Annotated in this window: 85 protein-coding genes, 1 pseudogene and 1 riboswitch (1 of these 87 running past the window's edge); of the genes and pseudogenes, 33 read left to right on the top strand and 53 right to left on the bottom strand. The window is 73.6% G+C overall.

Annotated features, from left to right (window positions below; translation table 11 throughout):
* The 5 genes from IEZ06_RS09720 to IEZ06_RS09700 form a co-directional block, all read left to right on the top strand.
* On the top strand, positions 1-371 hold a 371-nt coding region (locus IEZ06_RS09720), incomplete at its 5' end, for a MarR family winged helix-turn-helix transcriptional regulator (RefSeq protein WP_189236344.1).
* A 124-nt stretch (positions 372-495) separates the two neighbouring features.
* The gene (locus IEZ06_RS09715; RefSeq protein ID WP_189236343.1) at positions 496-837 is read left to right on the top strand and encodes an ArsR/SmtB family transcription factor; all 342 of its coding nucleotides are present in this window, start codon (positions 496-498) and stop codon (positions 835-837) included.
* 58 nt (positions 838-895) lie between these two features.
* Positions 896-1549: a methyltransferase family protein gene (locus tag IEZ06_RS09710; RefSeq protein WP_189236342.1), complete on the top strand. Its 654-nt coding sequence runs from the start codon at positions 896-898 to the stop codon at positions 1547-1549.
* 34 nt (positions 1550-1583) lie between these two features.
* On the top strand, positions 1584-2531 hold the full coding sequence (locus IEZ06_RS09705) for a cation diffusion facilitator family transporter (RefSeq protein ID WP_229797909.1): 948 nt from the start codon (positions 1584-1586) through the stop codon (positions 2529-2531).
* Positions 2532-2673: 142 nt separating this feature from the next.
* Positions 2674-2931, top strand: coding sequence for a hypothetical protein (locus tag IEZ06_RS09700; protein WP_189236340.1), 258 nt, complete (start codon positions 2674-2676; stop codon positions 2929-2931).
* Positions 2932-2966: 35 nt separating this feature from the next.
* On the opposite strand, the gene IEZ06_RS37140 is transcribed toward IEZ06_RS09700, so the two are convergent.
* The 6 genes from IEZ06_RS37140 to IEZ06_RS09675 form a co-directional block, all read right to left on the bottom strand.
* Positions 2967-3092 carry a hypothetical protein gene (locus IEZ06_RS37140; RefSeq protein WP_268245585.1) on the bottom strand — a complete coding sequence of 42 codons (126 nt, stop codon included), beginning with the start codon at positions 3090-3092 and terminating at the stop codon, positions 2967-2969.
* Between the two features lie 106 nt (positions 3093-3198).
* A complete protein-coding gene (locus IEZ06_RS09695; RefSeq protein WP_189236339.1) occupies positions 3199-7782 on the bottom strand; it encodes a cation-translocating P-type ATPase in 4584 nt (1527 codons plus the stop codon).
* An 88-nt stretch (positions 7783-7870) separates the two neighbouring features.
* A complete protein-coding gene (locus IEZ06_RS09690; RefSeq protein ID WP_189236338.1) occupies positions 7871-8287 on the bottom strand; it encodes a hypothetical protein in 417 nt (138 codons plus the stop codon).
* A gap of 162 nt (positions 8288-8449) precedes the next feature.
* On the bottom strand, positions 8450-9193 hold the full coding sequence (locus IEZ06_RS09685) for a polyprenol monophosphomannose synthase (RefSeq protein ID WP_189236337.1): 744 nt from the start codon (positions 9191-9193) through the stop codon (positions 8450-8452).
* The gene (gene lnt / locus IEZ06_RS09680; protein WP_189236336.1) at positions 9193-10923 is read right to left on the bottom strand and encodes an apolipoprotein N-acyltransferase; all 1731 of its coding nucleotides are present in this window, start codon (positions 10921-10923) and stop codon (positions 9193-9195) included. The genes IEZ06_RS09685 and lnt overlap by 1 nt, the downstream gene beginning before the upstream one ends.
* Before the next feature lie 528 nt (positions 10924-11451).
* The gene (locus IEZ06_RS09675; protein WP_189236335.1) at positions 11452-13782 is read right to left on the bottom strand and encodes a HelD family protein; all 2331 of its coding nucleotides are present in this window, start codon (positions 13780-13782) and stop codon (positions 11452-11454) included.
* A 220-nt stretch (positions 13783-14002) separates the two neighbouring features.
* Here IEZ06_RS09675 and IEZ06_RS09670 point away from each other — a divergent pair, with 220 nt between their 5' ends.
* From IEZ06_RS09670 to IEZ06_RS09645, 7 genes and pseudogenes are all read left to right on the top strand, one after another.
* Positions 14003-15232 carry an ROK family transcriptional regulator gene (locus IEZ06_RS09670; protein WP_189236334.1) on the top strand — a complete coding sequence of 410 codons (1230 nt, stop codon included), beginning with the start codon at positions 14003-14005 and terminating at the stop codon, positions 15230-15232.
* 110 nt (positions 15233-15342) lie between these two features.
* The gene (locus IEZ06_RS36170) at positions 15343-15690 is read left to right on the top strand and encodes a hypothetical protein (RefSeq protein ID WP_229797908.1); all 348 of its coding nucleotides are present in this window, start codon (positions 15343-15345) and stop codon (positions 15688-15690) included.
* A gap of 15 nt (positions 15691-15705) precedes the next feature.
* Positions 15706-16686, top strand: a pseudogene (locus tag IEZ06_RS09665) (extracellular solute-binding protein); the annotation flags it as partial.
* A gap of 6 nt (positions 16687-16692) precedes the next feature.
* On the top strand, positions 16693-17631 hold the full coding sequence (locus IEZ06_RS09660) for a carbohydrate ABC transporter permease (RefSeq protein WP_189236333.1): 939 nt from the start codon (positions 16693-16695) through the stop codon (positions 17629-17631).
* Positions 17628-18524 (top strand): carbohydrate ABC transporter permease, encoded by an 897-nt coding sequence (locus IEZ06_RS09655; protein WP_189236332.1) that lies wholly within the window; start codon positions 17628-17630, stop codon positions 18522-18524. Before IEZ06_RS09660 ends, IEZ06_RS09655 begins: the two co-directional genes overlap by 4 nt.
* The gene (locus IEZ06_RS09650; RefSeq protein ID WP_189236331.1) at positions 18521-19783 is read left to right on the top strand and encodes a 6-phospho-beta-glucosidase; all 1263 of its coding nucleotides are present in this window, start codon (positions 18521-18523) and stop codon (positions 19781-19783) included. Before IEZ06_RS09655 ends, IEZ06_RS09650 begins: the two co-directional genes overlap by 4 nt.
* Entirely contained in the window at positions 19780-20808 is a 1029-nt protein-coding gene (locus tag IEZ06_RS09645) for an N-acetylglucosamine kinase (protein ID WP_189236330.1), read from the top strand. The genes IEZ06_RS09650 and IEZ06_RS09645 overlap by 4 nt, the downstream gene beginning before the upstream one ends.
* A gap of 73 nt (positions 20809-20881) precedes the next feature.
* Here the strand turns inward: IEZ06_RS09645 and IEZ06_RS09640 are convergent, their stop codons facing one another.
* Positions 20882-21349: an Lrp/AsnC family transcriptional regulator gene (locus IEZ06_RS09640; RefSeq protein ID WP_196468668.1), complete on the bottom strand. Its 468-nt coding sequence runs from the start codon at positions 21347-21349 to the stop codon at positions 20882-20884.
* Positions 21350-21589: 240 nt separating this feature from the next.
* On the opposite strand from IEZ06_RS09640, the gene IEZ06_RS09635 reads away from it, so the two are divergent.
* Together IEZ06_RS09635 and IEZ06_RS09630 are read left to right on the top strand one after the other, a co-directional pair.
* Positions 21590-21928: an ArsR/SmtB family transcription factor gene (locus IEZ06_RS09635; RefSeq protein WP_189236329.1), complete on the top strand. Its 339-nt coding sequence runs from the start codon at positions 21590-21592 to the stop codon at positions 21926-21928.
* Positions 21925-22410 carry an SRPBCC family protein gene (locus IEZ06_RS09630; protein ID WP_189236328.1) on the top strand — a complete coding sequence of 162 codons (486 nt, stop codon included), beginning with the start codon at positions 21925-21927 and terminating at the stop codon, positions 22408-22410. Before IEZ06_RS09635 ends, IEZ06_RS09630 begins: the two co-directional genes overlap by 4 nt.
* Before the next feature lie 25 nt (positions 22411-22435).
* Here the strand turns inward: IEZ06_RS09630 and IEZ06_RS09625 are convergent, their stop codons facing one another.
* From IEZ06_RS09625 to IEZ06_RS09605, 5 genes are all read right to left on the bottom strand, one after another.
* Positions 22436-23713 (bottom strand): RNA polymerase sigma factor, encoded by a 1278-nt coding sequence (locus IEZ06_RS09625; RefSeq protein WP_189236327.1) that lies wholly within the window; start codon positions 23711-23713, stop codon positions 22436-22438.
* Between the two features lie 4 nt (positions 23714-23717).
* The gene (locus IEZ06_RS09620) at positions 23718-24059 is read right to left on the bottom strand and encodes a YciI family protein (protein WP_229797906.1); all 342 of its coding nucleotides are present in this window, start codon (positions 24057-24059) and stop codon (positions 23718-23720) included.
* A gap of 235 nt (positions 24060-24294) precedes the next feature.
* A complete protein-coding gene (locus IEZ06_RS09615) occupies positions 24295-25437 on the bottom strand; it encodes an acyl-CoA dehydrogenase family protein (RefSeq protein ID WP_189236325.1) in 1143 nt (380 codons plus the stop codon).
* 155 nt (positions 25438-25592) lie between these two features.
* Positions 25593-26708 (bottom strand): M24 family metallopeptidase, encoded by a 1116-nt coding sequence (locus IEZ06_RS09610; protein WP_189236324.1) that lies wholly within the window; start codon positions 26706-26708, stop codon positions 25593-25595.
* Between the two features lie 170 nt (positions 26709-26878).
* Positions 26879-27850 (bottom strand): GlxA family transcriptional regulator, encoded by a 972-nt coding sequence (locus tag IEZ06_RS09605; protein WP_189236323.1) that lies wholly within the window; start codon positions 27848-27850, stop codon positions 26879-26881.
* 72 nt (positions 27851-27922) lie between these two features.
* Between IEZ06_RS09605 and IEZ06_RS09600 the strand changes: the two genes are divergently transcribed.
* Positions 27923-29128 (top strand): MFS transporter, encoded by a 1206-nt coding sequence (locus tag IEZ06_RS09600; RefSeq protein ID WP_189236322.1) that lies wholly within the window; start codon positions 27923-27925, stop codon positions 29126-29128.
* A gap of 239 nt (positions 29129-29367) precedes the next feature.
* On the top strand, positions 29368-29700 hold the full coding sequence (locus IEZ06_RS09595) for a histone-like nucleoid-structuring protein Lsr2 (protein WP_189236321.1): 333 nt from the start codon (positions 29368-29370) through the stop codon (positions 29698-29700).
* A gap of 649 nt (positions 29701-30349) precedes the next feature.
* Here IEZ06_RS09595 and IEZ06_RS09590 read toward each other — a convergent pair.
* Positions 30350-31921: a methyl-accepting chemotaxis protein gene (locus IEZ06_RS09590; RefSeq protein ID WP_203871856.1), complete on the bottom strand. Its 1572-nt coding sequence runs from the start codon at positions 31919-31921 to the stop codon at positions 30350-30352.
* A 333-nt stretch (positions 31922-32254) separates the two neighbouring features.
* Here IEZ06_RS09590 and IEZ06_RS09585 point away from each other — a divergent pair, with 333 nt between their 5' ends.
* Positions 32255-33145, top strand: a complete 891-nt coding sequence (locus IEZ06_RS09585) for an alpha/beta fold hydrolase (protein ID WP_189236319.1) — start codon at positions 32255-32257, stop codon at positions 33143-33145.
* Positions 33146-33220: 75 nt separating this feature from the next.
* Here IEZ06_RS09585 and IEZ06_RS09580 read toward each other — a convergent pair whose 3' ends face one another.
* Complete coding sequence (locus tag IEZ06_RS09580) at positions 33221-34252, bottom strand: saccharopine dehydrogenase family protein (RefSeq protein WP_189236318.1); 1032 nt, start codon at positions 34250-34252, stop codon at positions 33221-33223.
* A gap of 99 nt (positions 34253-34351) precedes the next feature.
* Between IEZ06_RS09580 and IEZ06_RS09575 the strand changes: the two genes are divergently transcribed.
* Together IEZ06_RS09575 and IEZ06_RS09570 are read left to right on the top strand one after the other, a co-directional pair.
* Positions 34352-35350, top strand: coding sequence for a helix-turn-helix domain-containing protein (locus tag IEZ06_RS09575; protein WP_229797905.1), 999 nt, complete (start codon positions 34352-34354; stop codon positions 35348-35350).
* 127 nt (positions 35351-35477) lie between these two features.
* Entirely contained in the window at positions 35478-36380 is a 903-nt protein-coding gene (locus tag IEZ06_RS09570) for a 5'-3' exonuclease (protein ID WP_189236316.1), read from the top strand.
* 86 nt (positions 36381-36466) lie between these two features.
* Here IEZ06_RS09570 and IEZ06_RS09565 read toward each other — a convergent pair whose 3' ends face one another.
* A complete protein-coding gene (locus tag IEZ06_RS09565) occupies positions 36467-37084 on the bottom strand; it encodes a S41 family peptidase (protein ID WP_189236315.1) in 618 nt (205 codons plus the stop codon).
* Between the two features lie 105 nt (positions 37085-37189).
* Between IEZ06_RS09565 and IEZ06_RS09560 the strand changes: the two genes are divergently transcribed.
* Together IEZ06_RS09560 and IEZ06_RS09555 are read left to right on the top strand one after the other, a co-directional pair.
* Positions 37190-38620, top strand: a complete 1431-nt coding sequence (locus IEZ06_RS09560) for an RNB domain-containing ribonuclease (RefSeq protein ID WP_189236314.1) — start codon at positions 37190-37192, stop codon at positions 38618-38620.
* Between the two features lie 4 nt (positions 38621-38624).
* A complete protein-coding gene (locus IEZ06_RS09555; protein WP_189236360.1) occupies positions 38625-38789 on the top strand; it encodes a helix-hairpin-helix domain-containing protein in 165 nt (54 codons plus the stop codon).
* Between the two features lie 117 nt (positions 38790-38906).
* Here the strand turns inward: IEZ06_RS09555 and IEZ06_RS09550 are convergent, their stop codons facing one another.
* The 9 genes from IEZ06_RS09550 to IEZ06_RS09510 all read right to left on the bottom strand — a co-directional run bounded on the left by IEZ06_RS09550 (position 38907) and on the right by IEZ06_RS09510 (position 46911).
* The gene (locus tag IEZ06_RS09550) at positions 38907-39074 is read right to left on the bottom strand and encodes a hypothetical protein (protein WP_189236313.1); all 168 of its coding nucleotides are present in this window, start codon (positions 39072-39074) and stop codon (positions 38907-38909) included.
* A 273-nt stretch (positions 39075-39347) separates the two neighbouring features.
* Positions 39348-42077 carry a DEAD/DEAH box helicase gene (locus tag IEZ06_RS09545; RefSeq protein ID WP_189236312.1) on the bottom strand — a complete coding sequence of 910 codons (2730 nt, stop codon included), beginning with the start codon at positions 42075-42077 and terminating at the stop codon, positions 39348-39350.
* A 140-nt stretch (positions 42078-42217) separates the two neighbouring features.
* The gene (locus IEZ06_RS09540) at positions 42218-43096 is read right to left on the bottom strand and encodes a diacylglycerol kinase (RefSeq protein ID WP_189236311.1); all 879 of its coding nucleotides are present in this window, start codon (positions 43094-43096) and stop codon (positions 42218-42220) included.
* 17 nt (positions 43097-43113) lie between these two features.
* On the bottom strand, positions 43114-44049 hold the full coding sequence (tatC, locus tag IEZ06_RS09535; RefSeq protein ID WP_189236310.1) for a twin-arginine translocase subunit TatC: 936 nt from the start codon (positions 44047-44049) through the stop codon (positions 43114-43116).
* Between the two features lie 54 nt (positions 44050-44103).
* Positions 44104-44427 carry a Sec-independent protein translocase subunit TatA gene (gene tatA, locus IEZ06_RS09530; RefSeq protein ID WP_189236309.1) on the bottom strand — a complete coding sequence of 108 codons (324 nt, stop codon included), beginning with the start codon at positions 44425-44427 and terminating at the stop codon, positions 44104-44106.
* Positions 44428-44492: 65 nt separating this feature from the next.
* On the bottom strand, positions 44493-44681 hold the full coding sequence (locus tag IEZ06_RS09525) for a hypothetical protein (RefSeq protein WP_189236308.1): 189 nt from the start codon (positions 44679-44681) through the stop codon (positions 44493-44495).
* Between the two features lie 165 nt (positions 44682-44846).
* On the bottom strand, positions 44847-45806 hold the full coding sequence (locus IEZ06_RS09520; RefSeq protein WP_189236307.1) for a helix-turn-helix transcriptional regulator: 960 nt from the start codon (positions 45804-45806) through the stop codon (positions 44847-44849).
* Positions 45803-45955 (bottom strand): hypothetical protein, encoded by a 153-nt coding sequence (locus IEZ06_RS09515; protein ID WP_189236306.1) that lies wholly within the window; start codon positions 45953-45955, stop codon positions 45803-45805. Before IEZ06_RS09515 ends, IEZ06_RS09520 begins: the two co-directional genes overlap by 4 nt.
* On the bottom strand, positions 45952-46911 hold the full coding sequence (locus IEZ06_RS09510) for a helix-turn-helix transcriptional regulator (RefSeq protein WP_189236305.1): 960 nt from the start codon (positions 46909-46911) through the stop codon (positions 45952-45954). The genes IEZ06_RS09515 and IEZ06_RS09510 overlap by 4 nt, the downstream gene beginning before the upstream one ends.
* Positions 46912-46952: 41 nt before the next feature.
* On the opposite strand from IEZ06_RS09510, the gene IEZ06_RS09505 reads away from it, so the two are divergent.
* On the top strand, positions 46953-48020 hold the full coding sequence (locus IEZ06_RS09505; protein WP_189236304.1) for a DUF3866 family protein: 1068 nt from the start codon (positions 46953-46955) through the stop codon (positions 48018-48020).
* Here the strand turns inward: IEZ06_RS09505 and IEZ06_RS09500 are convergent.
* From IEZ06_RS09500 to prcB, 8 genes are all read right to left on the bottom strand, one after another.
* Positions 47966-48493, bottom strand: a complete 528-nt coding sequence (locus IEZ06_RS09500) for a DUF3291 domain-containing protein (RefSeq protein WP_189236303.1) — start codon at positions 48491-48493, stop codon at positions 47966-47968. The two genes, IEZ06_RS09505 and IEZ06_RS09500, sit on opposite strands and share 55 nt — an antisense overlap.
* Before the next feature lie 32 nt (positions 48494-48525).
* Positions 48526-49293, bottom strand: coding sequence for a helix-turn-helix transcriptional regulator (locus IEZ06_RS09495; RefSeq protein WP_189236302.1), 768 nt, complete (start codon positions 49291-49293; stop codon positions 48526-48528).
* Positions 49294-49444: 151 nt separating this feature from the next.
* The gene (locus IEZ06_RS09490; RefSeq protein WP_189236301.1) at positions 49445-50347 is read right to left on the bottom strand and encodes an FKBP-type peptidyl-prolyl cis-trans isomerase; all 903 of its coding nucleotides are present in this window, start codon (positions 50345-50347) and stop codon (positions 49445-49447) included.
* Between the two features lie 166 nt (positions 50348-50513).
* Positions 50514-51470, bottom strand: a complete 957-nt coding sequence (locus tag IEZ06_RS09485) for an FKBP-type peptidyl-prolyl cis-trans isomerase (RefSeq protein ID WP_189236300.1) — start codon at positions 51468-51470, stop codon at positions 50514-50516.
* A 205-nt stretch (positions 51471-51675) separates the two neighbouring features.
* On the bottom strand, positions 51676-53034 hold the full coding sequence (gene pafA, locus IEZ06_RS09480) for a Pup--protein ligase (RefSeq protein ID WP_068899405.1): 1359 nt from the start codon (positions 53032-53034) through the stop codon (positions 51676-51678).
* A gap of 247 nt (positions 53035-53281) precedes the next feature.
* Positions 53282-53794 (bottom strand): hypothetical protein, encoded by a 513-nt coding sequence (locus tag IEZ06_RS09475; protein WP_189236299.1) that lies wholly within the window; start codon positions 53792-53794, stop codon positions 53282-53284.
* A 111-nt stretch (positions 53795-53905) separates the two neighbouring features.
* On the bottom strand, positions 53906-54730 hold the full coding sequence (prcA, locus tag IEZ06_RS09470) for a proteasome subunit alpha (RefSeq protein WP_084008611.1): 825 nt from the start codon (positions 54728-54730) through the stop codon (positions 53906-53908).
* Between the two features lie 42 nt (positions 54731-54772).
* Positions 54773-55648, bottom strand: a complete 876-nt coding sequence (gene prcB, locus IEZ06_RS09465) for a proteasome subunit beta (RefSeq protein ID WP_373293827.1) — start codon at positions 55646-55648, stop codon at positions 54773-54775.
* A gap of 221 nt (positions 55649-55869) precedes the next feature.
* Between prcB and IEZ06_RS09460 the strand changes: the two genes are divergently transcribed.
* A complete protein-coding gene (locus tag IEZ06_RS09460) occupies positions 55870-58851 on the top strand; it encodes a glycoside hydrolase family 38 N-terminal domain-containing protein (RefSeq protein WP_229797904.1) in 2982 nt (993 codons plus the stop codon).
* A gap of 113 nt (positions 58852-58964) precedes the next feature.
* Here the strand turns inward: IEZ06_RS09460 and IEZ06_RS09455 are convergent, their stop codons facing one another.
* Complete coding sequence (locus tag IEZ06_RS09455; protein ID WP_189236298.1) at positions 58965-59174, bottom strand: ubiquitin-like protein Pup; 210 nt, start codon at positions 59172-59174, stop codon at positions 58965-58967.
* 216 nt (positions 59175-59390) lie between these two features.
* On the opposite strand from IEZ06_RS09455, the gene IEZ06_RS09450 reads away from it, so the two are divergent.
* From IEZ06_RS09450 to IEZ06_RS09440, 3 genes are all read left to right on the top strand, one after another.
* Positions 59391-59795 (top strand): hypothetical protein, encoded by a 405-nt coding sequence (locus IEZ06_RS09450; protein WP_189236297.1) that lies wholly within the window; start codon positions 59391-59393, stop codon positions 59793-59795.
* A gap of 99 nt (positions 59796-59894) precedes the next feature.
* On the top strand, positions 59895-60689 hold the full coding sequence (locus tag IEZ06_RS09445; protein ID WP_068899398.1) for a serine/threonine-protein kinase: 795 nt from the start codon (positions 59895-59897) through the stop codon (positions 60687-60689).
* Positions 60690-60879: 190 nt separating this feature from the next.
* Positions 60880-61764, top strand: a complete 885-nt coding sequence (locus tag IEZ06_RS09440) for a serine/threonine-protein kinase (RefSeq protein WP_189236296.1) — start codon at positions 60880-60882, stop codon at positions 61762-61764.
* A gap of 51 nt (positions 61765-61815) precedes the next feature.
* Here IEZ06_RS09440 and IEZ06_RS09435 read toward each other — a convergent pair whose 3' ends face one another.
* The 7 genes from IEZ06_RS09435 to IEZ06_RS09405 all read right to left on the bottom strand — a co-directional run bounded on the left by IEZ06_RS09435 (position 61816) and on the right by IEZ06_RS09405 (position 72570).
* The gene (locus tag IEZ06_RS09435; RefSeq protein ID WP_189236295.1) at positions 61816-63282 is read right to left on the bottom strand and encodes a cobyrinic acid a,c-diamide synthase CobB; all 1467 of its coding nucleotides are present in this window, start codon (positions 63280-63282) and stop codon (positions 61816-61818) included.
* A 40-nt stretch (positions 63283-63322) separates the two neighbouring features.
* Positions 63323-63925: a cob(I)yrinic acid a,c-diamide adenosyltransferase gene (gene cobO, locus IEZ06_RS09430; protein WP_189236294.1), complete on the bottom strand. Its 603-nt coding sequence runs from the start codon at positions 63923-63925 to the stop codon at positions 63323-63325.
* A gap of 133 nt (positions 63926-64058) precedes the next feature.
* A complete protein-coding gene (locus IEZ06_RS09425) occupies positions 64059-66215 on the bottom strand; it encodes a VWA domain-containing protein (RefSeq protein ID WP_189236293.1) in 2157 nt (718 codons plus the stop codon).
* A gap of 246 nt (positions 66216-66461) precedes the next feature.
* A riboswitch (cobalamin riboswitch) is annotated at positions 66462-66580 on the bottom strand.
* Between the two features lie 163 nt (positions 66581-66743).
* A complete protein-coding gene (dop, locus tag IEZ06_RS09420; RefSeq protein ID WP_068899390.1) occupies positions 66744-68261 on the bottom strand; it encodes a depupylase/deamidase Dop in 1518 nt (505 codons plus the stop codon).
* Between the two features lie 86 nt (positions 68262-68347).
* The gene (locus IEZ06_RS09415) at positions 68348-69502 is read right to left on the bottom strand and encodes an acyltransferase family protein (RefSeq protein WP_189236292.1); all 1155 of its coding nucleotides are present in this window, start codon (positions 69500-69502) and stop codon (positions 68348-68350) included.
* Between the two features lie 175 nt (positions 69503-69677).
* Positions 69678-71441, bottom strand: a complete 1764-nt coding sequence (arc, locus tag IEZ06_RS09410; protein ID WP_189236291.1) for a proteasome ATPase — start codon at positions 71439-71441, stop codon at positions 69678-69680.
* Between the two features lie 262 nt (positions 71442-71703).
* Positions 71704-72570 carry a tRNA (adenine-N1)-methyltransferase gene (locus tag IEZ06_RS09405; RefSeq protein WP_189236290.1) on the bottom strand — a complete coding sequence of 289 codons (867 nt, stop codon included), beginning with the start codon at positions 72568-72570 and terminating at the stop codon, positions 71704-71706.
* Positions 72571-72681: 111 nt separating this feature from the next.
* Here IEZ06_RS09405 and IEZ06_RS09400 point away from each other — a divergent pair, with 111 nt between their 5' ends.
* Together IEZ06_RS09400 and IEZ06_RS09395 are read left to right on the top strand one after the other, a co-directional pair.
* Positions 72682-73782: a GNAT family N-acetyltransferase gene (locus IEZ06_RS09400; protein WP_189236289.1), complete on the top strand. Its 1101-nt coding sequence runs from the start codon at positions 72682-72684 to the stop codon at positions 73780-73782.
* A gap of 202 nt (positions 73783-73984) precedes the next feature.
* Positions 73985-74569 (top strand): hypothetical protein, encoded by a 585-nt coding sequence (locus IEZ06_RS09395; RefSeq protein ID WP_189236288.1) that lies wholly within the window; start codon positions 73985-73987, stop codon positions 74567-74569.
* 72 nt (positions 74570-74641) lie between these two features.
* Here IEZ06_RS09395 and IEZ06_RS09390 read toward each other — a convergent pair whose 3' ends face one another.
* From IEZ06_RS09390 to IEZ06_RS09380, 3 genes are all read right to left on the bottom strand, one after another.
* On the bottom strand, positions 74642-75877 hold the full coding sequence (locus tag IEZ06_RS09390) for an aminotransferase class III-fold pyridoxal phosphate-dependent enzyme (protein ID WP_189236287.1): 1236 nt from the start codon (positions 75875-75877) through the stop codon (positions 74642-74644).
* A 22-nt stretch (positions 75878-75899) separates the two neighbouring features.
* On the bottom strand, positions 75900-76817 hold the full coding sequence (locus IEZ06_RS09385; protein ID WP_189236286.1) for a carbohydrate kinase family protein: 918 nt from the start codon (positions 76815-76817) through the stop codon (positions 75900-75902).
* Positions 76818-76923: 106 nt separating this feature from the next.
* Positions 76924-77712 carry a serine/threonine-protein kinase gene (locus IEZ06_RS09380; protein WP_189236285.1) on the bottom strand — a complete coding sequence of 263 codons (789 nt, stop codon included), beginning with the start codon at positions 77710-77712 and terminating at the stop codon, positions 76924-76926.
* A gap of 126 nt (positions 77713-77838) precedes the next feature.
* Here IEZ06_RS09380 and IEZ06_RS37135 point away from each other — a divergent pair, with 126 nt between their 5' ends.
* Entirely contained in the window at positions 77839-79830 is a 1992-nt protein-coding gene (locus IEZ06_RS37135; RefSeq protein ID WP_189236284.1) for a cation:proton antiporter, read from the top strand.
* A 16-nt stretch (positions 79831-79846) separates the two neighbouring features.
* On the opposite strand, the gene IEZ06_RS09370 is transcribed toward IEZ06_RS37135, so the two are convergent.
* The 4 genes from IEZ06_RS09370 to IEZ06_RS09355 all read right to left on the bottom strand — a co-directional run bounded on the left by IEZ06_RS09370 (position 79847) and on the right by IEZ06_RS09355 (position 84724).
* A complete protein-coding gene (locus IEZ06_RS09370) occupies positions 79847-81376 on the bottom strand; it encodes an FHA domain-containing protein (RefSeq protein WP_189236283.1) in 1530 nt (509 codons plus the stop codon).
* Entirely contained in the window at positions 81373-81810 is a 438-nt protein-coding gene (locus IEZ06_RS09365; protein WP_189236282.1) for a hypothetical protein, read from the bottom strand. The genes IEZ06_RS09370 and IEZ06_RS09365 overlap by 4 nt, the downstream gene beginning before the upstream one ends.
* A gap of 13 nt (positions 81811-81823) precedes the next feature.
* Positions 81824-83359: a hypothetical protein gene (locus tag IEZ06_RS09360; protein ID WP_189236281.1), complete on the bottom strand. Its 1536-nt coding sequence runs from the start codon at positions 83357-83359 to the stop codon at positions 81824-81826.
* A 273-nt stretch (positions 83360-83632) separates the two neighbouring features.
* Positions 83633-84724 carry a site-2 protease family protein gene (locus tag IEZ06_RS09355; protein ID WP_189236358.1) on the bottom strand — a complete coding sequence of 364 codons (1092 nt, stop codon included), beginning with the start codon at positions 84722-84724 and terminating at the stop codon, positions 83633-83635.
* Between the two features lie 169 nt (positions 84725-84893).
* Between IEZ06_RS09355 and IEZ06_RS09350 the strand changes: the two genes are divergently transcribed.
* The 3 genes from IEZ06_RS09350 to IEZ06_RS09340 all read left to right on the top strand — a co-directional run bounded on the left by IEZ06_RS09350 (position 84894) and on the right by IEZ06_RS09340 (position 87915).
* Positions 84894-85763, top strand: a complete 870-nt coding sequence (locus tag IEZ06_RS09350) for a RecB family exonuclease (protein ID WP_189236280.1) — start codon at positions 84894-84896, stop codon at positions 85761-85763.
* Positions 85764-85954: 191 nt separating this feature from the next.
* Positions 85955-87235, top strand: coding sequence for a sensor histidine kinase (locus IEZ06_RS09345; protein WP_189236279.1), 1281 nt, complete (start codon positions 85955-85957; stop codon positions 87233-87235).
* The gene (locus IEZ06_RS09340) at positions 87232-87915 is read left to right on the top strand and encodes a response regulator (protein ID WP_189236278.1); all 684 of its coding nucleotides are present in this window, start codon (positions 87232-87234) and stop codon (positions 87913-87915) included. The genes IEZ06_RS09345 and IEZ06_RS09340 overlap by 4 nt, the downstream gene beginning before the upstream one ends.
* A gap of 44 nt (positions 87916-87959) precedes the next feature.
* Here the strand turns inward: IEZ06_RS09340 and IEZ06_RS09335 are convergent, their stop codons facing one another.
* Positions 87960-88814, bottom strand: a complete 855-nt coding sequence (locus IEZ06_RS09335) for a LysR family transcriptional regulator (protein ID WP_189236277.1) — start codon at positions 88812-88814, stop codon at positions 87960-87962.
* Positions 88815-88893: 79 nt separating this feature from the next.
* On the opposite strand from IEZ06_RS09335, the gene IEZ06_RS09330 reads away from it, so the two are divergent.
* The gene (locus IEZ06_RS09330) at positions 88894-89718 is read left to right on the top strand and encodes a GNAT family N-acetyltransferase (protein WP_189236276.1); all 825 of its coding nucleotides are present in this window, start codon (positions 88894-88896) and stop codon (positions 89716-89718) included.
* A gap of 99 nt (positions 89719-89817) precedes the next feature.
* Here IEZ06_RS09330 and IEZ06_RS09325 read toward each other — a convergent pair whose 3' ends face one another.
* The 5 genes from IEZ06_RS09325 to IEZ06_RS09305 form a co-directional block, all read right to left on the bottom strand.
* Entirely contained in the window at positions 89818-91494 is a 1677-nt protein-coding gene (locus IEZ06_RS09325) for an ABC transporter substrate-binding protein (protein ID WP_189236275.1), read from the bottom strand.
* Between the two features lie 280 nt (positions 91495-91774).
* The gene (locus IEZ06_RS09320) at positions 91775-92833 is read right to left on the bottom strand and encodes an ABC transporter ATP-binding protein (RefSeq protein WP_189236274.1); all 1059 of its coding nucleotides are present in this window, start codon (positions 92831-92833) and stop codon (positions 91775-91777) included.
* Positions 92830-93867, bottom strand: a complete 1038-nt coding sequence (locus IEZ06_RS09315; RefSeq protein ID WP_189236273.1) for an ABC transporter ATP-binding protein — start codon at positions 93865-93867, stop codon at positions 92830-92832. The genes IEZ06_RS09320 and IEZ06_RS09315 overlap by 4 nt, the downstream gene beginning before the upstream one ends.
* Positions 93864-94877, bottom strand: a complete 1014-nt coding sequence (locus tag IEZ06_RS09310) for an ABC transporter permease (protein WP_189236272.1) — start codon at positions 94875-94877, stop codon at positions 93864-93866. The genes IEZ06_RS09315 and IEZ06_RS09310 overlap by 4 nt, the downstream gene beginning before the upstream one ends.
* An 85-nt stretch (positions 94878-94962) precedes the next feature.
* On the bottom strand, positions 94963-95943 hold the 3' portion of the coding sequence (locus IEZ06_RS09305; RefSeq protein WP_189236357.1) for an ABC transporter substrate-binding protein. The gene runs 795 nt beyond the window's last position; the window shows 981 of its 1776 coding nt (coding positions 796-1776); its start codon lies off the right edge, out of view; its stop codon occupies positions 94963-94965.

The raw sequence follows: 95943 nt of genomic DNA, 5'->3' as shown, positions 1-95943 counted from the left end.
CGCTGCCGCAGTTCCGCATGCTCGTCGTCCTGGCCACCCACGGGCAGACCAAACTCGTCACCCTGGCCGAGCGGCTGGGCGTCAACCCCTCCACGGCGATGCGCATGGCCGACCGCCTGGCCGGTGCGCAACTGATCGTCCGCGAGACCAACCCGCACAACCGGCGCGAGACCCTGATCCGCCTCACCCCGCAGGGGCGGCGCATCGTCGACGAGGTCACCGCGCGCCGCAGCGAGGAGATCGCCGCCATCGTCTCGCGGATGTCCCCCGAGCAGTGCCGCGCGCTGATCTCGGCCATGGCCGCCTTCACCCGGGCGGGGGGCGAGCCGCCCGCAGGCGACGTCCACCCCCTGGGCTGGCCCGACGCATAGCCCGCCGGGATACCGAGCCCGCCCGAGGCTCCGGACGGGGGAGGCCGGGAGGACCGGGAGGACCGGGAGGGCCACCCGAAGATACATAATTCTCTGAATTCACGTCTTCGTGTACTATCGCGGTATGTTGACGATCGCCCCCGAGATCGAGGTCCTGGCCCGGTTCGGCCGCGCGCTGGCCGACCCGATCCGCTGCCGCATCCTCCTCGCCCTGCGCGAGGCGCCCGCCCACCCGGCCGAGCTGGCCGAAGTCCTGGGCATCTCCCGCACCCGCCTGTCCAACCACCTGGCGTGCCTGCGCGACTGCGGCCTGGTCGTGGCCGTTCCGGTCGGTCGGCGCACCCGCTACGAACTGGCCGACGCCCGGCTCGGCCACGCCCTGGACGACCTGCGCACCGCCGTGGTCGCGGTCGCCGCCGACGCCGGACGCAGCTGCGCCGCCGCCGAGACCGAGGGCTGCTGCTGATGGCCGCCCTCTCCGCCCGGCCCGCCCCGGCCCGCCGCGCCGACGGCAAGGACTGACCATGGCCGTTACCGCGCTCATCCTGTATCTGGTGGCCATGGGCCTGGCCTTCGGCTGGCGCACCGTGGTGCACCGGCGCCGTACCGGCGACACCGGCCTGCGCCTGGACGCCGGTCCGGCCGGATCGGTGGCCTGGTGGGCCAAGACCGCGTTCGCGGCCGCGATCGCGCTGGGTCTGGCCGGGCCGGTCGCCGCCACAGCCGGCCTGGCCGGCCTGGCCGTCCTCGACCATCCGGTGGCGGCGGCCGCCGGACTGGTGATCGCCCTTTCCGGCACCGCGGCCACGCTGGCGGCCCAGCTGGCCATGGGCGCCTCCTGGCGGATCGGCGTGGACGCCGGCGAGCGCACCGAACTGGTCACCGGCGGCCCGTTCGCCCTCGCCCGCAACCCGATCTTCACCGCGATGATCGCCACCAGCATCGGGCTGACCCTGATGGTGCCCAACGCGGTCGCGCTGCTCGCCCTGGCCGTGCTGGTGGCCGCGGTCGAACTGCAGGTGCGCGCGGTGGAGGAGCCCTACCTGCTGGCCGCTCATGGCCGCGCCTACCAGGGGTATGCCGCACGGGTGGGCCGCTTCGTGCCCGGCCTGGGCCGCCTGCCCGCCCCGGACGCCACCGCCCGGGCAGGCGGGCCGTCCCCGGCCCGCGGCCGCTGAAGCCGTTCCCCGGATCAGTGAAGGAGGACCATTCGTGGGGACCCACCACGCTCCCGGCCAGGGCCACGGGCACGGGCACGGGCAGGCGAGTTCGACCGGCCGCCACCGCGGGCGCCTGGTCGGCGTGCTGGCCATCACCGGCACCGTCATGCTCGTGCAGGTGGCCGGGGCGCTGGCGTCGGGCAGCATCGCGCTGCTGGCCGACGCCGGGCACATGCTCACCGACAGCGCCGGCATCGCCCTGGCCCTGGCGGCCATCGCGCTGGCGGCCCGCCCGGCCACCTCGAAGCGCACCTTCGGCCTGGCCAGGGCCGAGATCCTGGCCGCGGCCGTCAACGCCGCGGTGCTCTTCGGTCTCGGAGCGTACGTGCTGTACGAGGCGGTCTCCCGCCTGGCCTCGGCAGCGGCTCCGCACCTCGCCACCGGCTCCATGCTGCTCTTCGGCGTCGTCGGCCTGCTCGGCAACCTGGCCTCGATGCTGGTGCTGATCGGCGTGCAGGGCGAGAGTCTCAACCTGCGCGGCGCCTTCCTGGAAGTGGCCACCGACGCGCTCACCTCCGTGGGCGTCATCGCCGCCGCGGTCGTGGCCCACCTGACCGGATTCACCCGTGCCGACGCCGTCGTCGCGGTGCTGATCGGCCTGCTCATCGTGCCGCGCGCGCTCAAGCTGCTGCACGCGGCCGTCAACGTGCTCCTGGAGGCCACCCCCGCCCACCTGGACCTGGACCAGGTCCGCGCGCAGCTGCTGGCGGTGCCGCACGTACGGGCCGTGCACGACCTGCACGCCTGGACCGTCACCTCGGGCCTGGCCGCGCTCAGCGCGCACATCGTCATCGACGACGCCTGCTTCACCGACGGCCACGCCCCGCAGCTGCTGGACGTCCTGCAGGAGTGCCTCAAGGACCGTTTCGACCTGCACCACGCCACCTTGCAGCTGGAGTCGCCGGCCCACGCCCAGCACGAGCAACCCGCCCACGCCTGACGTCCTACCGGCCGTACGACCTGCTCGACGACGGCTGTGAGGAGATCATCCCCCAGGACGGCTCCCCGGAGGAGACCGTCCGGCGGATCCCGGCGGACACGCGCCTGCGACGCCGACCGGCCTGGCCCTGGAGGAGCCGCCGATGACGCTCGGCGGGATCGAGGCCGTCTCGGTCAACGAGTACGACGCGGCCGGCGGCCGCTGGATCACCTCCTTCACCTTCCGCCGGGGCGCGCAGGAGCACCGCGGGACCTCCGTGCAGCACGTCTACACCGCGGCGGAGGTCGTCCGGCTGGTCTCCGCGGCCGGGTTCGCCGACGTCGGGCTGTACGGCGACGCCGACGGCGCGCCGTACCGGCTCGGCAGTCCCCGGCTGCTCCTGGTCGCGCGGCGGCCGTAGGCCGACGGCCGAGGACCGGGGGAACGGCGGAGCGCTCAGGCCGCCCGCGCGGCGAAGCGGCGCGCCACGAAGGCGATGAGCGCCTCGACCAGCCGCGTGGTCAGCACCTCGATCACGATGACCGCCGCCTTGGCGAGAAGGGATGACAGGAAGTCGCTCATGGGAACCCCCAGGGGTCGGAGCCGCTCGGGGCCGGATCCGCGGACCGCGTTCCCGGCCGGGTTCACGGCCGGGTCCGCGGCGTGGAACCGGCCCGCGCGTGCTTTCTCATTCCTCCCGGTCGACGGCGGGCGCCGCCGGACCGGCCGGCCCGGCGGCGCCCTCCCGCCGTGCGGCGCGCTCACCGCCGCGCAGCAGCTGCTCGGCCGCCGCCCCCAGGACCGTCGCGACGGCGGCGCCGCCGAGGCCGATGGACCACCCGACGGGCCCGAGGGGGCGTGAACCGAAGAACCGGCTGACCCCCGGGGTCGAGACGACGAGGCCCAGGACGGCGAGCGAGGCCAGCGCGGCGAGCACGACCACCGGGTCCCGCCCGCCTTTGGCGAGGGTCTGCAGCAGCTGCGCCGCGACCAGGGCGACCAGCCCGATCGTGTCCGCCCGCCCGCGGGTTCCGGTCAGCCGGCCGGCCAGCCAGGCCGCCGCCGCGGCGGCCGCGGTGGTGACGGCCCGCAGGTGGATGTCGCGGGTCAGGGAGGCGCCGAGCGAGCCCTCCGGGCCCTCGGCCATCAGCCGTTCCGGGCTCGTCGCGGCGGGGGGCCGTACGGCCACCACCAGGGCGGGCAGCATGTCGGTCAGCAGGTTGACCAGCAGCAGCTGCCGGGCGTTCAGCGCGCTGCGGCCGGTGAGCAGGTTGGAGCCGACCGTGAAGGCGATCTCACCGATGTTGCCGCCGAGCAGGATGCTCAGGGAGTCGCGGACCGAGCTCCACATGGACCTGCCCTCGATGATCGCGTCGACGATCGTCTCGATGCGGTCGTCGGTCACCACGACGTCCGCCGCCGTCCGGGCGGCCGGCGTGGCGCGGGAGCCGAGGGCGATCCCGACGTCCGCCGCGCGGATCGCGGGGGCGTCGTTGGCCCCGTCGCCGGTGACCGCCACGGTCTCCCCGGCCTGGCGCAGGCAGGAGACGATCCGTGTCTTGTGCGCCGGGGTGGCGCGGGCGAACACCGCGACCTCGGGCAGCGCCTTCGTCAGGATCTCGTCGTCGACGTCGTCCATCTCGGGGCCGGTCATGACGCGCAGGCCGTTCAGCACACCGAGCTCGGCGGCGATCGCCTCGGCGGTGCTCGGGTGGTCCCCGGTGACCATGACGACCCGGACGCCGGCCCGGGTCAGGTGCCCGACGCTCTCGGCGGCGGCGGGCCGTACCGGGTCGGCCAGGCCCAGGAAGCCGAGGAAGCACAGCCCGCCGACCCGGGACCCGTCGAGGTCGCGCCGGTCGGAGGCGGGCCGCTGGGCCACCGCGAGCACCCGGTGGCCCTGCCGGGCGAGCGCGTCGACCTCCCGCTCCAGCTCCAGACGGAGCTCCTCGCCGAGGGGGACGGCCCGCGCGTCCCGCAGCACGGTCGTGCACCGGTCGAGCACGATCTCCGGGGCGCCCTTGACGCTCAGCAGGTGCCCGGAACCGCTCACGCCGAGCACGGCGTGGTAGCCGCGTTCCGGTTCGAAGGGCAGCTCGTCGACCCGCCGCCAGGCGGTCAGCCCCTCCTCCGGGGTCACCCCCAGCCGGTGGGCGCCGTCGACGACGGCGCGGTCCGTGGGATGGGCGATGACCCTCCCCCCGCCCGCCCGGGGGCTCGCGCGCAGTGCCGCGGCGACGATCGGCCGCAGCCCGGCCGCCGGCTCCTCGACGGAGTACCCGGTGCGCCCGTCCGAGACGCGCCGCAGACTGATGCGCCCCTCGGTGAGCGTTCCCGTCTTGTCGAAGCACAGGACGTTCACCCGGCCCAGCGCCTCGATCGTCGAAGGGTTGCGCACCAGCGCGGCGCGCTTCGACAGCCGCCGCGCGGCGGCCAGCTCCGCGACCGTGGCGATGAAGGGGAGCCCTTCGGGAACGGCCGCCACGGCCAGGCTCACCGCGGGCGCGAGCCCCGCCGCCAGCGGGCGGCCGCGCAGCAGGTCGACGGCGAGCAGGGCGAGACCGGAACCGGCGGAGAGCGGCAGGATCCTCCTGCCCAGCTCACGCAGCCGGAGCTCCACCCCGGTCGGCGGGCGCGGCCCCGCGGCCAGCCTGGCCCCCCGGCCCGCCTCGGTCGCCTCGCCCGTCGCGACGACCACCGCGCGCCCCCCGCCCGCGGCCACCGTAGTGCCCTGGTAGAGCATGCAGCTGCGCTCGGCGACGGCGGACGCCACCGTGGGCGCCGCGGTCTTGGCGACCAGCTGCGACTCACCGGTGAGCGGCGACTCGTCGACCTCCAGGCCCGCCGCTTCCAGCACCCGGCAGTCGGCCGGTACGGCGTCGCCGGCGCGCAGCTCGATCACGTCGCCCGGGACCAGCGCCGCCGCGGAGGTCCGCGTGTGCCCGCCGGGCCGGCGCAGCCGCACGGGGACGGAGGAGTCCTCGGTGAGGCGGCGCAGCGCCCGGTCGGCGCTGACCCGCTGCGCCCCGCCCACGAACGCGCTGACGACCGTCACCCCGCCGATCAGCAGCGCGTCCAGTACCGAGCCGATCAGCGCGGACAGGCCCGCCCCCGCCGCCAGCACCGGCGTCATGGGGTTGGCCAGTTCCCGCGCGGACGCGCGGACCAGGGAGCGCGGCCCCCGTCCGGGCCGCTCCTCCTCCCCCGCCGCCTCCGTCCTGCGCCCGGCGGCGTCCTCCTCGGCGATGCCGTCGGACGACGAACCGAGCCGGGTGAGGACGTCGGCGGCCGACATGGCGTACCAGGGCGTGCCGTCGGCGCGGACCGGGACCGGCGTCCGCCCGGCGGCGCGGCCCGACAGCTCTCCCAGGGCGAGCGCGGACAGCGAGACGCAGTGGCTCACCAGGTGCGCCCGGCGGGGGGACGCCGCCTCGGATCCGGCGACGGCCAGCAGCGCGCCGACGCCCGCTCCGGCGACGCCGAGCCGTACGCTCCGCCGGCTCGTCCTGGCGGCCTTCGGCAGGCAGCTCAGCAGCAGGTGGGCTCCGTCGAGATCGCCGAGCACGTCCGCGTCCCAGGGCACGCGGCCGGGCCGGTCCGCCACCCCGATGCCGAGGTCGGCCCGGGCCAGCGCGTCGCACAGGTCCCGGGATGCGCCCCGCGACACCACGGCGACGGCGTGCCCCCCGGTCTGGAGCGCGCGGACCGCCGCGGCCGTCCGCGCTCCGCCGGGAGCGATCCGGCGGGCCGAGAAGCGCGCGGCGAGACCGCGGTCCCCTCCCGCCAGCAGTACGGTGCCCGCGTCCCCGGCGGCGGCGACGAGCGCCTCGGCCAGCGGATGGAGCTCCCGCGTCAGCGCGGCGACGGCGACCGGCTCGCCCCGCAGCGTCACGGCCACGGGCCTCAGCCCGCGGGCGCGCCAGGCCTGGACCTCCCGGGCGGCCGGCCCGCCCGTACCGGTCACCGGTCCGACGGCCCACTCCCCGTCCTCGCGGCGCGCACCGGGGTCGCCGGGGTCGAGCAGGGCGTGCAGCCGCGCGTGCAGCGTGCCGTCGTCCACCCGGTCCGCGCCGTCTCCGCCGTCTCCGCCCGCGCGGCCCTTCCCGCCCGCCGCGCCGTCTCCGCCCGCGCGATCCTTCCCGTCCGCCGCGCCGCCCGGGTCCGCGATCCGCAGGACGCGCTCGACCGTCCACGAGCCGGTGAGCAGGACCGCCGCGTCGAGGACGACCGTGTCGACGCGGTCCATGCGGCGCAGGGCGTGGGGGTCGAGCACCACCGCGCCGCGTCTTCCCAGGGCGCGGGCGACCGCGCCCGCGAAGGCGTGGCGGCCCAGCTTCGCCTGCTTGGGCGTGGCCGCGACCATCATGGCGTGGCTCCGGTGGCCGCTGCGGCTGAGGAGCCTCGTCGCGGCGTAGGCTCCCAGCGTCACCGGGGCCGCGACGTCCGCGTACCGCTCGATCGGGCCCCGGGGCAGGGGGGCCGGGCGCGGGGACGCCGGCTTCGCGATGTGGCGGTAGGCGCCCCCGACGCGGCCCAGGTCCTGTTCCAGCCGCCGCCAGGCGCACCGCGCGGCGCGCGCCTCGGCGTAGTGGACGACCGATCCCGCCGCGTGGACCAGCAGCGCCGACGGGCTCAGGGCGAGCGTCTGGCCGACGACGTGGCCCGCGGTGAACAGCGTGTCGGTGGCCGAACGGCCGATCCGGCGGTTCAGCTCCTCCCGGAGGAGCGGGGTGGAGTCCGCCAGGTGCAGCAGGGCCGGCACCGCCGGGGACAGCCCCGGCAGCCGCACCGCCTTCCCGGCGAGTGCCAGCCCGGCCCCGGTCAGCTCCGCGCAGAGGCGGGCCGCGGCGCGTGCGTGCCGTTCCGCCACCCGGACCCGGGACCGGTACGGGCCTGCGCCCCCGGCGTCCGGCTCCGGGGCCGTGTCCCCGTCCCCGTCCGGGCCCGGGTCCCTGTCCGGGTCCGTGTCCAGGCCGGTGACGATCGACAGCAGCTCGTCGTGGCCGGACCGGTCCTCGCCGGTGCCGACGAAGACGCAGCCGAGGGCACCGTTGACCTCCGCCCGCTCGACTCCGTCCACCGCGCGCAGCCGTGCTTCGAGCCGCCGCGCGGCCGTCTCCGTGCCCGGTCCCCCGATCACGTGCAGGTCGATCCGCACCCCGCCGGGGCAGGGGCGCACGCGGCGGGAGCGGGGCAGGACGCCCGCGAGCACGTCCGGCACGACGTCCCGGAGGACGTCGGCGGGGATGGCGAGCAGCCGTGACAGGAACATTCACTCTCCAGCGGACCTGGATTCTGCGGGCGGGAAAGGCCGGGCCGCGGCGGCGCGGCCCGGCGAGCGCGTCGTCACGCCGCCGCGGTCACACCGGCGCGCGGAGGTTCTCCCCGCCGCCGTTCCGGGAGCGCCGCGCGATCACCGTTCCGACGCCGATGGCGGCCGCCACTGGCCATTCGATCAGGCCGAACGCGGCGAGCGCGCCGAGCCCTCCGTAGTAGGCGAGGCGCTCCCTCGACGGGAGCGCGGGCAGGAGCGCCCTGGCGGCCCCGACGACGCGGCCGACCTCCCGCCCGCCGACCTGCGGCGGCCGGAACTCCAGCGTGATCATGGGCAGGGTCAGGGTGAGCGCCCCCGCGGCGCGCCGCTCCCCCGTGAGTCCCACGGGGTCCACGGACTGCACGGGTTCCACCGGCTTCGCCGCGGGCTTTCGCCCTGCCGTACCGGCTCCGGACCGCGCGCGCTCGCGCGGCCGCCGGGTGGTCTGAGCGGTATCCGTCATGTCCCCTTCTCTCAAAGAGTCGGGGGGCGCTCTCCATGGTGTGGGCCGGAGGGCGGAAGGTCCTCCGGCCGCCGGTACGTGACCCTGAGGTCGTTCCTGTATCTTCCGCCGGTCCGGCCCGCCGAAACGTGCGCGCCCGTCGCGGGTCGGTCGGCGCGCGGGCTAACGGGAGCGGCGCAGCCTCCGGGGCAGGCCGGTCACGCCCCACAGGGTGACCCGCCACAGCGCCTCGGCGATGACGTCCCGGCTCATCTTGCTGGCGCCGACGGTGCGCTCCACGAAGGTGATCGGCACCTCGGCGACGCGCAGGCCGTGGCGGACCGTGCGCAGGGTCAGGTCCACCTGGAAGCAGTAGCCCTGCGACTCGACGTCGTCCAGGCCGATCTTCTCCAGGGTGGAGGCCCGGTAGGCGCGGAAGCCCGCGGTGGCGTCGCGGACCGGCATGCCCAGCATCATCCGGGTGTAGACGTTCGCGCCGCGGGACAGGAACTCCCGCGAACCGGGCCAGTTGACCACCTTGCCGCCGGGCACCCAGCGGGACCCGATGGACAGGTCGGCCCCGTCGGCCAGCGCGTGGAGCAGCTTGGGCAGCTCCTCCGGCTGGTGGGAGCCGTCGGCGTCCATCTCCACGAGCACGTCGTAGCCCTCGGCCAGGCCCCAGCGGAACCCCGCGATGTAGGCGGCGCCGAGCCCCTGCTTGCCGGGCCGGTGGAGCACGTGGACGTGGTCGTCCTCGGCCGCCAGCGCGTCGGCGATCTCACCGGTGCCGTCGGGGCTGGCGTCGTCGGCGACCAGCAGGTGCGCCTCGGGCACCGCCGCGCGGACCCGCTCGACGATCACCGGGAGGTTCTCCCGCTCGTTGTACGTCGGGACGATGACGAGCACCCGGCCGACCATCCGCTCCATCACACGTCTCCCACCTGCTGATCGTCACTGCGTGTCACCGGACGCGCCGGGCCGCGCCGCCGGAGGACCGGAACCGCGGCCAGGGCGGCCGTACCCACCAGTATCAGGGCCCACTCGGGTAGCGCGCCAACCCTGGTGGCCACCGTCGTCCGCGTGCGGACCGGTATCTCCAGCACCGCCATGTCCTGGACCAGCTCGCGGGTCTGCCAGACCACCTTCCCCTCCGGGGTCACGGAGGCGGAGATGCCGGTGATCGCGGCGGTGACCACCGCCCGGTTGTGCTCCACGGCGCGCAACTGGGACATGGCCAGCTGCTGGGCGGGCAGGCCGGTCAGCGCGTAGGTCGCGTTGTTGGTCTGCACCACCAGCGGGCTGGCGCCGGTCCGGACGGTGCCGCGGACGACGCCGTCGAAGGCGACCTCGTAGCAGTTGACCGCCCCGACGGTGACCGGCCCCAGCCTCAGGTCGCCGTCGCGGGTGCCGGGCACCGACTGCTTGCCGACCAGGCCGGCCCGCTCGAACAGGGCGAGCACGAGGTCCTGCATCGGGGTGAACTCGCCGAACGGCACCAGCTTCTGCTTGTCGTAGTAGGCGCCGGGGCCGGTGACCGGGTCCCAGACCAGGCTGCGGGTGGCCCGGTGCTTCTCGCCGACGCCCACCACGGCTCCGACCAGGACGGGCACGCCGACGTCCCTGACCGCGGCGTCGATCTCGGCGCGCGCCGTCTCACTGCGGTAGGGGTCGATGTCGGTGGAGTTCTCCGGCAGCACCACGACGTCCGGCCGGGCCATCGCGCCCTCCCGTACGGCCCGCGCCATCTCGTGCAGCTTGCCGGTGTGGTTGCGCAGGACCACGGCGGGTTCGTCGCCCAGCGGGGTCATCCCCCGGCCGGGCACGTTGCCCTGGATCACCCCGACGGTCACGCTCCTGCCCTCGTCGCCCGGACGGGGCACGGCGAGGGCCGCGGCCGGGACGGCCAGCGCCCCGGCGAGCGGCAGGGCGATGGGCAGCGCCGCGGCCCGGGCGGAGGACCGGACGGGGAGCCGTTCGGCGGACGGGGCGGGGACCGGCTCCGCCCGCGGGGCCGGCGGGGCGGCCTCCAGGCCGCGGCGGCCCGGGGATCCGCCCCGGAGACCGGGCGTCCGCAGCGAGGCGAGCGCGAGCAGCCCTCCGCAGAGCACCGTCGCGAAGCTCACCAGCGGCGCTCCGCCCAGCGCCGCGTACGGCGTGAAGACCGACTCGCCCTGGCTGAAGGCGACCCGGGCCCAGGGGAACCCGCCGAAGGGGAAGACCCCCCGCGCCCACTCCATGGCCACCCAGAGGGCGGCGCCCCACAACGGCCACAGGGGCAGCCGGACCACCAGTGCGGTGCCGGCGGCCCAGGCGGCGTAGAAGAGGCTCTCCAGGGCGATCAGGCCCAGCCAGGCGTCCACCCCGATGGGGGTGACCCAGTGCAGACCGGGGCCGAGGAAGGCGAGCCCTCCGGCGAAGCCCAGCCAGGCGGCGCGGCGGGGGCGGGCGCCGTGCACGGCCCGGATCACGAGGGCGGCGCCGAGGGGGGCCAGGAACCAGAGCCCGAGGGGAGGGAAGGCGAGGAAGAGCAGCAGGCCGCCGGCGACCACCGCGGCCGTCCGGCCGAGCGGGTCCCGCCACCGGGGACCGCCCGGGGCGCCGTCCCGCGACGCGGCCGGGGGAGCCCCCGGCGGAGGGACCGTCTTCTCCTGCACCACGGGGGCTCCTTGCGGGCGTCGGACCTGGCTGGATCTGCCAACCGAACGCTACCCCCGACACGGCAGCGGGGTGACCTCCAGGGCGGACGGATGCCCTGGGGATCACCCCGACACTTGCAGTCGCCGGCACGGGAACGGGAAGAGTGCCCGGACGGACCCTTCGGACCGGTTCCGTCCCGTCGGCGGCGGGCGCGGATTGCCGTTGTCTACTGGGTGTCCAGGCCCCTCCCGGGTCCGTTCCCCCGCCCGGCTGGGGTGCCCCGACCCGACTGACCACTGGTCCTGCGCCTGGCTGTACGGGCGGAGTCACGCTCCGCCACGGGCGAGGAACCGGTGATGCCGGAGGCGGCCAACCGGCCAGTCCCGTGCTGGACTGGGCAGCCAAACTACCGACCTCAGCGCAGATGTCAACCTCGTCGCCAACTGCGGAAACACCTCGTTTCCGCAGCTAGGGCGTGATCGGCCCGGGCGGCCGCCGCCTTGTTCCGTGTCCGGATCGCCGCCCGGGGCGGGCGGCGATCCGGCGGCTCAGCCGTCCCGGCGCCGCTCGATCCCGGCGAGCGGCGCCGGGAGCGGAGCGCCGTGGACCACGCCGAGCCGTCGCGTCGCCCGGGTCAGTGCGACGTACAGATCGCTCGCCCCGCGGGGGGACTCGCTCAGGATGCGGTCCGGCTCGACCACGATGACGGTGTCGAATTCCAGGCCCTTGGCCTCGGCGACGCTCAGGACCGCCGCGGGGGCGTCCAGGGCCGCCGTGCCCGGCCCGGCGACCGCGCCGTCGACGGCCCGGGTCACCGCCTCCCCCAGCTCGGCCCGGAGGGACTCCGGGACGAGCACCGCCAGGCGGCCGCCCTCGACGATCTCGGCCTTGACCACCTCGGGCAGGGACTCCAGCGGGGAGGCCGCCCAGGGGCGCTCGCCGGTCTCCCGGACCGAGGCGGGCGCGGTGAGCCCGGGACCGACCAGCGGGAGCACGGCGGCGGCCACGGCCATCAGCTCGGTGGGGGTGCGGTAGTTGACGCTGAGGTTCTCGACCCGCCAGCGCCCGCCCACGTAGGGGTCGAGCACCCGCTCCCAGGAGCGGGCCCCGGCCGCCGAAGCGGTCTGCGCCAGGTCGCCGACGATCGTCATCGACCGGGTGGGGCACCGGCGCATGACCATCCGCCAGTCCATCGGCGACAGCTCCTGCGCCTCGTCCACGATGATGTGGCCGAAGGCCCAGGTGCGGTCGCCCGCGGCCCGCTCGGCGGTGGTGAGGTAGAACTCGTCGCCCAGGTGCCGGGCGGCGAACTTCTCCGCGTCCATGATCTCCGACAGGCCGGTCAGCTCCAGCACCTCCTTGGCGTAGGCGAGCTGCATGCTGTCCTCCTCGCGCGCGGCGGCGCGGGCGGCGGCCTGCTCCTCCTCGGCCATCCACGCCCCGGCCCGCAGCACCCCCGGGTCGATCTCGCCGAGCAGCTCGGCGGCCTCGTCCAGCAGGGCCACGTCGGCGGGCGACCACCAGCCCTCCCCCTTGCGGGGCGGCTCGCGCAGCAGCAGCGCGCGCTCGGCCGGACTCAGGTCGGCCGCGGCGTACTCGAGCCGCTCGCGGGAGGTGAACAGCCCCAGCAGGAGCTGCTGCGGGGTGGTGTAGGGCCACAGCCGGTTCAGGGCGGCCTTCACCGGCTGCTCGGTGCGCAGCTCCTCGCGCAGGTCGGCCAGCTCGTCGTCGTCGATGACGCCCTTGCCCAGCAGCTTGGCCGCCTGCCGGGCCAGGGCGTTGAGCAGGTGGCGGACGAAGACCGCGCGGGCCTCGTTGTGGGGACGGCGCGAGCGGGCGGCCCGGTTGCGCGCGGCCTCCAGGGTGCGGCCGTCGAGGCTGAGGGTGTAGCGGTCCAGCTTGATCTCGATCGCCCGGCGGGGCACCCGCTGCCGCTCCCGTACGGCCCGCGCCACGACCTGGACCATCCGCTCGTCGCCCTTGACGGCGGCCGTCTCCGGCCGCTCGGCGGCGGTCGCGGTGATCCCGGGGTACAGCTCGGCGACCGTGGACAGCAGCACGTCGGTCTCGCCCAGGGAGGGCAGGACCTGCTCGATGTAGCGCAGGAAGGTCAGGTTGGGGCCGAGGATGAGCACGCCCCGGCGGGCCAGCTTCTCCCGGTGGGTGTAGAGCAGGTACGCCGCCCGGTGCAGGGCCACGACGGTCTTGCCGGTGCCGGGCCCGCCCTGCACGACGAGCACGCCGGACAGGTCCGAGCGGATGATGCGGTCCTGCTCGGCCTGGATGGTGGCCACGATGTCGCGCATCCGGCCGGTGCGGTGGGCGCCGAGCGAGGCCAGCAGCGCGGCCTCGCCGTTGAGCGTGGCCACGTCCTCGTCGCTGAGGGTGTCGAGGTCGAGCAGGTCGTCGTCGACGCCGATCACCTTGCGGCCCTTGGTCTGCAGGTGGCGGCGGCGGGTGACGCCCATCGGGGAGGCGGGGGTGGCCCGGTAGAACGGCTGCGCCACCGGTGCCCGCCAGTCGATCAGCAGGCGGCGCTGGTCGTCGTCGGCCAGGCCGATGCGGCCGATGTAGAGGGAGGTGTGGTCGGCGTTGTCGAGCCGCCCGAAGCACAGGCCGTTCTCCACCGCCCACAGGCGCGCCAGCCGCTCGGCGTACATCCCGGCGAAGCTGTCGCGCTCCGAGCGGTTCTGGTGGGTGCCGCCGCCGCCCTGGGCCAGCACTCCGTCGAGCTGCCGCTGGGTGCGGTCGCGCAACAGGTCGAGCCGCTCGTAGAGCGAGGTGACATACTCCTGTTCCCTGGCGAGCTCGATTTGACGGGTTGCCGTCGCTCCATTATCTTTGCCGCTAATAGGATACTCCGGGCCATATAAATGCATTGTGCTGGTTGTTATGACAAACCATCACCCTAGCAGGTCCGTTGAGATGTTCACATTCCCCGGGCCGCCTCCCTTCCGCCCGGCGGGCGCCCTCCACCCCTTCCCCGTCACGGCTTGGTTTCGGGGCGTCCCTCCTCCTTGACGGCCCGTCTCCGGCCTCCTTAGATTCTCTTCAAGTTAGGAAAGTTTCCTAACTTGAAGTCGACGTCCTGGAGGGGCCGTGCCTCAGCCGACACCGGGCACCCCGAGCCTGCTGCGCGCCATCAACGACCGGGCCGCGCTCCAGGCGCTCCTGGAGCGCGGTCCGCTGACCCGCCCGGAGATCGGCGCCCTCACCGGCCTGTCCAAGCCCACCGCCTCGCAGCTCCTCCTGCGGTTGCAGGAGGCCGGGCTCGTCGTGCCGGGCGGCGTCCGGGAGGGGCTGCCGGGGCGCACCGCGGAGGTCTACCGGCTCAACCCGTCCGCCGCCTACGTCGCCGCGCTGGACGTCACCCGCACCCACATCGACGCCAGGGTCGCCGACATCACCGGCGCGGTGGTCGGCGAGTACCGGCAGCCCACCCCGGCCCCCCGGGCCCCCCGGGCCCCCCGGGACACCGGGGAGGCCACCGAGGACGCCGTGCGGAACGTGCGCGCCGCCCTCGACGGCGCGCAGGCCCCCGCCGCCCTGCGGCACGTGGTCGTCGGCGTGCAGGGCGCACCGGACCCCGGCACCGGCGCACTCGGCTACGCCACCGCCGAGGACCTGCCCGGCTGGCTGGCCCCCGGCCTCGTCGCCACCCTCGGCGGGCGGCTGGGCGTCCGGCTCTCGGTGGAGAACAACGTCAACCTGGTCGCCCAGGCCGAGCAGGCGCACGGCTCGGCGCGCGGGCACCGCGACTTCGTGCTGCTCTGGGCCGACGATGGCCTCGGCGCGGCGCTGGTGCTCGGCGGGCGGCTGCACCGCGGCGCCACCGGCGGCGCGGGCGAGATCGGCTACATGCCCGCACCCGGCGCCCCCACCGCCCGCCAGACCGGGCGCTACGGCGACCACGGCTACCAGGCGCTCGGCGGCGGTCCCGCGGTGCTCAGGATCCTGCGCTCGTACGGCGTGCGCGGCGACGGGCCCGCCGCCGCCGTGGGCGAGGCCGTGCGGGCCGCCGGATCCGGCGGGCGGGAGACCCCGGCGGCCCTGGCGGGGCTGCGCGACGTCGCCGGCCGTCTGGCCGTCGGCCTGGCCTCGATCACCGCGGTCGTCGACCCGGAGATCGTCGTGCTGACCGGCGGCACCCTGCTGGCCGGCGGCGAGCTGCTGCGCGGTCTGGTGGAGGAGGAACTGCACGCGCTGACCATCCCCCGGCCTCCGCTGCTGCTCTCGGCCGTCGAGGGCAACCCGGTCCTGGCCGGCGCTCTCGACCTCGCCCTCGCCGCCGCCCGCGACGAGGTCTTCAGCTCCACTCTGCCCTCATAGCCCTGCTCCTGCCACCACCTGTCTTAACCTGCCAGCTTCCGTCTCTGTGGAACTCTCAGCTCTCCTGATTCATCCGGTCATCCCACCCCCTGATCGAGGAGGCCACTGTCGTGAACCGACGGTTTCTCACCCTCGCCACGGCCGCCGTCGCGGCCGCGGCCCTGACCGCCTGCACCGCGGGCGACCGGAGCGCGCCCGCGCTCGGTTCCCAGCCGAAACCCTCCGGGAGCGCCGCCGCGGCGCTGCCCGCGGCGACCATCGAGCTCTGGCACGGGTTCAGCGCCGACAGCGAGGTCAAGGCGTTCGAGGACGCCGTCGCCGGGTTCCGGAAGAAGTTCCCGCAGATCACCGTCAAGCTCACCAAGGGCGTCCAGGACGACCAGATCACCCAGGCCGTCCGCGGCGGCACGGCCCCCGACGTGGCGGCCTCCTTCACCACCGACAACGTCGCGCAGTGATGCCGCAGCGGGGTCTTCCAGGACCTGACCCCGGTGATCGAGCAGGACGGCATCGACCTGTCGGTGCTCCCGGCCGCCGCGCGCTCCTACACCGAGTTCGAGGGCCGGCGCTGCACGCTGCCGATGCTCGCCGACGCCTACGGCCTCTACTACAACAGGGCCCTGATGAAGGGCGAGCAGCCGCCGAAGACCCTCTCGGAGCTGACCGCGCTGGCCAAGAAGCTCACCGTCCGCGACGCCGACGGCGACATCGAGGTCGCCGGCTTCATCCCCAGCTTCCAGTACTACGAGAACTCCCCCTCCCACCTGGGCCCGATGGTCGGGGCCAGGTGGTACAACGAGGACGGCACCTCGGCGATCGGCTCCGACCCGGCCTGGAAGAAGCTCCTGACCTGGCAGAAGGAGCTCGTCGACTGGTACGGCCACGACAAGCTCGACAAGTTCCGCAAGGGCCTGGGCGACGAGTGGGGCGCCGAACACCCCTTCCACGAGGGCAAGGTCGCGATGGCCGTCGACGGCGAGTGGCGCAACGCCATGATCGCCAACAACGCGGCGGACCTCGACTACGGCACCGCCCCGATCCCCGTCGCCGACGACCGGCCCGAGCTGTACGGCAGCGGCTTCACCGCGGGCACCGTGATCGGCGTGCCGAAGGGCGCCAAGCACCCCCAGCACGCCTGGGAGCTGGTCAAGCACCTGACCACCGACACCGGCAGCCTCGTCACGCTCTCCAACGCGCTGCGCAACGTGCCGACGACCAAGGCCGCGATGGACTCGCCCGAGCTGAAGAAGGACGCGAACTTCCAGACCTTCCTCGACATCTTCAACCACCCGAAGACGAGCACGCTCCCGCCGAACGTCAACAGCGTCTTCAACCAGGAGGCCTTCACCACCTTCCTCGTCGAGTGGGAGAAGGGCTCCGTCAAGGACCTCGACGCCGGCCTGGCCGGGGTCGACAAGCGCATCAACGACAAGCACAAGCTCTCCGGGGGCTGATCTCCGATGAGTCCCACCCCTGCGGCGCCGCCCGCCCGGCGGCGCCGCGAGGGCCTGCGGGCCCTCGTGTGGCTGTCGCCCTGGCTGATCGGGTTCGCGGCCTTCTTCCTCTACCCGCTCGCCGCGACCGTCTACTTCTCCTTCCACCGCTACGACCTGTTCACGCTGGAGTTCGTCGGCCTGGACAACTACCGCTACCTCCTGACCGACGACCGGGCCCTCACCTCGATCGGCAACACCCTGTGGCTGGTCGTCTTCATGGTCCCCGCCCAGCTGCTCTTCGCCCTGGGGGTGGCCTGGCTGGTCACCCGGCTGAAGGCGGGGGCCGGGTTCTTCCGGACCGTCTTCTACCTGCCCTCGCTGATCCCGACGGTGGCGGGCACGGTCGCGTTCGTGTTCCTGCTCAACCCGGCCACCGGCCCGATGAACCAGTTCCTGGAGCTGTTCGGGATCGCCGGCCCGGACTGGTTCGGCGACAAGGACTGGTCCAAGCCGAGCCTGACCCTGCTCGGCATGTGGGGCACCGGCAACACCATGGTCATCTTCCTGGCGGCCCTGCTGGACGTGCCCAGGCACCTGTACGAGGCGGCCGCGCTCGACGGGGCGGGGGCCTGGCGGCGGTTCCGCAGCGTCACCCTGCCGACGATCTCCCCGGTGCTGCTGTTCTCGGCGGTCACCGGCGTCATCTACGCCCTGCAGTACTTCACCCAGGCGATGATCGCCGCCCGGGTCGCCTCCGGTTCCACCGACTCCCCCGGTAGCAGCTTCACCCCCGGCTACCCGGAGATGTCCACCCTGACCCTGCCCCAGTGGCTGTTCCAGATGGGCTTCCGCGACTTCTCCATGGGGTACGCGTGCGTGCTCGCGCTGCTGCTGTTCGCCGCGTCGATGCTGCTCACCCTGGTCCTGCTGCGCCGGTTCCGCGGACTCGAGGAGGTCTCGTGAGCACCGCACCCGCCACCCTCGGCCGGGCTCCGGCCTCCGCCGCCCGCCGCCCGACCGCCCGGAGCCTGCGCCGGCGGCGGACCCTGCACTGGATCGCCGTCCACTCCATCGCGATCGCGCTCGCGATCATGTTCGTCGCCCCGCTGGTCTTCATCGCGCTCACCGCGCTCATGACCGACCAGCAGGCGCTGACCAGCCAGCTGTGGCCGCGCTCGTGGAACTGGGGCAACTTCACCGAGGTGTTCGCCCGCTCGCCCCTGCTGCTCTGGATCGGCAACACGATGCTGTACGCGGGCCTCGGCACCGCGTTCATGCTGCTGTCGTCGGTCCCGGTGGCCTACGCACTGGCCCGCTTCCGCTTCCCCGGCCGCCGGGCCGCCTTCCTGGCCGTCATCACGATGATGATGCTGCCGCCGCAGGTGGTCGCCGTACCGGTCTACCTGATCTGGGCCCGCGCGGAGCTGACCGGCACGCTCTGGCCGCTGGTCCTGCCCATGCTGCTCGGCGACGCCTTCTCGATCTTCCTGCTCCGCCAGTTCCTGCTGACGATCCCCAGGGAGTACACCGAGGCCGCCCGGGTCGACGGCTGCTCGGACCTGGCGACGCTGCTGCGGATCGTCCTGCCCATGGCCCGGCCCGCCATCGCCGCGGTGGCGCTGTTCCAGTTCTTCTACTGCTGGAACGACTACTACGGCCCGCTGCTGTACGCCTCCACGAACGTGGACAACTGGACTCTCTCCATCGGGCTGGCGTCCTTCAAGGCCCTGCACAGCGTGCAGTGGAACCTCACCATGGCGGCCACGCTGCTCGTCATGGCACCTGTGATAATCGTGTTCTTCCTCGCCCAGAGAGTCTTCATCGAGGGCGTCACCTTGACAGGAGTGAAGGGTTGAAACTCGCCGTTGTCGGGGGCGGCTCGACGTACACGCCCGAGCTGATCGACGGGTTCGCGCGGTTGCGGGACGAGCTCCCGGTCACCGAGGTCGCGCTGGTCGACCCGGACGCCTCCCGCCTCGACCTGGTCGGCGGCATGGCCCGCCGGATGCTGGCCCGGGCCGGTCATCCGGCGAAGGTCACCGCGACCGCCTCGGTCCCCGAGGGGGTCGCCGGGGCGCAGGCCGTGCTCCTGCAGCTGCGCGTCGGCGGCCAGGCCGCGCGCGACGTCGACGAGACGCTCCCGCTGGAGTGCGGCTGCGTCGGCCAGGAGACGACCGGCGCCGGCGGCCTGGCCAAGGCGCTGCGCACCGTCCCGGTGGTGCTGGACATCGCCGAACAGGTCCGCCGGCACGCGCCCGGCGCCTGGATCGTCGACTTCACCAACCCGGTCGGCATCGTCACCCGGGCGCTGCTGGAGGCCGGGCACCGCGCCATCGGCCTGTGCAACGTGGCCATCGGCTTCCAGCGCCGCTTCGCCGCCGCGCTGGACGTCGCGCCCGAGCGCGTCTCCCTGGGCCACGTCGGGCTGAACCACCTGACCTGGGAGCGCTCCGTCCTGCTCGACGGCGTGGACGTGCTGCCCCGGCTGCTGGACGAGCACGGCGAGGAGATCGCCCGCGACGTCGGCCTGGACGCCGCACTGATCCGCCGCCTCGGCGTGGTGCCCTCCTACTACCTGCGCTACTTCTACGAGCACGACCGGGTCGTCGCCGAGCAGCGGGCCAGGCCGTCGCGCGCGGCCGAGGTCGCGGCGATGGAGGCCCGGCTGCTGGAGCTGTACGCCGACCCGGCGGTGGACACCAAGCCCGAGCTGCTGGGCGAGCGCGGCGGCGCGTTCTACTCCGAGGCCGCCGTCGCGCTGATCGCCTCGCTGCTCGGCGACCGCGGTGACACCCAGGTGGTCAACCTGCGCAACGACGGCGCACTGCCGTTCCTGCCGCGCGAGGCGGTCGTCGAGGTGCCCGCGACGATCACCGCCGCCGGGGCCGAGGCCCTGCCGGTCGATCCCGTGGAGCCGCTCCACGCGGGTCTCATCGCGCACGTCACCGCGTACGAGACGCTGGCCCTGGAGGCGGCCCTGCACGGCGGCGAGGAGCGGGTCGCCGACGCGCTCCTGGCCCACCCGCTCGTCGGGCAGGCCTCCCTCTCCGGTGACCTGGCCCGCCGCCTGGTCGAGGCCAACCGCCCGCACCTGCCCTGGGCGGCGGGCGCGTGAGGACCGTACCGGCCGGAGGCGGCGGGCGCACCGGGAGCGCGGGCGGCGGGCGCGGGCGGACCGTGCTGGCCGTGGACGGCGGCAACAGCAAGACCGACGTCGCGCTGGTGGCCGAGGACGGCACCGTCCTGGCCACCGGCCGCGGCGACGGCTTCCGGCCGCAGAGCGAGGGCGTGGGCGCCGCGATCGACGTGCTCCACGACGCGGTGCGGCGCGCGCTCGGCCCGCAGGCGGCCCCGCCGTTCGCCGACCACGTGGCCGCCTACGTGGCGGGCGCGGACCTGCCGGTGGAGGAGGAGACGCTCCGCGACGAGATCCTCGCCCGCGGCTACGGCGGGGAGGCGGTGGTCGGCAACGACACCTTCGCCCTGCTGCGGGCCGGGGCCTCCGGCCCCTCGGGCGTGGCGGTGGTCTGCGGGGCGGGCGTCAACGCGGTCGGCGTCTCCCCCACCGGCGAGGTCGCCCGCTTCCCCGCGCTCGGCAGGATCAGCGGCGACTGGGGCGGCGGCCTCGTCCTCGGCGAGGAGGCCCTCTGGCACGCCGTGCGCGCCGAGGACGGGCGCGGCCCGGCCACCGCGCTGGAACGCGCCGTGCGCGAGCACTTCGGCACCCGCACCGTCGAGGAGGTGACGCTCGGCGTGCACTTCGGCGACCTGCCGCACGCCCGGCTGCACGAGCTGGTGCCGGTGCTGATGTCGGCCGCCGCGGCGGGCGACGCGGTGGCGCGCTCGGTCCTGGCGCGCATGGCCGACGAGGTCGTCGTGCTCGCGGTCGTCGCGCTGCGCCGCCTCGGCCTGCTGGACTCCCCCGTCGAGGTGGTGCTGGGCGGCGGCGTGCTGACCGCCCGCGACCCGCTGCTGGACGGCATGATCCGGCGGCGCTTCGCCGAGCGGGCGCCCAGGGCCGAACTGGTCGTCGCCACCCTCCCGCCCGTCGTGGGCGCCGCCCTGCTGGGCCTGGACGCCCTCGGCGCGAGCCAGGAGGCCAAGGCCCGCCTGCGCGACCGGTTCAGCGTCCCGGCCTGAGCGTCCCGGCCCGGGCGTGCGGACCCGGGCCCCGGCCCCGCCGCCGGGCCGGGACCCGGCGGGCGCGCGGGACCTACGAGGGCTCCTCCGCGGGCTTCCCCATCAGCTCGGGCGCACGGTGCTCGTACGGCGTGCTGAGCACGACGGTGGTCCGGGTGGAGACGTTGGCCGCGGTGCGGATCTGGTTGAGCAGCTCCTCCAGCGCGACGGGCGAGGCCACCCGCACCTTGAGGATGTAGCTCTCGTCGCCCGCGACGCTGTGGCAGGCCTCGATGGCGCTCAGGTGCGACAGCCGGTCGGGGGCGTCGTCGGCGGCGGCCGGGTCGATCGGCTTGATGGAGACGAACGCGGTGAGCGGCAGGCCGATCTCGTCGTAGTCCACCAGCGCCGCGTAGCCGCGCACCACCCCGCGCTTCTCCAGCCGGCGCACCCGCTGGTGCACCGCCGAGACCGACAGGCCCGTCTCGCGGGCGAGGTCGGTGAAGCTCATCCGGCCGTCCTCGGCCAGCAACGTCACGATCCGGCGGTCGATCTCCTCCACCCGCCCAAGGTAGCGCGATCCCACCCGGACCATGACCAACCTCCGGTCACGATCCGGACCCGCCGTCCACTCCGCGAGACGCCGACCGGCCGCCGCCCGCCGCCCGGCACTCCTCTCGGTGGAGGCCGACCGCCGCAGGCGGACCGGGAGCCCGGTCACCCCTCCTCCGTCCGGCCCCTTCACCGCCACCGATCGATACTTAGGTATTGACCTAAGTGTCGATCGGAGCCATACTCAGATGTGTGCCCAAACGAACAGGCCCGGCTCGACCAGGTCTTCCAGGCCCTGGCCGACCCGACACGACGCAAGGTGATCGAACGGCTCGCCACCGGCCCCGCCAGCACCTCGGAGCTGGCCCGGCCCTTCGCCATGGCGCTCCCGTCGTTCACCCAGCACCTGGCCGTGTTGGAGCGCGCGGGTCTGGTCACCTCGGCCAAGCAGGGCCGGACCCGCACCTACCGGCTCACCCCTGACACCCTCGAGATCGCCGACGGCTGGCTGGCCCGCCAACGCCACCTCTGGCAGCGCCGCCTCGACCAGCTCGACCACTTCCTCACCACCCTCAAGGAGCAGAAATGACGTTCACCCCGTACACCCTCGACCTCGACCTCGACATCCAGCTCGAGCGGGAGGTCGACGTGCCCCCCGCGCTCGTCTGGAAGGCCTGGACCACCCCCGACCTGCTCACCCAGTGGTTCGCCCCCAAGCCCTACGAGACGCCGCACTGCGAGATCGACCTGCGCCCCGGCGGGATCTTCCGCACCGTGATGCGCTCCCCCGAGGGCGAGGAGTTCGACGGAGCCGGCTGCTACCTGGAGGTGCTCCCCGAAGAGCGGCTGGTGTGGACCAGCGCCCTGGCCCCCGGCTACCGCCCGCAGCCCGGCGAGATGGCCTTCACCGCGATCATCGAGCTCCAGCCGACCGCCTCCGGCGGCACCCGCTACCGGGCCATCGCCATGCACCAGACCCCCGAGGACAACAAGAAGCACGCCGACATGGGCTTCATCGAGGGCTGGGGCGCCGCCCTCGACCAGCTCGTCGCCCTGGCCAAGACCCTCTGACGCCCCGCACCCGATCCCCGGCGCGTCAGGTGCCGTCCCGGCAGGAGGACTCGACGGCGGCCAGGCGGCGGCGCAGATGGGCGCGCTCGGGCTCGGTGCCGGCCAGGCCCAGCGCCTCGCGGTAGGCGGCCGCCGCCTGGGGGAACCGGCCGAGCCGCTGCAGCAGGTCGGCGCGGGCCGCCGCGTACGGGTGGTGGTCGCGCAGGCGCTGCTCACCGGCCAGGCCGTCGAGCAGCCTCAGGCCGGCCTCGGGGCCGTCGCGCATCGCCACCGCCACCGCCCGGTTGAGCGCGACGACCGGGGAGGGCGCGAGGGCGAGCAGCACGTCGTAGAGCGCCACGATCTGCGGCCAGTCGGTGGTCGCGACGTCCGCGGCCTCGTCGTGCAGCGCGGCGATCGCGGCCTGCACGCCGTACGGGCCCGGCGGGCCGCCGCTCAGCGCGGCGAGCACCAGCTCACGGCCCTCCTCGATCATGGTGCGGTCCCAGCGGCTCCGGTCCTGGTCCGTCAGGAGCACGAGCCCGCCGTCCGGGGCGGTCCGGGCCTCGCGCCGGGCGTGGACCAGCAGCATCAGCGCGAGCAGCCCGGCGACCTCCCGTTCGGCGGGCATCAGCCGGCGCAGGATCCGCGCCAGCCGGATCGCCTCCTCGGCGAGGTCGAGCCGCTGCAGGTCCGCGCCCGAACTGGCCGCGTACCCCTCGGTGAAGATCGAGTACAGGACCTGGAGCACACCGGGGAGGCGTTCGGGCAGCTCGTCGGCGCCGGGCACGCGGAACGGGATCCGGGCCTGGCGGATCTTCTTCTTGGCCCGCACGATCCGCTGGGCCATCGTCGCGGACGGGACCAGGAAGGCCCGCGCGACCTCGGGCGTCGTCAGCCCGGCCAGGCAGCGCAGCACCAGCGCCGCGCGGTCGTCGGCGGCCAGGGCCGGGTGGGCGCAGGTGAAGAAGAGCTGCAGTCGCTCGTCGGGCAGGCCGCCGTCGGCCTCCGGAGGCGGAACGGGCCCGGCCCGCTCCGCCTCGATCTGCAGGACGGCCAGCCGGGCCGCGTAGGCCTTGTCCCGGCGCAGCCGGTCGACGGCCTTGCGCCGCGCCGTCGTCAGCAGCCAGGCGCCCGGCCTGACCGGCACGCCGTCCACCGGCCAGTGCGCCAGCGCCGCCTCGATCGCCTCGGAGGCGACCTCCTCGGCCAGATCGAGGTCGCCGAAGCGGCGCACGAGGGAGGCCAGCAGCCGGCCGTACTCCTCGCGGAACAGCGCCTCCACCGCCGCGCCCGCTCCGGCTCCCCGGCGGTCGTCCCGCACCGCGTCAGGCCCCGAAGTCGGCGACCGGCCGCACCACGACCGCCCCGCTGCCCCACGAACCGGGGCAGCGGGCGGCCCAGTCCAGCGCGACGTCGAGGTCGGGGACGTCGATGACGTAGAAGCCGCCCAGGACCTCCCGGGTCTCGGCGAACGGCCCGTCGGTGACGGTCCGCTCGCCCGACGGGCCGACCCGGACCGTCGTGGCGGTGACCAGGTCGGCCAGCGACTCGCCCGAGACGTGGATCCCGGCGTCCCGCACCGCCTTGTCGTAGGTCATCCAGTCCTCGACGGTGCACTCGGCGGCCGCGCCGTTCTCGTCGACGGCACCAGCGTGGATGAGCAGCATGTACTTCATGGTGATCTTGTCCCGATCCTGTCGTGATCCCCGTACGGCGGTCGCCGTACATCATGACGACGAACGGGGGACGACCGGATCGACAGCGCCCCGGGATTTCTTTTTCCGGGACGGGGAGGGCCGCCGGAGCGGTCGTCCCGGCCGGGGCCGACGCCGGGGGGCCGCCGGGTGACGGGTCGCACCCGCCCGGCGGGCCCGGCCCCGCCGGAGAGGCGTCCCGCCCCCGTCACCGGGCCAGCGCGCGGCCGATCACGAGGCGCTGCACCTGGTTGGTGCCCTCGACGATCTGCAGGACCTTCGCCTCGCGCATGTACCGCTCGACCGGGAAGTCCTCCACGTAGCCGTAGCCGCCGAGGACCTGGACGGCGTCGGTGGTGACCTTCATGCACATGTCGGTGGCGAACAGCTTGGCCATCGCCGCCTGCGTGCCGTACGGCCGGCCCGCGTCGCGCGCCCGGGCCGCGTCGAGGTAGAGGGCGCGGGCGGCGGCGAGCTGGGTGGCCATGTCGGCCAGCATGAAGGAGACGCCCTGGAAGTCGACGATGCGCGAGCCGAACTGGCGGCGCTCCTTGGCGTAGGCGGCGGCGGCGTCGAAGGCCGCCTGGGCCACCCCGACGGCGCAGGCGGCGATGCCGAGCCTGCCGCCGTCCAGCGCGGCCATCGCGATGCGGAAGCCCTCCCCCTCCGCGCCGAGCAGCGCGCCCGGCTCGAGCCGCACGCCGTCGAAGCGGACCTGCGCGGTCGGCGAGGAGCGCATGCCCATCTTCTTCTCCGGAGCGGCGGACGAGACGCCGGCGGTGGAGGCCGGGACGTGGAAGCAGGAGATCCCGCGCGCCCCGTCGTCGGACGTGCGGGCCATCAGGGTGTAGAAGTCCGCGACCCCGCCGTGGGTGATCCAGGCCTTGACCCCGTCCACGGTGTAGCCGCCGGCGTCCGGCACCGCGCGGGTCGTCAGGGCCGCCGCGTCGGAGCCGGAGTGCGGCTCCGACAGGCAGTAGGCGCCCAGCAGCCCGCCGCCGAGCATGTCCGGCAGCAGCTCGGCCCGCTGCCCGGCGGTGCCGTAGGCCGCCACCGGGAAGCACGAGAGCGTGTGCACCGACAGGCCCAGCCCGACCGCCAGCCAGCCCGCGGCCAGCTCCTCGATCACCTGGAGGTACACCTCGTACGGCTGCGCGGCCCCGCCGTGCTCCTCGGGGTAGGGCAGGCCGAGCAGCCCGGCGCTGCCGAGGACGGTGAACACCTCGCGCGGGAAGCGCCCGGCGGACTCGTCGGCGGAGGCCCGGGGCGCGACCTCCTTGCCGACCAGGTCGCGGACCAGGTCCAGCAGGTCGTGGGCCTCGGGACTGGGAAGGACGCGCTCGACGGACATCTCCGCACACTCCAGATCATGGGCGTGGAACAGTGGAAAAGGGTGGCAGGGATCACCGGCCACCCCGATTCTGGCATCCGCCGGGCCCCGGCGGGTCCCGCCCGGCCCGGGCGGGACCCGGGCCTGGAGTCCGCCCGGCCCGGGCGGACCCGGGCCTACACGACGACCAGCTCGCGGGGGCGGTGGTTGACCCGCTCCCCGCCGTCCTCGGTGCAGATCACGATGTCCTCGATCCGGGCGCCGTGCGTCCCGGGCAGGTAGACGCCCGGCTCGACGGAGAAGGCGAAGCCCGGGGCCAGCGGCTCGGCGTTGCCCGCGACGATGTAGGGCTCCTCGTGGGTCTCCAGGCCGATGCCGTGACCGGTGCGGTGGATGAAGTACTCGCCGTAGCCCTCGGCCGCGATCACCTCGCGGGCCGCGGCGTCGATCGCCTCGCACGGCACGCCGGGCCGTACGGCGGCGCAGGCGGCCTCCTGGGCGCGCTGGAGCACGTCGTAGTAGCGCAGGAAGTCCGCCGGGGGCTCCCCGACCGAGTAGACGCGGGTGGAGTCGGAGCAGTAGCCGCTGGGCATCTGCCCGCCGATGTCGACCACCACCGGCTCGCCGGCCCGGATGACCCGGTCGGACAGCTCGTGGTGCGGGCTCGCGCCGTTGGGCCCGGAGCCGACGATGACGAAGTCGACCGTCTCGTGTCCGGCGGCGATGATCGCCTCGGCGATGTCCCGGCCCACCTCGCGCTCGGTCCGCCCGGCCTTCAGGAAGCCGGGCACCTGCGCGTGGACCGCGTCGATCGCGGCTCCGGCCTCGCGCAGCGCGGCGGCCTCGGCGGCGCTCTTGCGCATCCGCAGGCCCCGCAGGACCGTCCCGGCGAGCACCTGCTCGGCTCCGGGCAGCGCGTCGCGGAAGCGCAGCGACTGCATCGCCCACATCCGGTCGGCCAGGCCGACCCTGGCCGCCGCGCCCAGGCGGGCGCCGACGGCCGCGTAGGGGTCGTCGGTCTCGTCCCAGGCCACGAACTCGATGCCGAGCCGCGCGGCCGGGGAGTGCTCGGCCGCGGGCAGCTCCAGCCGCGGCACCATCAGGAAGGCGTCGCCCTCGGCGGGCAGCACCAGGCAGGTGAGCCGCTCCAGCGGCAGCGCCTGGTAGCCGGTCACGTAGCGCAGGTCGGGGCCGGGGGTGAGCAGCAGGGCGTCGAGCCCGGCGGCGGCGGTCGCCTCCTGCGCGGCGGCCAGGCGGGCGACGGGATAAAGGTCGTAGGACTCCGTTGTCACGCCGACCAATCTAAGGGGTCCTCCTCTCCGTGAGCCGCCCCGGCTCCGGCGGAGGCCGGCGGTCACGGCCGCCGGCCGCGCCGGGCGAGGGGGCACCCGGCGGAGTCCTTGGACCCCGGCGGCGTGCCGTACGGCTCCCGCCGCCGGATCGGCGTCGCCGTCCGGGGCGTTCAGCGGAAGGAGCGGCGGTAGGCGGCCGGGGTGGTGCGCAGGGCGGCGTGGAAGCGGCGGCGGAGGTTGACCGCCGAGGAGAGGCCGACGCGGGTGGCGATGGTCTCGACGGGCAGGTCGGTCTCCTCCAGCAGGGCGCGGGTCGCGGCCAGGCGGCGTTCCAGCAGCCAGCGGGCGGGCGGCACGCCGAGCTGGTCGGTGAACTGGCGGGTCAGGGTGCGGGAGGAGACGCCCGAGTAGGCGGCCATGTCCTCGACGGTGATCTGGTCGGGCAGTCGCGACAGGAGCCATTCGAGCAGGGGGGCCAGGGAGTCCGGCATGGGGCCGGCGGTGGGGAGGGGAGGGTACTGGCGCTGGCAGCCCTCGCGGTGCGGGCCGGCGGCGAGCTGGCGGCCGATGCGCATGGCGTGGGCCGCGCCGTACTCCTGGAGGACCTGGTGGAGGCAGAGGTCGAGGGTGGCGGCCGAGGCCCCCGCGGTGGCGACGTCGCCGTGGTCGACGTAGATGACGGTGTCGTCGGGGATGACGCGCGGGTGGCGGGCGGCGAGCTCGCCGGAGAGCTCCCAGTGGACGGAGGCGCGGCGGCCGTCCAGGAGACCGAGGGCGGCGGGGACGAAGATCCCGGCGCAGACGGCGATGATGCGGGCGCCTCGGGCGTGGGCGCGGGAGACCGCCCGCAGGACGGCGGGTGAGGGGGTGAGGGTCCAGCTCGCGATGACCACGGTGCCGGCGTCGTCGAGGACTTCGAGGCCGCTGTCCACCTGGATGGGGGCACCGATGGTGGTGGGGAGGGAACCGGGGTGTTCGGCGCACAGGCTGAAGCTGTAGTGCTGGGGGATGTCGGGGCCGTGGTAGCCGAAGACGGCCGAGGCGGAGGTGACCGGGTAGAGCTCCTGACCGGGGGCGACCACGGCGACCACGCGATGCGGGTCGGAGGGCGTCGGGGGCGTTTCCGGGCAGTCCAGAGGCATGGCGTAAATGTACTCAATGATGTCATTTGAGACACCAGTGCTCTGATCTGGAAAAATCCAGAATTGGGGCCCATGTGGACGAAGAGCTTCACCCTCTACTTCGGGGCCCGCACGATCTCGCTGCTCGGTGACGCGATGATGCCCGTCGCCTCGGCGCTGGCCGTCGGCGAAGTCTACGGGATCGCGGGCGTCGGCTACGTGCTGGCGCTCTGGACCGCTTCGGCCGTGCTGGTCATGCTGTTCGGCGGGATCGTCGCCGACCGGATCGGCGCCCGGCGCCTGATGATCGGCGCGGATGCGGTCAGGGTCGTCACCCAGGGGGTCGTGGCCGTCGCCTTCCTGGACGGCGCTCCGCCCTACGCCTTGCTGCTGGTGACGGCGTCCGTGTCGGGCATGGCCGCCGGGATGTTCGAACCGGGCGTCAACGGCATGGTCCCCCTGGTCGCCGACGATCCGCAGCGGGCCAACGCGACACTGAAGATCGCCGAGGCGGTCACCCAGCTGGCGGGTCCCGCGCTGGCCGGAGTCCTCATCGTCGCCACCGGGCCGGTCGTCGTCTACACCGTGGACGCCGCGACCTTCCTGGTCAGCGGGGTGTGCCTGCTGCTGGTCCGGGTCGCCGTACCCAGGCCGGAGCCCTCCGACGTGCTGAGCGACCTGCGCAGGGGCTGGGAGGAGTTCAAGGCCAGGAGCTGGATGTGGTCGGTCATCCTGGTCTGGGTGTTCTGGGGTGTTCTGGTGGTCGGGCCGTACGTGCCGCTGTCGTCGCAGATCATCGGGGCCGACTACGGCTGGGTGATGGCGGCGCTCGGCCTCGGTACCGTGCTGGGCGGGCTGGTGGCGATCAGACTCAGGCCGCGCAGGCCGCTGGCGGCCGGGGCGGCGGCGATCAGCGGGTACGCGGCGGTGCCGCTGACGGTCGCGCTCGGGCTGCCGCTGCCGCTGCTGATGGCCGGGCATCTGCTCGGCGGGTGCGCGCTGGCGTTCTGGTCGGTGATGTGGTCGACCAGCGTGCAGACGCAGGTCGCGCCGGACGTGGTCAACCGGGTCAACGCCTATCAGGTGGCCGGGTCGGTCGCGGGCATGGCGGTCGGGCAGGCGCTGGCCGGTCCGGTCACCGCGCTGGTCGAACCGCGCACCTTCATGCTGGGGTCGGCCCTGGTCACGGCCGGGGTGGTGGCGGCGCTGCTGTCGATCAAGCCGGTCCGGCGGCTGGGCCGGGAACCCCGTGAGCCCGGAGGCCTGCCGATCCCGGTCCCGACCGGCCTGCCGACGTAGCCGGTCGTCGTCTGCAGCCGGGCGCGGGCGGCGGACGGCGGAGAACGACGGAGAACGGCATCCTGCGGCTGCTTCTTCACCGCGATTTAACAGCTCTGCGACCGGTCAGCTCCCTTTCCCGTTCGCCGCGATGCGGTGCCATCACATCCCGGTCGGCGAAACACCGGATGGTTGTCACGCCATGGAGGCCATCGACCCGCTATCGTGAATCACGTTCGGTTTGATTAAAGGAGCCCCTCATGGCAAAGCAGATCCAGGAAATCCTCATCGACGACCTCGACGGAGGTGAGGCTACCCAGACGGTCTCCTTCGCAATTGACGGCAGCAGCTATGAAATCGACCTGAGCGATGTCAACGCCAAGAAGCTCCGCGAGAATCTGGCGCCCTTCGTGGCCGGCGCCCGCCGCGATCTGAGCGCTTCTGCACCCAAGCGCAGGCGCGGCGCCACCCGCGCACTCAGCCGGGAGAAGAGCGCCGACATCCGCGCCTGGGCCAAGCAGCAGGGACACACCGTCAGCGAGCGGGGCCGCATCGCCCGCGAGATCGTGGAGAAGTACGAGGCCGCGCACTGACCCACCGCGGGAAAGGCCGGTGCCGGCTCCGTTTCCCCGCGAGAGGAGGCGAGCACCGCACGAAGGCCTTCCCTGGCGTTCTCACCGCAATGCGGGAGATGGCGCCAGGAGTTGCGCGGCTTCGACCGAACCGTGCCCGTCGGCGCTTGCCGACGGGCACCGGCGCGCACCGTCAGGGAAAAGGCGGAGCGAACACGCCTGCGCGCCTCCGCCCGGCGCACCACCGCTCGGGTGCGGCGCTCCACCCGTGAGAGCCGATCTCCCGGCCGGGTAATCAAGCGTCTCCCCGCCTGACGGCGGAGAGCCTCGCACCGCTGCCGGGCGAGTCCGCTTTCAACAGCGGTTCAACACGGGAGCGGCGGTACTCCTCAGCCGCCGCCAGAAACGCGTCGTTGGCTTTCCGCTCGCCGATCGTCACCCGTACACCGTCACCGGGGAAGATCCGGACGTTGACATCATGTGCGGCGCAGGTTTCGGCGAAACCGGCAAAACCGGCGAACTCCTCCCCCGACCCCAGCCAGAGGAAGTTCGTCTCACTCGGGGGGACCCGCCGACCGGCGCCGAGTAGCGCGCTCCGGACGCGATCCCGCTCCCTTACGGTCCGTTCGACCCGGGCGGCCGGCTCGTGAGGGGAACCGGGCCGTGCGGCTCAGTTCAGCCGGAACCGTCCGACCAGCTCGCGCAGTTCATCGGCGGTGCGGGCCACCTCGCCGCTGGCCTGCTCGGCCTGTCGGGCGCCCTGCAGGGACTGGTCCCCGGCGGCGGCCACCTCGCCGATGTCGTGGGCGATCCGGTCGGAGCCCGCGGCTGCGTCGGTGATCCCGCGGCTCATCTCCTGGGTGGTGGCGGTCTGCTCCTCCACCGCGCTGGCGATCGTCGTCTGGTACTCGTTGATCCTGGCGATCACCTCGCTGATCTTCGCGATGACCTCGACCGCGCCCTCGGTGTCGCGCTGGATCGCCGCGACCCGGGTGTTGATGTCGTCGGTGGCCTTGGCCGTCTCCTGCGCGAGTTCCTTGACCTCGCCGGCGACCACGGCGAAGCCCTTGCCCATCTCGCCGGCGCGGGCGGCCTCGATGGTGGCGTTCAGGGCGAGCAGGTTCGTCTGCTCGGCGATCGAGGTGATCAGCTTCAGCACCTGCCCGATCTGGGCCGACGACTCGCCCAGCGTGGCGATCGTCCGGGTGGCCCGCTCCGCCTCGCTCACCGCAGAGGAGGCGATCCGCGCCGCCTCGCTGGTGCTCTGGGCGATCTCCCGGATCGACTGCCCCATCTCCTCCGAACCGGCCGCCACCGTCTGCACATGCCGGGAGACCTCCTCCGACTGCGCGGAGGCGGCGCGGGTGCGGACGGTGGTGTCGTCCACCGCACCGGCGATGCCGCTCGCCACGGTGCTCAGCTCCGCCGACGCACCGGCCAGCGTGGCCGCGCTGCCCGAGATCTGGCGCATCGACGCGCTCAGCGCCTCGATCGCCTGGTCCAGCCCGGCGGCCATCCTGCCGAGCTCGTCGGTGCTGTCCACCTCGGAACGGGCGGTCAGGTCACCGGCGGCCAGAGCCGCGACGGCCCGGCCCACCCGGCCGATCGGCCGGGTGATCGACTTCACCAGCGGGACCGACAACCCCACCAGTAGCGCCGCGGTGAGCAGGGCGACGACGACCGACAGCGTGCGGGTGGAGCCGACCATGTCGTGCAGCTCGGTCTGGGCCTGCGCGGTGCGCGGGCCGAGCTCCTCCTTCAGTTCGTCCAGCGGCGTGTCGATGAGGTCGTTCTGCGCGTGGATCTTCTCTATCCCGCCCTGCATGGAGGCCGGGTCGCGCCGGCCCGCGGTGACGAACTCGGTCATGAACCGGTTCATCGGCTCGACGTTGCGGCGCACCTCCTCGAACTTCGCCTCCAGGTCGGCGGGTAGCTCCAGCGCGTCGAAGGCGGCCACGGCCTTGTTGAGGCTGTCGATGTCGCCGGGCACCTCCTCGTCGACCAGCTGGTCGATGTCGCTGCCGGCGAGCGCGAGGTATCCGCCGACCTTCAGCTCGACCGCGCGGGTGTCCAGGTGGTTGAGGGCCGCGGTGGCGGCCTCCAGGTTGGCGACCAGCTCGGACTGGTCGCTGAGCCGGCTCTGGCTCACCGCGCCGATGCCGGCCACGGTGCCCAGGCTGAGCACGCCGACGGCGACGATGAGACCCAGTCGCTTCGCCACCCCCAGGTCGGAAAGTTTCATCACGGATGTCTCCTCATCCTTGCAACGTGGTACGGCGTCTCATCGGCAGGCGGATGCGGGGACTGAGAGAAGCTGAACGCGGTTCTGAACGCCGGAGGGCGGCACGCGATGCCTGGCGGTCTCACGGGCTCACCCCGCTTGACCTTGACACGGTGACAGGGGCTTCACTGTCGCCTGTCGCCGAGGAGGCGGTCCCGATGCCGTGCCGGAACAGGACGTGGCGGCGGCCGCTCCTGCTCCGCGCTCCCCCGCCGGTGGGCCGGACGGATCCGGCCACGCGGGGTCCGTTCCAGATCTCGACGCGCTCGACGCGCGACCGGAGGTGCAGTCGCCATGACCGTGATCTACAAGTCCGAGGCCGGCGAACGCGAGCTTCGCGACCGCTACCGGCAGGTGCTGGAGACCTGGCCGGTTCCCGCCGAGCACGTACGGGTGCCGACCCGCGAGGGCGAGACCTTCGTCCTGGCCTCCGGCCCGCAGGACGCGCCGCCCCTGGTGCTGCTGCACGGCTCGGGCGCGAACACGTCGATGTGGCGGGGGGACGTCGCCACCTGGTCCCGGCGTTTCCGCACGTACGCCGTCGACCTCGTCGGCGAGCCGGGCCTGAGCGCGCCCTCGCGCCCCGCCCTGGACTCCGACGTCGTGGCCCTCTGGCTGGACGACGTACTGGAAGGGCTCGGGATCGCCGACGCCGCGTTCGTCGGCACGTCCCTCGGCGGCTGGACGGCCCTCGACTACGCCATCCGCCGCCCGGGACGAGTGACCCGCCTGGCCCTGATGTGCCCCGGCGGCGTGGGGCGGCAGAAGGTCGGCTGGATCTTCAAGGCACTGCTGGCCCGCCCGTTCCGGCGCGGCGGACTGCGCGAGTCGGCGATGGCCGTCGCAGGACTGGACCCGGAGAGGGACCGGCAGGCACTCGACGCCGTCGTCCTGACGTTCACGCACTTCAACCCGCGCAGGGAGAGGCTCCCGGTCTTCCCCGACGACGCGTTGCGCGGCCTCACCATGCCCGTGCTCGTCATCGTCGGCGGCCGTGACGCCATGTTCGACTCCCACCGGACCGCGCGGCGCGTCCGTGAGTGCGTCCCGCACTCGACCGTGAACCTGCTCCCCGAGGTCGGGCACGCCGTCTTCGGCCAGGCCGAGCCGATCGCCGAATTCCTCACGGGCCGGGGGGCCGCCCCCCGGCGAGAGCCTGGGGGAAGCGGCCTTCGGCGTCCTTGACATGAACCGTTCCGGTGAGGGGTTCCCCGTCCGGGCGGATGCGCGGGTCCGGCGGTGCGCGACCCTCCGAATCCGCTACGGGCGGGATTCCACGGAAACGTACGGCGACAGCGCGCGGAGGAAGTCGGCGGCGTCGAAGATCTCGCCGGCGGAGGCGACGCCGACGGTCCTGGTACGTCCGGTCAGGATCCGGTCGACCGCTTCCACGACGAGCGGGGCGGTGACGGCGTAGATGTCCCGGCCGCTCGCCACGGCGCGCCGTTCGCCGCCGCGGGAGCGCACGACGACGTCGACGAGGAAGGTCTGGTCCGATCGCCCGTGCTCGTCGGCCGGAGCCGGGGCCGGCGTGTCCGGGGCCGACAGGTCCCGGGCGGCCTCGACCGTCATGTAGGTGCGCACCTCGGGGATGGGCAGGTGGCTGGGAACGGTGACGACGTCGGCCATCGTGAACTCCCCGATGACGGTCCGGGGACCGATCGGGTCGGGGAAGGGCCACTCCAGGATCGGCGGGTCGTCCTGGCGGTACTCCAGCCGGCCGTTCGTGTAAACGACGCGCCGGCCGTCCCGCCGCTGCCGGGAGACCGCGCCGGCGGCGCGCGTCCCGGCGGTGGGGTGCCAGCTGCTCAGCCCGTAGGCGACGTGCGCCTCGTCGGCCGCGCTCCAGTCGCCCATGGCGACGGTGGTCAGCAGGTCGCCGAGGCCGCCGTAGAACGCCATCGCAGGGACGATCACCGCTCCCGCGGCGCGGGCGCGGTCGGCGAAGTGCGTGAAGGTGTCGGCGTTGGCCTCGATCTCGGCCGCCACGTCCACATACGGGATCCCGGCGCGCAGCGCCGCCTCGATCAAGGGGGCGGCCGTCGTGGCGAAGGGCCCGGCGCAGTTGACCACAGCCGCCGCACCGGCCAGTGCGCGGTCGAGCGAGGCCGGGTCGTCGACCGACGCCGTGCGGGTCTCCAGCCCGGGTGCGGACGCCGCCAGCGCCTCCAGCTTGCCGGCGTCGCGGCCGGAGGCCACCGGGACGAACCCGCGCTCCCGCAACTCCGCCACCACGAACCGCCCGGTGTGCCCGTACGCGCCGAACACCGCCACCGTCTGCCCCGATCCCATGGGTCCTCCTGTGCTCAAGTGATTCATTGTGATCATTCTGTCAGGGGCCGGCACCTCGCTATGAGCGTCTGGAACGCCATCATGCGTACAATTCCGGACGTGGACACCGTCGCGCTGGCCGCCACCGGCGGCATGCTGCACTTCGAGCTTTCCCTGGCGTACGAGGTCTTCGCCGCCGCCCCGGACGGCGTGACGGTCCCCTGGTACGACGTCACCGTCTGCGGGCCGGGCGCCGTACGCGTCGGCCGGTTCCGGCTGGAGCCCGACCACGGCCTCGACCGGCTCCCCCTCGCCCGCACCGTGATCGTCCCCGGATGGGCCGACGTCGACGTGGACCCGCCCGCCGAGCTGGTCGACGCGGTGCGCGCGGCCCACGAGGCGGGCGCACGCGTGGCCTCCCTCTGCACGGGCGCGTTCGTGCTGGCCGCCGCCGGCCTGCTGGACGGAAGGCGCGCGACCACGCACTGGGCGCACGCCCGCGACCTGGCCGCCCGCTACCCCGCGGTGGACGTGGACCCGGACGTCCTCTACGTGGACGACGGCAGCGTGCTCACCTCCGCCGGCAAAGCCGCGGCCATGGACCTGTGCCTGCACCTGGTCCGCCTCGACCACGGCTCCTCGGTCGCGAACACGGTCGCCCGCCGCCTCGTCGTGCCGCCGCACCGGGACGGCGGCCAGGCCCAGTTCGTCACCACCCCGGTGCCCGCCCCGGACAACCACCCGCTCGCGGACCTGCTCCCCTGGGTGGCCGAACGGCTGGACCGGCCGCTGACCGTGGAGGACATGGCCCGCCAGGCGAACATGAGCTCGCGCAACCTGGGCCGCCACTTCAGGTCGGTGACCGGCACCACCCCGCTGCGATGGCTGCTGACCCAGCGGATCCGCCGTGCCCAGGAACTGCTGGAGACCACCGACGACGGCGTCGGGACCATCGCGGCGGCCACCGGCATGGGCACCGCCACGACACTGCGCCGGCAGTTCAGCCGCACGGTCGGCGTGCCTCCGGACACCTACCGCCGCACCTTCCGCTCACGGGCCCGCCTCGCCCGGACGGCGGCGGGCGGCGGCGCCGGCATCCCGCCCGGCTCTCCGGGATGACGGTCCGGCCGGGCGGCGGCGCTCCCGATGCCCGGCGAGGAGCGCCGCTCCGGCAGACCGGCCGCACCCCGGCGCGTCATCGGCGCTACCGTGTCGCTGGTCCCCTACCCCGCGCCGTGGAGTCGTCATGTTGCTGCTACTCGACACCCCGTCCCTCTACTACCGCGCCTTCTACGGGGTTCCGGAGTCGGTGACCGCCCCGGACGGCACACCCGTCAACGCGGTCCGCGGCCTCCTCGACATGATCGCCACGCTGGTCCGGGAGCACTCCCCCGGCGGGCTGGCCGCCTGCATGGACGCCGACTGGCGGCCCGCCTTCCGGGTGGCGGCCATCCCGTCCTACAAGGCCCACCGCCTCGCCGCCGACGGCGGGGAGGAGACCCCGGAGGCCCTCGTCCCGCAGATCACCGTGATCGAGCGGGTGCTCGACGCGGCGGGCATCGCCCGGATCGGGGTGGCCGGTTACGAGGCCGACGACGTCATCGGCACGTTCACCGCCCGCTCCGCGGGCCCGGTCGACATCGTCACCGGCGATCGGGACCTGTTCCAGCTGGTGGATGATGCGCGCCCGGTCCGCGTCCTTTACACAGTAAGGGGAATCAAGAACATCCAGCCCGTCGACGAGGCCGCCGTCACCGGCAGATACGGCATCCCCGGCCGCTCCTACGCCGACTTCGCCGTCCTGCGCGGCGACCCCAGCGACGGCCTGCCGGGCGTCCCCGGCATCGGCGACAAGACCGCCGCCGCACTGATCACCCGGTTCGGCTCGCTCGCCGCGCTGCTCCAGGCCGCCGACGCGAACGATTCCGCTCTGACCAGGGCCCAGCACACCAGGCTCGCCGCCGCCCGCGACTACCTGGCCGTCGCCCCGGCGGTGGTCCGGGTGGCCCCCGACGCGCCGGTCCCGGAAACGGACCTGGCCCTGCCCGCCGCGCCCCGCGACCCGGAGGCCCTCGCCTCCCTCGGCGAGCGGTACGGCCTGGCGAGCCCGCTCAAGCGTCTGGCGGCCGCCCTGGACTGGGAAACCTGATCAGGATCGGGACGTCACCGAGCGCCCGCCTGGCCTCGGCGGCCGCGGCCCGGCGAGGACCTTCATCCCCCGGGTCGTACCGCTGGTCAGCACGTAGACCGGCTTGCTCCCGCCGGAGCGCGGCCCCGGCGTGAACGGCAGTGTCCAGTACTGGGTGGTACGGCCGGTCGGGCGGTCGTAGATGTCATTGAGCGGGGTCCGCTCATCGAACAGGTAGCTGCACAGCAGCGCCACCATCCCTGGCGAGCCCCGTCGTTTCGGCGCACGTCGACAATGAGCGCGTCGGTGGGGGCCACCAGGTTCATCGCAGCGACCGCGGCAGGCCCGGCGATCTCCGGTGAGACCATCTCCCGGGTATCGAGGTGGCCGACGTTGCCGTCGAGCCGCTCGACGCGCGCGAAGCCGTACCCGCCGAGCCGGGCCTCCGCACGGTAGAGGTCGGCGTCGAAGCACTCGGCGGCCTCCTGCCCGGGAATCGCGTCGGGACTGTGGCGCACGCCCAGGTGCTTGTCTCCGTTGACCGACCGCAGGTCCTCGGTGACCGCTTCGGCGAAGTCCTCGTCGTCCAGCCCGGTGTGGCGGCCCCGGGCCAGGCGCTCGCGGAGCACGTCCGCGATTTCCCCGGCGACGTCGGGGAAGACGTAGTACTCCTGCAGCTGGTCGCAGAGGATGTCGACAAGGAGGGATCGATCCACATTGATCATGACTCACGACTTTAAATCGGGTTCACGACTGATGACCAGACGGTCACCGCGCCGGGTGGAGTGTCCGGTACGGCCCGCACGGCGGGGAGCGGTAGGTTGATCGCCGTGCCGTACAGGAGCATCCGGGTGCCGGGCGAGTGCCACCCGCGCCTCGAGGAGGGTTTCGAGCGGATCCGCCGGGAGCTGAAGCTGCCGGAGGAGTTCCCGCGCGCCGTGATCGACGAGGCGGAGTGGGTCGCCGAGGTGCCCCGGCTGCCCGCGCTCGACCGGACCGATCTGCCGCTCATCACGATCGACCCGCCCGGCGCGACGGACCTGGACCAGGCCCTGCACCTGGAGGAGCGTCCCGGCGGCTACCGCGTCTGGTACGCCATCGCCGACGTGGGGGCGTTCGTCCGGCCGGGCGGGAGGATCGACGCCGAGGCCCGGCTCCGGGGGGAGACCGTCTACCTGCCCGACGGGCGGATCCCGCTCCATCCGCCGGTGCTGTCGGAGGGCGCCGCGAGCCTGCTGCCCGGCGCGGTCCGTCCGGCCGCGCTGTGGTGCCTGGACCTGGACGCCGACGGACAGGTCGTGGGCGCCGACGTCACCCGGGCCCGGGTGCGCAGCCGCGAGCGGCTCGACTACGACTACGTCCAGGCGGCGGTCGACACCGGCACCGCCGACGGCACGCTGCGCCTGCTGGCCGAGATCGGCAGGCTCCGCCTGGCGCTGGAGCGGGCCAGGGACGGCGTCACGCTGCCCGTCCCGGAGCAGGAGGTGGTCGCCGGCGCGGACGGCTGCTACCGGGTGGAGCTGCGCGCCCCGCTGGACGCCGAGGCGTGGAACGCGCAGATCTCCCTGATGACCGGCATGGCCGCCGCCACGATGATGCTGGACGCCGAGATCGGCCTGCTGCGGGTGCTGCCGCCCGCCCCGGCCTCCGCGGTCGCCCGGGTACGGCGGGCGGCCGCGGCGCTGAACGTGCCGTGGCCCGAGGACGCCTCCTACGGCGACGTCGTGCACTCCCTCGACCCGCGGATCCCGCAGCAGGCCGCGTTCCTGGAGGAGTCGACGGTGCTGCTGCGCGGCGCCGGCTACGTGGCCTTCAACGGAGAGCCGCCGGAGGAGGCGGTCCACGCCGCGGTGGCGGCGCCGTACGCCCACGTGACCGCTCCCCTGCGCCGCCTCGTCGACCGCTACGCCACCGAGATCTGCCTGGCCGTCGCGGCGGGCGAGCCGGTGCCCGAGGAGGTCCAGCGGGCCCTGCCCGAGCTGCCGGACGTCATGCGGGCCACCGGGCGGCGCGCGGGCGCGGCGGAGCGCGAGTGCGTGAACCTGGTGGAGGCGTTCGTTCTCCGCGAGCGGGTCGGCCAGACGTTCGACGCCGTGGTGATCGGCACCGACGAGGACGGCTCGGGCGGCGAGGTCCAGGTCGTCGACCCCCCGGTGGTGGCCCGCTGCGACGGCGAGCGTCTCCCGCTGGGCGAGCCGGTCCGGGTGCGGCTGACACGCGCCGACCCGGCCACCCGGGAGGTCCGCTTCAGTCTCGCCTGATGCGGTGCCGTCCGGTGCGTCGCTGGAGGATGCCGGCGCCGGCCTGACCACTCTCGCCCAGGTCGCCGGGCTGACCGAGGCCGAACTGCTGGCGATGCACGGGGTCGGCCCGAAGGCCGTCCGCATCCTCCGCGAGGCGCTCGGCGCGATCGGACGCACCTTCGGCTGACACAAGGCGCCGGCCGCCCGACTCCCCCGGACGATCTCCTCGGCGGAAGGACGACCGAGGCCGCGCCCGGGGTACGGGCGCGACCTCGGGGCCGCGGGAGCGGCGTTGCGGACTCGGTTACCTCTTCAGGCTCCAGCCCGCACCGACGCCCATCAGGTGCAGCGCGACGCACAGGAGTCCGGCGGTGCCGAGCGTGGTGACGGTGACGACGCTGCCGACGGCGACACCGGCGATCTCGAAGATGAGGGCGAGCAGGAACAGCAGTGCGGCGGCGAGGGCGAACATCCCTACCTCCTGGGGGGCGGGCCAACAGGTTCCTCCATGGAGATCTCCGGTGGGATCGTCCCGAAAACGGACCCTGGGGTTACGTTCCGCGCACCGGCCGTCACAAGGTATTGACCGGGCGGTCAGCCAACCGGCGGGTGGACGCCGATCGGCCCGCGCAAGGCGGACGGAGTGACCGAAGGCCTGCGGGCGTCCCTCGGACTCGGACGCCGGTCCACCGGCGCGAGCCGGGCGCCCGCCTGCGGACGGGCGTCCTTCGAACGGGGACGCCGGTCAGCCGACGGAGGAGTACGCCACCACGCCTCGCCGGAGCGCGTCCATCGCCTTGCCCGCGCTCTTCCTGACCTTGCCGTCCCGGGGCGCCGCGTCGGAGATCTGACCGAGCAGGTCCAGCAGCTGCTTGGTCCAGCGCACGAAGTCACCGGCGGCCAGCTCCGAGCCGTTGATCCCGTCGCCGAGCACGGCGTCCAGGGTGTGCCCCTTGGCCCAGCGGAAGGCCGCCCAGGCGAAGCCGAAGTCGGGCTCGCGGATGAACGCCAGGCCGTGGTCGCTCTCGATCGCCTCCAGGTCCCCCCAGAGCCGGATCATCTCCGCCATCGCCTGCTGCGCGCCGCCCGCGGGGATGCGGGGCTGGCGGGCCTCGTCGGCCTGCCGGGACTCGAACACCAGCGACGACACGCACGCGGCCAGCTCGGCCGGGTCGAGGTCGTCCCAGATCCCGGCCCGCAGGCACTCGGAGGTGAGCAGGTCCAGCTCGGTGTAGAGCTGGGCCAGGCGGCGGCCCTCGGCGGTGACGTCCTCCCCGTCGAGATAGCCGAGCCGGTCGAGCACCCCGCAGACCCGGTCGAAGGTGCGGGCGATGACGTGCGAGCGGCCCTCGACCCGGCGGCGCAGCCCCTCGGTCTCGCGCAGCAGCTTGTGGTAGCGCTCGGCCCAGCGGGCGTGGTCCTCCCGCTCGTCGCAGCCGTGGCAGGGGTGCTGCCGGATCTCCCGCCGCAGGCGGAGGATCTCCTCGTCCTCACCGGCGTGGTCGCGGGCCCGGTCGGGCTTGCCCAGGTCGAGGTGGCCGATCTTGGCGTGCATGGAGGAGACGAGGTTGGCGCGCTCCTTCGGGGAGCGGGCGTTGAAGTTCTTCGGGATGCGCAGGTGCTCGACCGGCTCCACCGGGACCGGGAAGTCGGCCGCCGACAACTTCTTGACCTGCTTGCCGATGGTCAGCACCAGCGGGGACGGCCCCTCGCCCCGGGAGTTGAGGCCCGGGTCCAGCACGACGGCCAGGCCCGCGCGGCGACCGCCCGGCACCCGGATGATGTCGCCGGGCCGCAGCGCCTCCAGCGAGCGCACCGCCTGCAGGCGGCGGGCGGCGCCGCGCTGGCGCGACAGCTCCGACTCGCGGTCCGACAGCGCCCTGCGCATCGCGGCGTACTCGGTGAAGTCGCCCAGGTGGCAGGTCATCGCCTCGCGGTAGCCCGCCAGCGCCTCCTCGTGGCGGCGCAGCTGCTTGGCGATGCCGACCACCGCGCGGTCGGCCTGGAACTGCGCGAAGGAGGACTCCAGCAGCGACCGGGCGCGCTCCCGGCCGACCTGGCCGACGAGGTTGACCGCCATGTTGTAGGAGGGGCGGAAGCTGGAGCGCAGCGGGTAGGTGCGGGTGCTGGCCAGCCCGGCGACGTGCAGCGGGTCCGTGCCCGGCTGCCAGTGGACCACCGCGTGGCCCTCCACGTCGATGCCGCGCCGCCCGGCCCGCCCGGTCAGCTGGGTGTACTCGCCCGGGGTGAGGTCGGCGTGGGTCTCGCCGTTCCACTTGTCGAGCTTCTCGATCACCACGGAGCGGGCGGGCATGTTGATGCCCAGCGCGAGGGTCTCGGTGGCGAACACCGCCTTGACCAGGTTGCGGGTGAACAGCTCCTCCACGACCTCCTTGAAGGTGGGGAGCATGCCCGCGTGGTGGGCGGCCAGGCCGCGCTCCAGGCAGTCGCGCCACTCCAGGAAGCCGAGCACGGCCAGGTCCTCGTCGGGCAGGTGCGCGGTGCGCTCGTCGACGATCTGCCGGATCTCGTGGCGCTCGGCGTCGGTGGTGAGCCGGAGCCCGGCGAACACGCACTGCTGGACCGCGGCGTCGCAGCCGGCCCGGGAGAAGATGAAGGTGATCGCGGGCAGCAGGCCCTCGGCGTCGAGCCGTTCGATGGCCTCCGCCCGGTTGGGCGGTCCCGGCCTGCGCGGGCGGGAGTAGCCGCGGCGGCCCCTGCCGAACGCCTGGCGCTCCTCGTCGCGGGACAGGCGCAGCAGGTCGGGGTTGACCAGCGGCCGCCCGCCGTTCTCCTCGGTGACGAACAGGTCGTAGATGCGGTGGCCGACGAGCATGTGCTGCCAGAGCGGGACCGGGCGGTGCTCGTCGACGATGACGGAGGTGTCGCCGCGGACGGTGCCCATCCACTCGCCGAACTCCTCGGCGTTGCTGACCGTGGCCGACAGGGCGACCAGCCGCACCGACTCGGGCAGGTGGATGATCACCTCTTCCCAGACGGCGCCGCGGAACCGGTCGGCCAGGTAGTGCACCTCGTCCATGACCACGAAGCCGAGCCCGGTCAGGGTGCCCGAACCGGCGTAGAGCATGTTGCGCAGCACCTCGGTCGTCATGATGACGATCGGGGCCTCGCCGTTGACGCTGTTGTCGCCGGTGAGCAGGCCGACCTTGGCGGCGCCGTACCGCTTGACCAGGTCGTTGTACTTCTGGTTGGACAGGGCCTTGATGGGGGTGGTGTAGAAGCACTTGCGGCCCTGCGCCAGGGCCAGGTGGACGGCGAACTCCCCCACCACGGTCTTGCCCGATCCGGTGGGGGCGGCCACGAGGACTCCGTCGCCCGCCTCCAGCGCGCGGCAGGCGTCCAGCTGGAACTCGTCCAGCTCGAAGTCGTACAGACCGCGGAACGAGGTCAGGGCCGGTCCGCTCTCGGTCTGGCTCTGACGGAAGGCGGCGTAGCGTTCCGCAGGGGTCGTCATAATCTTCAGCCTACCGATATCGCCATTCCGGTCCGCCCTCCGCCGGATACGGCCCGCGGTCCGCCCGCCGGTCCCGCCCCGGCACCGGCCGTACCCGCCCTGCCGCGCCGGCTGGACTCATGGTGCCGGCCGCGCCCGCCCTACGGCACCAGCACGCGCAGCGCGCCCGGGACGGCCTCGCAGACGAGGGGGACCGGGCCGATCCGCTCGCCGTCGGCGTAGGCGACCACTCCGGAGGCCTCCAGCGCCACCCGGCGGGCCCGCCTGATCGTGACGGCGGGATGGTCGATGTGGGTGCCCCGGTAGACGCTGGGGAAGGCGCGCAGGAACCGGCCCTTGGGCACGGCGCCGAGGATCGTCACGTCCAGCAGGCCGTCGTCGGGGAGCGCGCCCGGGCAGACCTTCATCCCGGCGCCGTAGGAGCGGGTGTTGCCGACCGCCACCAGCATGGCCTCGACCTCGACGACCTCGCCGTCCAGGTCGATCCTGAACGGGATGGGGGCGAAGTCGCGCAGTTCCTCCACCAGCGCGACGAGGTACTTGGCCATGCCGGGCGGCCAGGTGAGCCGGTTGGCCCGCTCGTTGACCCGGGAGTCGAAGCCGCAGCAGAGCACCCCGGCGAACCACTCGTCCTCGCCGATCCGGACGGCGTCGACCGTGCGGACCCGGCCGCCGAGCACGATGTCGGCGGCGGCGAGCGCGTCCCTGGCCGGCAGGCCCAGAGCGGTGGCGATGTCGTTGCCGGTCCCGGCGGGGATGATGCCCAGCGGCACGTCGGTCCCGGCCACCGCCTGGACGGCGAGGTGGACCAGGCCGTCCCCGCCGAAGGCCACCAGCGCGTCCGGGCCCTCGGCCACGGCGGTGCACGCGCGCTCCAGCGCGTCCTCGGCGGAGTCGCCGAGGATCACCGAGACCTCCGCGCCGGTCCGCCGGAGGCGGTCCAGGACGGGCGCGAGCAGGCCGCGCGAGCGGCCGCCGCGGGCGGCGGGATTGACGAGTACGGCGATCTCTCCGGGCACGAACCGGAACTTATCGCCTATTTGGCGGAATCAGTATCGGTCGTTCTCGAATCGAGAGCAGAATCGTCGTCCCCGAGCGGGGCGGCCCGCTCGACCGGGGAGTCGTCGGCGGCGAGCGGCGACGCCTCGTCGTCGGACAGGTGCGAGAAGTCGTCCCCGCCCGCGGCCCTGCGCTCCCGCAGGAACATGACCCCCTCGGCGAGGGCGAACAGGATCACCATCGGCAGCGCCAGCGCGATCATCGTGAACGGGTCGCCACCCGGGGTGGCGATCGCCCCGAAGACGAACATCAGGAAGATGACCATGCGGCGGTGCTTGGCCACCGTGGCCCGCGGCAGCACGCCGATGACGTTGAGGAAGACCATCAGCAGCGGCAGCTCGAAGGAGACGCCGAAGACGATGAGGAGTACCAGGGCGTACCCGAGGTACTCGTCGAGGGTGATGGTCGGGATCGCGTTCTCCGGCGCGAAGCCGAGCAGGATGGCCAGGCCGGTGTCCATCACGAAGTAGGCCAGGGCCGCGCCTGCGAGGAAGAGCGGGACCGCCATCCCCAGGAAGGCCAGCGAGTAGCGCTTCTCGTTGCGGTACAGGCCGGGCGTCACGAAGGCCCAGATCTGGTAGAGCCAGATCGGGGAGGTGACGACCAGCCCGAACATCGCGGCGACCTTGAGGTTCACGAAGAAGGACTCGAAGACGCCGAGGACGAGGAAGGTGCACTCCCCGCGCAGCTGATGCGACTGCTGGAGGCTGCAGTAGGGCGCGGAGACGAAGTTCCAGACGGGGTCGAAGAAGACGAACCCGAGGATGATGCCGGCGACCAGCCCCAGCAGCGCGACGATCAGCCGGTTGCGCAGCTCGCGCAGGTGCTCCATGAGCGGCATGCGCCCGTCGGCCGCCTCCTCGGACGACACGGACCCGTTACGGCCCGGCTTGGGCCACTTCAGCAGTGCCATTCGCGAATCCCGGTCCGAGGAGTGAGGTGTTCAGGAAGGAGGACGGCGTGCAGCCTACTGCTGCTTGGGAGCCCCCGACTGGGCGCGCAGCCGGGCCGCCTGCTCCTCCAGGGCGCGGGCCTGCTCCTCGGCCGTCGGCGCGGCGGCCGGAGCCGGCGTGGCGATCTGCTGCGGGGCCGGGGCGACGGGCTGCGCCGGCACGACCGTGGCGGTCGCCTCGGTGGTCTCGTCGTCCTCGCGGAGCTTGGAGGTCTCCGCCTTGAAGATGCGGAGCGACCGGCCGAGCCCGCGAGCGGCCTCGGGCAGCTTCTTGGCGCCGAAGAGCAGCACCAGGATGACCCCGATGATGATCAGTTCAGGGGCTCCGAGATTGGGCATGACACATCCTTAAGCCGAGCGACGTGCAGTCTCTGTGCCGATCGTACGCTGCCCGGGGCGCAGACTCATCCCTCCGCGCTCCGGTCCTTGTCCGGCCGTCCGGCCGAGGGGTCCCGGACGCCCTCCAGCCGCCGCCGCGTCCGGTCCACCTCCCGGCCCAGCTCACGGGTGGCGAACAGCACGCGGGCCCCCATCAGGCCCAGGACCGCCACTCCTGCGAAGCCCAGTCCGACCGCGGCGAGGATCCAGCTCATGTCACCGGATCCTAACCGCGTGTCCGCCGTACGTCCGCCACCGGTTCAGCGGACCGACTCCCGACCGCCTGCCCGCCGTACGTCCGCCGCCTGTCCGCCACCGGTTCAGCGGACCGACTCCCGACCGCCTGCCCGCCGTACGTCCGCCGCCTGTCCGCCACCGGTTCAGCGGACCGACTCGTAGCGCGCCAGCGCCGCCGTGGCCGCGGCCCGCACGCTCTCGGCCAGCGAGGCCGGGGAGACGACCCGGCCGGTGCCGCCCAGGCGCAGCGCCAGCCGGAGCAGCCAGCTCTGGTCGCGGGCCCGCAGCGCCACCCGCAGGCGGCCCTCGCCGAGCTCCTCGACCCGCTCGCACGGGTAGTACTCGGCCACCCAGCGGCCCGCGGCGGTCAGCTCCAGCTCCACCAGCTCGTCGGTGGGCGAGGGGCGGAACACCCCGGGCGTCACCTCGTCGGGCACCGCGTCGGCGGGCGGGTCGGCGGCCACGTCCAGCAGGTCCACGTCGAGCATGCGGTCCAGCCGGAACAGGCGCACCGCCTCGGCCCGGTAGCACCAGCCCGACAGGTAGGAGCGGCCGTCCACCACGACCAGCCGCATCGGGTCGACCTCGCGCGGGGTGATCTCGTCGCGGCCCGGCACGTAGTAGCGGAGAGAGAGCCGCCTGCGGCGGCGCAGCGCCTCGTTGACGGCCGGCAGCGCGTCGGGCGTGGCGTCCACCTCGACGGCGACCTGGCTGCTGACCGCGGCGGCGCCCTCCCCCGCGGCCTGCTCGAACTTGGCGATGACCCGGGCCAGCGCGTCGCGCTCGCCGAACTCCGGCATCTCGGCGAGCATGCGCAGCGCCACCAGCAGCGCGCTGGCCTCGTCCACGCCCAGGCGGAGCGGGCGGGCGATGGTCTCGGCGTTGTCGATGACGATCTCACCGCCGTCCCAGGAGACGTCGATCAGGTCGCCGGGGGTGTGGCCGGGCAGCCCGCACATCCACACCAGCTGCAGGTCGTCGATGAGCTGTTTCTCGGTCAGCCCGAAGACCTTCGCGACCTCGGGCACCTCCGCCCCGGGGTGGGACATCAGGTAGGGCACGAGGGCCAGCAGCCTCGGCAACCGGTCGGCCGTCCCGCTCACTGGTGCACCATCCTCTCGTCGGTGATCGGAAGAGCGCCGGCGCACCCGGGGCGCCGCCGGGTCGCCTCTCCCCGCTCGCCGTACGGGCGGCCCGCGGGGGCCGCCCCGCTCACCGTGCCCGCCGTACCGGGTCCGGTCCTGACGATCATGCCAGTGCTCCCTTCAGGCGGCAGATGACGGCCTCGCGGGCGTCGGGCGGCCCGACCACCTCGGCGTCGGCCGCGAACCCGGCGACCCAGCCGGCCAGCCGCTCGGGGTCGGTGAAGTGGACCTCCAGCTCGTCCCAGCCCTCACCGGCGGGCCGTACGGCCTTCGCCACCTGGCGCAGGCCCTGGCAGGCGCCCTCGCGGGCCCGAATGACCGCGGTGCGCGGGGTCAGGGGCCCGTCGTCGCGGTAGCCCACCATCGACTTGAGGTCGACGCCCTCGGGGACCGTCACGGTGCCGGGGCGGCCGGCCGGGACCACCGGCCCGGTGATCCGGCTGAGCCGGAAGACCCGGGGGGCGTCGCGGTCGCGGTCGTGGCCTGCGACGTACCACCGGCCGCGGCGGCTGACCACGCCCCACGGCTCGACGGTCCGGGTCAGCACGCTCTCCCCGGCCGCGACGCGGTAGGGGAAGCGGACCGGGCGCCGGTCGCGCACGGCCTCCCACAGCGCCGGGAAGGCCGGGTCGCGGGTGTCGACCCGCAGCTCCAGCGCGCCGCCGAGCATGCCGCCGGTCTCGTCGGTCTCCACTCCCCCGGCGCGCAGCTTCAGCAGCGCCCCGCTGGCCGCCTCGGCCAGGCTGGCCCGCTGCCACACCCGGGCCGCCAGGCCCACGACGGCGGCCTCGTCGGGCTCCAGGGTGATCTCGGGCAGCTCGTAGGCCTGCCGGACGATCCGGTAGCCCGGATCCTCCTCCCAGGGGTCCTTCTGGACCTCGATCGGGATGCCGATCTCGCGCAGTTCGTTCTTGTCGCGCTCGAACATCCGCTGGAAGGCCTCGTCGTTGGCCGAGTCGTAGCCGGGCACGGCCTGGCGGATGTGCTCGGCGCTCAGCGGCCGCCGCGTGGCGAGCAGGCAGATCACGAGGTTCAGCAGCCGCTCGGTCTTCCGGCGTGACATCCGGCCTCCCTCCCTGTTCAAATGACGCTACCCTTCCCCGCGTGATCAGATGGCGCAGGGGCGAGGTCGTACGGATCCGGCGCGAATGGCCGGGGGCGGTGGAGCTGGACGTCGCCACCGAGGAGGGCCAGGCGCGTGCGCTCGCCTATCCCGCCCTCGTGGGACGCCCCGAGCCCGGCGACGCGGTGCTGCTCAACACGACCGCGCTCGCGATGGGTCTCGGTACGGGAGGTTACGCCATGGTGGTGGCGCTTCCCGACCGTTTACCGGAAGATCCACACGGACCGGGACATCTGGTGAAGGCACGCTACACCCCGTTGCAGGCCACCGTGCTCGGCGCCGACGAGCAGGACTCCCCGCACCACGAGGTCCTGCGCGAGGCCGACTCGCTGGACGGGATGCCGGTGGTCGTCGCCGACCTGCACTCGGCCCTCCCGGCGGTCCTGTGCGGCCTGTACGGCTCCCGCCCCGGCGTCCGGGTCGCCTACGTGATGCTCGACGGGGGCGCGCTGCCCGCCTGGTTCTCCATGTCGTGCGCGCGGCTGAGGGAGATCGGCTGGCTGTGCGGGACGGTGACCACGGGCCAGTCCTTCGGCGGGGACGTGGAGGCGGTGACGGTGCACACCGGCCTGCTGGCGGCCCGGCACGTCCTGTCGGCGGACGTCGCGGTCGTCACCCAGGGGCCGGGCAACCTGGGGAGCGGCACCCGGTGGGGCTTCTCCGGCGTCTCGGCCGGGGAGGCGGTCAACGCCGCCGCGGTCCTGTCGGGCCGCCCGGTCGCGGCGCTGCGGGTCAGCGAGGGCGACCTCCGCGAGCGGCACCTCGGGCTGTCGCACCACTCTCTGACCGCCTACGGCCGGGTCGCCCTGGCCCCCGCCCGGGTGGCGGTGCCCGAGCTGCCGGGCGACTTCGGCGCCCGGGTGGCCGAGCAGGCCCGGCCGCTGGGCGAGCGGCACGAGCTGGTCCCCGTGCCCGTGGACGGGCTGCACGACGCGCTGAAGGCCTCTCCGGTGCGGCTGTCCACCATGGGGCGGGGGCTGGAGGAGGACCTGTCCTACTTCCTGGCCTCGGCCGCCGCGGGCAGGCTGGCGGCCTCGCTGCTGCCGTAGGAGCCCGCGCCGTCGCCCCCGCCCCCGGGGACGTCCCCGGCGTCGCGGAAGTCCCTGAACGTGAAGGCCCGTGGGCCGGGGCCCTCGCGCCTGAGCAGCTCCAGCCGCTCCATCCCCTCCGCCAGCGAGGGGATGTGCCCTTCGGGGATCCACCACATCACCGAGTACGGCTCCGCCATGCTCAGGAACCACTCCCGGCGCCGCTGCAGCACCGGCAGGTGGGCGCTGCGGTAGACGAAGTTCCACAGCGCCTCGCGCGACTCCCAGACGGAGAAGTTGATCACCAGGTCGTCGCCGTAGTCGTGCTGGACCGTGGCCTGGGGGTCGTCCTCGCTCTCCTTGAGCCGCCAGACGAAGCCGGGGGACTCGTCGGAGACCTTGTTGACCGGTTCGAGGAGTGCGACGAACCCGGCGATCTCGGGCGAGTCCAGGGGCGCACGGAGGCGGGCGACGTTCAACTGTGCCAGATGCATGGCCTCAGCAGACCATCCCTATGCCTTCTATGTCAATTCTTATTATTTATAGAGAGGCTCACGCAGCACTCCCCCGGCCGCGGATCCGAGCGGGCCCGGTCCGGGTCCCGGCCGAGCCCTTCCAGCAGCCCTCTGCACAGGGCCAGGTTCATCGAGCAGACCAGCAGCGGGTGCTCCTCGGCCAGGACGTGGAACGGGCAGTTGCGCAGCCGCAGGCGGCCGTCCTCCTCGTAGGGCTCGTAACCGCGCCGCCGCAGCAGGTCGCCGAGGTCACCGGGGTCACCGGGCCCGCCGGCCGCGTCCGGCCCGCCGGCCGCGTCCGGCCCGCCGGCCGCGTCCGGCCCGCCGGTCGCCTCCTCCCGGCCGCGCGGCGGGTCCTGGCCGCCCGGCCCCGGCTCGCCCCGCCCGCCCGCGAGCCTGCGCCCCGCCCGCCGGGCGGCCTCCTCGGCCCGCTCGTCCCCGCCGAGCAGGTCCACCGCCTCGGCCAACACCAGGGCGAGCGTGCGGTAGTCGCGGGACGGGACGCTCACCTGCCACTCCCCCGGCGCCCGGCGGTAGACCTTGGCCGGCCGGCCGCTCCCCGGACCGGTCCGCTCCCCCAGCCGCTTGAACCCGGGCTCCAGCAACCCGGCCTCGACCAGCTTGTCCAGGTGGAACGCGGCGAGTGTGCGCTGCACCCCCACCGCCTCGGCCGCCTCGTTGCGCCCCACCTCACGGCCCTGGGCGACCACGTACTCGTAGACCGCCCGCCGTACGGGATCGTTCAGGACCGCCACCGCGCTCAGATCGTCGCCGTTCACGGCCGGAGTCTAGTCCGCCCGGCCGCCGCCCCATCGACCCGCTCCGCCCGGTCCGCCCGGTCCGTCCCGGGCGGGCGACAGGTGGCGCGCAGGCCGGTGGTCGGGCCCGGCGCGGGTCGGCGGTCGGGTCGGCGGTCGGGTCGGCGGCGGCTCAGTAGGCGGCGAGCACGTCCACGACGAAGACGAGGGTGTCGGAGGGCTTGACCAGAGGCGGCAGCCCCTGCCGGTAACCGAGGGCCGGGGGCACGACCATCGCGACACGGCTGCCGGCCGGGACGCCGGTCAGGGCGCGGTCCCAGCCGGGGATGACGGCGCCCTTGCCGATCCGGAAGGCCTTGGGCCGCCCGGTCCGCCAGGTGGAGTCCAGCGCGGCGCCCGACCCCCAGACCCTGCCCTCGTACTGGACGACGAGAAGCTGGCCCGCCTGGGTCTTCGCCCCCCTGCCCCGGACGAGCACCTCGGTCTCCAGACCGGCGGGGGGACGGCCGTCCGGCAGGGTGAGGGCCGGCCGCTCCCCGGGACCGCCGGTGATCTTCACTCCGGCGAGCCGCCCCGAACCGCCGGACCCCTGCGCGGCGGCGCCCGCCGGGAAGGCGCCGAGCACGTCGATCACGTAGAACAGCGTCTCCCCGGCGCTCATCCCGCCGGGCGGATTGGGCCCGTAACCCTCCTCCGGCGGGATCGCGGCGACGACCCGGCTGCCGACCCGGTGGCCCTGGAGCGCCTTGCCCACGCCGGTGACCGCCCCGTTCAGCGGGAAGGAGGCGGGCACCCCCTGGTCGAAGCTGGAGGCCAGCAGGCGGTTGTCCCGGCCGTCCCACACGTGCGCGGTGTAGTGGGCGACGACGAGGTCGCCCGGCTCCACCACGGCGCCGGTCCCGGCCATCTGCTCGCGGACCCTCAGGTCCTCCGGAGGACCGTCGGCGGGGAAGCCGATCTCCGGCTCGGCGCCGAAGTCGCCGCCGACCGTGATGTCCGGGCCCGCCTGCCCGCCCGCGGTGCAGCCGCAGGCCAGCGCGAGCGAGAGCACGACGAGCAGGGCCCGAGGACGCATCCGGCTCCCCCTGGATCGGTGGATGCGCCCACCCTAACCCGCTATTGGGGGAGATGTCAGTAACATGCGGCGGGCCCGGCCGCATGGGTGCGCGACCGGGCCCGCCCCTGCCCTGCCGGCCGCGACGCCCCCCCGGGGAGGGCGTCGCGGCCGGACGGGCCTGCGTCTAGTAGGCGCCGACGATGTCCACCAGGAAGACCAGGGTGTCGGTGCCCTTGATGCCCGCCTGCGGGTTGCCCTGCTCGCCGTAGCCGAGGTCCGGCGGGATGCTGACCAGCACACGGCTGCCGACGGTCTGGCCGACCAGCGTCTGGTCCCAGCCCTTGACGACCTGGCCGACGCCGATCGGGAAGGTCGCCGGCTCGCCCCGGCCCCAGCTGCTGTCGAACTCCTTGTCGGTGCCCCAGATCTTGCCGATGTAGTGGGCCATGAGCTTCTGGCCGGACTTCACCTCGGGGCCGGTGCCCTTGATGACGACCTTGGAGACCAGCTCCTTGGGCGCCTTCTCACCGGTCTTCGTGGTCAGCGTGGGCGTCTTGCCGGCGCCCGGGTTCGTCACCTTGACCCCCTTGACGCCGGGGTCCGTGGCCTTGCCGTCCACCGTGACGGGCTTCGGCGCCGGCGGCTCCACACCCACCATGTCCAGCACCAGCACCTGGGTCACCTCGGCCTGGCCCTGCTGCTTGGCCTGCTCCAGCTGCTGCGGAGACAGGCTGTCGGGAGCCACCACGGCGACGTGGCGGCCGCCCGGCTTGGCCCCGACGAACGCCTCCTTCAGGACCGACGGCAGCTGGTCGCTGACCGGGATGGTCTCCGGGGAGCCCGTGTCATAGGTGGACATGGCCGCGGCGTTGGTCTTGCCGTCCCACGTGTAGACCGTGTAGTTGACGATGACGTTGTCACCGACCTTGAACTCCGCGCCGGAGCCGTCCTTGACGGTCTCCTCGACGGACTTCTTCGCGGGCGCGCCCGCCGGGAAGGTCACCGTCGGCTTCTTGCCGACGTCGCCCGTCACCTTGATGCCGCTGCCGGCGGCGGGCTTGGTGCCGCTCTGATCGGTGCCGCAGGCTGCGGCGAACAACAGAGGCACTGCGGCCAGTACGGCCAGGCTGCGGCGGCGCATTCGATATCCCTCAAGCAGACGTCAGGTTCGCGCCACACTATCCGACTGCCGCATACGGCAGGGATAAGCGTGAAACGTTCATCCCGGGGAACACGCGCCACCCGCCCGCGGCGGGCCGCTCACCGCCCTTCCGCGGCGGGCGCCGGACCGCCCGGCCGCTCCCGCCGTACCCGGGCGGCGGACCGCCCGCCGCCCGGGTGCGGCGTCACATGCCCGCGATCAGCTTGTCCACCCGCTCGTCCACGCTGCGGAACGGGTCCTTGCACAGCACGGTCCGCTGCGCCTGGTCGTTGAGCTTCAGGTGCACCCAGTCGACGGTGAAGTCGCGCCGCTTCTCCTGCGCCCGCCGGATGAACTCGCCGCGCAGCTTCGCCCGGGTGGTCTGCGGCGGCACCGACTTGGCCTCGAAGATCTTCAGGTCGGAGGCCACCCGCTCCACCGCCCCGCGCTTCTGCAGCAGGTAGAACAGCCCCCGGCGGCGGTGGACGTCGTGGTAGGCCAGGTCGAGCTGGGCGACCCTCGGGCTGGAGAGCGGCAGGTCGTACTTGGCGCGGTAGCGCTCGATCAGCTGGTATTTGGTCACCCAGTCGATCTCCCGCGCGACCAGGTCCAGGTTGCCCGTCTCGACGGCGTTGAGCGTGCGCTCCCAGAGCTCCAGCACCCGGTGGCTGATCTCGTCGCCGCCGCGCCGGTCCACGAAGTCGCGGGCCTTGGCCAGGTATTCCTGCTGGATCTCCAGCGAGGACGCCTCCCGGCCGTTGGCCAGGCGCACCCGCCGGCGGCCGGTCATGTCGTGGGACACCTCGCGGATGGCCCGGATCGGGTTCTCCAGCGACAGGTCGCGCATCACCGTGCCCGCCTCGATCATGCGCAGCACCAGGTCGGTCGCGCCGACCTTGAGCAGCATGGTCGTCTCGCTCATGTTCGAGTCGCCGACGATGACGTGCAGGCGGCGGAAGCGCTCGGCGTCGGCGTGCGGCTCGTCGCGGGTGTTGATGATCGGCCGCGACCGGGTGGTCGCCGAGGACACGCCCTCCCAGATGTGCTCGGCCCGCTGGGAGACGCAGTAGACCGCGCCGCGCGGCGTCTGCAGCACCTTGCCGGCGCCGCAGATGATCTGCCGGGTGACCAGGAAGGGGATCAGCACGTCGGCCAGGCGGCCGAACTCGCCGTGCCGTCCGACCAGGTAGTTCTCGTGGCAGCCGTAGGAGTTGCCGGCCGAGTCGGTGTTGTTCTTGAACAGGTAGATGTCTCCGGCGATGCCCTCCTCCCGGAGCCGCTTCTCGGCGTCCAGGAGCAGGCCCTCGAGGATGCGCTCGCCCGCCTTGTCGTGCGTCACCAGCTCGATGACGTTGTCGCACTCGGGGGTGGCGTATTCCGGGTGGCTGCCGACGTCCAGGTAGAGGCGCGCGCCGTTGCGGAGGAAGACGTTGCTCGACCGGCCCCACGAGACGACCCGGCGGAAGAGGTAGCGGGCGACCTCGTCGGGTGACAGCCGCCGCTGCCCCCGGAACGTGCAGGTGACACCGTATTCGTTCTCAAGCCCGAAGATGCGGCGGTCCATCGTTCTCCTAGCGAGGGGACTGTCGGGTTCACCCGGCAGGGGGGTCACTTCCCTGTTGTGGTCCTTGTGTTCGAAACGGTCAGGGCTTGGCCGTCGCCTGCCTCGGCAGAGGGAAGCGAGAAGCCGCTCCGGCAAGGAGCGGAGGGTCGCTTCCTCACACTATTCGCCAGGCACCTCGAGCGGGAAGGATCCGTCGGGGTTTTCGGTCGGGGGGCTTATGCCCCCCGGCCCGGGGGCGTAAGCGGACTCAGGGCGTGTAGATTTCCTGGAACTTAACGATCTTGCCCTTGTAGACGGTGATGAGTCCGGGCATCCTGCTCTTCTTGGCGTTGGCCAGCAGCGCCTTGCGGGAGCAGCGCTTGACGCCCAGGCCGGTCTTCGGGCTCACGGTCGTGCCGGTCCTGGCCTTGCCGCAGCCGAAGGCGCTCAGATAGACGACGTCCCCGGCGACCGGTGAGGCGTAGGCGGTGACGTCGCCCTCCGGCGGGCCCACGAAGTAGCCCTCGGCGTACTTGGCCCTCTTCCACTTGATCGGTTCGTACTCGACGTGGCGGGAGCCGACGTAGGTGATCCAGCCGCGCAGGACGCCGTCCCTGCGGGGACTGATGCGCTTGGTGAAGTCGTGGCCGGGGTCGCGCTGGAACGAGGTGCCGAAGATCTTGGGGTTCGGGAAGTCCGGGACCGCCGCCGCCTCCGCCGCGGTCGTTCCGGCCAGGGCGAGGGCGAACACCGCGGAGGCCGCTGCAAGAGATCGCTTCATGCCCGTTACGACGGCGCCTCCCGGTGATCGGTTGGGCGAGGGGCCGGTGATCCGCGTCACACCCCAGGCGAGGGGTACGGCGGGCCCGCCGTACCCCTCACCTGAGAGGGGTCAGCCGCCGGAGCCGGTGTCGATGTCGCCCTCGGGGCCGGTCGCCGGACCGTCCGCCGGGCCGGCGCCGCTCTCCGGGGCCGAGACGGCCCCGGGCGCGGACTCCGACTCCGCGGGCGGAGCCTGCGCGGCACGCCCCGCCGCCGCCTCGGCGAGCAGCGTCTCGAGCCGGGAGCCGACGAGCCGCTGGAACTTGCGGTGCTCGCGGTTGCGGTCGAGCACCGCCACCTCCAGCTGCCCCACCGGCGGACGCTCGCCGCCCGGCTCGGTCAGCGCGGCCAGCGCCGCCTCCAGCGCCTGCGCGAGCGTCATGCCCTCCCGGTAGTGCTCCTTGAGCCGGGTGGTCACCGCCTCCGCCTGGCCGCCCATCACGGCCATGCCGTGCTCGTCGAAGACCGAGCCGTCGAAGGTCAGCCGGTAGATCGCGTCGGTCTCCGGGGTGTCGCCGACCTCGGCGACCACCACCTCCACCTCGAACGACTTGATCGACTCGGTGAAGATCTGCCCGAGGTTCTGCGCGTACAGGTTGGCCAGCCCGCGCGCGGTCACGTCCGAGCGGTCGTAGGTGTAGCCGTTGATGTCGGCGTAGCGGATGCCGCCCAGCCGCAGCGCCTCGAACTCGTTGTAGCGGCCGACCGCGGCGAACCCGATCCGGTCGTAGATCTCACTGATCTTGTGCAGCGCCCGGGAGGGGTTGGGGGCGACGAACAGGATGCCGTGCTCGTACTGGAGCACGACCACACTGCGGCCGCGCGCGATGCCCTTGCGCGCGTAGTCCGCCTTGTCCCGCATGATCTGCTCAGGGGACGCATATCCAAAGGGCATGGACACCGTGGTGCTCTTCCTCTCGTGTCAGCGCGGCTCGTGTCAGCGCAGCGGGGCGACGGGACCGTCGGGGTTGGTCATGCGGCCGGCCACGGTCGCCTGGACGTACTCGGCGACCTCGTCGTCGGGCAGCCTGCGGAACCCGTCGGCGGTGATCGTGGCGACCACCGGCCAGATCCTGCGGGTCACGTCGGGCCCGCCGGTCGCCGAGTCGTCGTCGGCCGCGTCGTAGAGCGACTGGATGAGCGCCATCACGGTGTCCTCGGGAGAGGCCCCCTCCCGGTAGAGCTTCTTCAGCGAGCCCCGCGCGAAGATCGAACCGGAGCCGATCGCGTGGTGGTGGAACTGCTCGTACGGCCCGCCGCCCACGTCGTAGCTGAAGATCCGGCCGCCGTCGATGTCGGGGTCGTAGGCCGCGAACAGCGGCACCACCACCAGGCCCTGCATCGCCATCGCCAGGTTGCCCCGGATCATCGTGGCGAGCCGGTTGGCCTTGCCCGCCACCGAGAGCGTCCGGCCCTCCATCTTCTCGTAGTGCTCCAGCTCCACCCGGTAGAGGCGGGCCATCTCGATGCCGGTGCTCGCCGCCCCGGCGATGCCCATGCACGAGTGGTCGTCGGTCCGGAAGACCTTCTCGATCTCCCGCTGGGCGATGATGTTGCCGGAGGTGGCCCGGCGGTCCCCGGCCATCACCACGCCTCCGGCGCAGGTGGCCGCGACGATCGTGGTCGCGTGCGCGATCTGGTCGCCGACCGGCGCCGCCAGGTTGTCGTTGCGGCCGGGCAGCAGCTCCGGCGCGTAGGACCCGACGAACTCGGTGAACGAGGAGTTGCCGGTGTTCGTGAAGATGTGGTTCACCATGCCGGCGGGCAGGTCCCTGTGCGATGCCACGCGACTCCCTCCAAAACTTCCGTACATGTTCGAGCGACGCCGGAGGGCAAGGCCGACAGCCCTCCGGTGTGCTCGCCTAACGCCTGACCCTACTCACCCATCCGTCCCCCATGCACTCCCCTCGATCAGCTCAGCGCGAACCCGGTCCGCCCGGGTTCTCGAATCCCCGCACCCCGCACCCGCCGCGCGGCCCGCCGATATCGTGGCCGCGCGGGGAATCATCGGAGCGGACTCACCCGGGGGAGCCCATGGCGCCTGACACCGACGTCACCGGCATCGGCGAGATCACCGTCGTCCCGCACACCCACTGGGACCGCGAGTGGTACCTGCCCTTCCAGCGCTTCCGCGCCGGGCTGGTCCGCACGCTCGACCGGGTCCTCGACGCCCTGGCCGCCGACCCCGCCCACCGCTTCACCATGGACGGCCAGCTCGCCGCGCTGGAGGACTACCTGGAGGTGCGGCCCGAGCGCAGGCCGCTGGTCGAGGCCCTCGTCACCGGGGGCCGCCTCGCAGCCGGCCCGTGGCTCGTCCTCGCCGACGAGTTCCTGTGCGCGGGCGAGACCCTCATCCGCAACCTCGAGTACGGCGTGCGCGGCGCCGAGGCGCTCGGCGGCGCGATGCGCGTCGGCTATCTTCCCGACCAGTTCGGCCACTGCGCCCAGATGCCGCAGATCCTCCGGCTGGCCGGGTTCGAGCACGCCTGCCTCTGGCGCGGTGTGCCCGCCCGCGTCGACCGCGCCGCCTTCGCGTGGACCGGCGCGGACGGCACCACGGTCCGGACCCAGTACCTCCCCGGCGGGTACGGCAACGCCGCCCACCTGCTCAGCGGCCCCGCCGAGGCGCTGGCCGACCGGCTGGCCGCCCTCGCCGAGACGCTGCGCCCCTGGCACCCGGACGGCCCCGTGCTGGCCATGTACGGCAACGACCACACCACCCCCGACCCGGGAGTCACCGCGGCCGGGCTGCGCCTGGCCACCCTCGGCGAGTACCTCGCCGCCCGCGGCCCGTCCGTCGACGGCCTGCCCGTCGTGGAGGGCGAGCTGCGCTCCCACGCCCGCGCCCACCTCCTGCCCGGCGTCGTCTCCGCCCGCGTCCCCGTCAAGCGGGCCATGGCACGCGCCGAACGCGTCCTCATCCGCTACGCCGAACCGCTGGCCGCCCTCTGGCCGCCCGGCGGGATCGGAGGCGGCACCGGCACCGCCGTCGGCGCCGCCGGTGTCCACGGCGGTTCCGGCGTCCACGGTGCTTCCGGGGCCACCGGCCGGGACGGCGCTTCCGGCACCGGCCACCCGGACGGCGGCGGATCCGCCGTGCGGCTGCTCCTCGACGCGGCCTGGCGCCGCCTCATCGCCTGCAGCGGACACGACTCCGTCACCGGCTGCGGATCCGACGAGACCGCCCAGCAGGTCGCCGCCCGCATCGCCGAGGCCGAGCAGACCGCCCAGGCCGTCGTCGACCTGGTCAGCGCCTCCCTCGCCGACCGGGCCGGCCGCGACCGGCTCGTCGTCGTCAACCCCTCCCCCTTCACCCGGACCGGCCCGGTCCTGGCGGACCTCCCCGAGGCCCGCGCCCGCCTGCTCGGCCCCGGCGGGGAGCCGGTGCCGCTGCAGCGGCTCGAGCTCGCCCCCACCCTGCTCGACGAGACCGTCGTGGACGACCTCACCCGGCTCCTCGGCCGGATCCACGACCGCGAGGCGTCCGGCCAGGAGATCGTCTCCTGGAGCGCCGAGGAGGACCTGTTCACGGTCGTCGTCGGCCGCCACGGCTCCCCGGGGTACGACTACGCCGGCCTGCGCCGCGCCGTCCTCGACGGCGCGGCCGCCCGCCCCGGCCCCTGGCGCGTGCGGACCCTCGCCGAACCCGTCGTCACCGTCGCCGCCCTCGTCACCGTCCCGCCCCTCGGCCGCACCGTCCTGACCGCGGCGCCCGTCACCGGACCCGCCGCGGAGCCCGGACCCACCATGGCGCCCGGACCCGCCGCAGCGTCCGCCACGGCTCCCTCCACCCCGGCACCCCCGGCCGCGGAACCCTCCGCCCCGGCTCCCTCCGCCCCCGAAACGCCGGACCGGGCCGCCGCGTCCCGCCCCTCCGCCCCGGACGGCCCCCGCTGGAGCCGCCCCGCCGAGGGCGTGCTCGACAACGGACTGCTCCGCGTCGCCGTCGCCCCCGACGGCACCCTCTCCCTCGCCTCCCGCGACGCGCAGGCCCACGGCGTCGGCCGCATCGTCGACGGCGGCGACGCCGGGGACACCTACGACCACGCGCCGCCCCGCCGCGACCTCCTGGTCGACACCCCCGTCTCCGTCGAGGTCGAGAGCGTCTGCGCCGGGCCGCTGGTGTCGGTGCTGGAGATCCGGCGCGCCTACCGCTGGCCCGTCGAGTCCTGGGAGCACGGCCGCTCCGAGGACACCGAGCCCGTCACGGTCACCACCCGCGCCGAGCTCCGCGCCGGCGAGCCGTACCTGCGGCTGGAGACCTCCTTCGACAACCGCGCCCGCGACCACCGCGTCCGCTGGCACGCCCCGCTCCCCCGGCCCGCCGTCGCGTCCTTCGCCGAGGGGCAGCTGGCCGTCGTCCGGCGCGGCCTGACCGCCGAGGGCGGCTGCGGCGAGCACCCCCTGCCCACCTTCCCCGCCGAGGGCTTCGTCGCCGCGGGCGGCCTCGCCGTCCTGCTCGACCAGGTCACCGAGTACGAGCTGACCGGTGGAGAGCTCGCCCTGACCCTGCTCCGCTCCGTCGGCCACCTGTCACGCGACCGCAACGCCCACCGCGAACGGCCCGCCGGCCCCCAGCTGCCCACTCCCGCCGCCCAGTGCCCCGGCCCTGCCACGATGCGCTTCGCCGTGCTCCCGCACGCGGGCACCTGGGACGAGGCGGACCTGCCGCGCCTGGCCGAGGAGTATCGCCACGACCTGCTGGCCGTACCGGGCTCGGGACGCGACGTCTGCGCCTCTCCGGCGGCCGAGCCCACGGCGGACACCGGCGGGCGGCTCTCCGTCGAAGGCCGGGGCGTGGTGCTGACCGCGCTGCGCGAACGCGGCGGCGCGCTGGAGGTCCGCCTGGTCGCCGAGCACCCCGCCGCCACCGAGGCCGTGATCCGCGGCTCCTTCACCGCCGCCCGCCGCGCCGACCTGCTCGGCACGGCGGGCGAGCAGCTGGAGATCACCGGCGGCGCCGTACGGCTACCGCTGCGCCCCTTCGAGATCGCGACCGTTCATCTGATCGGCTGACGGTGCCGGACAGCCGCTGCCGCCGCCTCGTCCCCGGCGGCGGCGATGCCGCGGTCTCCCCGTCCGCGGCCTCTCCCCAGGTCTGCCCGAGTGGTGGATTCGCGCATTTCTTATTACTGACCGCCCTTCTGCACGTAACTGCGCACGAACTCCTCCGCGTTCTCTTCGAGGACCTCGTCGATCTCGTCCAGGATCGAGTCGACATCGTCCGAGAGCTTCTCGTTGCGCTCCTGGACGTCGGAGGTCGAGGAGGCCTCGACCTCCTCCGCCTCACGGTCGGTCCGGCCGGTCTGCTTCTGGCCGCCGGTGTCCTTGCTAGCCATCTGTGGCACCTCCGCCTGGGGGACGTCTGCACTTCGTATCTTCCCCGAACCGGCGGACATTTCGCGCGGATCAGCCCGCGATCTTTGCCCGCCGCCCCGGTCGTACCCGCCAGACAACCTCCCCCTCCACCTCCGGGGCAAATCCATCACTTGACTGGATAGTTGAGCTACCCAATAATTGGGTAGCTCAACTATCCAATCAAGGAGACCCTTCGCATGTCGCCGTCGTCCCTGAGCACCGCCGGAGTGCTGCTCATCACCGTTCCCGCCGTGGCCTTCGGCGGTCTCTCACTGCTCGCGCACATCATGCGCGACATCCCCGGCTACCTCGACAATCCGGTCCGGCGCGGCCTGTGGCGGGCGGGCCACGCCCACGCGGGCGTCCTGGTGCTCTTCGCCCTGGTCGCCCTGCTCTACATCGACCAGGCCGACCTGCCCGAGAGCATGAAGAGCCTGACGCGGGCCCTGATCGTGGCCGCGCCGATCCTGATGCCCCTCGGCTTCTTCCTCTCGGTGGTGCGCCCCTCGGACACCAGGCCCAACAAGCTCATCTGGCTGGTGGCGCTCGGCGGGATCTCCCTGGGAGCCGGGACCCTCAGCCTCGGAATCGGTCTCGTCTGAGGCCCTTTACGGCGTAGATCCATACCTTTTCGGGGTAATCGATCACTTTTGGAGCGGTCCAATTAGGCCTTCACCTCCGATCCCTGGGATCATTGCCTCGTGAGCACCATCGTCGCCGGCCGGTACCAGCTCGTCGCCCCCGTGGGACAGGGGGCGACAGGCGTCGTGTGGCGGGCCTACGACCTGCTGCTGGAGAGGGACGTCGCACTCAAGGAGATCGCCCTGCCTCCGGGACCCGGCGCGGCCGAGCGGCGGCGCCGGGTGGTCAAGGAGGCCCGGATGGCCGCCCGCCTGAGCCACCGGGGCATCGTGACGGTGCACAACCTGGCCGAGGAGGCCGAGCGGCTCTGGATCGTCATGGAGTTCCTGGAGGCGCTGACCCTGCACGACACCGTGGTGCAGGCGGGCCCGCTCCCCGCGGAGCTCGTGGCGAAGATGGGGCGGCGGTTGCTGGAGGCGCTGCGGCACGCGCACGACGGCGGGGTGGTCCACCGGGACATCAAGCCCGCCAACATCATGCTGACCGGCGACCGGGTGGTGCTGGCGGACTTCGGTTTCGCGGGCTTCGAGAGCACCGCGACGACCTCGATGCGCGGCACTCCGGCGTTCATCGCGCCGGAGACCCTGCAGGGCAGGGGCGGCACGCGCGAGGCGGACATGTGGTCGTTCGGCGCGACGCTGTACATGGCCGTGGAGGGCAGGACGCCGTTCCGCACGGTGGACTCCATGGCCGCGCTGATGGCGGCCCTGCAGGAGCCGCCGCGCGCGCCGAAGCGGGCGGGAGCCCTGGAGCCGGTGCTGCGGGGCCTGCTCCGCAAGGACCCGGCGGCCCGGCTGACGTCCGAGCAGACCTACGCGATGCTGGTGAACCTGCGCCGCCACAGCGCGGCCTGAGCCGTCCCGGTCACCCCGGAAATGCTTTTCCGGTCAGCACCGAAATCGAGAAAAGGCATAAATGGCGTTCCATGACACGCATGCAACTTAATCGTTATATGCGGTATATGCCGTCACCCGGTCGTGCACCGTTCCAGATGAAAGCATCAATGCACGGAGGGGCCCGGTTTCTACGTGCAGCAGGTGGTCCATGGGAACGGGAAAGCGGCGACCGCTGGGGGATCGCTATCAACTGATCTCGCCGACCGGGCGGGACGGTCCGGGGATCATCTGGCGCGCCCACGACCTGCGGCTCCGCCGCGACGTGGCGATCAAGGAGATTCAGCCGCTGTTCCGCGCGGACGGCGCGGACCTGGACGGCGCACGGCGGCGGGCGATGCGCGAGGCCCGGTCGGCCGCTCGGCTGAGCCACCCGGCGGTGGTCGCGGTGCACGACCTGCTGGAGGAGGGCGGGCGGCTCTGGATCGTGATGGAGCTGCTGGAGGCGCTGACCCTGAAGGAGACGGTGGCCCACCTGGGCCATCTGCCCGTGCACTGGACGGCGTGGATCGGTTTCCAGCTGCTGGGAGGGCTGCGGCACGCGCACGGGGTGGGGGTGCTGCACCGCGACATCAATCCCGGGAACATCCTGCTGACGGGTGACCGGGTGGTGCTGTCGGACTTCGGCATCGCGGCGCTGAACGGGGATCCGAGCGCGTCGACCACGGTGCCGCTGCACTGCGCGCCGGCCTACGTCGCGCCCGAGCGCCTCCGCGGCCTCACCGCGAGCCCCGCGGCCGACCTGTGGTCGTTCGGCGCGAGCCTGTACTTCGCGGTGGAGGGCCGCCCGCCGTACTCCGGCTCGGATTCCCTGGCGGTGCTGGGCGAGGCCGTCAACCGCGATCCCGATCCGCCGGTGAAGGCGGGCCCGCTCCGCAGGGTGCTGGAAGGGCTGCTCCGGCGGGACCCCTCCGACCGGATCACCGCCGACCACGCCGCGCGCCTGCTCTCGGCGATCCTCCGGATGGAGGGGGTGGCGGTGGATCCGCCCCGTCTCCCGGCCGCGCGGCTGCCTCCCGACTCCTTCGCGAGGTGACCGGGGCGGGGCCGCTCCCCGGGTCAGCCGGCCCGCCGGGCGGTCCTCGGATCAGCCGACCCGGCGGGCGGCCGCGCGGTCCCCGGGCCGGGCGCACTCCGCGGCGAACCGCGCGGCCAGGTGGGGGTGGCCCGCCCAGTGCAGGTGCAGGTAGGAGGCGGTGACCCGGCCGTCGGCGAACCCGTCGGCCCCTCCCCGCCAGCGGAACAGCGGGCGGTCCGGGGCGGGCTCGACGGCGGTGCGGTGGAACTCGTGCCCCCGGTAGCGCTCGCCCTCCCTGGTCAGCACCGAGTCGCGGACGGCGACCGCGTCGCGGTAGCCGAGGGTGAGCCTGCCGGTCATCCCCGCCTCGGCGCCGACGACCCCGCACATGGGCCTGCCGTCCAGCGACCGCGCGAGGTAGAGCAGGCCCGCGCACTCGGCGGCGATCGGCCCGCCGAACGCGGCGATCCGCCGGCGGAGCGGCTCGTTGGCGGACAGCTCGTCGGCGTAGACCTCGGGGAAGCCTCCGCCGATGACGACGCCCCGGCTGCCCTCGGGCAGGTCCTCGTCGGTGAGCGGATCGAACACGGCGAGCTCGGCTCCGGCCGCGGCCAGCAGTTCGGCCTGCTCGGTGTATCCGAAGGTGAAGGCCCTGCCCCCGGCGACGGCGATCCGGATGCCGTCCGGCGCGTGCGGCACGCCCCGCAGGTCCGGCACCCCTCGCACGGCGGTGGACGCACCGGGGCCCGCGGGGGGCGCGCCGGCCCGTGCGGCGGACGAGCCGGCGGGTGCGGCGGTGCGCACCGCGAGGTCCGGGTTCCAGGGGCCGCCGGGCAGCGGCGGGGCGGTGCGCGCGAGCCGTACGAGTGCGTCCAGGTCGCAGGAACCCGCGACGAGCGCCTCGGCGGCGTCCATCGCCCCGGCCGCCCCGGAACCGTGCTCGGCCGCGGTGACCAGGCCGAGGTGGCGGGAGGGCACGGCGACGGCGTCGCTGCGGCGGATCGCGCCGAGGACCGGGACGCCGCTCTCGGTGAGGGCCTCGCGCAGCAGGTTCTCGTGCCGCTGCGAGCCGACCCGGTTGAGGATCACCCCGCCGAACCTGAGCCGGGTGTCGTAGGAGGCGAAGCCGTGCACCAGCGCGGCCACGGACCGGCTCTGCCGGGCCGCGTCGACGACGAGGACGACCGGGGCGTCCAGCAGGCGCGCGACGTGCGCGGTGGAGGCGAACTCACCGGACCCCGCGCCGTCGTAGAGGCCCATCACCCCCTCGATCACCGCGATGCCGGACCCGGCGGCGCCGTGCAGGAACAGCGGCACGACGAGTTCCTCCCCGACCAGCCACGGGTCGAGGTTGCGGCCGGGCCGGCCGGTGGCCAGGGCGTGGTAGCCGGGGTCGATGTAGTCGGGTCCGACCTTGTGCGGGGAGACCGCCAGGCCGCGGCGGGCCAGCGCGGCCATGAGGCCGGTGGCGACGGTGGTCTTCCCGGCCCCGGAGGCGGGGGCGGCGATCACCAGCCTGGGCGCGGGAACGCTCATGCCCGCCCCGCCCCGGTACGGCCGGCCACCCGGGCCGTGGTCACCATTCGATGCCCTTCTGCCCCTTCTGCCCCGCGTCCATGGGGTGTTTGACCTTGCCCATCTCGGTGACGAGGTCGGCGGCCGCGACCAGGCGCGGGTCGGCGTCGCGGCCGGTGATCACGACGTGCTGGCTGCCGGGGCGGCCCGCCAGGGCGGCCAGTACGTCCTCGACGTCGATCCAGCCCCACTTGATCGGATAGGTGAACTCGTCCAGCACGTAGAGGCGGAAGGTCTCCGCGGCCAGGTCGCGTTTGATCTGCTCCCAGCCCTCGCGGGCGTCGGCGGCGTGGTCGGCCTCGCTGCCGGGGCGCTGGATCCAGGACCAGCCCTCGCCCATCTTGTGCCAGGCGACCGGCCCGCCCTCGCCCGAGTCGCCGAGGACCCGCAGCGCCCGCTCCTCGCCGATGCGCCACTTGGCGGACTTGACGAACTGGAACACCCCGATCGGCCAGCCCTGGTTCCAGGCGCGCAGGGCCAGGCCGAAGGCCGCGGTGGACTTGCCCTTGCCCGGGCCGGTGTGCACGATCAGCAGCGGCCGGGTGCGGCGCTGCCGGGTGGTCAGGCCGTCGTCGGGCACGCTGGCAGGTCTGCCCTGTGGCATGTCACGCCTTTCTGCAGGTCGACTTCTATGCGGTCATGTCCGGAGGCCGTGTCCGCGACCGTCCGCGGCCGCCTCTGGACGCCTCTCTGGACGCCTCTGGACGCCTGTGGCCGTCTGCGGCTCGCGGCCGGGCTCAGGCGGCGGTCCGCCGCCTGCGGACCAGGTCGGTGAGGTCGGCCAGGTCGTCCAGGCGGACGGTCTCGGCGCCCATCCTGGCGGCCAGCGACCGGGCCAGACCGAGCCGGACGTATCCGTCCTCGCAGTCCACCACCACCGCGGCCGTCCCCGCCAGCAGCGCCGCCGCGCGATGGGCCTGCTCCAGCGTGCCGGAGGTGGCCCGGCCGTCGGTCACCAGGATCAGCAGCGGCCGCCTGGCCGGGTCGCGGAGCCGTTCGACGCGGAGCACCTCGGCCGCCCGGACGAGCCCGGCGGCCAGCGGGGTCCGCCCGCCGGTGGGGAGCTCGCGCAGCCGGGCGGCGCCCGCCTCGACGGAGGAGGTGGGCGGCAGGACGAGGTCGGCGCGGGTGCCCCGGAAGGTGATCAGGCCGACCTTGTCGCGGCGCTGGTAGGCGTCGAGCAGCAGGCCGAGCACGACCGCCTTGACCGCCTGCATCCGGCGGCGGGCGGCCATGGATCCGCTGGCGTCGACGGCGAACAGCACCAGGTTGCCCTCGCGGCCCTCCCGTACGGCCTCGCGCAGGTCGCCGCGGCGCACCAGCAGGCCCGGACCGGTCCTGCCGCGCTCCCGCTGGTACGGCGCGGCGGCCAGGACGGTCGCCGGCAGGTGGAGGGAGGCGGGGCGCCCCCCGGGGACCCGGGCGCCGGTGGTCCGCCCGAGGGGCGTCCTGGCCCGCGACCGGCGTCCCGGTGCTCCGGCTCCGACGCCGGGCACGGTGAACAGCCGGGCCCGGCGGACCTGGCCGGCCTCGGCCACCTGCTCCCGCGCCGCGTCCCCGCTCCCCGCGCCGGAGGAGGACCCGGCCGCCGGGCCGGGATCCGCCGTACCGGACTGCGGCGCGCCGGGCCCGCCGGGCGGCGGGGCACCGCCGGGCCCGCCGGGCGGGTCCGCGGACGCGCCGCCGGACGGTGCTCCGTCCGCGCCGGGGTCGGAGGCCTGGCTCCCGTCCGGCCCGCCGGAGGGTCCGGAGCCGTCCGGGCCGCCGGAATCCCGGCCGCCCCCTCCTGCGCCGCCGCCGCCGTCGTCGTCCGGCCCGCCGTCCGGCCCTCCACCCGGCCCGTCGCCGGGTCCGTCGTCGGAGACGGCGTCGAGGAGGTCGTCGAGCCTGGACTCGTCCAGGCCGGGCGCGTCGAAGGGGTCGCGGCGGCGGCGGTGCGGGAGGGCGAGCCGGGCGGCCTCGCGGACGTCGGCCGCGGTGACCTCGGTACGGCCCTGCCAGGCGGCGTGCGCGATGGCGGCGCTCGCCGTGACGAGGTCGGCGCGGAGGCCGTCCACCTCGAAACCCGCGCAGACGGCGGCGATCCGCCGCAGCGCGGAGTCCGGCAGCGCCACCCGGGCCACCCTGGCCCGTGCCTCGGCGATCCGGGCGGCCAGGTCCGCCTCCCTCCCTGCCCAGGCCGCGGCGAAGGCCTCCGGGTCCGCTTCGTAGGCCAGGCGGCGGCGCACCACCTCGGCCCGCTCGTCCACCTCCCGCGACGCCCTGACCTCGACGGTGAGGCCGAACCGGTCGAGCAGCTGCGGGCGCAGCTCGCCCTCCTCGGGGTTCATCGTCCCCACCAGCAGGAAGCGGGCGGCGTGCCGTACCGACACGCCCTCGCGCTCGACGTAGCAGGTGCCGAGCGCGGCCGCGTCGAGGAGCAGGTCGACCAGGTGGTCGTGGAGCAGGTTGACCTCGTCGACGTAGAGCACGCCGCGGTGGGCGGCGGCCAGCAGGCCGGGCTCGAAGGCCTTCACACCCTCGGTGAGGGCGCGTTCGAGGTCGAGGGAGCCGGCGAGGCGGTCCTCGGCGGCGCCGACGGGCAGCTCCACCAGGCGGGCGGGGCGGGAGGCCGCCTCACCGGACTCCGGTCCGGGCGGCCCGTGGGGGCCGTCGGGGCAGCGGGGGTCGGGGGCGGCGGGGTCGCAGGAGAAGCGGCAGCCGCGCACGACCTCGACGGGCGGCAGCAGCGCGGCCAGCGCCCGCACGATCGTGGACTTGGCGGTGCCCTTCTCCCCCCGGACCAGCACGCCGCCGACGCGCGGGGAGACGGCGTTGAGGACCAGGGCGAGTTTGAGGTCCTCCAGGCCCACGATCGCGGTGAAGGGGTAGTGCGAGTCGCGCACCGTCGGCATCTCCTCGGGGTGGGTTACGCGGGGCGAGCTCCGCGGGTTCGGCGGTCTCGGCCTCGGCGGGCGTCATGTCCCGCCGACGGCCGTGGTCCCGGTCGGCGTGGAGCGGGCCGGGCCCGGCCCGCAGGCCGGCGCGGCCCCCGCTCGTCGAGTGGTTCGTCCTCCGGGGACGCGGCCCGTGCCGTCGCCGGTGTCGAGGCGTGGCGGAATCCGGCTCACGGGCACCTCCTTCAGGGATTGCGCGTCCCTTTTCGTAGGTCGGTGGCGGCCGGGTGATCTGGCTTCCGTCCCCGCAGGGCCGGTTACAGTGGCGCGACCGCACCGGAATCTCACCGGATTTCCCCCGCGCCGCCACAAAACATCCGGAACGTATCCCGGGGCCGTCGCTCCCGTCAATTTCGGACGATCACGCCCCTCACCGGGCGGAACGGATCTGCGCGGCGGCCGCGCCCGCGTCCGGGCACGCGGAACCGCGCCGGGGCCTTGCGGTCCCGGCGCGGTCGCGTGCGGTCGTCCTCCGGCTCCGGGTCCTCACTTCTCGCCGGTGAGGGCGGTGACCAGTTCGGCGGCGGTGCGGCAGCGGTCGAACAGCTCGCCCACGTGGGCCTTGGTGCCGCGCAGCGGCTCCAGGGTCGGGACGCGCTGCAGGGACTCGCGGCCGGGGATGTCGAAGATGACCGAGTCCCAGGAGGCGGCGGCGACCGCCTCGCTGTACTGGCTCAGGCAGCGGCCGCGGAAGTAGGCGCGGGTGTCGCTGGGCGGCACCTCGACGGCGCGCTGCACCTCCTCCTCGGTCACCAGGCGCTGCATCCGGCCCCGGGCGACCAGGCGGTTGTACAGGCCCCGGTCGGGGCGGATGTCGGAGTACTGCAGGTCGACGAGCTGCAGGCGCGGGTGCGACCACGGCAGCCCGTCGCGGGTCCGGTAGCCTTCCAGGAGCTCCAGCTTGGCGACCCAGTCGAGCTCCCCCGACAGCTGCATCGGGTCCTCGGCCAGGCGGGTCAGCACGGACTCCCAGCGGTCCAGGACGTCCTTGGTGGGCTCGTCCATGCCGTTGCCGCTGCGGGTCTCGGCGTACTTCCTGGCCAGTTCGAGGTATTCCATCTGGAGCTGGACGGCCGTCAGCCTCCGGCCGTCGCGCATCTTGATCTCGTACTTCAGCGTGGGGTCGTGGGAGACCGCGCGCAGCGCCTGGACGGGGTTCTCCACGGCGAGGTCACGGGTGAAGTAGCCGTCCTCGATCATGGCGAGGACCAGTGCGGTGGAGCCCAGCTTCAGGTAGGTGGAGATCTCCGACATGTTGGCGTCGCCGATGATGACGTGCAGGCGCCGGTACTTCTCCGGGTCGGCGTGCGGCTCGTCGCGGGTGTTGATGATCGGCCGCTTGAGCGTGGTCTCCAGGCCGACCTCGACCTCGAAGAAGTCGGCCCGCTGGCTGATCTGGAAGCCCTCCCCGCGCGAGTCCTGGCCGATGCCGACGCGGCCGGCGCCGGTGACCACCTGCCGGGAGACGAAGAAGGGCGTCAGGTGCCTGACGATGTCGGCGAACGGCGTGGCCCGCCGCATCAGGTAGTTCTCGTGGCAGCCGTAGGAGGCGCCCTTGTTGTCGGTGTTGTTCTTGTAGAGCTGGATCGGCGCGTTGGTCGGGATCGCCGAGGCGCGCAGGGCGGCGTCGTGCATGACCCGCTCCCCCGCCTTGTCCCAGAGCACCGCGGCCCGGGGGTTGGTGCACTCCGGCGTGGAGTATTCGGGATGGGCGTGGTCGACGTACAGCCGCGCTCCGTTGGTGAGGATCACGTTGGCCAGCCCGAGGTCCTCGTCGGTGAGCTGGCTCGCGTCGGCCACCTCCCTGGCGAGGTCGAAGCCCCGCGCGTCGCGCAGGGGGTTCTCCTCCTCGAAGTCCCACCGCGCCCGCCGTGCCCGGGCCGCCGAGGCGGCCAGATAGGCGTTGACGACCTGGGAGGAGGTCACCATCGCGTTGGCCCCCGGCTGTCCGGGCACGGAGATGCCGTACTCGGTCTCGATGCCCATCACCCGCCGTACCGTCATGCGCACCCTCTGTTCATCCGGGGCTGTCTTGTCCGCCGTATATATCCCCGAGCCTAGACCCTTCACTATGCCCAGCGCTTGGACAGTTATGGCACCGAGGCCTTCCGGTCCAGCGGCGGCACCTCCGGCGAGGGCTCGGCGGGGACCGGGACGGGGTCGGCGGCACGGCGCCGCCGGCGTGCCTTCACGAACTCCTGGACGGGCCGCTCGGCCGCCCGGTAGACCGCGTAGGAGAACGCCATCGTGGCCAGGACCGTGATCAGGGCGGTCAGCCAGGGCGGCAGCGTGTCGCGCAGCGCGGGGACGATCAGGACGGCCCCCGCGGTGTGGAACAGGTAGACCGGGTAGGTGATCGCGCCCAGGACGACCAGGCCGCGCCAGCGCAGCCACCCCAGCCAGCCCAGGGCCACCATGGCCATGAGCGCGTAGAAGGCGACCACGGTGGCGACGATCGCCCAGTCGGGCACGGGCATCGCGGCGTAGCCGACCAGTTCGATGCGCCCGTGCACCCGGTCCAGCGCCGCGCTGACCGCCAGGCCGGCACTGATGCCGGCCGTGCACCACAGGACGAGGCGGGGGCCGTACCGGGTCATGAGGTAGAAGGACATGCCGCCGACGAAGTAGGCCGCGTACTTGGGCATCACCAGCAGGTCCACCCAGTGGTTCTCACTCCCGGCGAAGTATCCGGCCGCCAGCAGCCAGACGCCCATGAAGAGCAGGCAGCGGCCCAGCGTCGCCCCGAAGACCACCAGCACGGAGATGAGCAGGTAGAAGCGGAGCTCGACCCAGAGCGACCAGTAGACGCCGGTGGCGTCCTGGACCTCGAACAGGCGCTGGAGCATGGTCAGGTTCGTCAGGTACTCGCCCGGGCTCAGCTTGGGGTCCAGCGCCTTGGCGGCGGTCAGGCCGTACAGTGCGGCGGTGACGCCGACGCTGATCCAGTAGGCCGGGTAGAGCCGCACGAACCGGGAGAGCGCGAACGCGCCGAGTCCGCGGCCCCAGATGCTCATCAGGATGACGAACCCGCTGATCATGAAGAACAGCTCGACGCCCAGGATGCCGAGCCCGGAGACCGTGGAGACCGCCGGGAAGAGCTCGGCCGGCGTCTCCCCCCACACCGAGCGGAACGCGATGAAGTAGTGGAAGGCCAGCACCGCCAGGGCGGCGAGGAAACGCAGGAGGTCCAGCTCGGCGAGGCGGCCGCTTCCCCGTGCCGCTTCGCGGGACCCCGCTCCGGTCAACGGACGACCGGTCCGGAATGTTCACACACGCCCCTTGGACGGTAGATCGATCCTTTGGGTTCCCTGGGGCGGGTTTTTACTTATGTGACGATTGCGAGAAGACGGACTCCGGCGGGCGGCCGGACGCGGAACGGCGCGGCCCCGGGTGGGGGACCGCGCCGTCTGCGGGTGCCGGTTAGAGGTACTGACCGGTGTTGGCCACCGTGTCGATGGACCGGCCGGCCTCGGTGCCCTGCTTGCCGGAGACCAGGGTGCGGATGTAGACGATCCGCTCGCCCTTCTTTCCGGAGATGCGGGCCCAGTCGTCGGGGTTGGTGGTGTTGGGCAGGTCCTCGTTCTCGGAGAACTCGTCCACGCAGGCGGCCAGCAGGTGGCTGATCCGCAGGCCCTTCTGACCGGAGTCGAGGAACTGCTTGATCGCCATCTTCTTGGCCCGGTCGACGATGTTCTGGATCATCGCACCGGAGTTGAAGTCCTTGAAGTACAGGACCTCCTTGTCACCGTTGGCGTAGGTGACCTCCAGGAAGCGGTTCTCCTCGCTCTCGGTGTACATCCGCTCGACCACCCGCTGGATCATGCCCGCGATGGTGCTCTCCCGGCTGCCGCCGTGCTCGGTGAGGTCCTCGGGGTGGAGCGGGAGCTCCGCCGTGAGGTACTTCGAGAAGATGTCCTTGGCCGCCTCGGCGTCCGGCCGCTCGATCTTGATCTTGACGTCCAGGCGGCCGGGCCGCAGGATCGCCGGGTCGATCATGTCCTCGCGGTTGGAGGCGCCGATGACGATGACGTTCTCCAGGCCCTCGACTCCGTCGATCTCGGAGAGGAGCTGGGGGACGATCGTGTTCTCGACGTCGGAGGAGACGCCCGAGCCGCGGGTCCGGAAGATCGAGTCCATCTCGTCGAAGAACACGATCACCGGGGTGCCCTCGGAGGCCTTCTCGCGGGCCCGCTGGAAGACCAGGCGGATGTGCCGCTCGGTCTCGCCGACGTACTTGTTGAGAAGCTCGGGACCCTTGATGTTGAGGAAGAAGCTCTTGCCGGACTGGCCGGTCTTCTCCGCCACCTGCTTGGCGAGGGAGTTGGCGACGGCCTTGGCGATGAGCGTCTTGCCGCAGCCGGGCGGGCCGTACAGCAGCACGCCCTTGGGCGGGCGGAGCTTGTGCTCGCGGAAGAGGTCGGCGTGCAGGTAGGGCAGCTCGATCGCGTCCCTGATCTGCTCGATCTGCCGCATGAGCCCGCCGATCTCCTCGTAGGAGATGTCGGGCACCTCCTCCAGGACGAGCTCCTCGACCTCGGACTTGGGGATGCGCTCGTAGACGTAGCCCGAGCGCGGCTCCAGCAGCAGGGAGTCGCCGGCCCGGATCGGCTGGTCGAGCAGCGACTCGGCCAGCTTCACCACCCGCTCCTCGTCGGCGTGCGAGATGACCAGCGCGCGCTGGCCGTCCTCCAGGAGCTCCTTGAGCATCACGATCTCGCCGATGTCCTCGAAGCCCAGGGCCTCGACGACGTTGAGCGCCTCGTTGAGCATGACCTCCTGGCCGCGCTTCAGCTGCTCGGCGTCCACCGCCGGGCTGACGTTCACGCGGAGCTTGCGCCCGCCGGTGAAGACCTCCACCGTGCCGTCGTCCCTGGCCTCCAGGAAGACGCCGAACCCGGACGGCGGCTGCGCCAGCCGGTCGACCTCCTCCTTGAGCGCGACGATCTGGTCCCTGGCTTCCTTGATGGTCGCGACCAGACGCTCGTTGTGGCCGGTGACGGCCGCTAGTTTCGCCTGTGCCTCGTGGAGATGCTCTTCGAGGACCCTGGCCTGCCGGGGAGACTCCGTCAACTTCCGACGCAGCGCGGTGATCTCCTCCTGCAGGAAGGCGACCTGTGTTGTGAGGTCGGCGACCTCCCGTTCGCGCTGCGCGGCTCGAGCCTCAGCGTCGTCGCGAGCTGCCACGCCGTCACCTCCTTCCCAGTCGAGACCGACTACTCAAGACCCTACCCATCTGGGGGCTGTCCGTTACCTGGCCGGGCGGTATTCGTATGACTACATTAAGTGCGCAGTGATTAATCCCTTATATCGCGTTTAGCACTGTCAGCATAAGAACACGGCGCTCTGTTCCCGTGTCATGCCCGACGTCCGTCGTGGCCTAATCGTCATGTGGCGGAGATCACGCCGAGAGCCGCGGAGGGCGGCGCGGCGGGGATCGCAGTGAGGGTCACGGCGTGGTCGTGGACTCCTCGCCATATGCCCCCTTCGCCGGACGCCTGCGCCGGGGTGGTGGTGTCACCCCGTCCGCCATGCGACGGGCCGTGACGAGGAAGCCGGTGTGGCCGACCATCCGGTGGTCGGGCCGTACGGCGAGCCCTTCGACGTGCCAGTCGCGAACCAGGGTCTCCCACGCATGGGGCTCGGTGAAACTTCCATGTTCCCGCAAAGTTTCGACCGTGCGGGAGAGCTGGGTGGTCGTCGCCACGTAGCAGCAGACGACGCCGCCCGGCGTGAGGGCCTTGGCGGCCGCGTCCACGCACTCCCACGGGGCGAGCATGTCCAGGATGACCCGGTCGACGTCGCTCTCGTCGAGCGAGCCCACGAAGTCGCCCACGACCAGGCGCCACTGGTCCATCGGCCCGCCGTAGAACTTCTCCACGTTCTTCGTGGCGACCTCGGCGAAGTCCTCGCGGCGCTCGTAGGAGGTGACCTTCCCCTCCGGGCCGACGGCGCGCAGCAGGAAGCAGGTCAGGGCGCCGGAGCCGACGCCCGCCTCGACCACCCGGGCGCCCGGGAAGACGTCGGCCATCGCGACGATCTGCGCGGAGTCCTTGGGGTAGATGACCGCCGCGCCGCGCGGCATGGAGAGCGTGTAGTCCGACAGCAGGTGGCGGAAGGCGAGGTACTGCGTGCCGCCGGAGGAGCGGACCACCGAGCCCTCGGGCTGCCCGATCAGGTCGCTGTGCGGGATGAACCCCTTGTGCGTGTGGAAGACCCCGTCCTCCTTCAGCGTCACCGTGTGGCGCTTGTTCTTGGGGTCGGTGAGCTGAACCTGATCCCCGGCCTGAAACGGCCCATGCCTGCGAAAACCCATGCCCGCAAGGGTATCGGCGCGCGGGCCGTGGCCGGTTCCGGTCCTTGGCCCGCCGGGCCCGCCGGCGGAACGGGTTGGCCCCCCTCCGCCGCCACCTGATAGCACTGGAGGGTGTTCACCCGAGACGTGATCCCCGCCGGGCCCGTCGTCCTGCGCGAGCTCGCCGGCTCCGACGTCGAGCCGATGGTCCGCGCCTGCGCCGACCCCGAGATCATACGGTTCATCCCCACCGTGCCCGTCCCGTACGGCAGGGGCGACGCCGTCCAGTACCTCGATCTGGCCGAGCGGCTCTGGGAGGCGGGCGGCGCCTCCTTCGCCGTCGCCGACCCCGCCACCGGCGAGTGGCTGGGCAACATCGGCCTCAAGGCGCTCGACCCGCGCGGCAACGGCGAGATCGGCTACCTGATCGCCCCCTGGGCCCGGGGCCGCGGCGTGGCCGCGGCCGCCACCAGGGCGCTGACCGAGTGGGCCTTCACCCGCGGGGTGGGCCGCATGGAGCTCCTGGCCGACGTGGAGAACCTGGCCAGCCAGCGGGTGGCGCTCGCCTCCGGGTTCCGGCGCGAGGGCGTCCAGCGCGCGGCCGAGCCCCGGCGCGACGGCACCCGCGGCGACCTGGTGTCGTTCGCCCGGTTGAGCACCGACTCCGGCGAGCGGACCTCCCCGTACCTGCCGCCCTTCCCCGGCGGGTCGCTGACCGACGGCACGGTACGGCTGACACCGCTGACCGCCGAGGACGCCGACGACTACCACGCGCTGCGGAACCTGCCCGACACCGTGGCGCGCAGCGTCCCGCCGGAGCCCCTCGACCCGGAGGAGAGCGAGGCGTTCTGCCGTGACGCGGGCATGCACTGGCTCGCGGGCACCCGGGTGGAGGCCGCGATCCGCGACGCCGCCGACGGCGCGTTCGCCGGGCACGTCCAGCTCGGCAACATCGTCCCGCCGCTGGGCCAGGCCATGGTCGGCTACAGCATGCTGCCGGAGTTCCGCGGCCGGGGGTTCGCCCCGCGCGCGGTGGAGCTGCTGGTCGGCTGGGCCTTCACGCACACCCCGGTGGCCCGCGTCGTGGCCGGCACCGCGCTGGACAACACCGCCTCGCAGCGGGTGCTGGAGAAGGCGGGCTTCGCGCGGGAGGCCCTGCTGCACGGGCTGCTGCCCGCCCCGGACGGCAGCCGCCACGACGACCTCCAGTGGTACCGGCTGCGCCCCCGGTAGTCCTCCGGCGGCCCGGGTGGCCCCCTCGCGACCACCGGGTTTCACCCACTCCCCTGGCGGCACCGGGGATTCGCCCGTCCCATTCACCCCATATGAGACATCGAGGGCTGGTCAAGCAGTGTTCTGGAGGTAATACTCCGAATCGCTACCCCGCCCGCCGCCTCGGCGCGGGCACCCGGCTCCACGAAGAGAGGGGAAAGGGATGAGCACCATCCAGCAGATCGGGCCGGCCTCCGGCTCCGTCCTTCCGGACGGCGGGTCCGGAGACCGCCTGCGCGGCCTGATCGAGACCTTCGCCGGACCCGGCGCCGACCACCTCGTCGAACAGGTGGTGGCGGCCGCCGCGGCGGTGTGCTCGGCCGGTTACGCCGGCCTGGTCGAGATCGGCCCGGTGGCGGAGAACGCCCGGCCGGTCCACATGCACGCGCCGCCCGGCGATCCGCTGGCGGTCCTGCGGTGGTTGCGCGACGGCACGGTGCTCACGACCCTGGCGGCCCGCTCCGACCCGCTGCTCCTGCCCCGGGAGGAGCGGACCGGCCAGCCCGGGTTCCTGGCCGTCCCGGTGCCCCTGGCCTCCCGCGGCCAGGCGTACCTGTGGGTGGCCGGGCGGCGCTTCGACCATCGGGACGAGGACCTGCTGGTCCGCTTCGCGACCGCCGCCGGGCGCGCACTGGAGGCGGCCCAGGGGTTCGAGGCCGCCACCCGGATGCTCCGTTCGGTGCACGCGTTCGCCCGGTTCCCCTCCGGCCGGGAGGCGGCGGCGCAGGCTCGCGTGCTGGAGGGCTGACCTCCGGCCGGGCGCCGCCGCGGGGAGGCGCCCGGCCGGCCGGTTCGGCGGGGATCCTGCCGGGACCGGCGGTCAGTCCGCGCCGAACCTGGCCCTGAGCCTGGCGAACGCCGCGTCGGTGCCCTGCAGGGCCCGGTCGATGTCGGCGTCGGTGTGGGCGGCCGAGACGAACCAGTTGTGCCAGGGGTGGAGGTAGACGCCCTCCTCCAGGCAGGCCGAGGACCAGAACATGCCCTTCTCCAGGGTCGCGTCGCCTTCGAAGGAGAGCCACGGGATCTGGACCGGGCCGGTCTGGTTGACCGTGAAGCCGTGCGCGGCGGCCTGCGCGGCCAGCCCCTCCCGCAGCCGGGTGCCGGCCCGCTCCATGAGCGCGACGCCGTCCGTGGCGTGCAGGGTCTCGATGGTCGCCTTCGCGGCGGCCATCGGGGCGGCGTTGAACCAGAACGAGCCGGTGGAGTAGATCGTCTGGGCGGCGTCGCGCAGGGCGTCCACCCCGGTGACGGCCGCGATCGGGTGGCCGTTGGCCATGGCCTTGCTGAAGGCGTACAGGTCGGGGCGGACGCCCAGGGGCTCCCAGGAGCCTCCGAGGTCCAGCCGCCAGCCGCCGCGCACGTCGTCGATGACCAGGGCGGCGCCGAGCCGGTCGGCCAGCGCCCGCAGCCCGCGGGCGAACTCCGGTACGGCGAGTTCCTGGTCCTCGAAGGAGTCGTGCTTGAACGGCGTCACGATGATCGCGGCGACGTCGGAGCCGGCCGGCCCCTCGGCCCGGGCCGCGGCGGCCTCGGCGCTGGCCAGGTCGTTGTAGGTGTACTCGACCAGGTCGGCCCGGTCGGCGGGGGTGGTGCCCGCCGTACTCGGCGTGCACCAGGGGTCGGCCCCGTGGTAGGAGCCGTGGGCGACGAGGACCTTGGCCCGGCCGGTGGCCGCGCGGGCGACCATCAGGGCCTGGGTGGTGGCGTCGGTGCCGTTCTTGGAGAACATCACCCAGTCGGCCTGCGGGATGGTCTCCACCATCAGCTCGGCGAGCTCCACGTAGACCGGGCCGGGGCCGTTGAGGCAGTCGCCCTCGGCGAGCCGGGCCGCCACGGCGGCCTCCACGGCCGGGTGGCGGTGGCCGAGGATGATGGGCCCCCAGGAGCACATCAGGTCGACGTACTCGCGGCCGTCGGCGTCGAACTGGCGGCAGCCCTCACCGCGCACGAAGAACTGCGGGTATCCGGGCCCGTGCAGGGCCGCGTTGAGGTGGCCGTACATGCCGCCGGGCACGACCCGGGCGGCCCGTTCACGAAGTTTCGCGTCGATCGACATCTCAGGAAACGTCCCTTTCACGTCAGAACCGGGGCAGGTCGAGGCCGTCGAGGTCGTCGAGGCCGGCGTCGGAGCCCAGGCCGCCGGCGACCCGGGCGGCGACCTCGGTGCCGAGCCGGGCGGCGTCGAGGACGTCGCGCCCGCCGGCCAGCCCCGCGATGAACCCGGCGCAGTAGGCGTCGCCGCAGCCGGTGGTGTCGACCACCGCGACGTCGAGCGCGGGCAGCCGTACGGCCCCCGAGGCGGTGGCGACCAGGCTGCCCTCTCCGCCCAGCGTGACCAGCACCCCGCGCGGCCCCTCGGCCAGCAGCGCGGCGGCGGCCTCGTCCGCACCGGCCCGGCCGCTCATCATCAGCGCCTGCTCCTCGTTGGGCAGGACGTAGTCGACGTGCGGCAGGAAGGCCTTCGCGCCGAGCACCAGGTCGGGCATGTTGGACAGCAGGTCCATGGTGACGACCGTCCCCGCCGCCCGCGCCTCGTCCAGCAGCGCGAAGAAGGCGGGGTCGTGCAGGCCCCAGGTCACGTCCATGCCGCCCAGGTGCAGGACCCGGGCCGCCCGCAGCCGCTCCGGGTCCACGTCGGCCGTCGACAGGCCGAGGTTGGCGCCGGGCACGTGGAAGGACGGGCGTCCGCCGTCCGGGCGGATCGGCAGGATCGAGGCGGCGGTCTGCTCGCCGGGCCTGCGGACGATCCCGGTCACGTCCACCCCGTGCCGCCCCATCACCATCAGCAGGAAGTCGCCCAGCTCGTCGTCGCCGACCGCGCCGGCGGAGGCGACCGGGACGCCCAGCCTCGCCAGATCGACGGCGGTGCCGGCCGCCGCGCCGGCCGCGGTGATGCGGATCTGCTCCACCAGGTGGGTGTCCTGCCCCGCGGGGATGGACTCCACCGGCCGGGCCAGCACGTCCACGATGTGCACTCCGAGAGTGACGACAGCCATGGCGAGCCCTCCTCATGTTTTGCACGCCTGAGCGGATGATAGACGGCTCCCCGGACGCGCTGTCAACGGCCGGGCCGCCCCGGGTCCGGGGCGGTGCGCGCCGGGCTCAGGAGAGCAGGGCGTGGAGGCGGTCGGCCACCTCTCCGGCGGTGGGCCGCCCGGCCGCCTCCCCGATGCACGAGCCCACCAGGTCGGCCAGCTCCGGCTCCAGGTCCCCGCGGATCGACGGCGGAGTGCTGTTGACCTTCCGCAGGGTCAGCAGCGGATCGTGGACGGGCAGCTCGCCGTAGAGGCCGGTGCCGGTCGCCGCCCAGTGCAGCGTGGCGCCGAGCGACCAGACGTCCCCGGCCGGCGTGGGCCCCTCCCCCCGCAGCAGCGCCGGGTCGGTGAACTCCACCGACCCGATCCCGCCCATCCCGGTCACCGTCGCGCCCGGCGTCAGCACCTGCGACAGGCCCAGGTCGGACAGCTTCCCGCCGAGGTCGGTGAGGAGCACGTTGCCCGGAGTGACGTCCCGGTGCACGATCCCCTCCTCGTGCAATGCCTGCGCGGCGTGCGCGGCGCAGGCGACGGCGCGCAGCGCCCGGTCCCTGGAGGGCCGCCCGGCCGGGCGGCCGAGCGACCCGCCGGGCAGGTACTCCATCGAGTAGTAGAACACCCCGCCCTGCTGGCCCGCGTCGTAGAGCGTCACCAGGTACGGAGAGCGCACCGCGGCGAACGCCTTCAGCTCCCGGGTGGCCCGCCGGAACGCGTCGGCCCCGGTGCCCCCCAGCACCTTCACCGCGACGAACCCGGCCTCCACCGGCAGCCGCGCCGGCCTCCTGGCGAGGTAGAACTCACCGTGGTTGCCCGCTCCCAGCGAACGGACGAACTCGTAGTCGGCGATGCCTTCCACCGCTGTCTCCCCTCCGTACCGCACCTCGCGCGACCCTCGCGGCGGCCTCCCGCAGCCGGTAACGTCGCCCTGGTCATTGTCGGGGCTTTTCACTGCTTACGGGAAGCGTGCTCGCCTGTGCTCCACATGGACCTCCTCCTGCTCGACCTGGTGATCGTCCTGGCCGCCGCAAGGCTCCTGGGCTCCCTGGCCGGACGCCTCGGCCAGCCGCCGGTCGTCGGCGAGATCCTGGCGGGCATCCTGCTCGGCCCCACCCTGCTCGGCCCGTTCCTCGGCGACGAGCTGTTCGGTCCGGAGATGAAGCCCCCGCTGCAGGCCCTGGCCAACGTCGGGCTGGTGCTGTTCATGTTCGTCGTCGGCCTGGAACTGGACCAGAAGCTGGTCCGGGGCAAGGGCCGGATCGCGGTGACCGTCGCGCTCGGCTCCACCGTGCTGCCGTTCGCGCTGGGCTGCGTCCTCGCGCTCGCCCTCGCGTCCGAACACGTCGGCGGGGACAGGACCCTGCCGTTCGTGCTGTTCATGGGCGCGGCGATGGCGGCCACCGCGTTCCCCGTGCTGGCCCGCGTCCTGACCGACCGTGGGATGCAGCGCACCACCCTGGGCGGCCTGTCGCTGGCGGCCGCCGCCGTGATCGACGTGCTCGCCTGGACCGTGCTCGCCGTGGTCGTGGCCGTCGCCGGGGCCGGGGACGCCGAGGGGCAGTGGAAGGTCCTGCTCGCGCTGCCGTACGCGCTGGTCATGTTCCTGGCCGTCCGGCCGCTGCTGGCCCGGCTGGTGCCGGCCTACGAGCGGGCGGGGCGGCTGACCCCCGGCCTGCTCTCGGTGGTGCTCCTGGGCCTGATCGGCTCGGCCTGGGCGACCGAGTGGATGCACGTGCACTTCATCTTCGGGGCGTTCCTGTTCGGCGCGGTGATGCCGCGCGAGGGCGCCGAGCGGCTCAACCACGAGATCCTGGAGCGGCTGGAGCAGCTCGCCGTCCTGCTGCTGCTGCCGGTGTTCTTCGTGGTGGCCGGGCTCAACGTCGACCTGCGCGAGCTGGACCCGTCCAGCCTCGGCACGCTGGCCGCGATCCTGGCGGTGGCGATCGGCGGCAAGCTGCTGGGCTCGTACGCCGCCGCGCGGGCCGCCGGAGTGCCCGGGCGGCAGTCGTGGGCGCTGGCCACCCTGCTGAACACCCGGGGGCTGACCGAGATCGTCATCCTCACCGTCGGCCTGCAGAAGGGCGTGCTCGACAACGAGCTGTACTCGCTGATGGTGGTGATGGCGCTGGTCACCACCGGGATGACCGGCCCGCTGCTGCGGCGGGTCTACTCCGACCGGCGGGTCGCCCGCGACATCGCCGAGGCCGAGCGCGCCGCGCTCGGGGAGACGGCCGCGCACCGGGTGCTGGCCGTCGTCCCCGACCCGCCCGGTGAGCAGGGGCCGCTGGCGGACCTGGCCGCCACCCTGGCGCAGGCCGCCTCCCCCTCCGAGGTGGCCCTGACCCACCTGCGCCCCTACCCCCGGGATCGGCTGGAGGTCGGCACCGGCCTGTCGTCCGAGCTCGCCGAGATGGCCGGGGTCCTGCACGACCTGGAGGCGCTGGCCGCCGCCGCCCGCACCCGGGGCGCGGAGCCGAGGGTGGTGAGCCGGTTCGCCTCCGACGTGGCCGCCGAGCTGCCCGAGGTGGTGGCCGGGGCCAGGCCGGACCTGCTCGTGCTGCCGGCGGGCGTCCCGGGCTACGCCGAGCTGCGCGCCGGCGCGACGTGCCGGGTGGTGACGGTGCTCTCCCCCGGCGGACCGGAGACCGCCGGCCCCGGGACCGGACCGGTCGCGCTCCACCGCGGCTCCGGCGGCTCCGACGCCGCGGCCCACGTGGCGCTCGTCCTCGCGGTGCTGCACGACCGTCCGCTGGTCGTCTCCGGGGGCGGGCGTGCCTCCGCCCTGGCCCAGCGGCTGTCCAGGCTCGGGGTGACGGCCACCGCGGGCGGGATCCCGCCCGGCGCGCTGGTCGTGGCCCCGGACACGGGGACCGTACCGGACGGCGCGCACCTGCTGGTCCGGGCCGAGCAGGACCCCGATCCGGTGGACTGGGCGGCCGCCGTCTCGGCCCTGCGCGCTCCGGCGGCGCAGGGCTGAGAGCGGGGCGCTCCGCCTACCGGTTGCGGTGCGACTCGTAGCGCATGGTGCGCGAGACGCCGATCCGCACGGTCGTGCCGGGCATGATCGTGACCGGCTCGTTCGGCGGGATGTCGTAGAAGTTCGGGTCGCCGGGCGGCTGGATCTGGGTGCCGTTGACCGAGCCCAGGTCGATCAGGTTGACGTCCCAGCCGTCCAGCGCCACCCGCAGGTGGCGGCGGGAGACCGAGCCGTCCGGGCTGGTGACCTTGGCCGGGCGGACCGAGCCGTCGGCGACCTCCGGGGCCCGCTCCGGGTCGCGGCCGAGCAGGTAGTCGGCGTCGAGGCGGAGCGTCATGCCGTCGTCCAGCAGGAGCACGCCCAGCGGCGGGCGCGGCCCCTTGTAGGGGACGAGCGTGCGCTGCACCAGGGCGATGCCGCAGACCGCGCAGTAGGGCACCCGCGGGTCGTTGAAGTGGTCGTTCTTGCAGTCCACGCCGTGGACCAGCGGCCGCGACTCCGGCTCGGGCGCCGCGGGCGGCATGAGGTCCGGCGAGCTCGGCGGGCCGCCGGGGGTCAGCAGTTCGTACTCGAACGACTCGTTGCGCAGGTCGCCGGAGCCGAGGGGGTCACCGCCCATCCCGTTCGCCCGGGCGGTCTCCGCGTCCTCCTGCGAGGTGAAGGCCGGGCCCGAGAGCGGGCCCGGCACCTGCGCGGGGACCGCCGGCATCGGCCCGGAGTCCCACGGGTGCGGGGCGGGGGCCTGCGGCTCCATCGGCGGGGCGGGAGGCTGCGCGTAGTGGTCCGGCGGGCCCGCCGGGTTCGGCGGAGGACCCATCGGGTACGGCGGCGCGGGCTGCACGGGCTCCGCCGGTGGGGCGGACCACTCGGAGTGCGCGGGGGCCATGGGCGCCGCGGCGGGCTCGGAGGGCTCCGAGGAGAACGGCGACCAGTCGGACTGCGCGGCGGGGAGCGCGACGGGCGCCTCCACCGGAGGCTGCGCCATCGGGGCCGGCGCGGGTGTCCGGATCTCCGGCGCCGGCTGGGCCGAGCCGGCGGATCGGGCCTGCGGCGCGGGGAGCGGCGGCGCCTCGCCCTCCGCCGACGGGTCGCACTCGACGCCGCCGCCGACGACCACACCGCCGTCCAGCCGGGTGAGGCGCTGCGCCGCGCCGGCCTCGGGCAGGCGCAGCTCCACCCGGGTGACCGGACCCGGCACCAGCCGGTCGGACCAGGTGAGCGCGTCGCGCCCGGCGAGCCGCACCTCACCGGAGGAACCGGTGACCGACGCCGACGCCGGGCCGCTGACCAGCACGGCCACGCCCTCGGGCACGGGCCCGGCCACGGCGCACGCCACGGGCTCACCCATCATGGCGGCCAGCACCCGGGCGACCCGGCGGGCCAGCGCCCGCCCGTCACCGCCCGAGGCGGCGGTCTCCCGCAGCGCCCCCAGCAGGTCCTCCATGACGGCCTCGGCCGCGTCGCACACCAGCAGCAGCCCGCCCACATGGGCGACCAGCCCGTTGCCCGGCAGCGGACGCACCGCTCCGAAGCCCTGGTCGGTCACAGAACTCTCCCTCCCCGGAAACGCCACCGGATGAACGGCACGCGCATCGGCCCGTTCGCCACCAGCCACATGCATACCCAGACCACGGTGAAGTGCGTCCAGAAGGTGCCCGCTGGAATCGGCCCGATGACATCAATCGCACCAGACCGTAGTAAAAAGTACAGCACGCAGCCCTCGGGAACGAGCGTGAGCAGTCCGAACAGGGTCGGCCAGTCCTTCTCCCACCGGAACTGCATGAGGAAGTGGTAGATCAGCTCCCAGCCGATCCCCAGCGCCCCCACCGCCACCAGGACGAGCAGCCCGGTGGCGTAGCGGTCGCCGAGGGGCGCCCCCGTGCCCGGCAGCAGCGGCATGATCAGCAAGGTGACGACCACGCCCACGGTGGCGAGCAGGAGGAGACGCGTCTGGATGCGCCCCGTCAACGTCGGAACCACGAGGTCGGACTCCTTACACCGGTGAGTTGAAGACCCATTTGAACCACTGCGAGGTGGAACGCAGCGGCCCCATCTTCCGGACGAACCCGCGCCTGGCCAGGTCGTCGGCGATCTCCTGCGCGGCGATCTGCAGGCCGAGGAAGGTGTCGACGCCCGGGAAGTAGCCGCCGAGGGTGGCCGAGCCGGAGGCGTAGAGCGCCCCGTCGCCGCTGGCGGTCCCCTTCACCTCGAAGTGGCGCTCCACGTCCAGGCGGCCGATCGGGTTGCGACCGGCTCCGCCGTGCTCGAGCAGGTCGGCGAAGATCCGGTGCTCGGCGATGTCGGCCTCCAGGCCCGTGCAGTCGATGATGTAGTCGGACACCGGCTCGCGGACGGTCCCGTCGGCGCTGCGCACGTGGCTGACCAGCCGTCCGTCCGGGGAACGCTCCACCCGGTCCACCGTGCCCTGCACCGCGTGGTAGTAGCCGCCCTCGCGACCGGCGCGCATCTGCTCCTGCCAGCGCCGCCGATAGGGGGTGTTCGTGCCGCCCATCTCCTTGTACTTCCTGGCCCGCTCGGCCCCCTCCAGCTTGCGCATCTCCGCCTTGAGCTGGCCGCCCCACACCGACTTGGGGTAGTTGAAGCCCTGGTAGGCCCAGCCGTCGCCGCCCTTGCGCCGCGCCCAGGCGTGCGGACCGTGGGAGCCGGTGACGAAGGTCCGGAAGATGTGCACGACCTGGGTCTTCAGCCCGAACTTCTCCCGGTCGTCGAACAGCCGCTGGAGCACCCGGGAGGCGACCACGCCGCCGCCCCGGATCACCACCGTGCCCGGCCGGGTCTTGAGGAACTCGTAGACCTGCTCGTGCGGCTCGTAGGCGTTCACCACGTGCTGGTAGTCGCCGTGCTCGGTGCGGAACTCCTGCAGGTCGGGCAGGAACCTCAGGCCCGGGTAGCCGACCGCGATGTGCACGAAGCGCGAGCGGAAGACGATGCGCTTGGTCGGCGCGGCCCCCTCGGGCGGGGTCACCACGGTGAAGTAGCCGCCGCCCGCCCGGCGGCGCACCATCCGGACCTGGCCCTTGACCAGCATGTCCCAGTAGCCGATGCGCTTGGCCTCGCGCTCCAGGTTCGTGAAGACCGTCCCGGCCCGCGGGGTCCAGTAGTCGTTGATCAGGGGCTCGGTGAGCAGCTGCCAGAGGTAGGAGGGGTTTCTCTCCTTCCACGCCTCCTCCAGGGCGTAGGAGGGGAAGCCCCAGAGGTTGTCCGGCCGGGAGGAGGAGTCGGAGCGGATCCGCTCGGAACGGGGGATCTGCGAGCACCTGGTGAGGAACTCGTAGGTCTGCCACGGGTGGTCGATGTTGGAGACCACCCGCATCTGCGCGGCGGGGACCCCGTAGACGCGCAGGTAGTCGAGGGTCACGAAGGAACCGATCCCGCCGCCGACGGTCAGGAAGGGGATGTCGTACATCGGGATGCCGGCGGCCGCGACCAGCCGGTCGGTCCATTCGGACGCGCCGAGCAGCTCGGGGGTGAGGTCACCGGGCGGGGCCGGCGTGCTGGGGGGTGCCAATGCGATGCGTCCCTTGGATACGGGGCCAACCGGTTCGGTCGGCCAAACACTAGTCCCGGTGCGCCCTGAAAACGAGTGGGACGAAGAAGCGCCTTTCTCCTCAGACCGCACCGTCGTCGCCGTGTCGCCGTCCGTGCGCACCCGGTGAGACGCCCGGAACCACCCGGTGGTTCGCGCCGCCCGCCCGGAGCCAGGTTCGAGTCCCGCCCGCGGCCCGCCCGGAACCCGCTCAGACTCCGCCCACGACCGGGTCGGGCCCCGCCCGCGGCCTGCTCAGACCCCGGTGAACACCCGGTTCACGTCCGCGGTGGCGAGCACGCCGAAGATCTCCCCGCCGCGCTCGACCAGGAGGTACTCCCCCGCGGGGGCGCCGCGCATCGCCTCGATCAGCGGCTCCCCCTCCAGGTCGGCGGCCAGCACCAGGGACGGCTCCAGGGTGCGCGCCAGCGAGCCGGCCGTCACCCAGGGGCGGCGGGCCTCCGGGGTCGCCTCCACCGCCACCTCGCTGACGATCCCGGTCGGGCTGCCCTCGTGGTCCACCACGACCAGCGCGCCGGCCTGCGCCTCCGCCGCCCGGCGCATCGCCTCGGCCAGCGGCACGTCGGCGGTGACCGGGACGGCCCGCCTGGCCAGGGCCCGGGCGCTGACCTGCGGGATGCGGGCCCGCATCCGGGCGCCGCGCAGCGCCTGGGTGGCGCCGAACCAGATGAAGGAGGCCAGCAGGACCGACCAGATGAGCATGTCCCAGCGCGGCTCCTGCCCGCTCATCAGCGACAGGGTCGCGGGCCAGGCCACCAGCAGCACGGCCAGCACGCGGCCGGCCCAGGCCGCCGCGACCGTCCCGGAGCCCGGGTCGCGGGTGAGCCGCCACACTCCGGCGCGGAGCATCCGGCCGCCGTCGAGCGGCAGGCCGGGCAGCAGGTTGAAGACCCCGACGATCAGGTTGGACGCCCACAGCTGCCAGACCAGGACGCTCAGCACGGTGCCGGGGTCCAGGAACCGTTCGAGGGCGTAGCCCGCGCCGCCGAGGCCCAGCGAGAGCAGCGGCCCGGCGAAGGAGACCATGAACTCCCTGCCGGGGGTCTCCGGCTCGCGCTCGATCTCCGAGACGCCGCCCAGCAGGTAGAGCGTGATGCGGCGGACCGGCAGGCCGTACGCCTTGGCGACCACGCAGTGCGCCAGCTCGTGCAGCAGGACCGAGACGTACAGCAGCACCGCGAAGGCGAGCGCCACCAGGTAGGAGAGCCCGGTGCTCAGCTCCGGCAGACGCGACACCACGACGGGCTGGAAGGTGAAGGTGATGAACGCCGCCACCAGGAACCAGGTCGGCGAGACGTAGACCGGGACGCCGAACGGGCGTCCCATCCGCAGACCCGGACTGTCCTGGCGCGGGCTGTCACTGCTCACCGCTGGCTCACCACTCCTCGTCGCACACCGCTTCCCGGCCTCGATGCTACGCGCCGGCGGCGGGTCCGTCGGCTCCGAGCGGCCGTCTCGAGCGCGAACTGTCACCGGGGTGGCCTACAGTGCGGACATGTCACTGACCGAGCCCACGATCGTCGGAGCGCTGTCGCCGTCCCGTGCCGGTGACTTCATGACGTGCCCGCTGCTCTACCGGTTCCGGGTGATCGACCAGCTGCCCGAGCCGCCCTCGCCCGCCGCCGTGCGCGGCACGGTGGTCCACGCGGTGCTGGAGCGGCTCTACGACCTGCCGGCGCCCGCGCGCACCGTCGCCGCGGCCCTGGACCTGCTGGAGCCCCAGTGGCGGCGGCTGCTGGAGCGGGAGCCCGCCTACGCCGGCATGTTCGACGGCGAGGAGGAGCAGGCGCGGTGGCTGGCCCAGGCCCGCGCCCTGCTGGAGCGCTACTTCACCCTGGAGGACCCCAGCCGGCTGGAGCCCGCCGAGCGGGAGCTGTACGTCGAGGCGGTGCTCGACAGCGGCCTGATGCTGCGGGGCTACATCGACCGGCTGGACGTCGCGCCCACCGGCGAGGTCCGGGTCGTCGACTACAAGACCGGGAGCGCGCCGGGACCCGCCTTCGAGGGCAGGGCGCTGTTCCAGATGAAGTTCTACGCGCTGGTGCTGTGGCGGCTGCACGGTTCGGTGCCCCGCCTGCTCCAGCTGATGTACCTCGGGGGCGGCGGCGAGATCCTGCGCTACTCCCCCGACGAGGCGGACCTGCGGGCCACCGAGCGCAAGGTCCAGGCCCTGTGGGCGGCCATCGAGCGGGCGCTGGACAGCGGCGAGTGGGTCGCCCGGCCCAGCCGCCTGTGCGACTGGTGCAGCTACAAGGAGCTGTGCCCCGAGTTCGGCGGCACTCCCCCGCCCCTGCCGGCCCGCCAGCCCGGCGACACCGTGCGCAGCACCCGCCGCGCGGTCAAGGAGGCCACCGACGAGGTCTGAGCGCCGTACGGCCCGGCCCGGGCGCACCCCGTACGGGCGCGCCCCACGGACTCGTCCCCGTCCGTACGGCACGGCCGCACGCCGCGCGGGTGCGCCCCCGGGCGGCGGCCCCGCGGCGTCCTCCGCAGGGATGAGGCCGATCTCCCCCTCCAGCAGGGTGGAGCGCCGGGCTGGACGCCTAGATTGATTGTGTGCGCAACCCCCTGGGCGGCCTGCGGCCCTGGCTCCACGACCGGCCGCTGCTCGCGGACGCGGTCGCCGCGGCGCTGCTGGCGGCCGCCGCGTTCTCCTCCCTCCACCTCCCCCTCGCCCAGGACGGTCCCGCCGGGGCGGGGGCGCCCGGCTGGCCGGCCCTGACCCTGCTCGTGCTGGGATGCCTGGCCACGGTGCTGCGCGGCTCCCGCCCGCTGCTGGCGCTCGGCCTGGTCGTCACCGCCGACCTGACGCTGGCCCTGCTCGGCGAGGACGGCTCGGTGCTCGGGCTCGCCGTGCTCTGGCTGGTCTACACCGTCGCCGCCCGGCGCGGCCTGGCGCTCAGCCTGTGCGCGCTGACGGCGGCCTTCGCGGGCCGGCTGGCCGGCGCGGCGGCGCGGGGCGACCTCGCCGACTGGACCTCCCAGCTGTTCGAGGTCGTCCTCACCGTGACGTGCTGGCTGGTGGGGCGGAGCCTCCGGCTGCGCCACGCCTACCTGGCGGAGCTGCGCGACCGCGCCGACCGGCTGGAGCGCGCCAGGGAGGCCGACACCCGTGCCGCCAGGGCCGAGGAGCGCTCCCGGATCGCCCGGGAGCTGCACGACGTGGTCGCCCACCACGTGAGCGTGATGACCGTGCAGGCCGCCGCGGCCCGGCGGGTGCTGGCGCACAACCCCGACGGGGCCCGCGAGGCGCTGTCGGCCATCGAGCACACGGGCCGGGCCGCGATGGCCGAGATGCGCGGCATCGTGGGCGTGCTGCGGACCGAGTCGACCCCCGCCGAGCGGGAGCCGCGGCCGGGCGTCCGCTCGATCCCCTCCCTGGCCGCCCAGATGTCCGAGGCGGGCCTGCGCACACGGCTGCGGTTCGAGGAGGTCGACGGGGCCGGGCGGGTCCGCTCCTGCGCAGGCGGGGACGAGGGCGGGGACGCGGGCCGCGACGGGGTCGAGGGCGGGGCGGAGCATGCGCCCCCGCTGCCGCCGGGAGTGGACCTGGCCGCCTACCGGCTGGTCCAGGAGGCGCTCACCAACTCCCTGCGGCACGCGGGACCGGGCGCCCGCGCCTGGGTGACCGTACGGCGCGGCCCCGGTGAGCTTTCCGTCCGGGTCGAGGACGACGGCCGGGGCCCCGTGCCCGTCCCCGAGGGGGAGCGGAGCGGCCACGGGCTGGTCGGCATTCGCGAACGCGTCGCCCTCTATGGTGGAATCCTGAGGATCGGCCCGCGTTCGGAGGGCGGATTCGAGGTCGACGCCCGTTTCCCCCTCAAGGATGCACGATGACGATCAGGGTGCTGCTCGTGGACGACCAGCCGCTGCTGCGCACCGGTTTCCGCCTCATCCTGGAGGCCGAGCCGGACATCACGGTGGTCGGTGAGGCCGGTGACGGCAAGGTCGCCCAGGACCAGGCGCGGGCGCTGCTGCCCGACGTGGTGCTGATGGACATCCGCATGCCGGGCGTGGACGGCATCGAGGCGACCCGCCGGATCGTGCGCGAGGCCACCGGCGGCGCGCACGTGCCGAGGGTCCTGGTGCTGACCACCTTCGACCTGGACGAGTACATCGTGGAGGCGCTCCGCGCCGGGGCCAGCGGCTTCCTGCTGAAGGACGTCCCGCCGGACGAGCTCGTGCAGGCCATCCGGGTGATCGCGGCGGGGGACGCCATCGTCGCGCCGAGCGTCACCCGGAGGCTGCTGGACAGGTTCGGCGCCCGCCTGCCCCCGGTCCACCAGCAGTCCACCCCGGCCCGCCTGGACCGGCTCACCGACCGCGAGCTGGAGGTCCTGAAGCTGATCGCGCGCGGCATGTCCAACGCGGAGATCGCCGCCGAGCTGGTGGTGAGCGAGACGACCGTCAAGACCCACGTCGGCAACGTGCTCACCAAGCTCGGCCTGCGCGACCGCGTCCAGGCCGTGGTCCTGGCCTACGAGACCGGCCTGATCACGCCGGGCGCCATCCCCTAGGCAGCGCCCCTCGGCGGGCCCCGGACCCGCCCGCGCCGCGGACGTCAGAACCCCGCGACGACGCCGGTCAGCACCGGGCGGGTGTCGCCGCGCCGCCAGGCGACGGCGGTGGCGCACCGGTGGTCGGTCGGGAGCGGGACGAAGACCACCCCGGTGCGGGCGTAGTGCTCGTCGGTGCTCTCCGAGAGCAGGGCGACGCCCCGGCCCGCCGCGACCAGCTCCAGCGTCTCCTCGATCGCGCCGGAGCCGACCTCTCCCGCCACGTCCGCCACCCCGATGGAGCCGGGGTGGCGGAAGGCCCGCCAGACGGGGTCGGGACTGCTCGGCACCACCCAGACGCGCCCGCCGAGCTCGGCGGGGTCCACCTCCGCCCGCCGGGCCAGCGGGTCGCCGGCCGGCACCGCGACCGCCCGCCGGTCGGTGCCCAGCGGCCGGACCTCCAGGGCGTCCCCGGTGGTCAGCGGCGGCCACACCACGGCCAGGTCGCTGACCCCGGTCAGCAGGCCGCAGGACGGGTCGTCGAAGTCGAAGCGGCGCAACCGTACCTCGCCGCCGGAGACGCGGCGCACCTCGTCGAGCAGCCCGGCGGTGAGCGCGCCCGCCGCCTCCCCCATGAAGCCCACGGTCAGCCCCGGCGAGCGCCCGGCCAGCTCCGCCTCCAGCCCGTCGGCGGCGCTGACCACGCTCGCCGCGTGCGCCAGCACCCTGACGCCGTGCCCGGTCAGGCGCACCCCGTCGCGGTCCCGTACCAGCAGCCGCTCCCCCGCCGCCGTCTCCAGGCGTCTGACGGCGGCGCTCACGGTGGGCTGGCTGACGCCGAGGCGGGCCGCCGCCTCCCGGAAGGAACCGGCCCTGGCGACCTCGACGAACGCCCGTACGGCGGGCAGTGTCACGCTCATGCGGCCACAATAGCCATCGGCTATCGGCATGCCCGGAAACTATCGGACGGCCGCGGCCCGCGGCGTGGATGATCGGCTCATGCCGATCCGTGAACTGACCTCCGACGACCTGGACGCCTGCCTGGACCTGGCCGAGAGCCGGCGGTGGGGGCGCGAGGAGCGCAAGTGGCGCTTCCTGCTGGAGGGCGGCGAGGGCTACGGGATCACCGATCCGGACGGCACGCTCGTCGCCACGACGGTCCTGACCCGGTACGGCGCCCGCACCGCGGCGGTCAGCATGGTGCTGGTGGCCGAGCGGCGCGAGCGCCGGGGGCTGGCCGGCCGCCTGGTCCGGCACGCGGTGGAGCGGGCGGGCGGCGCGACGGTGTTCCTGAACGCCACCGCGATGGGCCGCCCCCTGTACGAGCGCCTCGGTTTCCGGGTGACGGGTGCGGCGGCCATGCACGTGGGCGTCTTCGGCGGGGAGGCGGCGGGGGTCTCCCGCGCGGCGGCGCCGGAGGACCTGAAGGCGATCGCCGATCTGGACGCGGAGGTCGCCGGCGCCGACAGGTCGGCGATGCTGGAGAGGTACACGGGCTTCGCCGAGGAGCTGAGGGTGGTCGAGGACGGGCGCGGGGGGATCGCCGGCTACGCCGGGCGGTGGCGCAACGTGGCCAACACCGTCGTCGGGCCGGTGATCGCGGCGGACCCCGGCACCGCCCGGGCGCTGATCGCCGACCTCGCCGCCCGGACGCGGGGCCCGGTCCGCGTCGAGGTCGCCGACGACCGCCCGGAACTGGCCGCGTGGCTGGAGGCCCGGGGCGTGGCGGCGGGGATGCGGACCTCGGACATGGTCCTCGGCGCCGGGCCGCTCCCCGGCGACCGGAGCCGGTTCTTCGCCCCCGTCATGTCCGCCCTGGGCTGACCACGAGGCCGGGAACGCCCCGGTGGCCGGCTCCCCGCGGACGAGCCGGACCGGCCCGGATCCGGCCGGGGGCACCGGGGCCACCGGGGGCACGGCCGGTCACCTCAGCGCGACCCTGGCGAAGGAGTCGCTGGGCAGCACCGGGCTCGGCGTCCAGCCGGTCACGTTCCTGGCCGCGGCCGAGAACGAGGGGCTCTGCGCGTACGGCACGCCCGGCACGAAGTCGGCCAGCAGCGCGTTCGCCCGCCTGTACAGCTTCTCCCGCGCGGCCTGCTCGGGCTCCTTCTCGGCCTCGTCCAGCACCTCGAAGATCTCCTCGTTCCGGAACGACCACTGGTTGGAGAACGACTGGAAGAACGTGCCGAGGAAGTTGTCCGGGTCGCCGAAGTCGCTGTTCCAGCCCAGGAGGTACAGCGGGCAGTCACCGGCCCGGGCGGCGTCGAGGTAGCCGGGGCTCCACGGCAGGGTCTTCGGCCTGACCGTGAAGCCCGCGGCCTCCAGGTCGGCCTTCATCAGCCGGAAGTTGCCCTCCGGGTCCACCATGTAGGCGCGGCTGACGCCGCTGGGGTAGCAGAACTCCAGGGTCGGGTCGGAGACCCCGGACTCGGCGACGAGCCGCCGGGCCTCGGCCACGTCGTGGTCGTATCCGGCGAAGTCCTCGCTGTGGCCCCACATGCTGTCCGGCATGAACGCCTGGGCGACCTTCGCGCCCGCGCCGTACTGCGTGGCGACGACCCTCTCGCGGTCGATCGCGTGGGCGATCGCCTGGCGGATCCTCCGGTTCCGCATGATCTCGGTCTTCTGGCTGAAGCCGAGGTATCCCATGTTGAACGACGCCCGCTCCAGCACCTGCGCGCCGGCCCTCTTGAGCGTCTCCAGGTCGGCCGGGTCGGCGTAGTCGAAGGCGTGCACCGAGCCGGCCAGCAGCGCCCGGGCCCGGTCGGCGGCCTTCTCGATCGGCCGGAACACGATCTTGCCGAGCTTGGCCTTCTCGCCCCAGTAGTCGTCGTTGCGCACCAGTTCCAGCCGGTCGCCGCGGATCCAGCGGGCGAACCTGAACGGGCCGGTGCCGATCGGGTGCCGGGTGCCGAAGGTGCCGGTGAACCGCGGCGAGTCCGCGGTCCCGGCGACCTCGTCGGCCCGGTACGCCTTGAGCGCCCTGGGGCTGGCGATGCCGAACGACGACAGCGTCAGCGCCGACAGCACGGCGGCGGACGGCTCGGTGAGCCTCAGCTCGACGGTCCTGTCGTCTTCGGCCGCGCAGCCGCCGTACAGGCTCCTGCGGAGGGTGCCGGACTCGTTCTTCGCGAAGCCCCGGAAGACCGTCACCCAGTAGTAGGAGACCGAGTCTGACTGGGCCAGGCCGGTGAAGTTGTACCAGCGCTCGAAGTTGGCGCAGACCGCCGCGGCGGTCAGCGGCTCGCCGTCGTGGAACCGCACGCCCGGGCGGAGCGTGAACGTGTAGGTGTCGGCGTCCTCGCTGACCTTCCAGCTCTCCGCGAGGCCGGGCGCCACCCCGGTGCCGCCCGGCTCGGTGATCACGAGCGTCTCGAAGATCTGGCTGGTCACCCGGGAGGACTCGCCGTCGCTGTGGAAGGCCGGGTCGAGGATGGCGGGGTCGGCCGAGGAGGCGAAGACCAGGACCGACTCCTCCGCCGCCCCCGCCCCGGCGGTCCCCGGGGCCGGATCGTCCCCGCACGCCGCGGCGGCCAGGACCAGGGCCGAACCCGCGATCACCGCCGCGGTCCTGCGCAGGGGCACACCGTCTCGTCGCATGCTGCACCTCATAGCCGTCTCACCGCCGGATCGCGGCCGCCCGTGCGGACCGGCTCTCCGGTGATCGAAGGATCCACGGGCGCGGCGCGGCTGACCACCCTCGGTGAGAGGATGTGGCAGAAATGTGACAGTCGGTCGCCGGACGGCGCCGCCGGACCCTCCTCGGCGTTCCCCGGCGTTCCCGGCGTGGAGCGTCCGGCCCGGGTACGGGGACGCCCGGCGGGGCACGGCTCGTGCGAGCCGTGCCCCGCCGGGCGTCCCTCGGGCGGCCGGGCCGCGCTCAGGCGGTCGTGCCCTTCGGGTGCTGCGCGTCCTGCACGTTCTGCGCGACCTTCGCCGCGGCCGGAGCCGAGATCTTGTCGGCGTTCTCCGGGAAGTGGCAGGCCACCTGGTGGCCGGGGGCCAGCTCCACCAGCGGCGGCTCCTCCGTCTTGCAGATCACCTGGGCCTTCCAGCACCGGGTGTGGAAGCGGCAGGCGGGCGGCGGGTTGAGCGGGCTGGGCACGTCGCCCTGCAGCCGGATCCGCTCGCGGTCGCCCCGGTGCTTGACGTCGGGGATGGGGACCGCCGACAGCAGCGCGTTGGTGTACGGGTGCATCGGCGCGTCGTACAGATCCTTGCGGTCCGCCAGCTCGACGATCTTACCGAGGTACATCACCGCGACCCGGTCGCTGATGTGCCGGACCACCGACAGGTCGTGCGCGATGACCACGTAGGTCAGGTCCAGCTCGTTCTGCAGGTCCTCCAGCAGGTTGACGACCTGGGCCTGGATCGACACGTCCAGCGCGGAGACCGGCTCGTCGGCGATGATCAGCTTGGGCTTGAGCGCGAGGGTCCGCGCGATGCCGATGCGCTGGCGCTGGCCGCCGGAGAACTCGTGCGGGTAGCGGTTGTAGTGCTCGGGGTTCAGGCCGACCAGGGCGAGGATGTCCTGGACCTCCTTCTTGATCCCGTGCTCGGTCTTGACCCCCTGGATGCGGAAGGGCGCGCCGACGATGGCGCCGACCGTGTGCCGCGGGTTCAGCGAGGAGTACGGGTCCTGGAAGATCAGCTGCATGTCGCGGCGGAACGGCCGGATCCTCGACTGCGACATGTGGGTGATGTCGTTGCCCTCGAAGACGACCTTCCCGCCCGTCGGCTCGATGAGCCTGGTGATCAGGCGGCCGGTCGTGGTCTTGCCGCAGCCGGACTCGCCCACCAGGCCGATCGTCTCGCCTTTGAAGACGTCGAAGCTGACGCCGTCCACCGCCCTGACCGCGCCGACCTGGCGCTTGAACAGGCCCTTGGTGACCGGGAAGTGCTTCTCCAGCCCCTGCACCGACAGCAGCGGCTCGCTCATGAGGACTCCAGACTCGGCTTGATCTCGTTCTCCCAGATGTCCCGCCTGAGCTCCGGCGGCATGTGGCACCGGACCAGGTGGCCGCCCGAGGACTCCAGCAGCGCCGGCACCTCGGTGCTCCCCTTGCCGCCGGTACGGCCCTCGAAGGCGCAGCGCGGGTGGAAGGCGCAGCCCGAGGGCACGTTGATCAGCGACGGGGGGTTGCCCTTGATCGGCATCAGCCGCTCGGTCGGCTCGCGGTCCAGGCGGGGCATCGATCCCAGTAGACCCCAGGTGTAGGGGTGCTCGGGACGCTCGAAGATGTCCTCGGCGGTGCCGTACTCGATGCACTTGCCGCCGTACATCACCAGGATGTCGTCGGAGAGCTCGGCCACGACGCCCAGGTCGTGGGTGATGATGATGAGCGCCGCGTTGAAGTCGCGCTGCAGGTCCCGCATGAGGTCGAGGATCTGCGCCTGCACGGTCACGTCGAGCGCGGTGGTCGGCTCGTCGGCGATCAGCAGCTCGGGGTCGCACGACAGGGCCATCGCGATCATGGCGCGCTGGCGCATGCCGCCGGAGAACTCGTGCGGGTAGCTGTCGACGCGCCGCTCCGGCTGCGGGATCCCCACCCGGCCGAGCATGTCGATCGCGTGCTTGCGCGCGACCTTCTTGCTGACCTTGTGGTGGATCCGGTACGCCTCGACGATCTGCTGGCCGACGGTGTAGAAGGGGTGCATCGCCGACAGCGGATCCTGGAAGATCATCGCCATCTTCTTGCCGCGCAGCCTCCGCACGTGCTCGGCGGAGGCGCTGACCAGCTCCTCGCCGTCCAGCCAGATCTCGCCGGAGATCTTCGCCCGGGTGCCCTTGTGCAGGCCCAGGATGCCCAGCGAGGTCACGCTCTTGCCGGAGCCGGACTCGCCCACGATGCCGAGGGTCTTGCCGCGCTCCAGCTTGTAGGAGAGCCCGTCCACGGACTTCACCAGACCGTCGTCGGTCGGGAAGTGGATGCGCAGGTCCCTCAGTTCGAGGAAGCTCGTCGGAGTGCTCATCCCAGCCTCACCCTCGGGTCGACCACCGCGTACAGCAGGTCGACGATCAGACTCGCCACCACGACGAAGAGCGCCGCGACCATGGTGACGCCCATGATCTTGGGAAGGTCGTTCGTCATGATCGCCTGGACGGCGTAGTCGCCGATGCCCTTCAGCGAGAAGGTGCTCTCGGTGAGCACCGCGCCGCCGAGCAGCAGTCCCAGGTCCAGACCGAAGATCGTCACGATGGGGGTGAGCGCGGCGCGCAGGCCGTGCCTGGAGATCACGGTGGACTCGGGCAGCCCCTTGGCCCGGGCGGTGCGGATGTAGTCCTCGCCCATGGTCTCCAGCATGCCCGCGCGGGTGAGCCGGGCGTAGGAGGCCGCGTAGAGGAAGGCCAGGGTGATCCAGGGCAGCAGGAGGTTGTAGGCCCACTCCGCCGGGTTCTCCTCGAACGGCGTGTAGGCGCCGCCGGGGGCGGTGATGCCCATCCCGTAGCTGAAGACCACCAGGGAGACGATGCCGGTGAAGAAGATCGGCAGGGAGACGCCGGCGAGCGCGACGCTCATCGCGGCGCGGTCGAAGAACGAGCCGCGCTTGAGGGCGGAGAGCACGCCGACCGCGACGCCGCCGATCAGCCAGATGACCGACGCGCCGACGGCGAGCGAGAGCGTCACCGGGATCCGGTCGACCAGCTCCGGCCAGACCGGCTGCCGCTTGACGAAGGAGTAGCCGAAGCACGGAGCGGGGCACTGCTCGACCGAGGCGCCGGTGTCGTACTCGGCGCCGGTGAAGACGCCCTTGATCCAGCGCCCGTACTGCACCGGGACCGGGTCGTTGAACCCGAGCTTCTCCGCCGCCACCGCGGCCATCTCCGCCGTCGCGGCCTTGCCCAGGTAGCGGTTGGCGAAGTCCTCCGACGTGGCGCCCGCCATCCGGGGGACCACGAAGAAGATCGAGAATGTGACCATGCTCACGATGACGAGCATGAGCAGGGCGCCGATCAGGCGCCTGATGATGTATGTGACCACAGTCCCCCCGGCTCCGGGGGCCGGCCTTGTGGGCCGGCCCCCTTACGCCTTGGCTTTCGTCTGAAGAACGGGTTTCCGGCAGGACTTACTGCTGGACGCCCATGCCCACGTAGTCGTACATGTCGAACGCGCCGGTGACGAACACGTTGGTCGCGCCCTGCGGGCGGACCAGCACGCTCTTGGACCACACCGAGGGCAGCACGTAGGCCCGCTCCATGACCAGCTGGTCGATCTGGCCCCAGATCGCGTCGCGGCTGGCGGTGTCGGTCTCCAGCATGGCCTTGTCGATCAGCCCGTCGATCTCCTTGTCCTTGACGCTCAGGTTGTAGTTGCCCGAGGCCCGGATCGTGCGGCTGTCGACGATCTGCGACATGAAGCCGAAGCCGTCGTTCCAGTCGGCGCCCCAGCCGTTGGTGGCCAGGCCGATGCCGTTCTTCTTCACGAACTCCGGCTTGCCGGCGTACAGGGTGAAGTAGTCACTGGTCGGGTAGCCCTTGAGGGTCAGCTTGATGCCGACCTTGGCCAGCGCCTGCTGGAGCGACTCGGCGGTCGCCTTCTCCTTGGGGCGGTCGGCGCGGTAGGCCATGGTGGTCTCGAAGCCCTCGGGCTTGCCGCACGCGGCCAGGGCCTCCTTGGCCTTCGCCGCGTCGCCGGTGCCGGTCGGGTAGAGGTCGAGCTTCTTCCAGCCGCCGATCGACGGGGGCATGACGCCGGTCGCGATCTCGCCGCCGGCGAACTCGCCGCCGTAGGCGTTCTGCAGGCCGACCCGGTCGGCCGCGTAGATGACGGCCTTGCGGCAGTCGACGTTGTCCAGCGGGGGCACGTCGCCGATGATCGAGGTGTACCACGTGCGGGCGCCGGTGGGGTTGTCCACCCGGGCCTTCATCGCCGGGTCGCTCAGCACGCGGCCGAGCGCGGCCGGCTGCACGCCGGAGCCGGCCAGGTCGACGTGCAGGTCGCCGGAGATGATCCGGTTGTCGAGGTCGTCGGCGTTGACGCCGAGGGTGATCTCGTAGCGGTCCGGCAGGGCCTTGCGGACCGGGTCGGTCGCCTGGTCCCAGTTCTC

It is taken from the genome of Planomonospora antibiotica (genome assembly GCF_014647955.1).
In the GTDB taxonomy this organism is placed as follows: domain Bacteria; phylum Actinomycetota; class Actinomycetes; order Streptosporangiales; family Streptosporangiaceae; genus Planomonospora; species Planomonospora parontospora.
The sequence above is the reverse complement of the archived record's forward strand: the minus strand, read 5'-3'. Positions and strand labels throughout refer to the sequence as shown.

What these genes read in the sequence shown, in the direction of transcription:
- IEZ06_RS09390 (WP_189236287.1), bottom strand. Translation starts at nt 75,877, where the DNA reads ATGTCGATCGACGCGAAACTTCGTGAACGGGCCGCCCGGGTCGTGCCC.
- IEZ06_RS09685 (WP_189236337.1), bottom strand. Translation starts at nt 9,193, where the DNA reads ATGGAGCGGATGGTCGGCCGGGTGCTCGTCATCGTCCCGACGTACAAC.
- IEZ06_RS09550 (WP_189236313.1), bottom strand. Translation starts at nt 39,074, where the DNA reads ATGTTCGCCCTCGCCGCCGCACTGCTGTTCCTGCTCGCCCTCATCTTC.
- IEZ06_RS09450 (WP_189236297.1), top strand. Translation starts at nt 59,391, where the DNA reads ATGTCGCCGTCGTCCCTGAGCACCGCCGGAGTGCTGCTCATCACCGTT.
- IEZ06_RS09485 (WP_189236300.1), bottom strand. Translation starts at nt 51,470, where the DNA reads ATGCGCCGCCGCAGCCTGGCCGTACTGGCCGCAGTGCCTCTGTTGTTC.
- IEZ06_RS09620 (WP_229797906.1), bottom strand. Translation starts at nt 24,059, where the DNA reads ATGCTGCTCATCCACGCTGGTGCCGTCGACGAGAACGGCGCGGCCGCC.
- IEZ06_RS09565 (WP_189236315.1), bottom strand. Translation starts at nt 37,084, where the DNA reads ATGATCAATGTGGATCGATCCCTCCTTGTCGACATCCTCTGCGACCAG.
- IEZ06_RS09315 (WP_189236273.1), bottom strand. Translation starts at nt 93,867, where the DNA reads ATGAGCACTCCGACGAGCTTCCTCGAACTGAGGGACCTGCGCATCCAC.
- IEZ06_RS09525 (WP_189236308.1), bottom strand. Translation starts at nt 44,681, where the DNA reads ATGAGCTGGATCCTCGCCGCGGTCGGACTGGGCTTCGCAGGAGTGGCG.
- IEZ06_RS09340 (WP_189236278.1), top strand. Translation starts at nt 87,232, where the DNA reads ATGACGATCAGGGTGCTGCTCGTGGACGACCAGCCGCTGCTGCGCACC.
- IEZ06_RS37135 (WP_189236284.1), top strand. Translation starts at nt 77,839, where the DNA reads ATGGACCTCCTCCTGCTCGACCTGGTGATCGTCCTGGCCGCCGCAAGG.
- IEZ06_RS09615 (WP_189236325.1), bottom strand. Translation starts at nt 25,437, where the DNA reads ATGTCCGTCGAGCGCGTCCTTCCCAGTCCCGAGGCCCACGACCTGCTG.
- dop (WP_068899390.1), bottom strand. Translation starts at nt 68,261, where the DNA reads ATGACGGTACGGCGGGTGATGGGCATCGAGACCGAGTACGGCATCTCC.
- IEZ06_RS09580 (WP_189236318.1), bottom strand. Translation starts at nt 34,252, where the DNA reads ATGGGATCGGGGCAGACGGTGGCGGTGTTCGGCGCGTACGGGCACACC.
- IEZ06_RS09590 (WP_203871856.1), bottom strand. Translation starts at nt 31,921, where the DNA reads ATGAAACTTTCCGACCTGGGGGTGGCGAAGCGACTGGGTCTCATCGTC.
- IEZ06_RS09350 (WP_189236280.1), top strand. Translation starts at nt 84,894, where the DNA reads ATGTCACTGACCGAGCCCACGATCGTCGGAGCGCTGTCGCCGTCCCGT.
- IEZ06_RS09675 (WP_189236335.1), bottom strand. Translation starts at nt 13,782, where the DNA reads ATGCATTTATATGGCCCGGAGTATCCTATTAGCGGCAAAGATAATGGA.
- IEZ06_RS09700 (WP_189236340.1), top strand. Translation starts at nt 2,674, where the DNA reads ATGACGCTCGGCGGGATCGAGGCCGTCTCGGTCAACGAGTACGACGCG.
- IEZ06_RS09715 (WP_189236343.1), top strand. Translation starts at nt 496, where the DNA reads ATGTTGACGATCGCCCCCGAGATCGAGGTCCTGGCCCGGTTCGGCCGC.
- IEZ06_RS09435 (WP_189236295.1), bottom strand. Translation starts at nt 63,282, where the DNA reads ATGAGCGTTCCCGCGCCCAGGCTGGTGATCGCCGCCCCCGCCTCCGGG.
- IEZ06_RS09630 (WP_189236328.1), top strand. Translation starts at nt 21,925, where the DNA reads ATGACGTTCACCCCGTACACCCTCGACCTCGACCTCGACATCCAGCTC.
- IEZ06_RS09695 (WP_189236339.1), bottom strand. Translation starts at nt 7,782, where the DNA reads ATGTTCCTGTCACGGCTGCTCGCCATCCCCGCCGACGTCCTCCGGGAC.
- IEZ06_RS09490 (WP_189236301.1), bottom strand. Translation starts at nt 50,347, where the DNA reads ATGCGTCCTCGGGCCCTGCTCGTCGTGCTCTCGCTCGCGCTGGCCTGC.
- IEZ06_RS09690 (WP_189236338.1), bottom strand. Translation starts at nt 8,287, where the DNA reads ATGACGGATACCGCTCAGACCACCCGGCGGCCGCGCGAGCGCGCGCGG.
- tatC (WP_189236310.1), bottom strand. Translation starts at nt 44,049, where the DNA reads ATGGCACTGCTGAAGTGGCCCAAGCCGGGCCGTAACGGGTCCGTGTCG.
- IEZ06_RS09330 (WP_189236276.1), top strand. Translation starts at nt 88,894, where the DNA reads ATGCCGATCCGTGAACTGACCTCCGACGACCTGGACGCCTGCCTGGAC.
- IEZ06_RS09710 (WP_189236342.1), top strand. Translation starts at nt 896, where the DNA reads ATGGCCGTTACCGCGCTCATCCTGTATCTGGTGGCCATGGGCCTGGCC.
- IEZ06_RS09320 (WP_189236274.1), bottom strand. Translation starts at nt 92,833, where the DNA reads ATGAGCGAGCCGCTGCTGTCGGTGCAGGGGCTGGAGAAGCACTTCCCG.
- IEZ06_RS09405 (WP_189236290.1), bottom strand. Translation starts at nt 72,570, where the DNA reads ATGGGTTTTCGCAGGCATGGGCCGTTTCAGGCCGGGGATCAGGTTCAG.
- IEZ06_RS09585 (WP_189236319.1), top strand. Translation starts at nt 32,255, where the DNA reads ATGACCGTGATCTACAAGTCCGAGGCCGGCGAACGCGAGCTTCGCGAC.
- prcB (WP_373293827.1), bottom strand. Translation starts at nt 55,648, where the DNA reads ATGTACGGAAGTTTTGGAGGGAGTCGCGTGGCATCGCACAGGGACCTG.
- IEZ06_RS09600 (WP_189236322.1), top strand. Translation starts at nt 27,923, where the DNA reads ATGTGGACGAAGAGCTTCACCCTCTACTTCGGGGCCCGCACGATCTCG.
- IEZ06_RS09440 (WP_189236296.1), top strand. Translation starts at nt 60,880, where the DNA reads ATGGGAACGGGAAAGCGGCGACCGCTGGGGGATCGCTATCAACTGATC.
- IEZ06_RS09355 (WP_189236358.1), bottom strand. Translation starts at nt 84,724, where the DNA reads ATGGGACGCCCGTTCGGCGTCCCGGTCTACGTCTCGCCGACCTGGTTC.
- IEZ06_RS09660 (WP_189236333.1), top strand. Translation starts at nt 16,693, where the DNA reads ATGAGTCCCACCCCTGCGGCGCCGCCCGCCCGGCGGCGCCGCGAGGGC.
- IEZ06_RS09460 (WP_229797904.1), top strand. Translation starts at nt 55,870, where the DNA reads ATGGCGCCTGACACCGACGTCACCGGCATCGGCGAGATCACCGTCGTC.
- IEZ06_RS09395 (WP_189236288.1), top strand. Translation starts at nt 73,985, where the DNA reads ATGAGCACCATCCAGCAGATCGGGCCGGCCTCCGGCTCCGTCCTTCCG.
- IEZ06_RS09605 (WP_189236323.1), bottom strand. Translation starts at nt 27,850, where the DNA reads ATGCCTCTGGACTGCCCGGAAACGCCCCCGACGCCCTCCGACCCGCAT.
- cobO (WP_189236294.1), bottom strand. Translation starts at nt 63,925, where the DNA reads ATGCCACAGGGCAGACCTGCCAGCGTGCCCGACGACGGCCTGACCACC.
- pafA (WP_068899405.1), bottom strand. Translation starts at nt 53,034, where the DNA reads ATGGACCGCCGCATCTTCGGGCTTGAGAACGAATACGGTGTCACCTGC.
- prcA (WP_084008611.1), bottom strand. Translation starts at nt 54,730, where the DNA reads ATGCCCTTTGGATATGCGTCCCCTGAGCAGATCATGCGGGACAAGGCG.
- IEZ06_RS37140 (WP_268245585.1), bottom strand. Translation starts at nt 3,092, where the DNA reads ATGAGCGACTTCCTGTCATCCCTTCTCGCCAAGGCGGCGGTCATCGTG.
- IEZ06_RS09595 (WP_189236321.1), top strand. Translation starts at nt 29,368, where the DNA reads ATGGCAAAGCAGATCCAGGAAATCCTCATCGACGACCTCGACGGAGGT.
- IEZ06_RS09500 (WP_189236303.1), bottom strand. Translation starts at nt 48,493, where the DNA reads ATGCATCTGGCACAGTTGAACGTCGCCCGCCTCCGTGCGCCCCTGGAC.
- tatA (WP_189236309.1), bottom strand. Translation starts at nt 44,427, where the DNA reads ATGCCCAATCTCGGAGCCCCTGAACTGATCATCATCGGGGTCATCCTG.
- IEZ06_RS09335 (WP_189236277.1), bottom strand. Translation starts at nt 88,814, where the DNA reads ATGAGCGTGACACTGCCCGCCGTACGGGCGTTCGTCGAGGTCGCCAGG.
- IEZ06_RS09475 (WP_189236299.1), bottom strand. Translation starts at nt 53,794, where the DNA reads ATGAAGCGATCTCTTGCAGCGGCCTCCGCGGTGTTCGCCCTCGCCCTG.
- IEZ06_RS09325 (WP_189236275.1), bottom strand. Translation starts at nt 91,494, where the DNA reads ATGCGACGAGACGGTGTGCCCCTGCGCAGGACCGCGGCGGTGATCGCG.
- IEZ06_RS09570 (WP_189236316.1), top strand. Translation starts at nt 35,478, where the DNA reads ATGTTGCTGCTACTCGACACCCCGTCCCTCTACTACCGCGCCTTCTAC.
- IEZ06_RS09545 (WP_189236312.1), bottom strand. Translation starts at nt 42,077, where the DNA reads ATGACGACCCCTGCGGAACGCTACGCCGCCTTCCGTCAGAGCCAGACC.
- IEZ06_RS09385 (WP_189236286.1), bottom strand. Translation starts at nt 76,817, where the DNA reads ATGGCTGTCGTCACTCTCGGAGTGCACATCGTGGACGTGCTGGCCCGG.
- IEZ06_RS09515 (WP_189236306.1), bottom strand. Translation starts at nt 45,955, where the DNA reads ATGATCGTCAGGACCGGACCCGGTACGGCGGGCACGGTGAGCGGGGCG.
- IEZ06_RS09425 (WP_189236293.1), bottom strand. Translation starts at nt 66,215, where the DNA reads ATGCCGACGGTGCGCGACTCGCACTACCCCTTCACCGCGATCGTGGGC.
- IEZ06_RS09510 (WP_189236305.1), bottom strand. Translation starts at nt 46,911, where the DNA reads ATGTCACGCCGGAAGACCGAGCGGCTGCTGAACCTCGTGATCTGCCTG.
- IEZ06_RS09455 (WP_189236298.1), bottom strand. Translation starts at nt 59,174, where the DNA reads ATGGCTAGCAAGGACACCGGCGGCCAGAAGCAGACCGGCCGGACCGAC.